Raw genomic sequence first — 111,301 nt, 5'->3', positions numbered from 1 at the left:
TTACTGTGTCGCAGCTGTCAGGTGCCGTCAAACGCAGTATCGAGGACCAGTTCGGGCGCGTCCGCGTCCGCGCCGAGGTGGGGCGTGTGTCGCGTCCATCCTCGGGGCATCTGTATTTCGACCTGAAGGATGACCGCGCGGTTCTGGCCGCTGTGACGTGGAAAGGGCAGGCTTCCAAGCTGGTCCAGCGTCCCGAAGAAGGCATGGAGGTGATCGCCACAGGTCGCCTGACGACCTTCCCCGGCCAGTCGAAATACCAGATGATCGTCGACCAGATCGAACCCGCCGGTGAAGGCGCGCTGATGGCGATGCTGGAAAAGCGCCGCAAGGCGCTGGCTGCCGAAGGGCTGTTCGATCAGGACCGAAAGCGCGCGTTGCCGTTCCTGCCGCGCGTGATCGGGGTGGTGACCTCGCCTTCGGGCGCTGTCATCCGCGATATTCTGCACCGTTTACGCGAACGTTTCCCGACCCATGTGGTGATCTGGCCTGTTGTCGTTCAGGGCGAGGGCTGTGCACCGCAGGTGACGGCGGCGATCGAGGGCTTTAACGCCATGCAACCGGGCGGGCCGGTCCCGCGCCCCGATCTGATCATTGTCGCGCGTGGCGGAGGGTCCTTGGAGGATCTGTGGGGTTTCAACGAAGAATCGGTCGTGCGCGCGGCTGCTGCCAGCCAGATCCCACTGATCTCGGCGGTGGGGCATGAAACGGATACGACGCTGATCGACTTCGCCTCGGACAGGCGGGCGCCGACGCCCACGGCTGCGGCGGAAATTGCCGTGCCGGTGCGGGCCGATCTGGCGGCGCGGCTGGCCGAAAGCGGCGTGCGGATGTTGCGGGCGAATGCCCAGCACATCGACCGCCCACGTCAGCGGCTGCGTGACCTATCGCGGGCGATGGGGCGGCCAGCGGCGCTGACCGAAAGCGCGCGTCAGCGGCTGGATGTCTGGGGAACGCGATTGGAACCTGCCTTGCGCAATCTGGTGCGCACGCGGCGGCAACATCTGGCATCACGGCCCATGCCTGCCTCGACCCTGCGGCAATTCACGGCGGCCAAGCGTCACGATATGGACCGGCTAGAAAGCCGCCTGACAATGGCGCGGTCCCGCAGGCTGGAACGTCCGCGCGACCGTTTGACCCAATTGCAGGAACGGTTGAATGCTTCGCTGAAGCGGGTCGAAACGACGACCCGACGGGCCGTGACGCAGCAAACCGTGCGTTTGACGGAATTGGGCCAGCGGCTGGATGTGGCGATGACCCGTGGCACGGCATCGCGCAAGGAAGCTGTCGCACGCTTGGACCGCATGCGCCTGACGCTGGGGTATGAGGAAACGTTGAAGCGTGGCTATGCGGTGGTGCATGGGCCGGACGGGGTGCTGACCTTAGCCAAGGACGCCAAGGCGACCCCGCAATTCGAAGTCCAGTTCACCGATGGTCGTGTCACGGTCCATACTGCGGGCAAGCCGGCACCCAAGCGGTCGAAGCCGAAAGACCCCGAACAAAAGACGCTGATCTGACCCTCAGACCCTGCGGTCGCGCAGGGTCAGCCAGATCAGTGACGCACCGGCAAGCGCAAGGAAGGGCAGCATGGCCATGTTCACCGCGCTCCACCCTTCTTGTGCTGTTCCGCCCGCGCAATTCATCAGGCCACCTGACGATAGCGAGGCAACAAAGACGCCGCCAAAGACGATGAAATCGTTCATGCCCTGAACACGGCCGCGTTCTTCGGGGGTATGGGCGCGGGTCAGCATTGTCGTCGCGCCGATATAGCCGAAATTCCAGCCTATCCCCAGCAGCACCAGCGCACCGAAAAACTGCGGCAGCTCGGCCCCCGACAGGGCGACGGCACCCGCCGCGCCAAGGATGGCAAGGCCGATGCCAACGATGCGTTGCGCCCCGAAGCGGGCGATCAGGCTGCCGGTAAAGAAGCTGGGCGCGAACATGGCCAGCACATGGGCGCTGACGATATTGGCGGCATCCGTCGGGGCATAGCCACAACCCACCACCGCCAGCGGGGTCGAGGTCATGACCAGATTCATCAAGGCATAAGATACCATCCCGCAGATCATCGCCACGATGATTACCGGATTGCGCAGGATCTGCCCCATTGGTCGACCGTCAGAGGCACCCGCTTTAGGCGCGGGGGGCACCGGAATGTCCAGAAAGGCAAAAAGGAACGGCCCCAGCAGGTTCAGCCCGATCACCGCGACATAGCTTGCAAGGAAAGGCACAGCTGTCAGATCGCTGGTAGTGCGGACAATCGCGGGGCCGATGATCGCGGCGGCAAGGCCGCCCGCCATGACCCAGCTGATTGCACGGGGGGCCAATTCGTCGGATGCGGTATCCGTCACGGCGAAGCGGTAAAAGCCCTGCGCGGCCATATAAATGCCCGTCAGCGTCGAACCCGCCATGAACAGCCAGAACGACCCGATCCACAGGCCGGTGGCCGCAATCGCTGCCCCGAGGCCGCCCGCAGTGACGGCCAGCAGAAAGCCTGCCCTGCGTCCGCGCGTTTGCATGAACCGTGCCAAGGGGCGGGCCGATAGTGCGGATCCCAGGATGATCATCGACAAGGGCAATGTGGCAAAGCACGGGTTGGGGGCAAGGATCTGCCCTGCCAACCCGCCGATGATAAAGATGACCGACATCTGTGCGCCCAGAATTGCCTGGGCCGCCACCAGAATGATGACATTGCGACGGGCGCGCGACAGATCGTCGGTCATCCCTGTCTTATCCGCGCGGCAGGGCGGCTGCGGTACGGGCACGATCCTCGATCGCTTGCCAGTTTCCTGCGGCGACATCGGCATCGGTCACGATCCAGCTACCACCCACGCAGATGACATTGGGCAGCGACAGATAGCTGCCGGCATTCGCGGGCGAGACACCGCCCGTCGGGCAGAAGCTGATTTTGGGCAAAGGACCTGCCAGCGATTTCAGGGCAGGGGCGCCGCCCACAGCCTCGGCGGGGAAGAATTTCAGCATGTCAAAACCGGCGTCTGCTGCACGCATGATCTCGGATGCGGTGACGGTGCCGGGCAGCAAGGGCAGTTCCAGATCGGAACAGGCCTGAATCAGCTGGTCGGTCAGGCCGGGCGACACGGCAAAGCTGGCACCGGCATCTTTGGCGCGTTTGGCGTCGTCCGGGGTCAACACGGTGCCTGCACCGACGTGACCGCCTTCGACGCGGCTCATGGCGCGGATGGATTCAAGGGCCGCGTCCGAACGCAGGGTCACCTCAAGCACGGGCAGGCCACCGGTGACCAATGCGCGGGCCAGATCGGCGGCGCTGGCGGCGTCCTTGATCACGATGACCGGAATGACGGGGGCCAGCTGGCACAGGGCACGGGTCTGTTGTGACTGGATTTGCGGGGTCATGGCGCACCTTCGGATATGTTGATTTCGGGGTGAACCTGAACCCGACGCCGCGCTGATGCAAGTAAAACAGACAGCAAAGGCACCAGCCTGTTACCGCTATCGCCACGAAAGCCACAGAAAGCGGCGCGGTCGGGAATGGAATTCCCTTGCAAATGCGCGGGGCAAGGGCTAATGGGCGCACACTTCACAGGCAGGGGCGGGCATTGCGGGTACATCCGCAAAGGTCCACCGGTTGGGGCAATCGCCCTGAGATCCCTTGCCAAGGCGCAAACCGGAAAGGAACTCCTCATGGCGCTTCCCGAATTTTCGTTGCGTCAGCTTCTTGAAGCTGGCGTTCACTATGGTCACCAGACGCAGCGCTGGAACCCCCGCATGGGTGAATACATCTATGGCGATCGCAACGGCATCCACATTCTGGATCTGACGCAGACCCTGCCGATGCTGGAATCCGCTTTGCAGGTTGTCCGTGACACCGTTGCAAAAGGTGGCCGCGTTCTGTTCGTCGGCACCAAGCGCCAGGCACAGAAAGCTGTTGCAGAAGCTGCTGAAAAATCGGCGCAGTTCTATATGAACCACCGTTGGTTGGGCGGCACGCTGACCAACTGGAAAACCGTCAGCCAGTCGATCAACCGCCTGAAGGCGATTGACGAGACGATGGCCGGTGGCGCCGAAGGTCTGACCAAAAAAGAGCGTCTGCAGCTTGAGCGCGAGCAGACCAAACTGCAGGCATCGCTTGGCGGTATCCGCGACATGGGCGGCCTCCCCGACCTGATCTTCGTCATCGACGTGAACAAGGAAGACCTTGCAATTCTGGAAGCCAAAAAGCTTGGCATCCCGGTTGTTGCAGTGGTCGACACCAACTGCTCGCCCAATGGCATCGATTACATCATTCCGGGCAACGACGACGCTGCACGCGCCATCTCGCTGTATTGCGATCTGGTCAGCCGCGCTGCGCTGGACGGTATGTCGGCACAGATGGGCGCTGCTGGCGTCGATCTGGGTTCGCTGGAAGAAGCACCGGAAGAAATGCTGGACGAAGCGCCCGCTGCCGAGGCAACCGCTGAAGCCTGATCCATACGGATCCACGATTTCATGGAATTGTCGTCAGGCGGGGATATGCCCCGCCTGACGTATTGAACATAAGGAGATGGACATGGCTATCACTGCTGCAATGGTGAAAGAGCTGCGCGAGACCACCGGCGCCGGCATGATGGACGCGAAGCGTGCGCTGACGGAAAACGACGGCAACATGGAAGCGTCGATCGACTGGCTGCGTACCAAGGGTCTGGCCAAAGCTGCGAAGAAATCGGGCCGTGTTGCCGCCGAAGGTCTTGTGGCCGTCGCCGTCAAGGACGGTAAGGGCGTCGCCGTCGAGGTGAACTCGGAAACCGACTTTGTTGGCAAGAACGAAGAATTCCAGATCATGGTCCGCAAGATTGCGGAAGCTGCGCTGAACGTCGATACCGTCGAACAGCTGCAGAACGAAGTGATCGACGGCAAGCCGGTTTCGGAAATCCTGACCGACGCCATCGCCAAAATCGGCGAGAACATGACCCTGCGCCGCATGGTCGTTGTGACTGCTCCGCTGGTCGTGAACTATGTTCACAACGCCGCTGCCGAAGGCATGGGCAAGATCGGCGTTCTGGTTGGTCTTGACGGCGGTAACGAAGACATCGGTCGCCAGATTGCAATGCACGTTGCGGCAACCGCACCGGCATCGCTGGGCGAAGCCGATCTGGACCCCGAACTGGTCGAGCGTGAAAAGCAGGTTCTGACCGAGCAGGCACGCGAATCCGGCAAGCCCGAAGCTGTCATCGAAAAGATGATCGAAGGCCGCATGAAAAAGTTCTTCGAAGAGGTCACGCTGACCGGTCAGAAGTTCGTGATCAACCCCGACCTGACCGTGGCAGAAGCTGCCAAGGAAGCTGGCACGACGATCACCGGCTTTGCCCGCGTCGCTGTTGGCGAAGGCATCGAGAAGAAAGAAGAAGATTTCGCAGCCGAGGTCGCCAAGACCCTCAGCGGTGCCTGATCTTCGGATTTCTGAACGAATTAGGAATGCCGGCCCATTCGGGTCGGCATTTTGAATTTCGGGCGAAGGATTGTTCTGGAGGCGGTGCCGATCAAGGCAACAAGACCGGACACCGCCTGTTCCTGACACTGACGTGTCACCACTCACGGAACAGGGGGATGTGACTTAAGTTCACCCAAATAGGAAACGGTGGAAAACCTTACCCTGTGGGCAAGTGCAGCGTCAGCGGCAATGACGCAGGTTCGAACAGTTGATGCATTACATGCGCTTTCAACACGGCTTGCGGTGTTGATTCGACGCCAAGCGCCTCTCGTGCCAGCCGCATGTGCTTTTCGACTGTAGCAGGGGTAATTCCCAGAATTGTCCCGATCTCGTTCACGGTTTTTCCTGCGGATCGCCAGCTTAAGACCTCGCGTTGGCGACTGGTCAGGCTGACGGGGGCGGTTTCCCGTGGCAGCGTGGCAATCCGCAGATGCAGGATCTGCGACAGCAGGCGCATGTGATCACCCTGTTCCACCCAGAGGTCTGCCAGATCATCATGTGACACATCCTTGCCGGGAACCAGAATCACCGCCCCGACGCTGTGCATTGCCGTGTTCCGCAGGCTGATGATCTGCACGGCATGCAGGCCATGCTTGACGCCCATCGCCAAAGAGGGCGAGCGTTCTTCCCCGATTGTATTGATCAGGTCACGCCCCGAAATGTCGCCGTCATTGCGCAGCACCCAATCGACCCACCCATCGCGTTCCAGCCCATAGAGGTTTTGTGAATCGTCGATTAGCGCCTGCGGCAGATTGCTGAAGGTCACGGGGCTTTCACGCACCAGCGAACGGGGGACCGTTAACATAAAGCGACCCGCATAGAATGCATGCGCAAAGCCTGCATCGCTGGCAGCTTGCAAAAAAACATCGCGCGCATTCGCAACGTTACTACTCTGAACCAAAGCACTGACGAAATCTGTCATTTAAAACCGATACAATTAATATGTCTTAAAAATATACAAGAACGCAGCAAACCAAGTCTGCCAAGTTCAATTTGGTTAAAATAGTTTTTTTTGACCAGAACGTAAATGGTAGCACCATTCGGCAGAGAAGCTGCCTTGATTGCTGGACGCCTCCTATTTGGATGTGCGAAGGAATGCCTATTGTTTGCAGCTTGAACCGGAACGATCCCATGCCCTTTATCATCGCCATCGACGGACCCGCGGCATCGGGCAAGGGCACCATTGCCCGCGCGCTGTCGGACCATTTCGGCTTTCACCATCTGGACACCGGCCTGCTGTATCGCGCGACGGGGGCCAAGGGGGGTGATCCTGTACAGGCGGCGTCTTCGCTATGTGCCGATGATCTTGCCCGCCCCGATCTGCGCAGCGCCGAGGCAGGACAAGCCGCCAGCCGCATCGCCGCCATCCCCGAGGTCCGCGCCGCACTGGTCGAATTCCAACACCGCTTTTCCGCGCAGGATCCGGGGGCGGTTCTGGACGGGCGTGATATCGGCACGGTGATCTGTCCGCATGCGCAGGTAAAGCTGTATGTCGTCGCCTCGGATCAGGTGCGGGCGGAACGGCGCGCGGCGGAACTGGGGGCCGATCCGGCTGAAATGCTGTCCCAATTGCAGGAACGCGACCGCCGCGACAGTGAACGTGCCACGGCCCCCTTGCGCCCTGCTGACGATGCTGTGGTGCTGGACACCAGCACCCTCAGCGTGGACGAAGCGATCGCCCACGCCATTGCGGCGGTCCAGAAGGCCCGCTGATCAGCGGGCGATAATTTCGAATTTGGTCACATCGACCATGCCGCGATCGGTGATCTTCAGCGCAGGGATCACCGGAAGGGCTAGAAAGGCCAGTTGCAGGAAGGGTTCCTCCAGCGTCACACCAAGGGTGCGGGCGGCGTCGCGCAGGATGACCAGACGGTCGCGGACATCTTCGAAGCTTTCAAGGCTCATCAGTCCTGCGACTGGCAGGGGCAGTTCGGCGATGATCTGGCCGTTCTGGGCGACGACAAAGCCGCCCTCGATTTCGGACAGGCGGTTGGCGGCCAGCGCCATATCGGCGTAATCGGCGCCCACGACGGCGATATTGTGGTGGTCATGGCACACGGTCGAGGCGATGGCCCCCCGCGCGATCCCGAAGCCCTTCACAAAGCCCGTGGCGATATTGCCGTTCTTGCCATGCCGTTCGATCACCGCGATCCGCATCAGGTCCCGCGCCGGATCGGGGCGCTTGTCGCCATCTTCCAGTGCGATATCGATGGTCAGATGTTCGGTGATGATTTTGCCTTCAAGGATGCCGATCACCGGCGTTTCCGTGCGGTTGCCGGTATAGCGGAAATCTTGCGCGGTGACTTGGGGGGCCTTGACCGACTGGCGTGCGACGGGGGCGACATGGCCGCGTGCGGCGAAGGCGGCATCATCGACAACGCGACCGGCGGTCAGGACAAGCTGCGCGTTGCAGGTTTCCAGACTGTCGATGGCAACGATATCGGCGCGCAGGCCCGGTGCGATCAACCCGCGATCCTTCAGGCCAAAGGCCTCGGCTGCCGACAGGCTGGCTGCGCGATAGGCGGCCAGCGGTTCGGTCCCCAGCGAAATCAGGCGGCGGATCATGTAATCCAGATGCCCGTGTTCGCTGATATCCAGCGGGTTACGGTCATCGGTACACAGGCACAAATAGGCGCTGGTCGCAGGCGTCAGGATGGGTTGCAGCGCGTCCAGATCCTTGCTGACCGAGCCTTCGCGGATCAGCACACGCATGCCTTTGCGCAGCTTCTCCAACGCCTCGTCCGCCGTGGTGGCTTCGTGTTCGGTGCGGATGCCTGCGGCGATATAGGCGTTCAGGTCGCGCCCCGACAGCTGCGGGCAATGGCCGTCGATATGGCCGCCTTCGAACAGGCGCAGCTTGTCCATCGCAGCGGGGTCGCGGTGGATAACGCCGGGGTAATTCATGAACTCGGCCAGACCGATGGCCGAAGGATGCCCCATGACGCGGGCAATATCATCGGCCAGAATCTCCGCGCCCGAGGTTTCCATATCGGTCGAGGGCACGCAGGATGACAGTTGCACCCGCAAATCCATCAGCAGATGTTCGGAGGCGGCTTGGAAATAGCGGATGCCGTCCAGACCGATGACATTGGTAATCTCGTGCGGGTCGCAGATGGCGGTGGTGACGCCGCGGGGGGTGACGCAGCGGTCAAATTCGAAGGGCGTCACAAGGCTGCTTTCGACGTGCAGATGCGTGTCGATGAAACCGGGCACCAGCGTCAGGCCGGTAACGTCGATCACACGGGTGGCGTCGTAATCGGCCCCGATGCCGACAATGCAGTCGTCACAGATGGCAACATCGCCCGCGATCATCGTGCCGGTCACCAGATCAAAGACCTGCCCGCCGCGCAGGACCAGATCGGCGGGCAGGTCGCCACGGGCTTGCGCGATGCGCCGTTCAAGTTGGTCCATGGTCCACTCCGATCACTTTTGGTGGATCACATGACAGGAAACTTGGGGTGTCGTCCAGAGCCGCTTGTCCTTGCGACGGCTGCATGCTTGCCTGCAGGTGTCATTACAAGAGGTTCCCGATGTCCAATGCCAGCGCCCAAAGCTATGCCCATGACGACCGCAATGATCAGGTTCTGGTCCATGTGAACGGACAGTTGGTGCCGCGTGATCAGGCCAGCGTCTCGATCTTCGACGCGGGTTTCGGCTTGGGTGACGGCGTCTGGGAAGGGTTGCGGCAAGTCAACGGGCGCATCCTGTCGCTGGAGGCCCATCTGGACCGGCTCTACGAGGGCGCGCATTCCATCAGCCTTGATATCGGCATGGACCGTGCGGCGATGGCAAAGGCCATCGGCGACCTGCTGGCGGCCAACGGCATGCAGGACGGTGCCCATATCCGGCTGATGGTGACGCGCGGGGTGAAAACCACGATCAATCAGGACCCGCGCTTTACGGTTGGCGGGGCGACGGTGGTGATTCTGGCGGAATATAAACAACCCAATGCGGCATTGAAGGCGCGGGGGCTGCGGCTGATGACCTCGGCCATTCGTTGTTCGACACCGGATGTGTTCGATCTGCGGTTGAATTCGCACAGCCGGTTGAATTTCATTCAGGCGCTGAATCAAGCCATCGGCATGGGCGCGGATGAGGCGTTGATGCTGGACGATCGCGGCTTTGTTGCCAGCTGTAATTCAACCAACTTCTTCGTCGTGCGGGGGGACGAGCTTTGGACCTCGGACGGGGCGTGCTGTTTCAACGGCATCACACGCGCAACGGTGATGCGGCTGTGGCAACAGGCAGGTGGTATCCTGCGCGAGGGGAACTTTACACTGGCCCAGACCTATAACGCGGATGAGGCTTTTGTCACCGGCACCTTGGGCGGCATCACTCCCGTGGCCAGTATCGACGGGCGCGATATGCGCGGGGGTGTCGGGGGGCCTGTCACGGCGCGTGTGGCGGCGCTTTATGCGGATTATACCAAGGGCTGACGGGGCAGGGGGCTTTCGCCCCCTTTGTCATGGCTTCCAACGCAGGAAGTTGGAAATCAGGCGCAGGCCGATATCCTGCGATTTTTCGGGGTGGAACTGTGTGCCGATGATATTGTCGCGCCCTACGACCGCCGTCACCGGCCCGCCATAGTCCACATGCGCCAGCAGATGCGCCGGATCATCCACCGCGAATTGCCAGCTGTGGACGAAATAGGCATGATCGCCGGTCTTGATCCCGTCCAGCACCGGATGCGGAATGTCAACGACCAGATCGTTCCAACCCATATGCGGAACCTTCAGGTCGGGGGCGGCGATGGCCTGAACTTCACCGCCAATCCAGCCCAGACCGGCAGTGGGGCGGTATTCATGGCCAGTAGTTGCCAGCATCTGCATACCGACGCAGATGCCCATGAAGGGGATGCCACGGTTGATGACCGCATCCTGAATCGCCTCGGCCATGCCATCCACTTCGCCCAGCGCCGTGCGGCAGGCGGGGAATGCACCATCGCCCGGCAGCACGATGCGGTCCGCGCGGGCCGCCACATCGGGGTCTGATGTGACGACGATATTGGCACCCGCGTCGCGCCCCATCAGCTGGAAGGCTTTTTCGGCGGAATGCAGGTTGCCGCTGTCGTAATCGACCAATGCGACCCGCATCACAGCGCGCCCTTGGTCGAGGGCAGGACGCCTGCCATGCGGGGGTCGGGTTCGACCGCTTCGCGCAGGGCGCGGGCGACGGCCTTGAAGGCAGCCTCGGCGATGTGGTGGCTGTTCAGCCCGTGCAGGCGGTCGACATGCAGGGTGATGCCGCCATGCGTGGACAGCGCCTGAAAGAATTCACGCACCAGTTCGGTGTCGAAGGTGCCGATCTTCTCGGACGGGAAATCGACGTTCCAGACCAGAAACGGACGCGCCGACAGATCCAGCGCGGCGCGCAGCAGCGAATCGTCCATCGCCAGCAGGAAGTTGCCGTAACGCCGGATGCCCTTTTTGTCGCCAAGGGCCGCGACCAAGGCCTGTCCAATGGCGATGCCTGTATCCTCGACCGTGTGGTGGTCGTCGATATGCAGATCGCCCTTGGCGCGAATCGTCATATCGATCAGCGAATGGCGCGACAGCTGGTCCAGCATGTGATCAAAGAAGCCCACACCGGTCTGGTTGTCATAGGTGCCGGTGCCGTCAAGGTTCAGCGTAACCTCGATCTGCGTTTCGGCAGTGTGGCGGGTGATCGTCGCTTGGCGCATGGGATGTCCTTTCGTCGCGCTGGCCTTATAGGGCGTGCGCGCCTGTCAGCCAAGATGAACCTGACCGGCAGGATAGCGCACCCTTGGCGTGGTACGCGTGGCCAGAAAGAAACCCAAGGTTAACGGGCCGACACGCCCGAGGAACATCACCACCATAATCACCAACCGCCCGAAATTCGACATTTCGGTCGTATAGCCGCGCGACAGGCCGGTGGTGCCAAAGGCGGATGCCACCTCGAATGCGATATCGATGAATTCGCCGTCATGGCTGACCGTCAGGGCAAAAATGGCGGTCAGGATGATGCCGGATGCGATGGTGATCAGGGCCATGACCTTGAGCACGTCGCCCAGCGGGATAGACCTGCCGAAGGCCGTCACCTCGGTCCGGCGGCGCAGGAATGCGATGGCGGCCAGCAGCATGACAAAGACTGTCGTCACCTTCAGCCCGCCACCAGTCGACGTCGGACCGGCCCCGATCACCATCAGCACCATATACATCAGCGACGTCGAATCATGCAGGCCGCTGATGTCGGTCGAATTGAACCCCGCCGTCCGCGTGGTCACGCCTTGAAACCACGCGACGGTCATGCGCGCAGTGGCGCTGTCGAATTGCCCAAGGGTGCGCGGGTTGTTCCATTCCAGAAAGGCGGTCATGCCGACGCCGCCGACAATCAGCACTGCCGTGCCGATCATCATCATCCGCGTGTGCAGTGACCAGCCCCGCCACAAGGGCTTTTGCCAGATATCGGCGATCACGACATAGCCGATGCCACCGGTGATGAACAACGCGGGGATGACGGTATTGACGATGGGGTCCACCGCATAATCCGTCAGTCCCGCCGAAAACGTCGAAAATCCGGCGTTGTTAAAGGCCGAAACGGAATGGAAAATAGCGTGCCAAAGACCCGCCGCCAGCCCGTGATGGGGCATGAACGACAGGCACAGCAACATGGCGCCCGCCACCTCGGCCATGATGACGATACGCAGGATGGTCCAGACAAGGCGCTTCAGGCGGACATAGGATGTCTGGTTCAGATCCTCGCGCAGGTAATTGCCTTGGGTAATGCCCATCGGCAGGCCCAGCATGGACCATAGCAATACGGCAAAGGTCATCAGCCCCAGCCCGCCCAGTTGCACCAGACCGGCAATCACCAATTCGCCCCAGAAGGTGAAAGTCAGTTCCGTATCCACCACCGCCAGACCCGTCACCGTCACAGCCGAGGTCGAGGTGAACAGCGCGTCCATCAGCGAAATCGGCGCGCGTGCCATCGGGGGCAGCATCAGCAAAAAGCCCCCCACCAGCACCAGCGTCAGATATCCCACCGCCAGCACCGCAGGGGGCGGGGTGCGCGACAGCCAGCGGCGCAGGGCGCGTTTCACAGCTTGTCGCCGAAATTCGTCAGATCGACCCGCTTGCCCAGCAGCAACAGGCGGTCATTGGTTTGCAGGACAGGATCGTCATCACGCAGGCAGCGGTATTCGGTGCCGCGCATCATGCCCAGCATCTGCACCGTAGGACCTGCCTTCAATTCGGACAGTTTGCGCCCCGCCAGACGCTGCGGGATCATCAGGTTCACGACCGAAAACCCGTTGCCCAGACTGACATAATCCTGAACAGCGGGGTTGTTCAGCATCTGGGCGGTATGGCGGCCCATCTCCAGCCCGGGCATGATGACGCGATCCGCGCCGATCTTGGACAGGATGCGGTGATGCGTGCGGCTGTCGGCCTTGGCCCAGATATGGCCTACCCCGATCAGGCGCAGGTTCATGGCGGCGATGACGTTGCTTTCCAGATCGTTGCCGATGGACACCAGCCCCACGTCATAGCGGTCCACGCCCGCCTCGCGCATGGCACCTTCGTCGGTGGCGTCCAGAATAACGGTGGCAGGCAGCGTTTCTGCAAGGGCCGAGACGCGGCGCGGATCCTTGTCGATGCCCAGAACCTGATTGCCGAAACGTGCCAGTTCGGTTGCAACAACGCTGCCAAAGGCACCAAGGCCGATTACAACGAAACTTCGACTGGGTTTACCCATAGGGACCTTCTGAAGATGGCAGAACCCGCAGAGAGGGTCGCTATGCAAAGATCGGCGCCATGCTATCGCAGATGACAACCTAACATTCATATATATGGGAACTTTTGCCCCTTGGTGGTCTTTCTCATGTGATTATGAGATAATAAAGAGCATCGGCGGAAACCCGCCTTGGGTCCGTTGACCCCGACCCGATCGACGAAAATCTGAAAGGGACAGATGTCACAGACACCTCAGAACCCCTCCGGCCCCAAGGGCCCAAAGGGAACACCACGCGACCGGACGCGTGAAGAAGACGCACTTTCCGGTCGGTTCGACCATAAACCGAAACCCAAACCGATTCCCGAACCGCAGGTCGATGACGGTATCGAGGCCCTTCCCGAACCCGAAGGCGCAACCGAGATCATCGACACCGATTATACCATCGGTCAGGACAATGTCGAAGGCCGCGCGCCTTTCGCCTTTGATGTGCATAATCCCGTCTTCGGCATTTCTGCCGGTGCCGTGGTGCTGTTCACCATTGTGACATTGTTGTTTCCGACCCAACTCCAGCCGGTTTTCGAAGGGTTGCGCGATGCGATGACCCAGAATCTGGACTGGTTCTTCATGATGGCAGGCAACATCTTTGTGCTGCTATGTCTGGCGCTGATCGTATTGCCGCTGGGTTCGGTCCGCCTTGGCGGTCCCGATGCCACCCCGGATTTCACCCTGACGGGCTGGTTCGCAATGCTGTTTGCAGCAGGTATGGGCATTGGCCTGATGTTCTATGGCGTCAGCGAACCGCTGGGCCATTTCCAAGCCGCGTTCAGCGGCGTAACATTGGAAGACGGTATTCGTACCGACTGGTCGCCGCTTGGCGGTGCTGTCGGTGATGCGGATGCCGCGCGCCGTTTGGGCATGGCTGCGACCATCTTCCACTGGGGTCTGCACCCTTGGGCGATCTATGCTGTCGTCGCATTGGCGCTGGGCCTGTTCGCCTATAACAAGGGGCTGCCCTTGACCCTGCGTTCGGTCTTTTACCCGATTTTCGGGGAACGGATCTGGGGCTGGCCGGGCCATATCATCGACATCACGGCTGTGCTGGCGACGATCTTCGGGCTTGCGACCTCGCTGGGTCTGGGTGCCGAACAGGCAGCCGCCGGTCTGCATGAATTGTTCGGCCTGTCCGATGGCAATGTGACCAAGATCGTCCTGATCATCTTGATCACAATGGTTGCCGGTGCCTCGGTTGTGCTGGGCGTCGAGAAAGGCGTCAAACGCCTGTCTGAACTGAACATGGTTCTTGCGATCATCCTGCTGTTCTTTGTGATCGTTGTGGGTCCGACCATTGCGATCCTGACCGGATTCTTCACCAATCTGGGCGCTTACGCGCAAGAACTGATCCCGCTGTCGAATCCCTTCGGCCGGACGGATGACAACTTCCGTCAGGGTTGGACCGCTTTCTATTGGGCATGGTGGATCAGCTGGTCACCTTTCGTCGGCATGTTCATTGCCCGCGTGTCGCGCGGCCGGACCGTGCGCCAGTTCCTGATTGCCGTGCTGATCGTGCCTTCGGTCATCTCGATCTTGTGGATGACGGCCTTGGGTGGCACAGCCATCGATGAAACGCTTGCCGGCTTTACAGGCATCACCGATGCCGTGCTGGAACTGAAGCTGTTCGCAATGCTGGGCGAATTGCCATTGTCGGCAATTACCAGCTTTGTCGGGATCGTTCTGGTGATCGTATTCTTCGTGACATCCTCGGATTCCGGTTCGTTGGTGATCGATACGATCGCGGCAGGCGGCAAGGTCAACGCGCCTGTGCCACAGCGCATCTTCTGGGTCAGCGTCGAGGGTCTGGTGGCCATCGCCCTGATGCTGGGCGGGGGCTTGGCTTCGGCGCAGGCCATGGCAGTCTCGACCGGCTTTCCCTTCACGATCGTCCTGCTGGGCGGCTGTTACGCCTTGGTCAAAGGCCTTCAGGCCGAACGACGCGAACTGAAATAATGCATAAAGAACGGGCAGGGTTTTCCTGCCCGTTCTTGTCTTATCGACGTCCAGATGCGAAAATGGTCCCGATATTACCAAAGGACCGACGCACATGAGCGATATCTCTGCCAGCGAACGCCGGCTTAGCGCCGCGCTTGACCGTCTGGACCAGTTGCTGGACATCCCCTCGACCATCGCGCCCCAAGGCGAAGATAGCAGCATGATCGGGGTGCTGACGGGTCAGCTTGAAACGGCCCAAGCCCGTATTCAGGAATTGCAGCAGGCCACACCCGCACCGCGGCCGGTGCAGGATGATGCGTTGCGTCAACAGCTGGATGTCGCCACCGGTCGCAATGCCGAACTGTCGGCGGCGAATGATGAACTGGCCGCTGCCAACCGCAATCTGATCGAAGCGCAGGACACCGGCGGCATCGGCGCGGATGAAATCCGTGACGCGCTGGAGGCCGAGGTCAAAGCCCTGCGCGCCGCCCGTCAGGCCGAGATTGCCCAGATGGGGGAAATCATGGCCGAGCTGGAGCGTCTGCTTTCCAACGACACCGCCACTGAAACCGCCCCAAGCACGGAAGGGCTCTGATATGGCCGAGGTTGAATTCACCATCGGACACAAAGAATACCGCGTCGGCGCACAGGACGGCGAAGAGGCTTTGCTGAAACGTGCGGCCCAACTGCTGGACGGGGAAGCCCAGGAAATCCTGCAGCAAGCAGGCCGCGTGCCCGAACCGCGTTTGCTGTTGCTGGCCGGACTGATGCTGGCCGATCATTATGCGACATTGCAGGATCGTGCCGAAAAGGCCGAACGCCACATCACGCGCCTGCAGTCGAACCCGCCAAGGGTCGAGGTTCCGGTCATTCCTTCTGACCTGAAAGAGGCGATGGCCGAAATGGCGGCCCGCGCTGAATCGCTGGCCGACCGGCTGGAAGAACAGCGTCAGGGCGACCCCGCATCTTAACCGGTTGTTAAGGATTTTCAGGCAGTTCTTCGGGATGCGCCTGATTCCCTTGATCATCCTTGCCCTTGCGGGCTGTGCCTCGCCCTCACTAGATTTCAGGGGGGCTATAAGGCATGACGTGGTCGTGGACAGCCTGCGTTTCGCCGTTTTCCAGCGCGAGGATGAGGCGCAGATCATCCGTCTGGACAATGTGCGGCGCAGCGCGCGGGCTGATCTGCCGATGCAGATGGTCCGTGCTGCCGAACAGGCCACCGGATGTGCGGTCAGCCCTGCCAGCATGACAACGCAGGCCCATGCGGCATCCGCCGTGGCCCGCGTTGATCTGGACTGCCGCGCCTAATCGCCGCTGCCATCACCGAAGAAGGCCACCAATGTTTCTGCCACAGCCTCGGGCTGTTCGGCGTGCAGCCAATGGCCGGTGTTTTTCAGTGTGACGATACGGACCTGTGGAAAATACTCGCGCAGGGCGTCTTCACCCGCTTCGGTCACGTAATCGGACAATGCGCCGCGAAGTGCCAAGGTTTTGCCGCCAAATCCGGCCTTTGGAAGGCCATCGGGCCAGCCCACGATCTGCGGCATATACTGCCGCAAGGCATCCAGATTCAGCCGCCAGCCATGCGGGTCTGACTTCAGATCAAGGTTCTGCAACAAAAACGCGCGGGTTCCATTGTCGCGCACGACATCGGCCAGCATTGCATTGGCTTGACTGCGCCGCGTGACCTGCGTCAGATCCAGGCCCTGCATCGCATCGACAAACCGCGTCTGGTCGTGGTCATAGGCGACAGGCGCGATATCCATGATCGCCAGCCGCCGCACCATGTCGGGATGGGTCAGCGCCAGCACCATTGCGGCCTTGCCGCCCATCGAATGCCCGACCAGATCGACGCGACCGCCAAAATCGGTGATCATTCCGGCCAGATCGGCGGCCAGCGCGGCATAGCTGGCATCCGCATCATGCGGACTGTCGCCATGATTGCGAAGATCGACGGTGACGACGCGGCGGCTTTCGGCCAGCTTGCGTGCCTGTGCACCCAGATTCCGGCCCTGACCGTAAAGGCCATGAACCAGCAGGACGGGCAGGCCGCTTTCCGGCCCGAATGTGTCATGATGAAGCTTCATCCGAATACTCTAGAGCGTCTGGCGCGTCGCTGCCATCCCGTCTATCGTGCCGATATGACGAACACGCCGATAAGTTTCGAAGATATTCCCGCCATGGCCGATGAAGTGGCGATCCTGATGGCATCGCGCTTTGGCGGTGCAAGGCGCGGTGAACGGCCACCCTTGTTGCAGATGGTGCGCCGCCGCGGGGGTGCCTTGCCCGCCCGCCTTCGCCGCCGCGCCGCACGTCTGGCCAAGGCCGGACATCTGGCAGGGCAACCGAAAGTTGCCCGTCAGCTGTCACTGGAAGATGCGGCCCGTGATCATGCCGCCCTGATCGCCCATCTGCGCCCTTTGGGCGAGATTTCGCGCTGGCAGGGGCGGGCCATCGGATTTAGTGCGTCGATTGTGCTGGGTTTTCTGGTTCTGGTCGCCGTGGCGCTGTGGGTGATGGTCAAACGGGGCATGCTTTAAGGCAACATGCACAACCTGCAATCCTGACCTGCGTCCGGACCGCTTGCCAAATGACGGTCAAGCTGGTGTTTGGGAACAAAGCCCTTGTCACGCGTGCAGGACCGTTTCTATGACCCAGACCACTGATTTTCGCGCAGCGATCCTGTCGCTGTCGCTTGGTGCATTCGCCATCGGCACGTCCGAATTCGCGGCCATGGGATTGCTGCCCTATTTCGCGGCCGATCTGGCACTGACCGATCCGCAGGCGGGGCATGTTATCAGCGCCTATGCCTTAGGGGTTGTTGTCGGTGCGCCTGTGACGTCGATCATCGGCGCCAAGCTGCCGCGCCGTCGCTATCTGGCGGCGCTGATGGCATTTTACGGGCTGGTCAATTTGCTGGCGGCGCTGATGCCGGGGCTTGCCGCGCTGACAGGGATGCGCTTTCTGGCCGGTTTGCCGCATGGCGGATTTCTGGGCGTGGCGATGCTTTATGCGGCTGATGCCTTGCCGCCGGGCAAGCGCGCACGCGGTGCCGCGCAGGTCCTGCTGGGTTTGACCATTGCCAATATCGTCGGCGTTCCACTGGCAGGCTGGATGGGGCAAAGCATCGGCTGGCGGTTCGGATTTGCCTTGCCGGGGGTAATCGCGCTGGCCTCGGCCTGGGCCATTCTGAAATTCGCCCCGCGCGTGGGGGGCAATCCGGATGCGCGTCCTTGGGATGAATTGCAGGCATTGCGCAATCCGCGTGTGCTGTGGACGCTGGCGGTCGGTGCCATCGGCTTTGGCGGCTTATTTTCGGTCTATGCCTTTATGACAGCGGCGATTCTGGCGACGACCGATGGTCCGGGCTTTGTCGTGCCGCTGACGCTGGCGGTCTTCGGGATCGGCGGCACGCTTGGCACATGGGGCGCCGGCCGCATGACCGAGGCTTTGGGCATCAATCGCGCCGCCTATATCAGCCTTGCCGCCATGGCCCTGACGCAGGCCTTTGCGGCCCTTGCTGTCGGGAACTGGCAGATGATGGTGCTGTCGTCATTTCTGATCGCGGCGGGCGCAGGTCTGGTCATTCCGCTGCAAACGCGGTTGATGGATGTGGCGGGGTCGGCCCAAAGCATGGCTGCGGCGATGAATCACGCGGCTTTCAATGCAGCCAATGCGCTGGGGCCGTTTCTGGCCGGTCTGGCGCTGGCCGCCGGTTGGGGCTGGCGTGCGCCGGGGGTGGTCGGCGTGATGCTTACGCTTGCGGGGGCTGTGGCCTGGACTTTTGCACTGCGTCAGGATCGGAAAGGACAGCCGGTGGCAGCGCCCGCAGAATAACCCTGCGCGAGGTCGAATTGAATTCGCGCCGCCATGTGATCCACAACACGATGGCGGTTCCCACCATCAGTGCCCATGCACCGCCCAGCCATCCCAGCGACCCGAGGGCGAAATAGACGCTGCGCAATCCGGCGTTAAAGCTGCGGGCTGCGGTGATGTTCAGGTCACCGGCCTGCAGGGCACGGTTATCCGCCTCGGGGTGGGCGGCATTATTGGGGACCGAGGCCATGATGACCGCGCAATAGCCGAACAACCGGTGCGCCCAGACGAATTTCAGGAAAGCATTGACGATAAAGAACATCGTCACCAGCAGGCGCAATTCCCAGCCGGTTTCGGTGGTCGGGTTGAACTCCAATTCGACGGCGATGCCGCGCAGGCGTTCGGCATTGCCGATCAGTGCCAGCAACCCGCCCGTGGCAATCATGCAGGCCGATGCGAAAAAGGCCGTCCCCTCGCGCAGGCTGGACAGGATATTGCCGTCGAAAATGCGCGGCTCACGGGTGACGAACTGGCGCATCCATTCATGCCGGAACCGTGTCATCAGGACCGAAACCGACGGCCGCCCCGCAGGCGGGTTTTCGGTGAACCATCCGATGCCGAACCATGCGGCAAACAGCATCAGTATCGCGATCAGATCGCGCAATGCGGGCGGGTGGGATGTGATCAGATCAAGCGGATTCATGGGCTGACTTTAAGACCGCTTCACGGCGCTTGAAAGCCCAAGATCGCGGTTCTATCGTGGTCGTCATCGGCAGGGAGGAGAACCGGCCATGATGCAGATGCCACAACCCGATGCGTCCGTTCTGGCGCATCGTGATGCGATTGTCGCAAGGTTGCGCGACGCCTTGCCCGATGCGGTGATCGACGATCCCGCAGAAACGCGGGCCTATGAATGCGATGCCCTTTCCGCCTATCGCTGTACGCCGCTGGCGGTTGTTTTGCCACAAACCACCCGACAGGTGTCGCGCCTGCTGGCCCTTTGTCATGACATGCAGGTACCGGTGGTGCCGCGCGGGGCAGGGACCAGCCTTGCAGGCGGGTCGATGCCGACGGCGGATTCGGTGGTCATCGGGCTGTCGCGCATGACGCAGGTGCTGGAGGTGTCGCCGCAGGACAGGCTGATCCGTGTGCAGGCGGGGCGGACGAACCTCTCTGTTTCGACGGCGGTCGAGGGGTTGGGTTTTTTCTATGCGCCCGATCCCTCCAGCCAGCTGGCTTGTGCGATCGGGGGCAATATCGCCATGAATTCCGGCGGGGCGCATTGTCTGAAATACGGGGTCACGACGAATAACCTGCTGGGCGTCACGATGGTCTTGATGGATGGCAGCGTGGTCGAACTGGGCGGTCCGATGGGCGAATCCGGTGGGCTGGACCTGTTGGGCGTCATCTGCGGGTCCGAAGGCCAGATGGGCATCGTGACCGAGGCGACCTTGCGTATCCTGCCCCGCCCCGCTGGCGCACGCCCTGTTCTGATCGGCTTTGACAGCAGCGAATCTGCGGGGGCATGCGTCGCTGCGATCATCCGCGCCGGTGTTATCCCCGTTGCCATCGAATTCATGGACCGTCCCTGCATCCGCGCGACCGAGGAACATGCCAAAGCAGGCTATCCCGACTGCGAAGCTTTGCTGATCGTCGAGGTGGAAGGCACTGCCCCCGAAATCGACGAACAGCTGTCTCTGATCCGCGACATCGCCCAAGGCTTCGATCCGGTCGAATTCCGCGAAAGCCGGTCCGAGGATGAGGCCCGCCGTATCTGGCTGGGCCGTAAATCGGCCTTTGGCGCGATGGGTCAGCTGGGTGATTACATCTGTCTGGACGGCACGATTCCGGTGACGGCGCTGCCAAAGGTTCTGGCTGGCATCGGCGATCTGTCGCAGCAATACGGCATGACGGTCGCCAATGTCTTTCACGCAGGCGACGGGAATATGCACCCGCTGATCATCTATGACGCCAACACCCCCGGTGATCTGGACAAGGCCGAGGCGATTGGCGCCGACATCATGCGCCTTTGCGTGCAGGTCGGCGGCTGTCTGACCGGTGAACATGGTGTGGGCATCGAAAAGCGCGACTTGATGGGCGTGCAATTCGATCCCCCTGATCTTGAGGCGCAGATGCGGGTCAAGGACGCCTTTGACCCGCATTGGCTGCTGAATGCGGCCAAGGTCTTTCCCTTGGGCGTTTCCGCCCCCCGCCGCGAACGGCGCTTGAACAGCAAGGCACCAGATGCGGCCTGACACCGAAACCCAAGTTGCCGAAGCAATCCGCGACGCCACCGGCCCCTTATCCATCACCGGCGGCGGCACGCGCCTGTGGCCGGACGAAGGGCAGGGTGCACGGCTTGATATGACCGGCCTAAGCGGCATCACCCTTTACGAACCCGAGGCGCTGACCTTGGTCGTCCGCGCCGGAACCCCGCTGGCCGAGGTGAACCAGACCCTTGCCGCCGAGGGCCAGATGCTGGGCTTCGAGCCTTCGGCACTGGAAGGGTCCACCATCGGCGGCGTGGCTGCGGCCAATGCATCCGGCCCGCGTCGTGTACTGTCGGGCGCAGCGCGTGACGCGCTGATCGGGGTGCGCTTTGTGGACGGCCAAGGGCAGGTGGTCCGTAATGGCGGGCGGGTGATGAAGAATGTCACCGGATATGATCTGGTCAAGCTGATGGCGGGCAGCCGTGGCACTTTGGGCGCACTGACCGAACTGTCATTCCGCACGACGCCACTGCCGCAGGCGTGCACAACGCTGCAATTGGCGGATCTGGATCCGGCAATGGCTGTTCCCGCCTTGTCAGAGGCGCTTGGCGGTCCCTTCGATGTCAGCGCCGCAGCATGGCATCCGGCCCATGGCACGCTGATCCGGCTGGAGGGGTTGGCCGCATCCGTTGCCAGCCGCGCCGCGGCCCTGTCAGACCGCTTGGGCGGTTTCGGCACCGTCACGCAGATGCAGGGTAACCCGTGGCCACAGCTGGAACCGGCGGCGGCTGGTGGCGACCTTTGGCGGATCATCTGCCGCCCGTCGGAAGCGGCGGCGTTATTGTCCCGTCTGCCCGTACCCCTGTCACTGGATTGGGGCGGCGCGTTGATCCATGTTTGCCTGCCGCAGGGCAGCTTGCCCGATTTGCCGCGTTTTTCAGGGCATGCGCGGCGCATTCGCGGGGATGGCCCCGCAATCCTGCCCGCACCGCATCCGGTCGCCGCGCGGATTGAGCGCGATCTGCGCGCCCGCTTTGACCCGCGCGGTATTTTTCAGGGAACGCATTGATGCAGACCAGTTTCACGCCCGAACAGCTGACAGACCCCGCCACCGCGCATTCCAACAAGATCCTGCGCAGCTGTGTGCATTGCGGGTTCTGCACGGCAACCTGTCCGACCTATCAGGTGCTGGGCGACGAATTGGACAGCCCGCGCGGTCGCATCTATCTGATCAAGGATATGCTGGAATCCGGCCGTCCTGCAGATGAAAAGACGGTCAAGCATATCGACCGCTGCCTCAGCTGTCTTAGCTGTATGACCACCTGTCCGTCAGGGGTGAATTACGCCCATCTGGTCGATCATGCTCGTAGCCATATTCAGGCAACCTATCGCCGCCCGTGGCGCGATCGTGCGCTGCGCTGGTTGTTGAAATCGGTGGTTCCCTATCCGCGCCGTTTCCGCTGGGCGTTAAGGGGGGCCAAACTGGCGCAACCCTTCAAGCGGCTGATGCCAGATGCGCGTTTGCGGGCGATGCTGGACATGGCCCCCGCCAAAGTGCCGCCTGTCAGCCGCAACGATACCGGTCAGACATTTCAGGCCATCGGCCGCCAGCGGGCGCGGGTGGTGCTGATGATCGGCTGCGCACAGCGGGCGCTGAACACCGATATCAACGATGCCACCATCCGGTTGCTGCAACGGGCGGGATGTCAGGTGGTGATCCCGCCGCAATTCGGTTGCTGCGGCGCGCTGACATTGCATATGGGGCAGGAAGATGACGCGCGGGGGCGTGCCCGCGAAAGCATCGCCCGCCTTTTGGCCGCCGAGGCGCAGGGCGCGGTGGATGCGATCATCATCAACACCTCGGGGTGCGGGACGACGGTCAAGGATTACGGACATCTGTTCAAGGGCGACCCGATGGAGGATGACGCCCGCCGTGTCGCCGGACTGGCCCGCGATGTGACCGAGTTTCTGGACCGGCTGGGGTTGCCGGAAAATGTAAAGGCCGGGGGGCAGGGGATGCGGGTTGCCTATCATTCGGCCTGTTCGCTGCAACACGGGCAACAGATCAGATCCGCACCCAAGGATCTGCTGACCCGTGCAGGATACCGTGTTGTCGAACCCACCGATTCGCATCTGTGCTGCGGGTCGGCCGGGACCTATAACCTGCTACAGCCCGAATTGTCGTCGCAGCTGAAATCCCGCAAGGTTGTCTCGCTTGAGGCGTTGCAGCCGCAGGTTATATCGGCAGGCAATATTGGCTGTATGATGCAGATCGGCGGTGGGACGGACATTCCGGTGGTCCATACGGTCGAACTGCTGGATTGGGCCACGGGTGGGCCAAAACCTGCATCATTGGGGTCTTGAACGGCACTCGGGCGATCCTAAATCAATTGTACCGGCGGCCATGATGGCGTCGGTAACCGCCCGCCCGAAAAACGGGGGGCATTTGTTGACATCGCTTGAAATCAGGATGTGACCCAATGCGTAATTTTGACCTGACCCCGCTTTATCGTGCCTCGATCGGTTTCGACCGTCTGGCCGATGTGATGGACCGGACCCTGTCTGCCGATGTGGCAGCCCCGACCTATCCCCCTTATAACATCGAAAAAACCGGCGAGGATGCCTATCGCATCTCCATTGCTGTTGCCGGTTTTGGTGCCGATGACCTGAACGTCGAGGTGCGTGACGGTTCTGTCATCGTGTCCGCCCGCAAGGCGGATGAGGACGAGACCCGCACCTATCTGCATCGCGGTATTGCCACCCGTGCGTTCGAACGCAAGTTCACTCTGGCCGACCATGTCCGTGTTGACGGTGCCAGCCATCTGGACGGCATGCTGCACATCGATCTGGTGCGCGAGATCCCCGAGGCGTTGAAACCCCGCCGGATCGAGATCGCCAAGACCGCGACCAAGATCGAGAAACTGGACGCCTGATCCTGCGTCCCGCGATGGCCGGGGGCTGACTGCCCCCGGACTCCCGTTCAGCGTTGCAGAGAACCGGAAGGGCGGCCTGATTGGCCGCCCTTTTCAGATGCGGCGTCTGGCCCGTAAGGCGGCAGTGATGGTGCCGTCATCAAGATAGTCCAGCTCGCCTCCGATCGGGACGCCTTGGGCCAGGCCGGTGACCGAGATGTCGCTGTCTTCCAGTGCATCTGCGATATAATGCGCGGTTGTCTGGCCGTCGACCGTGGCGTTCAGGGCCAGAATAACCTCGGATATGCAGTCTTCGTGGATGCGGGCAATCAGGGCGGGAATGCCCAATTCGTCCGGCCCGATATCATCCAGCGCGGAAAGGGTGCCGCCAAGAACGTGATAGCGGCCCTTGAAAGCCTGCCCGCGTTCCAATGCCCACAGGTCGGCCACATCCTGCACCACGCAAATCTCGCCCGTGGCACGGGCGGGATCGGTGCAGATGACACATTCGTCGCGGTCGGTAATATTCCCGCAAATGGTGCATTCCCGCGAATTCACCGCAACGCGGTCAAGCAATTGCGCCAGCTGGGTCATATGCTGGCTGCGCTTGCGTACCAGTTGCAGCACGATGCGGCGGGCCGAGCGCGGCCCAAGCCCGGGCAGCCGCGCCATCAGCGCGATCAGCGCCTGAATGTCGTCGCTGCCCTGCGCCATGGATCAGAAGGGCATCTTCATGCCGGCGGGCAGGCCCAGACCTTCGGTCATCTTGCCCATTTCGGCCTGCATCTTGTCTTCGGCGGCGCGCTGCGCCTCTTTGATGGCGGCCAAAATCAGATCCTCGACCACCTCTTTTTCCGAGGGCACGAAGATCGACGGGTCGATTTCCAGTGCGGTCAGTTCGCCCTTGACGGTGCAGGTCGCCTTGACCAGACCCGCGCCGGATTCACCGGTGACGGTGACGCTGGACAGGTCTTCCTGCATCTGCGCCATCTTTTCCTGCATTTCCTTGGCGGCCTTCATCATCTTGGCCATGTCGCCCATGGCACCCAGTCCCTTGATCATAACTTAATCCTCATCCTCGAATGGATCCCATTCTTCAACTTCGGCCACGGGGCCTTGGGTTGCATCATGGGGATTTGCTGCGCCTTCCGCCAGATCCTCGACAACGGTCGGGGGCGGGGCGGCGCGGGTGATATTGGTCAGGGTCGCGCCCGGAAAGGCGGCCATGACCTGTTGAACGATGGGCAGGGCCAGCGCGCGGTCGCGGGCGGCGCGGGCCTCGGCCTCGCGGGTTTCCGCGATAGTGGGGGCGCCGCCGGAATTTGTGACGGTCACAGCCCAACGCTGACCGCCGGTCCAGCCGCGCAGGCGTTCGGCCAGACGCTGCGCCAGTTCGCGCGGCGGGTTCAGGCGCGGTTCAAACTCGATCCGGCCGGGGCTGTATTTCACCAGCGCGACATGGCGTTCGACCATCACCAGCAGGGTCATATCGCGCATGCGGCGGATCAGCTCCAGAACCGATTCGAAATCCGGATAGCCTTGCAGCACGTCGGGCGACACGGCCAGTGCGGTCGCCGCGCCAGACGGCTGGACCACGGGCGCGGGTCGCGCGCGACGCATCGCCTGCGGGGCGTGGTCGGGCACCTGTCCCTGAACGGCGGGGCCACGGGCGAATTCACCGGCATTCTGGGCCTGCTGGACGCGGCGGATCAGCGCCTCGGGGTCGGGCAGGTCGGCGACATGGGTCAGGCGGATGACCGCCATTTCCGCCGCCATCATGGCGTTCGGGGCGGCGGAAACCTCCTCCAGCGCTTTCAGCAGCATCTGCCACATCCGCGACAGGACCCGCATCGGCAGGCTTTCCGACAGTTCTTTGCCGCGCGTGCGTTCATCAGGCGAAATGGTCGGATCATCCAGCGCATCCGGCGTGATTTTCACGACCGAGATCCAGTGCGTGATTTCCGCCAGATCGCGCAGCACGGCGACCGGATCGGCCCCGTCGGCATATTGCGATTGCAGTTCGGTCAAGGCACCCGCCGCATCGCCGCGCAGGATCATCTGGAACAGGTCGATCACGCGGCCACGGTCGGCAAGGCCCAGCATGGCACGGACCTGATCGGCAGTGGTTTCGCCCGCGCCATGGCTGATAGACTGGTCCAGCAGGCTGGTCGCGTCACGGGCGGACCCTTCGGCGGCACGGGTGATCAGCGCCAGCGCATCGTCGTTGATCCGGGCGTTTTCCGCGCCTGCGATGCGTTTCAGCAGATCGATCATCACCTCGGGCTCGATCCGGCGCAGGTCGAATCGCTGACAGCGCGACAGGACCGTGACCGGAACCTTGCGAATCTCGGTAGTGGCGAAAATGAATTTCACATGGGGGGGCGGTTCTTCCAGCGTCTTCAGCAGCGCGTTGAACGCGCTGGTGGACAGCATGTGAACCTCATCGATGATGTAGATCTTATAGCGGGCCGAGGCCGCGCGGTAATGGACCGATTCGATGATCTCGCGGATGTCGCCGACGCCGGTGCGGGATGCGGCGTCCATTTCCATCACATCGACATGTCGGCCTTCGCTGATGGCCACGCAATGTTCGCAGGTGCCGCAGGGTTCGGTCGTGGGGCCGCCTTCGCCGTCTGGACCGATGCAGTTCATGCCCTTGGCGATGATTCGGGCGGTGGTGGTCTTACCGGTCCCGCGAATCCCCGTCATAATGAAGGCCTGCGCGATGCGGTCGGCAGCAAAGGCGTTCTTCAGCGTACGCACCATCGCGTCCTGACCGACAAGATCGGCGAACGTTTCAGGCCGGTATTTGCGGGCCAGAACCTGATATGCATTTGTCGTGTCGGTCATTGATCCCCCGGGTGGTCGCGCCACCTTAGCGGCGCGGCCAATCTGCCACAACCGGATCGGCTTATGCAGCCAGCAATCCGATGCCACGTGCGCCTGTCATCAGATCAGGTGCCATCAGATCGGCATGATCCCCCGACAGCGGCGTCATATCGGGCACCTGCACCACAACCATACCTGCGGTGCGTGCCGCACGGGCGCCGATGTCGCTGTCCTCGAAGGCCAGACAGCGGGTCGGGTCGATGCCAAGGCGTTTGGCGGCCAGCAGATAAACGTCGGGCGCAGGCTTTGGGTCGGGGACATCGCTGCGGGTGACAACGATGTCGAAGGTTTCTGTCAGACCGGCGGCGGCCAGCTTTTCACGGGCCTGATCACCGGTGCTGGAAGTGGCGATGGCGAAGGGCATATCCATTTCGCGCAGGGCGGCAATCAGTTCGGCAACGCAGGGCCGCAAGGGAATGCCGTCGCGGTCGCGACGTTCAACCAAGGCTTCGGCCCACAGGCGGTCCAGATGGTCGAAATCGAAATCCGCCCCGATGTGATCGCGCAGGATGATGCGGGCCGATGGTTCATCCATCCCCACCAATGATGCCAGCAACCCTTCGGGGGCCGTGCGACCCATCCGGTGCAACGCAGCCTCTTGCGTTTCGATGCCCATCTGTTCGGTTGCCAGCAGCGTTCCGTCCAGATCGAAGATCACGGCGTCGAAGCGGGGTTGCGTCATGGTTGGTCCTTTCATCATGCCAGCCGCCAACATGGGGGCAGGATGCGGATGTCACAAGTCGCATGGCGACATGACAGCACTGCATCACATGGAAAAAGAGAAAAGGGTGAGAGGCTGGACAGCGACCCAAACGGATCCCGTTACGGCTGCTTCCTTCCGGACCTGACCGATTTGGCGGGACATCTGCCCGCGCCAACCTCTCGGGGCGGTAGATAGTCAAACCGCCGCGGGGATGCAAGCCCGTCCGGCATGCTTACAAAGAAAGCCGCATCACTGCGAAACCGTCGTCATCCATACCGGCGTTTTCAAGGCGTCCGGGGCAGGGCAGCGGACGTGTCAGGGCCACAGGCGCGGTGGGAAACAGGACCGTGGTGTTCGCCATCGGAACGAATCGCCAGTCGGGCGTTTGCGGCAATTCCACCGTGCGGCGTCGGCGGATATAGCGGCGCAGGACATCAAGGCTAAGGGCATCGCGGTCCAGCACGATTTTGTTTCCGCACACCAGAGGGCTGAACAGGCCGCAGCTGGCCAGACGATAGGAATTGGTCGCCAGAATAAAGCTGTCGGTATCGGTGACGGGCCGTCCACGCCAGCACAGGCCGGTGATGCGGGTCGATGCAGCATGGGCCATGCGGCCATCGGGGTGAAAGCGTGGCGGTTGGCCAAGGTCGATGCACCATGTCACCCCGTCGATCACATCAAAATTATAGGCTGGAAATTGTGGATCCAACAAAGGCGCATCCCGTGCGCCTGTGGCAATATGATTGAACATGCTGGCAGATCGTTCCAGCCAGCCGCGCAGTTGTGCGCCGGTGATGCAGATGGCGGTGATGCGGTTCGGAAAGGTGTAAAGATCGGCCAGATGCCGCATGTTCAACCGACCGGCGGGCACATCCGTGTAGGCCTCCGGCCCCCCGCGCCCGCCTGCACGATAGGGGGCACTGGCCGAAAGCACCGGCAGACCGGCCAATGCTGTCCCCGCCAGCCTTTGGCGGATATGCCAGCGCTGCGCCATATTTACCAAGCGCAGCCCGCTGTCATGTCCGATGAAGGAAAAATGGCTGTTCAACGGCGTCTTGGTCCGTCCGATTCGCGTGGAAAGCTGGCGCAGGGTGATGTGATGGGCCTTGGCCACTGGTTGCGTAACAAGAGGCAAGCTGGGCGTTCCGGTGCCAACCTGTTCACAGCAAACCCGAAAGCTGTCGATCGCGATCTGTCCTTTTGCATCAAGGCGCAGATGCAGGTCGATGATGCCAAGGTGCGATCCGGCATAGCCGGGCATCACCGCAGGCTTTCCCAGAAGCGTGCCCCGCGTTGCATCGACGCCGGTCTCATCCGGCCAGCCGGTGCCGGGAAAGACCTGATGCGTGTGCCCCGCAATCACCACATCAATTCCCGCAACTGATGCCAGCGCCGTTGCCGCATGTTCCATTCGCGGGGTCGCAATGGCACTGCCGATGCCGCTATGGGCCAGCGCGATGACCAAATCGGGCCCCTCTGCCTGCAATTCGGGCACAAGGCGGTCTGCGGTTTGGATAATATCATGACTGCGCATGAAGGGGCGCAGATCCTGATCCCACTCCTCGGTCTGGGGGGGCAGAAAACCGATGACGCCAATTCGAAGGTGGTGCATCTGTCCGGTCTGATCGGGGACATCGCGCAAAAGAATGGCGTGGCGCAGGAAATCCCGCCCTCGGGTTATTTGAAGATTAGCGGCAAGCACCGGAAAGCGTGCCTGCGCGATGATGCGCCGCAGCGCGGACAGGCCGAAGTTGAAATCGTGGTTTCCCAAAGCAACCGCGTCATACGCCAAGGCATTCATCGCCGCGATGGCAGGATGCGCCCCACGCAGTCCTGGATCACGGGCCGCAACATCACCCATGGGGGTGCCCTGCAGGAAATCACCATTGTCCAGCAACAGGGATGTTGCCACTTCGGACCGCTTTTTCTGGATCAGACTGGCAAGCCGCGCCAGTCCCATATGATCGGATGGACGGTTCGACAAATAGTCATGCGGCAAAAAATGCATGTGCAGATCGCTTGTCGCCAGAATACGCAACTGCAACCGGACGCCGGTCAAAGCGCCGCGGCACGGTATGGTTGAGCCGATCCCGTCAGGCATCTGGTCTGGGGTGCGGGCCGTTAAATATCATGCAGGTCATTTCGCGATTCTGAAAATGGGCTTGTTTGCGAATGCATTCAGCTAAATTGATGCAATCAACAGTTGCATTGGCAGGTATGATGTTCATTCTGGTTCACAGATCACCACTGTTAGCCGGTATTTTGGCGCAGGCAATATTACCCTTAGGAATTGGGGCAAATAGGCCACGACTTTTGATGTCGTCGTCATGAGTTGGTTGAAACAGGGTCCGGATCTGGACTATCAGCCAAGGGTTGGGACTGTGTTGCTTGACAGTCCGACAGTGTCAGTGGGTTGTTAAGATGAAGTTTTCGACGCGGATAGATACCGACCTTTCTGCCGAGGGGCTTTTCGAAGCGATCGGTGATTTCGATGCCCTTGAGCGTATGCTGATCGGTCGGGGCGCAACTGTGTCGCGAATTGACCCGTCGAAAGAACCCGGCATGACGATGGGATGGAACGTGGGGTTTGACTGGCGTGGCAAGCCTCGCGAAATGCGTCTGGCTGTCGTCAAATTTGACCGGCCCGAACAGATGACCATGGCGGGGCGTTCGAATGCGCTGGATCTTACCATCAATGCGACGGTGGTGGCCCTTAGCCGGATCAAATCACGCCTGATCTTCGAGGCCGAAATAAAGCCGCGCAATATGAAGGCCCGTCTGATGTTGCAGACAGCCAAGCTGGGCAAAAGCCAGCTTGACCGTCGTTTCCAGCGCAGGGTTGAAGAATTCGTCAGCCAGATGCGCAACCGCTACAGCTGATCCGGATCAGGAAATGCCTTCCTGACGCTGCGCCTCGCGCAGCGGATCGGCGGGGTAAACGCCCAGAATATCCAGCGATGATGTGAAATACCCCAGTTCGTCCATCGCGCGTTTGACGTTTTCGTCTCCGGGGTGGCCCTCGATATCGGCATAGAATTGCGTGGCGGTGAAGACGCCATCTACCATATAGCTTTCCAGCTTGGTCATGTTGACCCCATTCGTCGCAAAACCACCCATCGTCTTATACAGCGCCGCTGGAATGTTGCGGACGCGGAAGACGAAGCTGGTCAGCATCTGGTCGGCGCGGCGGCTGACATCGGCCTGACGCGACATGATCAGAAAGCGGGTGGTATTGTTCTGGCGATCCTCGATTTCATCGGCCAGACGCTCCAACCCGTAGATTTCACCGGCCAATGGTGCCGCAAGGGCGGCCAGCGACGGAATGCCGCGTTCAGCAACTTCTTTGGCAGAACCGGCAGTATCGGCACCGGTGATCGCGCGGATATTGTGGTCGCGCATAAAGCCGCGGCACTGGCCCAGCAGAACCGTGTGGCTCATGGCGTCGCGGATGTCGGACAGCGGTGTGCCGGGCAGGGCCAGCAGGCTGATGTGGACGCGGACAAAAGCCTCGTCGATGATCTTCAGACCCGATTCAGGCAGCAGGTGATGGATATCGGCCACCCTGCCATAGGTCGAATTTTCCACCGGCAGCATGGCCAGATCGGCCTGACCGCTGCGGACGGCTTCGATCACATCCTCGAAGGTGCGGCAGGGCAGGGCCTCCATGTCGGGTCGGGCTGTGCGGCATGCTTCGTGGCTGTATGCGCCAAGCTCTCCCTGAAAGGCGATGCGATTCGTGGTCATGGCAAGGCCCCCGATTGTCCAAGAAATTAAATGTGCATCGGTAACTATACCTTGATCACATAAAGCGAAAGCGGATAGATGTCCGACGAATTGACGAGCTTACCAAGGCGGGGACCGCACGCGATGTTCAACACCATGACGCTGACCAAGGCAGCCGGCGCCCTTATCGGCGCGCTGCTGTTTCTGATGCTTGCAAACTGGGGTGCCAGCGCGCTGTTCCATGTCGGACCTGCGGGGCATGGCGGTGGTCATGGCGAAGAAGAACTGGCGCAGGCCTATACCATCGACGTTCCCGAAAGCGCCGAAGGCGGCGAAGTTGTGGAAGAAGAAATCGATTTCGGTGCCCTGATGGCCAATGCCGATGTGGCTGCCGGTGAAAAGCAATGGGCCAAGTGCCGTGCCTGTCACGCGCTGGACGGCAGCGATGGCGTAGGCCCGCATCTGAATGGTGTTGTCGGTCGCGATGTCGCCAGCATTGCCGGTTTCAATTACAGCGGTGCGATGTCCGACCATGCCGGCGAAGTGCCGGTCTGGGACGCCGAGGCCATCCAGCATTTCATCGAAAACCCGCGCGGTGTTGTGCCAGGCACCGCAATGTCCTTTGGTGGTCTGAAAAAGCCCGAAGACCGTGCAAATGTGATCGCCTATATCGAAAGCCAGTCGTGATCGCCTGATCACGCCGGCGGCAGGAACAGGGGCGCGACCGGAATGGTCGCGCCTTTTTTCATGGCAGTTCCCTGCTGTTCACGAAAACGCGGCTTGAAGGGCGACCTTTGACTGGCCTAGCCTTGTCCAACGTTTTCAAGGAGCCTGCCCCATGCGCCGCACTGCCCTGCTTGCCACATGCCTTGCCGGTCTGACCCTGACACAGGCCGCAATGGCGCAGGACGCGCAGGATGTGACGCGCACGCATGGTGTCTCTATCTTCGGCGATCTGGCGCTGCCTGCCGATTTCGACTATCTGCCCTATGTGAACCCCGACGCCCCCAAAGGCGGAGAGATGTCGCAATCGATCCCGAACTCGATGGGGTTCGACAATTATAACCCCTATACCTTTCGCGGACGTGCGGCGGCTTTGTCCACGGTGATGCTGGAATCGATTCTCGAGGCACCGGCGGATGAGGTCGGCGCCGCCTACTGCCTGATCTGCGAAACCCTTGAATATCCCGAAAACCGCGACTGGGTGATCTTCAACCTGCGCCCCGAAGCGCATTTCAGCGATGGCACGCCGCTGACCGCTGATGATGTTTTATTCAGCTATGAGACTTTGCGCGACAAGGGACTTTCCAGTTTTCGTGTGATCATCAAGCAACAGGTCGCCAAGGCCGAAGTGCTGGATGAACACCGCATCAAGTTCACCTTTACCCCTGATTATCCGCGCCGCGATGTGATCCAGTCGGTCGGCGGTCTGCCGATCTTCAGCCGCGCCGATTTTCAGGCGAACGATCGCGATCTGGAACAGACGATGCAGGTGCCGCTGGTCGGGTCGGGGCCTTATGTTTTTGACAGCGCCGATCTGAACCGCAATGTCACTTTCCGCCGTGATCCCGATTACTGGGGGGCTGATCTGCCCATCAACAAGGGGCGGCATAATTTCGACAAGCTGCGCTATGAATATTTTTCGGATTACGATGCCGCGTTCGAGGCGTTCAAGGCCGGTGAATACACCTTCCGGCGCGAGGTCAGCAGCATCATCTGGGCGAACCGCTATGATTTTCCCGCTATGCAAAAAGGCTGGGTGAAACAGGAAACCCTGCCCGACGGCAATGTCGCATCCGGTCAGGCATGGGTCCTGAACCTGCGCCGCCCGCAGTTTCAGGATGTCCACGTCCGCGAGGCGATCGGACTGATGTTCAACTTTGAATGGTCGAACACAGCGCTGTTTTACGGCCTGTATAACCGCGTCGACAGCTTTTGGGAAAACAGTGACCTAGAGGCGACGGGCACCCCTTCGGACGGGGAACTGGCCCTGCTGGAACCGCTGGCGGCCGATCTGCCCGACGGCATCCTGACGGATGAGGTCGCCACCGCCCCCGTCAGCGGCGAACGCCAGACGGACCGCGGGAACCTGCGCAAAGCGGCGGCCTTGCTGAACGAGGCAGGTTGGGAAACCGGCAGCGACGGTTTGCGCCGCAACGCCGACGGTCAGGTTCTGACGCTTGAAATACTGAACGACAGCCAGACCTTTGACCGCGTCATCAACCCCTTTGTCGAAAACCTGCGCGCCCTTGGTATCGATGCCCGCAACAGCCGCGTCGATAACGCCGAATATGAAACACGCGCCCGCAGTTTCGATTTCGACGTGATCAGCGACCATCTGGGCCAGCCTGAAATTCCGGGCGCGGGTCTGCAACAGGCCTTCGGGTCCGCCAATGTGAATGATGTCTTCAACCCGATGGGGCTTGCAAATCCTGCCGTTGACGCGCTGATCACACAGGTCGAGGCGGCAACCACGCAGGATGAGCTGAACACCCGCGTCCACGCGCTGGACCGCGCGCTGCGCAGCCTGCATTTCTGGGTGCCGCAATGGTATAACGCCACGAACCTTGTTGCCTATTACGACCAGTTCGGCCGCCCTGAAAACCTGCCGCCCTATGCTTTGGGGGAAATGGATTTCTGGTGGTATGATGCAGATAAGGCCCAAGCCCTGCGCGATGCCGGTGCGCTGCGGCGCTAAGGCATTTCGCTTGATTTTCGATGCCCGATTGTCGACAAGACGGGCCAAAGACAGAAGGGGCCGCCAAGGCCCGAATGACCCTGCAAGGGGGACGGAAGGGCCAAGCTGATGGGCGCCTACATCCTGCGGCGTTTGCTGCTGATCATCCCGACACTGGTCGGCATCATGCTGGTCAACTTTACGCTGACCCAGTTTGTGCCGGGCGGTCCGATCGAACAGATCGCCGCCCAGATACAAGGCGAAGGCGATGTCTTCCGCAACATTTCCGGCGGTGGTGCCGAGGCAGGGCAGGCCACCCCTTCGGGATACGAGGGCGCGCGCGGGTTGCCCCCCGAATTCATCGCGCAGCTGGAACAGGAATTCGGCTTTGACAAACCACCGGTCGAACGCTTCTTCACCATGCTGTGGAACTATCTGCGCTTTGATTTCGGGACCAGCTGGTTCCGGTCGATCAGCGTGGTTGATCTGGTGCTGGAAAAGATGCCGGTGTCGATTACGCTGGGGCTGTGGTCGACGGTGATCGCCTATATGATCTCGATCCCGCTGGGCATACGCAAGGCGATGCGGGACGGGTCGCGGTTCGACACATGGACATCGGCGGTCATCATCATGGCCTATGCCATTCCGGCCTTCTTGTTCGCGGTGCTGTTGATGGTGCTGTTCGCGGGCGGCAGCTATTGGCAGTTTTTCCCGCTGCGCGGCCTGACATCCGATAATTTCGCCGATCTGTCCGCATGGGGCAAGCTGAAGGATTACGCGTGGCACGCCACTCTGCCGGTGCTGGCCGCGACCATCAGCAGCTTTGCGACCCTGACCCTGCTGACCAAGAACAGCTTTCTGGACGAGATTAACAAGCAATACGTCATGACCGCCCGCGCCAAGGGCCTGACCGAACGCCGCGTGCTGTATGGCCATGTGTTCCGCAACGCCATGCTAATCGTGATCGCGGGCTTCCCGGCGATGTTTTTGGGCGTTTTCTTCGGGTCGTCGATCCTGATCGAGACGATCTTTTCGCTGGACGGTCTGGGCCGTCTGGGGTTCGAGGCTGCGGTCCAGCGTGATTATCCGGTGATCTTCGGAACACTTTATGTCTTTGGCCTCATGTCGCTGGTCGTCGGCATTCTGTCGGACCTGATGTATGTCTTTGTCGATCCGCGCATCGATTTTGAGAAGAGGGCGGGTTGATGGCAATTTCCGAACTGAACCGCCGACGCCTTCGCAACTTCCGCCGCAACGGACGCGCCTTCTGGTCGCTGGTGGTCTTTGCGGTCCTGTTTGTCGGCGCGATGTTCGCCGAGGTGGTGGCCAATGACAAACCCATCGTCGTCAGCTATCGCGGCGATCTGTTTTTCCCCGCCTATAACTTCTATCCCGAAACGGCCTTTGGTGGTGATTTCGGGACCGAAGCCATCTATCGCGACGAAGCCGTCCAATGTCTGATCGTCTCGGGTGGGCGTGAAGGGTGTTGGGATGATCCCGAAGGGCTGATTGATGCGGTCAAATCGGGCAACAGCGATGTGCCCGACGCTGAACAGGGCTGGATGATCTGGCCACCGATACCCTATCACTATCGCACCATCAACAATGTCGGCACCGCGCCCAGTGCGCCCGATGGCGCGCATTTGTTGGGCACGGATGATACGGCGCGTGATGTGCTGGCGCGGGTGATTTACGGGTTCCGCACCTCTATCCTGTTCACGCTGATCGTGACGATGGTGGCATCAACCATCGGCATCACGGCGGGCGCGGTTCAGGGTTATTTTGGCGGACGCACCGATCTGGTTTTCCAGCGCGTGCTAGAGGTTTGGGCATCGACCCCCGGCCTTTATGTCATCATCATCCTGTTCGCGATTCTGGGGCGCAGCTTCTGGCTGCTGGTCTTTGTGACCATTCTGTTTGGCTGGCCTGCCTTGGTGGGCGTGGTACGGGCGGAATTCCTGCGAGCGCGTAATCTGGAATATGTTCGCGCGGCGCGTGCGCTGGGGGTGGGCGACATGAAAATCATGTTCCGTCATATCCTGCCCAACGCGATGGTGGCAACGCTGACCATGCTGCCCTTTGTCGTCACCGGCACGATCAGCGGTCTGGCGGCGCTGGATTACCTTGGCTATGGCCTGCCCGCAGGGTCGGCGTCGCTGGGGGAAATGGCATTGCAGGCCAAGCAGAACTTGCAGGCCCCATGGCTTGCCTTCACCTCGTTCTTTACCTTCGCGATCATGCTGTCGCTGTTGGTATTCATCTTCGAGGGGGTGCGCGACGCATTCGACCCCAGAAAGACCTTCCGATGACCGGCCCCGACGACCAAGGCGAATTGCACCCGACCATCCCCGCCGCAGGGGCGCAGGCTGCCGTGGCCGAGGGGCATGGCACTGCCATGCCCGGCAGTGCCGATGGCCATGCGACGGACACGGGCCTGTCGGATGCTGTGCTGGACGTGCGCGACCTGAAAATCGCCTTCCGGTCCGAAGGCAAAACGACTTTGGCCGTCAAAGGCGTCAGCTTCCATGTCGGGCGCGGGGAAACCGTGGCGCTGGTCGGGGAATCGGGGTCCGGCAAATCGGTGACGGCGCTTAGCACCGTGCAACTGCTGGCGGGCGCGGCCGAGGTTGAAGGCTCGGTCCGTTATGCAGGGCAACAGATGGTCGGCGCGTCCGACAAGGTTCTGCGGCAAATCCGCGGCAATGACATCAGCTTCATCTTTCAGGAACCGATGACATCGCTGAACCCGCTGCACACGCTGGAAAAGCAGCTGTCCGAGAGCTTAGCGCTACATCAGGGGCTGGCGGGGGCCAAGGCGCGCACGCGGATCGTACAGCTGCTGGACCGCGTGGGCATCCGTGATGCCGAAAGCCGTCTGGCCGATTATCCGCACCAGCTGTCCGGCGGGCAACGCCAGCGCGTGATGATCGCCATGGCACTGGCCAACGGTCCCGACCTGCTGATCGCGGATGAACCGACGACCGCGCTGGATGTGACCATTCAGGCGCAGATCCTTGAACTGTTGGCCGAACTGAAGGCCGACGAAGGTCTGTCGATGCTGTTCATCAGCCATGATCTGGGCATCGTCCGCCGCATCGCCGACCGTGTTTGTGTGATGAAAGACGGAGAGATCGTCGAACAGGGCCCCGTCGAACAGATCTTCGCCAATCCGCAGCACCCCTATACGCAAAAGCTGCTGAACGCCGCACCGACGGGGCAGGCCCAGCCTTTGCCCGATGATGCGCCGGTTCTGGTGCAGACCCGCGATCTGAAGGTCTGGTTTCCCATCAAACGCGGGTTGATGCGCCGTGTGGTCGGTCACATCAAGGCGGTGAACGGCGCGACGCTGGACCTGCGGGCCGGGCAAACGCTGGGGATCGTCGGCGAATCGGGCAGTGGCAAGACGACACTGGCGTTGGCGATCATGCGGCTGATCGAAAGCAACGGGCCGATCCTGTATATGGGGCAGGATATTGTCGCGTGGGGGTCCAAGCAGCTGCGCGCGCTGCGGCGTGACATGCAGATCGTGTTTCAGGACCCCTTCGGCAGTCTGTCACCGCGTATGACCGTCGAACAGATCATCACCGAAGGTCTGGGCGTTCACGGCGTCGAAAAGGGCAGCGACCGCCGCCAGATGGTGTCGCAGATCATGTCCGAGGTGGGCCTGTCCCCCGATATGATGCACCGCTATCCGCATGAATTCAGCGGTGGGCAGCGCCAGCGTATCGCCATCGCACGGGCGATGATCCTGCGACCCAAGGTGGTGGTGCTGGACGAACCGACCAGCGCGCTGGATATGACGGTGCAGGTACAAATCGTCGATCTGTTGCGCAACCTTCAGCGTAAATACGGGCTGGCCTTTTTGTTCATCAGCCATGATTTGCGCGTTGTGCGGGCCATGTCACATGACATCATGGTCATGCGCGCGGGCGAGGTCGTCGAACAGGGCAGTGCGGCGCAGATTTTCGATGCTCCAAGCCATGATTATACGCGGAATTTGCTGAAGGCAGCATTCCCGCAGGGACGTCCATGAAAATCCTTTTTGTTCATCAGAACTTTCCCGGCCAGTTCCCGCATCTGTCAGCCGAGCTGGTCAAGCGCGGCCATGATGTTGTGGCACTGACGGATGAAAACAACCAGCGCACCACGTCGATCCGGACCATGCGCTATAAAGCCCCGGATGCAGTGAAAACCGACAGCCCCTTGGGGCGGACCTATTCGGAATATGCCGAACGTGGCCTGCTGACGGCCCGCGGGGCACGGGCGATGCGTGACAAGCATTATTACACCCCCGATCTTATCATCGGCCATCCGGGCTGGGGCGAAACCCTGTTTTTGAAAGAGATATGGCCCGACGCCAAGCTGATGGTCTATGCCGAACTGATGTATCGCACCCGTGGTCATGACGTCGGCTTCGACCCCGAGGTTAGCCCCGCCACGGATGAAGGCCGTTTTATGACCATCAGTCGATCGGCGCATCTGATACAGGCCATGGTACAGGCCGATGGTGCGATCGCGCCGACCCGTTATCAGGCTGACAGCTTTCCACCCGAATTGCGCGGCAAGATCACCGTGATCCATGACGGTATCGACACAGATCGCGTCCGCCCCGATCCTGACGCCCGTCTGACACTTCCCGACGGCACCGTGCTGACCGCACAGGATGAGGTTTTGTCCTTCGTTTCGCGATCATTGGAGCCTTACCGCGGGTTCCACGTCTTTATGCGGGCCTTGCCGCAAATCCTGAAGGAAAGGCCGGATGCCCATGTCGTTCTGGTCGGCGGTGACGGCGTCAGCTATGGCGGCAAGCCGCGTGACGCGGGCAGCTGGAAGGAAAAGCTGCTGGCCGAGGTTGGCAACCAGCTGGACCTGTCGCGGGTACATTTTCTGGGGCGCGTTCCCTATGACAGCTATCTGTCGTTGCTGCAGGTTGCGCGGGTGCATTGCTATCTGACCTATCCCTTCGTTTTGTCATGGTCCCTGACCGAGGCGATGGCGGCGGGCTGTTATATTGTCGGTTCTGATACCGATCCGGTGCGCGAATTGGTCAAGGATGGCGAAAACGGGCGCTTGGTGCCGTTCTTTGACACCGAAGCATTGGCCAAAGCACTGATCCTTGGATTGTCCGGTGATCCAGATGCGCCCCGTCTGAAACAGGCCGCGAGAGAGACTATTTTGCGGGGTTATGATTTGCGCAGGCATTGCCTGCCTGCCCAGATTGATTGGGTGGAAAGCTGCCAAGCGATGCGGTAAACCCTTTCGACTTCACGAAAGAGGCGCAAATGGTCCAGATCCGGCTGACGAACACCCGCACGCGGCGCAAGGAAGACCTTGTGCCGATCGATCCCCAGAATGTCCGCCTGTATCTATGTGGGCCGACGGTCTATGACCGCGCGCATCTGGGCAATGCCCGTCCCGTGCTGGTTTTCGACGTTCTGGTCCGGTTGTTGAACCATATCTATGGCGCGGATCATGTCACCTATGTCCGCAATTTCACCGATGTGGACGATAAGATCAACGCCGAGGCGCAGCGCCGCAAAACCGCGGGCAGCCCCCTGTCGCTGGAGGCGCTGATCAACGAACGCACGGCGGAAACCATCGGCTGGTATCACGCCGATATGGATGCGCTTGGCGCGATGCGGCCCGATCATGAACCCCGTGCGACGCAATATATCACACAGATGATCGCGATGAATGCGGACCTGATCGCCAAAGGCCACGCCTATGAGGCCGAGGGGCATGTGCTGTTCGATGTCCGGTCCTTCCCCGATTACGGCAAGCTGTCGGGCCGGTCGGTCGATGATATGATCGCCGGTGCGCGGGTCGAGGTTGCGCCCTTCAAACGCGATCCGATGGATTTCGTGCTGTGGAAACCCAGCAGCGGTGATTTGCCCGGTTGGGACAGCCCTTGGGGGCGCGGGCGTCCGGGGTGGCATATCGAATGTTCGGCCATGTCGGCAGCCCTGCTGGGTCCGCATTTCGACATCCATGGTGGCGGGTTGGACCTGCAATTTCCGCATCATGAAAACGAAATCGCCCAAAGCTGCTGCGCCCATCCGGGCGAAGGTTTCGCCAACATCTGGCTGCACAATGAAATGCTGCAAGTCGAGGGCAAGAAAATGTCCAAATCCTTGGGCAATTTCTTCACCGTCCGTGACCTGCTGGACAAGGGCATCGCAGGTGAAGTGATCCGTTTGGTCTTCCTTGAAACCCACTATCGCAAACCGATGGATTGGAGCGAGGAAAGACGCCAAAGCGCCGAGCGGCGGCTGTCGAAATGGGCCAACATCCGGCGCAACGCCTTGCCCAAGGATCACCGGCCTTTCGACAAAGCGGATATCGACGACCAAGTTATCGAGGCTTTGGCGAATGATCTGAATACCCATGCGGCCCTGACACGCCTCTATGAAATGGAACGTGCCGCAAAGGACGCAGGCCGTGATCAGGATATCGAACCGGTCATGCGCTTCTTTGCCACCTTGGATTTTCTGGGTTTTACCAAGCTGGATATCCATCAGCAGCAGCGAAGCAATTCGGTCTCCGAGGCTGTATCGGATGTTCTTGATAACGGTTCACTGGTGGAAAGTCTGCTGACTGCCCGCGCCGAGGCCCGCAAAGCGCGGGATTTTGCCCGTGCTGACGCAATCCGAGACGGTTTCGCTGCCGCAGGGGTTGATGTGAAGGACACCGCTGCGGGTCCGGAATGGTCGCTGGCCACCGGTTTTGACGCCGGTCGTCTGGCCGAGCTGGCACGGAACTTTGGCGCATGACCATAGACGCCTGCACCGAAATGCTGCGCCAGCATGACCCCGACCGTTTCGGGGCCGTGCTGGTGGCGCAACCCGAAGACCGGCCTGCGTTGGTTACGCTTTATGCGCTGAACCTTGAAATTGCCCGCGCGCCGTTCCAATCTGCCGAACCGATGCTGGCTGAAATGCGGCTGCAATGGTGGGTGGACCGGCTGTCAGAAATGGGGCAGGGCACGGCCCCTCCTTTGCATGATGTTCTGACGCCGCTTTGGGAGGCATGGGGACAGGACGCGGGCACTTTGGTCGATCTGGCCGAGGCGCGTCGCCGTGATTGCGCGCGCGAACCCTTTCACGATCCGGCCGAGGTGGTGGCCTATGTCGACGCAACGGCGGGTGCGCTGACATGGGCTGCGGCGCATCGCTGTGGTGCGACCGAGGCCACGCAGCCGATTGTGGCGCATCAGGCGCGTGGCATGGGAATTGCGGCGTGGCTGCGGGCATTGCCGCAATTACAGGCAATGGCATTGGGAATGGATCGTCCCGACCCCGAACATACCAAGGCTTTGACAGCCCATGCACGCGAAGGGCTGCGACTTGCTTCCCGTCAACATCGCAAACTGCCTGCGCGGGCGGCTGCGGCACTTTATCCGGGGCCGCGCGTTCCGCGTTTGCTGGCCGAGATCGCCTCGGGTCAGATAGATCCCTATGAGGCGACGGTGCCGCTGACGCCGTTCCAGCGGCGGGCATCGCTTGCACGGCTGGCAATGACGGGGCGGTGGTGGCGCTGACGCAGAAACCCCTTTTCCTTGCGCGACAGCTATGGAAGGAATTGGGGAAGGTGCCCGACCTATCGGGACAATAGAAAGGGGCGCGATGGCCAAGTTCGACGCAGAGGCAAAAGCAGGCCTGTCCCTGATCGCGCCACCGTTCCTTTATGCCCTTGGCATTCTGGCCATCCCGCTGTTGACGATTCTGGCCTATAGCTTTCTGACCGACGGCTATCTGGAAATCATCCGTGATTTCACATGGGCCAATTACGCCGAGGTATTGACCGACCCCATCGTGCTTGTGGTCATGATGCGGTCGCTGATTGTGGCGGCGGCGGTGACAGCGCTGACGGTCGGGCTGGCCTTTCCGGTCGCCTATTACGTCAGCTTTGTTGTGCGCCCCGAACGCAAGGCGATGTGGCTGTTTCTGATCACCATCCCGTTCTGGACCAGCTATCTGATCCGCGTGTTTTTGTGGAAGGTCATCTTGGGCTATAACGGCGTGGTCAATTCATCGCTGACCGGCCTTGGTATCATCGACGAACCGCTGACCTTTATCCTGTATAACGTCAATTCCATCGTGATCACGCTGGCGCACGCCTATGCGCCCTTTGCGATCCTGCCAATTTTCGTCGCGCTGGAAAAAATCGACCGTTCCCTGCTGGAGGCTGGCCGTGATCTGGGCGAAAGCCGCGCGATGACATTCTGGCGGGTCACGCTGCCCTTGGCGATGCCGGGGGTGCTGGCAGCGGTGCTGATCGTGTTTATCCCGACCATCGGCGACTATGTCACCCCCGAGGTGATCGGCGGCGGCAAGATCCCGATGATTGCCAATATGATTCAGGTGCAGATGCTGGCGCTGGACAACCGGCCCCTTGGATCGGCGCTGGCGGTGATGGCCATGGTCGTCGTGGCGGTGATCAGCGCGGTGTTCTTGTTCCTCAACCGTCGTTTCCTGAAGGTGCGCCAATGAGCATTCATTCCAAAGGTCGCGGCCTGCAGGTCTATTCGGTTCTGTATCTGCTGTTCCTTTATGCGCCCATCCTGCTGCTGCCGATCTTTGCGTTCAATTCGGGCACAATCATCGCCTTTCCTTTGCAAGGGTTCACGACCGACTGGTTCGTGCAGATGTGGGGCAATGCCACCCTGCGGCGCGCGCTGACGAATTCGCTGACGATTGCGTTCAGTGCCTCGGTGTTGGCGACTTGTCTGGGGGTGTTCGCGGCACGGGCATCGACGCGGTTCAAGTTTCCCGGACGTGGGGGGATGATGGCGTTCATCATGCTGCCCATGGTGCTGCCTGAAATTATCGTGGCGATGTCACTGCTGGTCGTTTTGCTGGGCATGGGGGTTCAGCTGTCATTGCTGACGGTTATTCTAGGGCATGCGCTGATCTGTATGCCCTATGCTATCGCCATCCTGTCCACCGCGTTTTCCAGTCTGGATCGCTCGTTAGAAGAAGCCGCCTATGATCTAGGCGAAAGCAAATGGGGCGCGTTCCGTCTGGTCACGCTGCCTCTGGTCATGCCGGGGATCATCAGCAGCCTGTTGATTTCCTTTACCATCAGTCTGGATGAATTCATCATCGCCTTCTTTCTGGCGGGCAATGAACCGACCCTGCCGACCTATATCTTCAGCCAGCTGCGCTTTCCGCGATCCATCCCCGTCATCATGGCGCTTGGGACGGTGCTGGTCCTGCTGTCGATCGTTCTGTTGGCGATTGGCGAATATTTCCGCCGCCGGGGCAATGCCCGTATCGGCGGCTCGCCCACCGGAGGGTTGCTGTGACTGACGCCAAGCCCATGATCGAATGTCGGGACGTTCATAAATATTACGGCGATTACCACGCCCTGCGCGGCATCGACCTGACAATCAACGGGGGCGAATTCTTTTCGCTGCTGGGACCGTCGGGCTGCGGGAAAACCACGCTGCTGCGTACCATTGCCGGGTTCGAGGATATCAGCAGCGGCGTCGTCCTGATCGACAGACGGTCGATGGAGGATGTGCCTGCCAACAAGCGCCCCACCAATATGGTGTTCCAGTCCTATGCGATTTTCCCGCATCTGACGGTGGCTGAAAACGTCGCCTTCGGCCTGCGCCGTGATCCGCGCAGCAAGGCGGACAAAGCCGCCGCGGTCGAGGAAGCCTTGGGCATGGTCGGTCTGAAGGGCTATGGCGCGCGTTCGGCCCATGCCCTGTCGGGTGGCCAGCGCCAGCGGGTTGCCTTGGCGCGTGCCCTGATCCTGAAGCCCAAGGTCTTGTTGCTGGACGAACCTTTGTCCGCGCTGGATCGCAAGATGCGCGAACAGATGCAGGTCGAATTGATCAAGCTGCAACGTCAGGTCGGCATCACCTTCGTTCTGGTCACCCATGATCAGGAAGAAGCCTTGGTCATGTCCGACCGCATCGCCGTCATGTTCGAGGGCGAGATCGCCCAGCTTGACGGCCCCGAGGCGCTTTATGCCCGTCCCGCCACCCGCCGTGTGGCTGATTTCATCGGGGTGATGAACTTTCTGCCCGCCAGAATCGTATCGGATATGTCGGGTGTCGTGACCGTGGATGTTGACGGTCTGGGGCAGGTCGAACTGCCTGCCAGCCAGATCAGCCGCGCCAACCCCGATGACGATGGCATCGTGATCGGGTTCCGTCCCGAAACGATGACTTTGGTGGCCGTCGGTGCCGCCCATACCCAGCCGCGCGAAACCAATGCGACGATAGACGAGGTCGTCTATTACGGCGACATGACTTATTACGATCTGCGTCTGGACGGGGTCGGTCAGGTCAATGGCAAGCCGCGCACCGTGCGGATTTCCATGCGCAACGTCTTTGGCCGCGACGTGCAAGAGGTCGGCACCCGCACCCGTCTTGCATGGTCGCCCGGATCGCTGGTGTTGTTTCGTTAATCGCGGGGCGTTAGCTTCAGCCAAATGCCATCCTTGGCCCTGATCGTCAGCCGCGCCACTGGGGTTGGCTGGCGGTCGGTGGTTTCCGACCGGAAGGCGCGGGTGATGGCGGCCAGCATGACCACGCCCTCGATCATCGCCAATCCCGCACCAGGGCAAGCACGCGGCCCTGCGGAAAACGGCAGATAGGCGTTTCGCGCGCTGGTCTTGCCTTCGGGCGTGTCCCACCGCGCAGGGTTGAAGTCATCGGGCCGGTCCCACAACCGTTCATGCCGGTGCAAGTGCCAAGGCGACACCACCAGCTGCGCCCCACGCGGCACGCGGCGTTCGCGGAAGGTTTCAGCCTGCGTCGCCTCGCGCGCGAACATGGCGACGGCGGGGTAAAGGCGCAGGGCCTCGCGGAAAACGGCGCGGGTAGATTTCAGGGTGGAAACGCTTGCAAAATCATCGGTCAACCGGGCAGCTTCGGCGGCCACGCGGTCCTGCCATTCAGGATGCGCGGCCAACAGCCACAGCGCCCATCCAAGCACCGATGCGCTGGTCTCATGCCCCGCCAGAAACATCACCGCGATCTGATCGATCATCTCGGCCCGCGTAAAACATTCGCCGGTTTCGGGGTCGGGCGTGACCATCATCTTGGTCGCCAGATCGTCGGGTGCAGTGCCTGCCGCAATCTGACGCCTGCGTTCATCCACCAGTTCAGCGATCAGCCCGCGAATTTGGCCCGCACTGGCACGCGTGCGGCGCGAATGGGGCCTCGGGATCCAGCGTGGCAGAGGCAGCAGAGCGGCCAAATTGACCAGCGGCTGAGCCTCTTGGTGCGCGCGGAAGGCTTCGAACACCTGCGTGGCGATGGCATGTTCGACCGGCAGGGAAAACAGAGCGCGAAAGATGACATCGGCCGCGGCATGGGCCGCTTGCGGTTCGACATCCGTGACGCCGGTGGGCATCCGCGCTACCGCCGCCCGCGCCGCATCCAGAATGGCGGGAAAGCTGTGACGGACACGCCCGCCCTCGAATGCAGGGTCGATGATGCGGCGCTGGTGCTGCCATTCGGCGCCGTTGCTGATGAAGACACCATTGCCCAGCAGAGGGGCCAAGCCTTCGCGCATCCGGTTTGATTTCGGGAAATCGGCGGGGCGGTCTTGCAAAATAGTCTTCAGCAGCGCGGGGTCGTTGCAGAAAAAGCTGTGGATGATGGGGGTGCGGAATTCAGCCATCCACGCGCGGTACAGGCGTTCGGGCAGCGCCCCCAGCAGGTCGCTGCGAAAGCCGCGCATCAGGGTGCGGATGGTGCCGCGACCTTCCGCGCCGGTGGGGCGGGGGGCCTTCATCCGCGTTTGCCGGCGGGGCGGGTGATGCGACCGGGTGACGGTTTGCGCCCTGCGAAGCGCTGCGCCAGCGTTTGCGGACCGGCGGTGATGGCAAAATAATCGTAATCACCGGGGCGGTCGAAGGCGCAGAGGTATTGGAAATGCAGCCTGAACCAGCGGTTGCGGATGGCCTTCTGGCGTTCGGGCGACAGGGTCTGGGTATAGGCCGCCGAGATCACCAGCGGCCATTGCTGGTCCGGCCCCGCCATACCGCAAACCGCCACTGGATCACACAGCGCAAAGCAGCAGGCATCCCCCGGTGCGGTGACATCGGTCCAGAAGATGCCCTCGGCCTGCGACAAAAACGCCAGATCATCGCGCAGCCGGTCGGCGCGTGGCAGGAACCCCGCCATCGGCACCACATGGCCAAGCGTCAGCAGCGACAGCGCGGGGCCATGCCGTGGGCCTTCGCGCAGCAGATCGGCCAGAACCGAAACCGCCAGATAGGCCCCCGATGAATGGCCGACAATCAGAACCTCGTCCAGATCCTGCGCCAGAATGGTATTCAACCGGTCGCGGAACTGGGTGATGCGGTCTTCCAGCGCGGGGGGATAGGCGCCGTAATTCGCGCAGGTGAAGGCATAATCATGCATCAGGTAATAGGCGAACAGCCGGTGATCCAGCCGCCGTCCTAGCACCAGCACACCCCACGCCGCCGCCGCCCCGACAGGCAGGCCCCACAGCCCGCCACCAAGCGCGGCAATGCCCCACGTCATCAGCGCACATGCCAACAGCGCCAGCAGTAATTGCACCAGCAGCACTGCGATGGGGTAAAAGGCCGCAATCACCGGCCCCCGACGCAGCCGCATCAGGCGCGTGATGGTGCCCGATGCGATGTAGATCCACATCGTGCGGAACAGCTGGACGAATGTGCCGACAATCCCCGTCGACATGGATGCCTGAACGATGTCGGACCACAGGGCGACCTCGATCCGTGTTTCGACATCGCGGTTTTCGATATGCGACCCCACGCGCCACGCAAAACCGCCGCCATCAGGCTGGGCCTTTTTCATCCGCAGCTTGTGCCCCGAAATCCGCGCCTGATCCGCCCCTTCGCGCCGGTAGAGTTCGCGATAGCGACGTGGCGGAATCGGGTCGAAACCCGGCAGATAGAGGACGTGGCGGCGAAAGGTGGTGGACATTCAGGCCTCGGACGGTTCACGGCCAGAATAGGGAAGCCACAAGGCGCGGCAAGCCCTTGCAGGATCAGTGGCTGTTCCAGCGTGCCTCATCTGCCTCGATCGCGGCAATGCGCTTGGCGACGGACGGATGGGACAGGAACCAAGCGGGCGCGCCACGGCCCATCGCGCCCGTCAGGCGGTCCAGTTTTTGGAACAACGATTTTTGCGGGGCGGTGCCGAAACCGGCTTTGATCATCAGGGCGCTGGCGAATTGGTCGGCCTCGAATTCGTCCTGACGCGACAGGCGGGCAGCGACGGCGGTGGCGATCATATTTGCAACCCAGACGCCGACGCCAGGCAGGATACGGCCCAAAACACCGGCCAGCGCCATGCGGATGGCGTTCTGTCCCGCAAAATCGATCATCCGGCGTCGGGAATGGCCAAGGCTGACATGGCCCAGTTCATGCGCGATGACGCTGGCCAGTTCTTCCGGCGTCACCTCGCAGGCGTCCAGTTTGCGGATAAAGCCGCGGGTCAGGAAGATGCGCCCGTCGGGGGCGGCAAGGCCGTTGACGGGTTCCACCTCGTAGATATGGGCGCGGATGGGCGGCAGGTCCATCGCTGCGCCCAGCCGTTCCAGCATGGGTTTCAGACGCGGGTGGTTCAGCGGCGTGGCACGTTCGTTCAGGTCCTTTTTCAGCCGCCAGGCGGAAAAGAACCACATCACGGCCAGATAGAGGCCCAGCAGGATGATCGGCGTGAACTTGAGCATATGACCTATATGGGGGCCTTATCGGGGCAATGCCATGCGTCAACCCAACAGCCGCATGGCCTGCGTCAAACCGTCCAGCGTCATCGGCATCATCCGGTCGGGAAAGATGGTGCGGATCATGTCGATAGATTGGGTATAGCGCCAATGATCCTGCGGTACGGGGTTCAGCCAGACATGGTCGGGCCATGTTTCGGCCAGACGGCGCAGCCAGACCTCACCCGCTTCGGGGTTTATGTGTTCATTGGCGCCACCGGGGACGGCAACCTCGTATGGGGACATGGACGCGTCACCCACCACGATGCATTTATAATCGCTGCCGAAGCGGTGCAGGATGTCCCATGTCGGCGTCTGTTCGGCCCAACGGCGGCGGTTGTCGGTCCACACGCCCTCATAGAGGCAGTTGTGGAAATAGAAGTGGTGCATGTGCTTGAATTCGGACCGTGCGGCGCTGAACATTTCGTCCACCACGCGGATATGGTCATCCATACTGCCTCCGACATCCAGAAACAGCAGCACCTTGACGGCGTTGCGGCGTTCGGGACGGGTCTTGACGTCGATATAGCCGTGATCGGCCGTCGCGCGGATGGTGGCGGGCAGGTCCAGTTCCTGATCCGCGCCGTGGCGTGCCCATTGGCGCAGGCGCTTCAGCGCGACCTTGATGTTGCGGGTGCCCAGTTCGACCTTGTCGTCGAAATCGCGGAATTCACGCTTGTCCCAGACTTTGACGGCGCGGCGGTGGCGGCTTTCGTCCTGACCGATCCGCACGCCTTCGGGGTTATAGCCATAGGCCCCGAAGGGGGATGTCCCCGCCGTTCCGACCCATTTATTGCCACCCTGATGGCGGCCCTTCTGTTCGGCCAGCCGTTCGCGCAGCTTCTGCATCAAGGCTTCCAGACTGCCCGAGCCTTGGATTTCGGCCTTTTCTTCGTCAGTCAACAACTTTTCCGCCAGCTTTTCCAGCCATTCGCGGGGCAGGGCTTGTTCGTTGACCAATGCTTCGACCGGAATTTCGTCCAGTCCAGAAAATGTTTCTGAAAATGCGCGGTCAAAACGGTCCAGATGCCGTTCGTCCTTGACCAGCACCAGACGTGACAGGGCATAGAACCCGTCGACCTGCCATCCGGCAACGCCCGCTTCCATGCCAGCCATCAGATCCAGCCATTCCCGCAGCGAAACCGGCACTCCGTGGCGGCGCAAGCTGTCGAAGAAGGGCAGGAACATCAGGCCATCCGGTCAATGAATACGGTTATGAACAAGCCGATGATGGCAAATATCACCGCAAAGGCAACCGCATATTGAATACGGTCGCGGCGGTTGCCGCCCAGTTTCCCTGCGCGGCGCGACCCCAGAAACGCGCCGAGGATGAAAGCAGCGATGACGATCATGACGGGCCTTCCGGTTGATCAATATTCCCTTAGCCAGATAGCCCGCCGCGCCACGCGCCGCAACCGCGCTGCGATGCCGCGCCTGTTTAGCCCGCCGTCAGCATATTCCGGAACGCATACCAGCTGTCTTTCGGCGTGCGGGCCATGGTGTCGTAATCCACATGGACCAGACCGAAGCGCGGGCCATAGCCCCAACCCCATTCGTAATTGTCCAGCAGTGACCAATAGAAGAACCCGCGCAGATCGACGCCCTGATCCATGGCGGCCTTGGCGGCCCGCAGGTGGTCACCTATAAATTGTACGCGGGTGGCATCATCGGTCACCGGATCGCCCGCGGCTTGGGCCATGCCGTTCTCGGTGACATATAGTGGCAGATCGCCGGTATGGTCGTTTTTCAGACGCACCAGAAATTCGGTCAGACCCTCGGGGCGGATTTCCCAATCCATCTGGGTTTTGGGCAAAGGACCCGGCACATCGACCGCATTCGGCCACAGGCCGGGGGCATGGGCGTTCAGGTGGCGGGTATAGTAATTTACCCCCAGCCAATCCAGCGGCTGGGCGATTGTCGCCATATCATCCTGCCAGCCGTCGGGCAGATGGGGACCGATGCCCTCCAGCGCGGCCTCGGGATAGCCTTGGCCCATAATGGCGCGGATGAACCACTGGTTATAGATGGCGTCCTGTGTGACTGCGGCATGTTTTGCGCTGTCGCTTTCATCAGCGGGGTGCTGGGTTTCGAAGTTCAGCACGATGCCAAGGTTCTTGGCGCCCTCGGCCCGCAGGGCTTTGACGGCGGTGCCATGCGCCAGCAGAACGTGATGCATGGCGCGGCTGGCGGCGTGGATGTCGCGCAGGCCGGGGGCGTGATGGCCAAGGAAATGCGACAGCCATGCCACACACCATGGTTCGTTGATGGTGGCCGCACTGGTGATACGGTCGCCAAGGCGGGCGTTGATGGTCGTGCACAGATCGGCAAATTGCGCCGCCACATCGCGGTTCTGCCAGCCACCTTTTTCGGCCAGTGCGGCAGGCAGATCCCAATGGTGATAGGTCAGATAGGGCTTCAGCCCGCGTTCCAGCATGCCGTCCACAAGGCGGTCATAGAAATCCAGCCCCTCGGGGTTCACTGCGACCCCGTCGGGCATCACCCGTGCCCAGGATGTGGAAAAGCGATAGGCGTCGAAACCGGCATCACGGATCAGGTCCAGATCTTGCGGCCAGCGGTTCAGGTGGTCACAGGCCCGCCCGCCGTGGCTGTTGTCGATGATATTGCCCGGCGTGGCGGCAAAGGTGTCCCAATGCGACAGACCTGCGCCACCCTGCGCCGAGCCCTCGATCTGATAGGCCGAGGTGGCGGCCCCGAAGGTAAAATCTGCAGGGAAATCCGAACGGGGGGGCAGCATCAGGTGTCTCCTATCTGGGGCGGGATCATGCTGGCACGTTCGGACGGCACCTTGAAGGGGTGATAATGATAAAGCCGCAGCGGCATCTGCGGTCCAGTTGCAACTGGTGCGGGCTTGGGGCAAAACAGTGTCATGACAACAGGACGTGCAACAAAACTGGAACAGGCACTGCGTGATGCAGGTGTCAGGGTCACACGCCAGCGTGCGGCGCTTCTGGGTGTGATTGCAGCAGCCGACGACCATCCCGATGCGGCGGAACTGCATGCACGGGCTGTGACCGCAGGGGCGGGTGTATCGTTGGCCACTGTGTACCGCACGCTAACCACCTTGCAGGCGCAAGGCGTGATCGAGAAGCTGGAGTTTCAGGGCGAACCCGCGCGATGGGAAGCCGCCGACCAGCACCACCATGACCATATGATCGACATCGACAGCGGTGAAGTGATCGAGTTCACCAACGACCGTATCGAACGCCTGCAGGCCGAAATCGCCGCCGAAATGGGCTATGATATTGTCCATCACCGGCTAGAGCTTTATGTCCGCCGGCGCTGATCTGCGGGTATTCGACAAGATCATCTCGGACCGCGGGTCGCGCTATGCGGTGGCGGGCGGGTCTGCCGCAGATCGGGGACAGGTGCAGGACCTGCTGGCGCAATTGCTGCGCAGCAAGCGTTTCACCAAGGCCACACATCACAGCTGGGCCGCCATACTGGATGAAGGTCCGGTCAAGGATGATGATGGTGAAAGCGGTGCGGGCGCGTTGATCCTGCAGATGCTGGAACGGGCACAGCTGACGAACCATGTGGTGATTGTCACCCGATGGTACGGTGGCAAGCATCTGGGCGGGGATCGTTTTCGCCATGTAGCCGATGCGGTGCGCCATTACCTGCGTGAAACCGGCCATCAGGTGTGACCCCGCGCCAATGGCGCAGGGTCGTTCGTCAGATCAGGGTTTGAACATGACCTTGCCGTCACGGCCCGGCGTGGTCGCCGCCTTGATCGCATCGGCGGGTTGATCCAGCCGGAATTCACCGCCCGAGGGCAGCTTCAACTTGCCGTTCATCACCAGACCGATCAATTCGCCGAACATGCGCTGCGCATCCTCGGGCTTGGTGGCGGCCATGACTTTTGCGCCCCAGAAGCCTTTGACCGTCAGATGTTTGAAGATCAGCTGGCTGCCCGGCATCTGCAACGGGGCGTTCGTTGCGGTGCCAAAAGTGACCATCAGCCCGTCATCACCCAGCAGGTCAATCAGACCCGAGACGATATCGCCACCCACGGAATCAATCGCTGCCTTGGCACCCTTGTCGCCGATAATCTTGCGGGCCTGACCGACCCAATCCGCATCATCGGTGCAGATCACCTCGGTAATGCCAAGCCGGGCCAGATCCTCGGCTGCGGCTTTGCGGCGGACCAGATTGACCAGTCTGACGCCGCGCGCTTCGGCCAGCACGGTCATGATCTTGCCGACCGCACCATTTGCCGCCGTCTGGATGACCCAGTCACCCTTTTCGACGTTCAGGAATTCCAGCAGCGTGATGGCGCTGAAGGGCATGGCGATCAACTGGGCGGCGGCCTCATCCGGCATTTCGTCAGGGACGGGGATCGCGGATGAGGCGTTGGCCAGCGCATATTCGGCCCATGATCCTTGCAGACCGGCAACCGCAACGCGACGGCCTTGCAGTGCGGGATCAACACCTTGACCTGTTGCCTCGACGATGCCGACCGCTTCACTGCCCGCGACAGCGGGCAGATCGGGTTTCACACCGTATTGACCTTTGATCGTCCAAAGGTCGTGGTTGTGGATAGGCGACATGATGACGCGTATCAGGATCTGACCTGCCTTGGGTTCGGGACGGTCAACCTTTTCCATTCCAAGAACGGTTTGAGGTTCGCCGAACTGGTCATAACTGACGCTGCGCATGGTCTATCCTTTCAGGTCGTTCCTATTCTGACAGGAATATGGGAAGCGTGCTTTCTATCTGCCAGAGGGAGCGGGCAAATCGGGTGTTATTCCGGCGTCTTCCCGCTGTCGCCGCAGATTGCGTTCCTGAATATCTGCCAGCATCTGCAAGGCGCGGTCCGTATCGGCACCTTGCGCCCGCAACTTGCGCCACAAGCGCAGGCAGGATGCGGGCGACCACGGCAGGGCCGCATGGGCCAGCCATTGCCGCAAGGGTTGGGGCAGGGCGTCGAATGTGGCCATCGGGTCGCGGCTGCGGCGGGTCAGCGGGAATGCGGTTTTCCCAAGGTTGCCGACGCTCATGCGGCGCGCCACGCGGGTAGGGGGTCTTCCAGATTGCGCCACATGGCCGGATTGCTGCCGTGGTCGGCATCCAGCAGGCAGGCATCCAGTTCGGCGCAGATGCGGTCACGGTCCATGCCCGCGCCGATAAAGACCAGTTCCTGCCGGCGGTCACCGAAAGGTTCCTGCCAGTGCTGGTCAAGATAGGCGATGCCTTCGGGATGCGTCGGCCAGCGGTCCTGCGGGACGGTGGCCCACCATTGACCCAAGGGCTTGATGCTGGACAGCGCCCCCGCCAGCGAAAATTCGGCCACCCATTCAGGACGCGTGGCCACCCAGAAATGCCCCTTGGCGCGGATCACACCGGCCAAAGACCCGTTCAAGGCCGCGACGATCTTGGCAGGATCGAAAGGACGACGGGCGCGATAGACAAAGGAATCAATGCCGTATTCCAGCGTTTCGGGATTGTGATCGGCAAAGCCGTAAAGCTCTTTCATCCATTGGGGGTGCTGGTGGGCAACCTCGAAGTCGAACAGGCCGGTGTTCAGGATATCATCGGGGGCAACGGCGCTGTTGTCGGTTTCGATGATGCGGGCATCACCGTTCAGGGCGCGGATGATCTTGCGGGCCGCATCGACATTCGCGGGACCGGCATCGGTGCATTTGTTCAGCACGATCACATCGGCAAATTCGATCTGGTCGGTCAGCAGGTCGATCAGGGTGCGGGGGTCTGCCTCGTCCTCGACCTCGGCGCGGTCACGCAGAGCGTCATGGCTGGCGAAATAGGCGGGCAGGTTCACGGCATCGACCACGGTGACCATCGTATCCAGCCGCGACACATCCGACAGCGACTGGCCGTCTTCATCTACGAAATCGAAGGTGGTGGCGACGGGCAGCGGTTCGGAAATGCCGGTTGATTCGATCAGCAGGTAATCGAAACGCTTTTGCCGGGCCAGCTGGCGCACCTCGGCCAGCAGATCGTCGCGCAGGGTGCAGCAGATGCAGCCGTTCGACATTTCAACCAGCGTTTCGGTCGTGCGGCTAATGCCCGCTTCCGAGGCATCCATGCTGGAGTGGACCAGATCGGCGTCGATATTCACCTGCGACATGTCATTGACGATCACGGCAATCCGCAGGCCTTGGCGATTGTTCAGTAAGGCATTCAACAGCGTGGTTTTTCCGGCCCCAAGGAAACCGGAAAGGACGGTGACGGGCAGGCGGGGATCGTTGGACATGGGGGACCTCTGGCTGTGGTGTAGAGTTTGTTATAGTATAACGTAACATACCGCAACCGTCGGACTGCCATTGACGACCCGCGCAGCATGGGTCATGCCCCGCACATGCTGCGTATAGATGACATCACATATAACGTGCAGGGCCGGCCCCTGTTTGTTGGGGCCACGGCCTCGATCCCCGAAGGCCATAAGGTTGGTCTTGTCGGGCCGAACGGTGCTGGGAAAACCACGCTGTTCCGGTTGATACGGGGACAGTTGGGCCTTGATGGTGGCCAGATCAGCCTGCCGTCACGCGCCCGCATCGGCGGTGTGGCGCAGGAATCTGCCTCGACCGACCGTTCGGTTCTGGACACCGTGCTGGACGCGGATGAGGAACGCACATCGCTGCTGGCCGAAAGCCAGACCGCGACAGATGCCCACCGTATTGCCGATATCCAGACCCGCCTGACCGACATCGACGCCTGGTCCGCCGAGGCGCGCGCCGCGACGATTCTGGACGGGTTGGGGTTCTCGACCGCCGATCAGGCGCGGCCGACCAGCGATTTTTCGGGTGGCTGGCGGATGCGCGTTGCATTGGCGGGGGTGCTGTTTGCACAGCCAGACCTGCTGTTGCTGGACGAACCGACCAACTATCTGGACCTTGAAGGCGCGCTGTGGCTTGAAAACTATCTGTCGCGCTATCCGCATACCGTCATCATCATCAGCCACGACCGTGGCCTGCTGAACCGTGCGGTCGGGCATATCCTTCACTTGGAAAACAAGCAGCTGACGCTTTACACGGGCGGTTATGACAGCTTTACCCGCATCCGTGCGGAAAAGCGGGCCCTGCTGGCCGCCGAGGCGAAGAAGCAATCCGACCGCCGCGCCCATTTGCAAAGCTTTGTCGACCGCTTCGGTGCAACCGCCAGTAAGGCGCGTCAGGCACAGGCCCGCGTCAAGATGCTGGCCAAGATGGAACCGATCACCGCCCCCGAGGAAGCCAAGTTCCACCGCTTTACCTTTCCGCAGCCCGAAGAAATGTCCCCGCCCATCGTCGCGATGGAGGGGGTCTCGGTCGGTTATGACGATCGGGCTGTTTTGAAGAACCTGAATCTGCGGATCGATCAGGATGACCGCATCGCGCTGCTGGGTCGCAACGGTCAGGGCAAATCGACGCTGTCCAAGCTGTTGGCCGAACGCCTGACGACGATGGCGGGCAATATCACGCGGTCGAACAAGCTGCGCGTGGGGTATTTCGCCCAGCATCAGGTGGACGAATTACATCTGGACGAAACGCCGCTGGATCACATCCGCACGCTGCGTCCGAACGAAGGTCAGGCGAAGCAGCGCGCCCGTCTTGCCGGTTTCGGCTTGATGGAGGCGCAGGCCGAAACCAAGGTCGGCCAGCTGTCGGGTGGTCAAAAGGCGCGTCTGTCCCTGCTGATCGCCACGATCGACGGCCCGCATCTGCTGATTCTGGACGAACCGACCAACCACCTTGATATCGAATCCCGCGAGGCATTGTCCGAAGCTCTGAACGAATACACCGGCGCCGTTGTGCTGGTCAGCCACGATATGCACCTGTTGGGGCTGGTCGCGGACCGTCTGTGGCTGGTCAAGGACGGCAATGTCGGCCCTTACGAAGGTGATCTGGACGATTACCGCAAATTCCTGCTGTCCGGCGATGCGCCTGAAAAGCCCAAAGCCGTGGCCGAGGCTGCCAAGCCCGCGCCCAAGCGCCCGTCGCGCGATGCCGTACTGGCCCTGCGGTCCGAGGTTCGCAAGGCCGAGGAACGCGTCCAGAAGCTGACCGAGATGATGGGCAAGCTGGACGTCAAACTGGCGGATCCGAATCTGTATAACGACCCCTATGAAGCCAAAAAATGGGGCAGCAAACGCACCGAAGCTGTCAAAGCACTCGCTTTTGCAGAGGAATTGTGGATGACTGCACTCGAGAAACTGGATCGGGCGGAAAAAGGCTAAAGGCGGCATCTGTTGCGAAAATGCGCCTGCCTTCTGCAGAGTCTTTCGGGGCGGTTGTGCCGGTGCGGTTTCGCAACCTAGTAAGGGTAAAACCCCTTCGTTTTGGAATCGTCCGATGAAATACGCCCTGGCACTTGCCCTCTTGATTGCGACCCCGCTGCACGCGCAGGATTTCGGAGCGTCGGGTGGCCGGACGTTCTCGGCTGATATCGGGTTGGGTGTGTCTTATGGACCCGATTACCCGGGTTCGGATGATGGCGAGGCCTCGCCTTGGGTTATCTTCCGCAACGCAGGTTTCGGCACGCCGGGTGGCGATCAGGCGCAGGGCTTTGGCATCGCGCCGTCGTTCAACACAGTGGGTGAACGCGAAAGCGACGACAGCGCCGATCTGGCCGGTCTGGATGACATCAATCGCGCCTATGAACTGGGTTTGCGCGTCAGCTATGGCATGGGGCCTATCACGGCCTATGGCACGGTGCGCCGCGGCTTTGACGGCCACGAAGGCCTGACCGGTGAAATCGGTGCAAAATACCGCGCCGACCTTAGCGACCGTATTACCCTGTGGTCCGGCGCACAGATCGGTTACGGCAACGACACCTATAACAACACCTATTTCGGTGTCAGCAGCGCCGAAAGTGCGTCCAGCGGATTGGATGCTTACGCACCGGGCGGCGGCTTTAACGAAGCGGCCATCACCTTCGAGGCGCGCTATGACCTGAACGAAAACACCGCCCTGCTGGGTGAAGTGCGTTACGGCAAGCTGATCGGCGATGCAGCTGATTCGCCGGTTGTTCAGGAAGAATACCAACCCTCGCTGCGTTTAGGCGTGACCCGCCGGTTCTCGTTCGGGTTCTGATCCACAGTCATACCTGATGCATATTACCTGATGGCTCCACTTAATGGTGGAGCCATCAGATAATATGCATCAGGTGCCGGCGGTGTTTTGAACCTACGCTGCCACGGCATGGTCTTGCGACCGACACAGTCTTGTAAAACCAAGATTGGTGGCGCGCGTTATTCCCGGAATTATGTTTTGCGCATCACAGTTTAGGATAACCGCTTTTCGTTATTATCCAACGACAGTGCCATCATGTTCGATAGAGTCAGCGCCAAGATATTTCACGGCCATTGCCAAATTACCATAGCGCCGAAACACATGTTTGTCTGAAGATGTAAAAGGCCCGCTTCCGTTATTCCTGCCGGGCAGGAACGAATTAACAGCTGCCATGCTAATGGAAAACATGAAGGCAACTGTAGTCTCTGTCTTCCATTGCTGCCGTTTATTCAGGGTATTTCGATAAAAAATCCTGTTGGATGCCGTTAATTACCGAAAGACCCCAATCCGCGTTTCCATGAACCTGATCATCATCAGTGGTCCGGTAATATCTGGGATCAAGTAACAGACCGTCATCCCCAAGTTTGGCCCGCAGATCGATTATCTCGATGCCGATTTGCGAAAGGCGTTTTGCGGCAACGTCATCATAGGCCAGCCAAACATGCCTCATGTCCGGCGTGAACCGCGTCGGGCCATAGAAACAGGTCACATCGGGGACATGCTGCACAAGCGATTCATAAAAGCGGGCGTATGATTCGAAATGCTCCTCTGCGGCGGCTTGCGCGACTTTACGCGAGATCAGGCCGGGGTCCTGTCCGTTCTCTTTCGCAGCAACAATCAGACTGCGAACAAAATATACCGCAGTCATACCGACGTTGACGTAGACCGGAAGTTTCAGATTGACGATCTGGTTAAGGGTCGTCGTCAGGTTTTTGGCGCGATGTGCAACGCGGTTGTTCTTTGTCTCATCAGCGCGAAGGTCTTTTTGCCGGTTGAATTCGGACATTTGAAACTTCAATCCGTCCGCCGCTGAATATTCCAAGGTCGCATCGACATAATTTTGGAAAGATGCCGTCATAACCTTACGAAACAGGATGCCGCTTTCTTCCGCGGCCAAGGCTATGACTTTGGCATGCGAGTCACCGATAATCGCAGCCTCTAATATTTTGGTCATATGCTCTCTTGATATAATATCGTTGCACTATCCGTTTATTTATAAGTCATTCCTGTTTCATAGTATCATATAATATAGATAACGGCTTTAATTATACCGGTTATGTGTCCTTCGCGCAAATCTCTGGCGGTATCACATCAGGATTTGAACGGTTCGGTCCGATAAGAACCGCAATAATGAAATATCGGATTTATAAAATCATCTGCGCATTCCAGCGCTGATATCTGGCGACCCCGGGAGGACTTGAACCCCCAACCCCAGACTTAGAAGGTCCGTGCTCTATCCAGTTGAGCTACGGGGCCGCAATGCGGTCTGAGTGGACCGCAGGTGGTGTTTAGCGCCGATGCGCGGCGCTTTCAAAGCAATATCGTGCTTTTGGGCAATTCTTAGTCAAGTGTCAGTGTCATGAAGGTTGAATTCGGGTCGGGGCGGTAATCGGCGAAGGGCGGGCATTCGCTGAAGCCTTCACGCATATACAGGCCGCGGGCCGCGACAAAGCTGGGTTGCGATCCGGTTTCAAGCGACAGGCGGGTCAATCCGGTCAGGCTGGCATGGGCGATCATATGGCGCAACAACATGCGCGACAGCCCGCGTCCGCGGTATTCGGACAGCACATGCATGGATTTCAATTCGCCCAAACCATCGCCATGATCTTTCAGCGCACCCATGGCGACGGGGTTATCGCCATCACGGATGACAAAGAATGCGACGGACGACGTGGCCAAACCCTCTTTCGGCAGCATATGGATTGATTCGGGGGGCGTATCGGCCTGCATCGCTGCGGTATGGCGCTGGAACAACAGGTCCAGATCGGGGCCAAGCGGGCTTTCGCGGTGGATCGTCAGGGTCATGGGTGCAGCCTTATCGGACAAGGGTCGCGCAAGGCCGGATCCTTGCGCGACTTCGGGTTAAACCCTGCTTTACAGAACCTTGTCAAAGACTTGTTTCAGGCGATCCACTGCGCCCTCGACGTCTTTCAGCTTGTCGAGGCCGAACAGCCCCAGCCGGAAGGTCGAAAAATCGGCACCTTCCTTGATGGCCAAGGGCACACCTGCCGCGATCTGGGTGCCTTCGGCTGCAAAAGCCTTGCCCGATTTGACCTGCGGATCATCGGTATAGCTGACGATCACGCCCGGTGCCTGAAACCCTTCGGCGGCGACGGATCTGATGCCGCGACCGGCCAGCTCGGCCCGCACCGCGCGGCCAAGCGCCCATTGCGCGTCATGGGCTGCCTGTAAGCCGAAATCGATGGTTTCCTGCATTGCATCGCGCAGACCCAGCAGCGCGTCGGTCGGCATGGTGGCGTGATAAGCATGGCCGCCGTCTTCATACGCCTGCATCATGGCGCGCCATTTTTTCAGGTCCAGCGCAAAGCTGTCACTGGTGGTGGTCGCCAGACGTTCCGCCGCCCGTTCCGACATCATCACCAATCCGGCCGAGGGTGAGGCCGACCACCCTTTTTGCGGCGCCGAAATCAGCACATCGACGCCTGTCGCCTGCATATCCACCCAGACAGCCCCCGATGCGATGCAGTCCAGCACCATCAGCGCGCCGACCTGATGGGCGGCATCGGCTATGGCGGTGATATAATCATCGGGCAGAATCAGACCGGCCGAGGTTTCGACATGCGGTGCAAAGACCGCATCCGGTTTGGTTTCAAGGATCTTCGCCACAACCTCGTCAATCGGGGGCGGGGCATAGGCGGGCTGGGGGGCGTTGCCGGTGGGGCGAGCCATGACGACGGTGGTGTCACGGGTGAAATTGCCGGCCTCGAAAATCTGGGACCAACGATAGCTGAACCAGCCATTGCGGACGATCAGGGCATGGGCATCGCGACCGAACTGGCGTGCAACCGATTCCATCGCATAGGTGCCGCCACCGGGCACGATGGCCACCTGCGCCGCGCCATAGACCTGACCCAGCATGCCCGACAGATCGCGCATGACCTGCTGGAAACGCTGCGACATATGGTTCAGCGACCGGTCGGTGAACACGACCGAGAATTCATCCAGACCTTCGGGATCGACGCTGGGGTGCAGATGCGGCATGGAACGTCCTTTCATGGCTTTGCGCAAAGCCTAACGCGACTGCGCCCGTCCTGCCAGACCATCAAAGACCGCGCGCCCCCTTGCGCCTGCGGCATCTGCGCGACTACGTTCGGGATGTCAGCAACATCAAGGTTCTTTATGCGTATCGGCATACTTCAATGCGGCCAGTCGCCTGCCCAGTTGAAGGACAGCTTGGGCGATTATCCAGACATGTTCGTTCGCCTGCTGGGCGGACGCGGCTTCGACTTCGATATCTGGCATGTCGAGGGAATGGAGTTCCCCGATGACATCACAGCCGCCGACGGCTGGCTGCTGACCGGATCGCGCCACGGCGCATACGAGGATCATGCCTTTATCCCGCCGCTGGAAGATTTTATCCGCCGCACCTATGCGGGCGGTGTGCCGATGGTGGGCATCTGCTTTGGCCATCAGATCATCGCACAGGCGCTTGGCGGCACGGTTGTCAAACATTCTGACGGCTGGGCTGTCGGCACGCAGGATTATGACTTTGGCGGCCAGCAGGTGCAGTTGAATGCATGGCATCAGGATCAGGTCGTGACCCTGCCGCAAGGGGCCAAGGTCGCGGGCCGGAACGCCTTTTGCGAAAATGCCGCGCTGATCTATGACGATCGCGCCTTTACGGTGCAGGCACATCCCGAATTCAAGGATGAATTCGTGCAAGGTCTGATGGACACACGTGCCAAAGGCGTCGTGCCGCTTGAATTGCTGGCCCAGGCCGCATCGCGGATGGGGCAGGCGTCCGGATCGACCTTGCTGGCAGACCGGATCGAGGCTTTCTTCAAGCAACCGCGCGCCCTGTCGCGCCCTGACGCACAAGGTGCCGCATGAGCGACTGGACCGACAAGTTTCCCCAAGCTGCCCGCGATTTCGTCGCAGGCCGCCGTCTGGATGAGGTCGAATGCATCGTCGCCGATATCGCAGGCGTTGCGCGCGGCAAGGCCATGCCCGCATCGAAATTCGCGCGGCAGGAACAATTCTATCTGCCGAATTCGATCTTCTTGCAGACGATTACGGGGGAATGGGCGGACAATCCCTCGGGGGCGTTTACCGAACCCGATATGGTGATGAAGCCCGATTATTCGACCGCGACCGCAGCACCGTGGACCGCCGACTGGACCATTCAGGTCATCCACGACGCCGAAGACCAGCAGGGCAACCCTATGCCCATTGCCCCGCGCAATGTGCTGAAGCGCGTGGTGCAGCTTTATAAGGACAAGGGCTGGAAGCCGGTCGTTGCGCCGGAAATGGAATTCTTCCTTGTCGCCCGCAACATCGACCCCAACCAGCCGATCATTCCACCGATGGGCCGTACGGGACGCCGCGCCGCCGCCAAACAGGCCTATTCGATGTCGGCGGTCGATGAATACGGCAAGGTGATCGACGACATCTATGATTTCGCCGAGGCACAGGGCTTTGAAATTGACGGCATCCTGCAGGAAGGCGGCGCCGGTCAGGTCGAAATCAACCTGAACCACGGTGATCCCGTCGCCTTGGCGGATGAGATCTTCTTCTTCAAACGCCTGATCCGCGAAGCCGCCCTGCGCCATGACTGTTTCGCGACCTTCATGGCCAAACCGATCGAGGGCGAACCGGGCAGTGCGATGCATATCCACCACTCGATCACCGATCTGGAAACCGGCAAGAACATCTTTTCGGATGCGCAGGGGCGCGAAACCGATGCTTTCATGAATTTTATTGCCGGAATGCAGCGCCATCTGCCCGCCGCCATCGCGCTGCTGGCCCCCTATGTGAACAGCTATCGCCGCTATGTGCCGGATTTCGCCGCACCTATTAACCTTGAATGGGGTCGTGACAACCGCACCACGGGTCTGCGGGTGCCGATTTCATCGCCCGACGCGCGGCGCATTGAAAACCGTCTGGCAGGGATGGATTGTAACCCCTATCTGGGCATCGCGGCCAGTCTGGCTTGCGGATATCTGGGTTTGCTAGAGGCAGAGAACCCGCGTTCCGAATGTCTGGGCGATGCCTATATCTCTCAGGATGACCAGCTGCCCTATAACCTTGGGGATGCACTGGATCTGATGTCGGACAGCCAGCCGATGCGTCAGGTCCTGGGCGATGAATTCATCGACGTGTATGAGGCAGTCAAGCGCAACGAATACAAAGAGTTCCTGCAGGTCATCAGCCCCTGGGAACGCGAACATCTGCTGCTGAACGTATGAACCTGCTGCATCTGAACGACAGGGCGGGGGAATATCCGCCCAGTCTTTATGCATCCGACGCCAGCAGTGGGCGTCTGGACCCGTTGCAGGGGGATGCGCGCGCCGATGTTGTGGTTGTCGGTGCGGGCTATACCGGCCTGTCAGCGGCCCTGCATCTGGCGCGGCGCGGTTATGCCGTCACAATGCTGGAAGCACAGCGCATTGGGTTCGGGGCCTCGGGGCGCAATGGCGGACAAATCGGGTCGGGCCAGCGGCAAGAGGTTGACTGGCTTGAAAGCCAGATGGGCCGCAACACAGCCCGCCACCTGTGGGGTCTGGCCGAAGAGGCCAAGGCACTTGTCCGCGAATTGGCGCAAGCGGGCGGCGTGCCTGTCCGCGACGGCATCGCCCATGCCTGCCGTTCCACGGCAGAGGTAACCCACGCCCGCCACATGGCCGACCATCTGGCGCAGCATTACAATTATGACCGTGTGATGCCGTTGGACCGTGATGCAATGGCGCAGGCTTTGGGCAGCGACGCCTATGTCGGGGGGGATCTGGATCAGGGCGCGGGCCATGTCGATCCGCTGGCTTTGGTGCGCACCATGGCCGCGCAGGCACAGGCCGCCGGTGTCACCATACATGAGGCCAGCGAAGTCACCCGCATCGACCATGCCAGCCATGCGGGCAGCCCGTCACGGGTTGTCACCGACGCAGGGTCGGTGACGGCCAGCCATGTCATTCTGGCCTGTAACGGCTATCTGGGCACGCTGGACCGCCATGTCGCCGCCCGTGTAATGCCGATCAACAATTATATCGTTGCCACCGAACCCCTTTGTAACAACTTCCCCGAGGTTCTGCCCGACCGCATCGGTGTGGCCGATACGAAATTCGTAGTGAACTACTGGCGGATGGACGACCAGCGCCGCCTGATCTTTGGCGGCGGAGAGACCGTCACCTATCGTTTCCCGCGCGACATCATGGGCGTTGTGCGCCCGCATCTGCTGTCGGTCTATCCGCAACTGCGCGACGTCAAGCTGACCCATGCTTGGGGCGGTACGCTGGCGATCACCATGAACCGCATGCCCTGTTTCACGCGCCCTGCGTCCAACTGCCTGTCGGCCAGTGGTTTTTCGGGCCACGGCGTCGCCATGGCCACCCTGTCAGGCCGCCTGATGGCCGAGGCTGTAGCAGGTCAGGCCGAACGTTTCGACGTCATGGCGTCCGTGCCCACGCAGCCTTTCCCGGGCGGGTCTATGCTGCGCGGGCCAATGCTGGTGGCGGGGATGGCGTGGTATGGGCTACGCGACCGGCTGGGGTTCTAGCTGCGCGGCAAGCCCATCCGGTCCAGCACCTGCTGCCTGATCATTGCCGATTGCTGGTCCGGCACGCCCAGCAAACCGGCGACCAGACGGATCAGGCTTTCCTCACCCGCGCCACGGTCCTCGTCGGCATAGGCGACCTCCCACAGGGCGGCCAGAACACCTGCGCGGTCTTCCAGCGCGATGCGATCCTTAATCTGGCGGGTAAAGCGGACCGTATCACTGGCCTGCGCTTCAAGGGCTTCAGCCTCGGCGCGGCGGGCGGCGGCCTCTTCGGGGGTCAGGCCGTGACGGCGCGACAGAACACGGTCAATCCGCATACGTTCGCTGTCATCATAATTGTCATCAGCCCGCGCCACACGGACCAGCAGGGCAGCAATGGCCAGTTCGGCCTGCTGGCTGCCCATGGGTTCGGGCTGGGGGGTATCGCCCGTCAGCAGGGCCAGAATATCTTTGAACATAGGTACCGATCCTTATGGGGGCGTCAGCCGGCCCAACCCTCGACGATGATGACATCGGCTTGTGACACAGGGTCGCGCAGTGCCTTGGCCGCCTGATAGCCCACACTGTGATAACAGTCCTGCGCCGCCTGAAGCGAGGGGAACTCGATCACGACACTGCGGGAACGCATCTGCCCCTCGACGGTTTCCTGCGGGCCACCGCGCACCAGAAAACGTGCGCCATATTCGGCAAAAGGCGCGGCATTGGCGCGGCGATAGGCGTCATAGGCGTCGGGGTCGTCGATCGTCACATGGGCGATCCAATAGGCCTTGGTCATTGCGGCTCCGGTATGGTGATGCGCCCTTCGGCCACGCGGATCGCACGGCCCGACACGTGAACAGCGGCCAGTTTGCCCCCCTGAACGGTGACACGCAACCCGATGCGGGACGGGCGTCCCATTTCGACCCCTTGGCGAAGGGTTAGACGCGTTTCGCCGTCGGGCAAAACACCCGCTGCAAACAGCGGCGCAGCCAGAGTGGCCGAGGCCGACCCCGTGGCAGGATCTTCCGGAATGCCATTGGCAGGGGCAAACATGCGGGCGCGGAAACCCGACCCTTCGGGCGCATAGGCATAGACCTTGGGTATTGCCTGCGTCAGGGCATCGAATGCGGCTCCGGCAGGGCGGGCCTGTGCCAAGGCATCCAGATCACGCAAGGGCACAAAGATAAACGCGGGTCCGGCACGGGCGATCAGCGGCTTATGGGTGCCAAACCCTATCTGCGCCACCGACAGACCCAAAGCCGCCGCCGCATCCGCATCAGCCACATCCGCCCCGACTTCCGGCAGAACCGGAGCGGCAAATTCGGCCACTCCGTCAGCAATTGCCACAGGCACCAGTCCGGCCTGTTCTTCCAGCACCAGATGCCCGTTCTGACCATCTGACAAATGCAGGGCGCAACCAACAGTCGGATGACCGGCAAAGGGAATTTCCGCCAGCGGCAGAAAAATCCGCACCCGCGCCCGATGCGCGGGATCGGCGGGCTGCATGACAAAGATCGTCTCGGACAGATTGAACTGACGTGCAATCCGCTGCATCTGCGATCCGCTTAAATCATCGGCCCCCATGACGACGGCCAAAGAGTTGCCGCTGAACGCGCGATCCGTGAAAACATCATAGACAAAGAAATCCAGCATCTGCCCCCCCTCATTCGTGCGCAAATATCTCGCGGGGGTCCGGGGGCGCGAAGCCCCCGGTGGTATCGGCCCCGTCAGTACTTTTGCGGCACATAGAGGTCGCGGGGCAAGACCTCCCGTTCATAGTCGGGGTTGAAGACACGGTCGGGCAGGCACACTTCCTCGTGCGGCACATCCTCATAGGGGATCATGCCCAGCAGGTGGTCGATGCAATTCAGCCGCGCGCGCTTTTTGTCATTGCCAGGGACGATATACCAAGGGGCCTCGGGGATGTTGGTGCGTTCGAACATCTCTTCCTTGGCTTTGGTATAAGCCTCCCAGCGGACGCGGGATTGCAGATCCATCGGCGACAGCTTCCACTGTTTCAGCGGGTCATGCACACGCATCTGGAACCGCATCTGCTGTTCTTCGTCGGTGATGGAAAACCAGTATTTCACCAGCCGGATCCCCGACCGCACCAGCATCCGTTCGAATTCGGGAACATCCTGAAAGAACTGTTCGACCTGATCTTCATCGGCAAAACCCATGACGCGTTCGACGCCCGCACGGTTATACCAGCTGCGGTCCAGCAGAACGATTTCCCCGCCTGCGGGCAGATGGGGGACGTAACGCTGGAAATACCATTGGGTTTTTTCGCGGTCCGACGGCGCGGGCAATGCCGCCACGCGCACGATGCGCGGGTTCAGGCGTTGGGTGATGCGCTTGATCGCGCCGCCTTTACCGGCGGAATCGCGCCCCTCAAAGACAACGACGACCTTTTCCTTGTGATAGCTGACCCAATCTTGCAGTCGGATCAGCTCGGATTGTAGGCGCAGCAATTCCTGAAAATACTTCTTGCGGTTCATCTGGTCAGGATGGTGGCTGCGATAGATACGCCGGATTTCGGCGGAAAGAACCGCATCCTCCAGCTCGATCTCGATGTCCTCGTCCAGGGTTTCCTGCAATTCGGCTTCCAGCCAGTCTTTATAGGTGTATTCCATTGCGGTCTCCTGGGTCTTCATTTGGCGGCGTTCTATGCCAGAAATGTAACGGCAACGCGTCAGCGTGAAAATTGACGCGCGCATTGCGGGGTGACGGCCAGCACAAAGCTGCCGTCGCGCAGCCCGTCCACAGTGCCGCACCATGTCCCGTCAGTGGTGAACAGGCTTTTGGTGCCACGGGCAGGGCGATAGGCGATGCGCCGTCCGTTCACATCGAACAGGTTCATGACCCCGCCCGCATTTCTGGCGTAATACCCCAGGACATCGCCTTGTGCGGTGAAAATCAGCCGCTGTTCATTAGCAGGGTTCGAGGGCCGGTTTTCCCAAGCCGATGAGGAATTGGCCGTATTGCCTGCCGAATTCCATGCGGCATTGGGTGAATTGCCCGAACGCGAGGGGCTATTGGCCGGATTGCCCGGTCCCATATCAAAGGGCAGCTGCGTGCGGTCCAGCACAATCAGCGGCGCATCGGCCAAGACAGGGGTGGCAAGGCAGCACAGGATCGACACCAACCGGAACATTACGAAAGACCCTTTGAACGGAATATCGCGGCATCATGCCCTTTCGACCGGCCCAAGAACAGCCTGTGCACCGGCAGTTGTTGCGCCTGCGCGCACAGCCGCCTAATCGGGACGGGGCGGGACAATCCTGCTGCAGATAAAGGGGCTGACAATGGCCGACGACGACTATGTCTATGATGAAGTGACAGGCGAATGGCGCCCTGCACCCGAAATCGCGGCCGAGGCTGCTGCCGGTCAGGTTGTCCGCGACAGCGCCGGAACGGTCCTGGCCGATGGTGATCAGGTCACCGTCATCAAGGATCTGAAGGTCAAGGGCACCAGCACGGTGCTGAAGCAAGGCACCCTGATCAAATCGATCCGCCTGACGGACAACCCGGACGAGGTTGATTGCCGCCACGACGCCATCAAAGGCCTTGTCCTTCGGACCGAATTCCTGCGCAAACGTTAAGGCTTTAGCACCGCGATCACGCGGTTCCATTCCGCGCGATTGCCCGGCACACCCAGCCGCAGCCATTGCGTGGAATAGGGGAAACGCCGCGACCAGATATGCGCCCGTGCCAGCCGTTCCTGTGCGGCTGTGGCATCGGCTGTCTCGTACAGCCGGAACAGATGCGTGCCGCCCGCCTGCGTCCACCCCGCCCCAAGCGCCAGATGGTCCAGCCGCAGCGCGGCCTCGGCGTGATAGGTGACGGTGTCATCGGCCCAAACCAGATCTGCCATCGCGGCTGAGGCGATCTGCAGCGCCGGTCCGTTGACCGACCACGGCCCCGCGGCCTGTGTGATCTGTGCCAAAAGATCCGGTGCGCCAACGACAAAGCCCAGCCGGACCCCCGCCAGCCCCCAGAATTTGCCGAAACTGCGCATAAGGGTGCAATTGGCGGGCAGGTCGCGGGCCAGCGACAGGTCGGGGCGCGGGTCGGCAAAGCTCTCGTCCACCACCAGATGGCCAACCTGACCGGCCAGATCACGCAACGCCTGTGGGGCCCATTCACGTCCGTCGGGGTTATTGGGGTTCACCACCACGGCCAGATCGGCCCCCGCCATATCAGCCACATCAGGCACCTGTGTGACCTGCCATCCGGCAGCGCTCAGGCTGGCCGCATGTTCGTTATAGGTCGGCGTCAGAACTGCCGCCCGCCCGACCGGCAGGATGCGTGGCAACAGCTGGATGGCTGCCGATGCGCCGGCCACGGGCAACAGCTGTTCAGGCGCGCAACCGTACCATTTCGCGGCCACGTCAATCAGCCGTGATTCGGCTTTGCGGGTGGGCAGATTGCGCCATGCGTCGCCGGATATGGCGGGCACCGGCCAGGGCCGCCGGTTGATCCCTGTGGACAAGTCGATCCAAACCCCGTGACCAAAGCGGTTTTGCGCCTCGTCCAGATTGCCTCCGTGATCGCGTTGCATCTTGGTTTCCCGCGTTAATTCCCGTGTTTTCTGGTAGGGCAGAACTTATCCCCATGCAATCCATCCCCAGAAACCAGCTTTACACCAAACGCCCCCAACGCCACGATATATGGTAAGAAGAGGGCGGTCAGACGCCTAGTGTTGTGTTTTTACCAAGCGGCCGCCGCGTGTCACGCTCCGGTCCGCCAGAAGGCAGACGATGTCCCTGAACCGCGCCTATATTGCCAGCGACGACATCCACCCCATCGACATCGTCGAGGCGGTGGCGACCCATCACGATTGGGATTTCGACCGCCTGGCCGACGATGAAATCGTCATGGTCGTCGAGGGGCAGTGGCGCATCTATTCGCTGACGCTGGCATGGTCGGCCAAGGACGAGGTTCTGCGCCTGATCTGCACCTTCGACCATGATCCCCCCGAAGCGCGCTTGCCCTTGCTGTATGAAACCATCAATCTGGCCAATGATCAGGTCTGGGACGGCGGATTTACCTATTGGGCGGGCGAAAGGCAGATGGTCTGGCGCTATGGTCTGGTGCTGGCGGGCGATATCATCGCCACCACCAAACAGGTGGACCAGATGATCCTGAGCGCGCTGACCGCATCCGAACGGTTCTATCCCGCATTCCAGCTGGTCGCTTGGGGTGACAGCGCACCGCGTCGGGCGCTGGACATTGCCTTCGGGGAAACCTACGGCAGGGCGTAACGGCGGGATCGCCTGCCTGCCACATACGGGGGAAGCGGATGAGCGATTTCAAGGATATCAACGCACGCGGACTGGTTCTGGTCGGCTGCGGCAAGATGGGCGGTGCCATGCTGAAAGGCTGGCTGGCGAGGGGGCTTGATGCGGCCTCGGTCACTGTCATCGACCCCAATCTGGCGCCTGAATGGCAGGATAAGGGCCTGAACGTGAACGGCGATCTGCCGTCCGATCCGGCGGTGGTTGTTCTGGCCGTCAAACCCCAGATGATGGGCGACGCCTTGGGCCAGATGCCCGATCTGTCCGGCGCGCTGGTGATTTCGGTGGCGGCTGGCACTACGATTGCAACCTTTGAAAAAGCATTCCCGGGTGCCCCCATCGTGCGCGTCATGCCAAATACACCCGCCGCAATCGGCAAGGGCATTTCGGCAATGGTCGGCAATGCGGCAACCACCCCCGCACATCTGGACCTGACGCAGGCGCTGATGCGCGCGGTGGGCCGCGTCGTGCGGCTGGACAGCGAAGACCAGATGGATGCCGTCACCGGCCTGTCGGGCAGCGGCCCCGCCTATGTGTTCCACATGATCGAGGCGATGGCCAAAGCTGGTCAGGCACAGGGCTTGCCCGCTGACATGGCGCTGGAACTGGCCCGCATGACGGTTGCGGGTGCGGGTGCGCTGGCTGTAGATGCCAATGAGGACCCTGCCGTGCTGCGCCGGAACGTCACCTCGCCCAACGGGACTACGGCGGCGGGGCTGGATGTGCTGATGCAGGAATTGCCCGATCTGATGGAGCGCACCGTGACGGCGGCCACCGAACGCGGCCGCGCCCTTGGTCGGGGCGAGGCATGACCATTACCTTTGACGACTTCGACAAGGTCGATATCCGCGTGGCCACAATCACCCGCGCCGAACCTTTCCCCGAGGCCCGCAAACCCGCCATCAAACTGTGGCTGGATCTGGGTGATCTGGGGGAACGTAAATCCTCGGCCCAGATTACGCGGCACTATGACCCCGAAACGCTGGTTGGCACGCAGGTGCTGTGCGTGGTGAATTTCCCACCCCGCCAGATCGGCCCCTTCATGTCCGAGGTGCTTGTCCTTGGCGTGCCCGACCCCGACAATCAGGTTGTCTTGATCCGCCCCGATATGGCGGTTCCGAATGGTGGGAGGCTCTATTGAAACTGCTGGTCACACGCCCGATGACAGCCCGCGCGACTGCGGCAATTACGGCGGAATTCGACGCGGATTTTCGGGAAAACTACGCGCTAGATGCAACGCAGGCAGCACAGGCGATGCAGGATTACGACGCGATCCTGCCGACGCTTGGTGATGCTTTTACGGCTGCGGCCTTTGACGGCAATCCGCGTTGCAAGCTGCTAGCCAATTTCGGGGCGGGCTTCAACCATATCGACATCGATGCGGCCAAGACCGCTGGTGTCGTCGTCACTAACACCCCCGAGGTTGTGACCGACGCCACCGCCGATATCGCACTGACGTTGATGCTGACCACCCTGCGCCGCACATCCGAGGCCGAGCGTATGCTGCGTGCCGGCGACTGGGTCGGCTGGAACCCCACCCAGATGCTGGGCCATCATATGACAGGGGCGACCGTCGGCATCATCGGCATGGGGCGCATCGGCAAAGCCATCGCGCAACGCTGCTACTTCGGGTTCGGGATGAAGGTGGTGTTCTACAACCGATCAACCGTGACGGATCTGGACTTTCCGGCCAGCCAGATCACCGATCTGCATGACATGCTGCGCGCTTGCGACGTGGCGGTCATTGCGGTGCCGGGCGGGGCATCCACACGCGGGTTGATCGGGCAGGACGAACTGACCGCTTTGGGCGGTGACAACTTTTTGATCAACATCGCGCGCGGCGATGTGGTCGACGAGGGGGCGCTGGTTGCCGCACTTTATGCAGGCACCATCGCGGGTGCCGGTCTGGATGTCTATGCCAATGAACCGACCATTCCGCAGGACCTGATCGACGCGCCCAACACGACGCTGTTGCCGCATCTGGGAACGTCGACGGATGACACCCGCACACAGATGGCTTTGCGCGCTTTGAGCAATATTCAGGCCTTTGCTTTGGGCCGGAACCCGCCGGACCGCATCGTCTGACAGGGAACCTTCGACGGGGGCTGCGTGTTGTTCCGACATACGCAATAACCTGTAAGGAGCGCGTCATGAACTGGGATATTATTCAGGGTAAATGGAAGCAGCTCAAAGGTCAGGCCCAAGAAAAATGGGGCGAATTGACCAATGACGATCTGGACCAGATCGACGGCAACAAGGACCAGCTGGCAGGGAAACTGCAGGAAAAATACGGCTGGACCAAAGAAGACGCCGATAAGGAAATCAATGACTATTTCCGCGACAAGTAAGCGGTTCCAAAGTTGGATTGACGACAAAGGGCACCTGAAAAGGTGCCCTTTTTGCTGTGCGGGCGACAGGTTGATCCCTGCGCCCGCATGGGGCACTGATAACCAACCCCAGCCGGAGCCTTCCAGATGCACTATGCCTATGCCGCCGATGGCAACCGCCTGACCCTGCTGGACCGTGATACCGATCTTCGTCAGGCGATCTGGATCGATCTGATCCAGCCCTCGGATGCGGAAATGACGCAATTGCGGGATATGGGCTTCAACCTGCCCACCCTGGCCGAGATGGAGGAGATAGAGCTGTCGAACAGGCTCTATCGGGAAGACGGCATGGATTACATGACCGCAATGCTGCCCGGCGAAATTGCGGGGGGCGGGCGTTTGTCGATGCCGGTGACATTCGTTCTGTCAGGCACGCAGCTGGTCACCGTACGCCACCATTCACCGCGCCCCTTTCTGACCTTCCCGACACGGGCCGAAAGATCGACCCTTGGATGCGTCACAGCCGATCGGGTTTTTATCGGCCTGTCCGAAGAAATCATCGCCCGTCTGGCCGATATTCTTGAAGGGGCAGGGCGGATACTGGACGATACGACGGCGGGTGTCTTCGATCCGCGGTCAGCCTCGGCGGGGTCGGACCGCTTGCAGGACGCCCTGCGCGACGTGGGCCGCGAGGCCGAGACCATGGCACGCGTCCGTCTGGGGCTGTTGACCATCGAACGGATGCTGGCCTTCTTTACCGCCCTGATCGAGGATCGCCCCGAAACCAAGCGGCTGCGTCCCGTTGTCCGCGCCCAGATGCGCGATGTCCAAGCGCTAGAGGTTCACGCGGATTTCCTTGGCAGCCGTGTCAGTCTGGCCGTCGATACCACGCTGGGGATGATCAACCTGCAACAGAACAATACTGTGCGCATCCTGTCTGTGATCGCGGCACTGTTCCTGCCGCCGACGCTGATCGCGAGTATCTACGGGATGAATTTTGCGAATATGCCCGAATTGCAAACGTCATGGGGCTATGTCTATGCGCTGGTGCTGATGGGGGCCACGACGGTGGGCACCTATCTGTTCCTGCGCTGGAAACGGTGGTTGTAAGGGGGCGATGAACGCCCCCTTGGGGTGCCTTAGGCGATGCGCTTGCCCGTATCCTTGTGGAACAGATGCAACGCCTCGGGGCGATAGGACAGGTTCAGACTGTCGGACAATAGTGCGTCCGAGGGCAGGGTGATCGTCAGGCGTTCCCCGCCCGTTTTGCCATGGACCAGACGCTGCGCGCCCAATTCCTCGACCGCCAGCACGTTCATCAGGATCGGGCCGTCGGGGGTGACGGTCAGATCTTCGGGGCGGATGCCGATCTGGCCCGCATGGGCGGTGCCGGGCAGATGCGCGACCGCGCTGCTGCTGATCAGGTTCATCGCGGGGCTGCCGATAAAGCTGGCCACGAATGCCGATGCAGGGGTGCGATACACCTCAAGCGGGGTGCCGATCTGTTCGACCTGACCGCCATTCAGCACGACCAGACGGTCAGCCAGTGTCATCGCCTCCAGCTGGTCGTGGGTCACATAAAGCGATGTGGTCCGCAGACGCTTTTGCAATTCTTTGATTTCCAGCCGCATGGCGACGCGCAGCTTCGCATCAAGGTTCGACAGGGGTTCGTCGAACAGGAAGGCGGCGGGTTCGCGCACGATGGCGCGGCCCATGGCAACCCGCTGACGCTGTCCACCCGACAGCGCGGCGGGGCGGCGGTCCAGAAACGATTCGATCTGCAAGATTTCCGACGCCTGTGCGACGCGCTTTTCGATTTCGTCTTTCGGGGTTTTGCGGTTCTTCAGGCCATAGGCCAGATTCTGGCGCACCGACATATGCGGGTAAAGCGCATAGTTCTGGAACACCATCGCGATGTCACGGTCGGCGGGTTCGACATTGTTGACGACGCGGTCGCCGATGCGAACCTCGCCCTCGCTGATGGATTCAAGACCGGCAACCATCCGCAGCAGGGTGGATTTGCCGCAGCCCGAAGGCCCGACCAGCACGATGAATTCACCGTCCTTGATGTCGATATTGACGCCACCCACAGCACGGGTGCCACCGGAATAGATCTTGCCAAGATTGTCTAGGGTAATGGAAGCCACGTTTATTTCTCCGTCTCGACAAGACCTTTGACGAACAGGCGCTGCATGCCGATGACCACCGCGACGGGCGGCAACATGGCAAGCATCGCGGTCGCCATGACCAGATGCCATTGCGGCAGACCATCCACGGCGTCGGCCATGCGTTTGATCCCCGCAACGATCGTATAGTAATCCGAGCTTGTGGTGATCAGCAGCGGCCAGAGGTACTGGTTCCAGCCATAGATGAACAGGATCACGAAAAGCGCGGCGATATTGGTGCGCGACAAGGGCAGCAGGATGTCGCGGAAGAATTTCATCGGACCGGCGCCGTCGATGCGGGCGGCCTCGGTCAGTTCGTCCGGGATGGTCAGGAAGACCTGCCGGAACAGGAAGGTCGCGGTCGCCGATGCGATCAGCGGCACCGACAGACCGGCATAGCTGTTCAGCAGGCCCAGATCGGCCACCACCTGGAAGGTGGGAACGATCCGCACCTCGACCGGCAGCATCAGCGTGATGAAGATGCACCAGAAGGCCAGCCCGCGGAACGGAAAGCGGAAATAGACCACCGCAAAGGCCGACAGGACCGAGATGGCGATTTTGCCGATGGCGATGGACAGCGCCATGATCAGGCTGTTGAACATCATCGTGCCGACAGGGGGCGTGCCGCTGGTGGACACACCCGCGCCCAGCATCTTGCTGTAGTTTTCGACCAGATGCGGGCCGGGCCACATCGGGATGGTGCCCGACATGAAATCGGTCGCGCCATGGGTGGATGCCACGAAGGCCACCCAGACAGGCAGTGCGACAATGCAGACCCCAAGGATCAGCGTTGCGTGGGCCAGAAGATTCAGGCCGGGGCGGTTCTCGATCATCAGTAGGCCACCTTCTTTTCGACAAAGCGGAATTGCACCACGGTCAGCATCAGAACCAGCATCATCAGCACCACCGATTGCGCGGCCGAGCTGCCGATATTCTGCCCGATGAAGCCGTCGAAATAGACTTTATAAACCATGATATTGGTGGCCTGCGCGGGGCCGCCCTCGGTTGTGGCGTCGATCACGCCAAACGTATCGAACATGGCATAAACGATATTCACGACCAGCAGGAAAAAGGTCGTCGGCGACAACAGCGGGAAGGTGATGTCAAAGAAACGCCGCACGGGGCCAGCGCCATCAATGGCAGCGGCTTCGCGCAGGCTGCCCGGAATGGATTGCAGACCCGCAAGGAAGAACAGGAAGTTATAGCTGATCTGTTTCCACGCGCTGGCAATCACCACCAACAGCATGGCGTCGGTCTTGCTGCTGATATGGTTCCAGTCATAGCCCAGCTGACCCAGCAAATAGGGCATGATGCCGATGGTCGGGTTAAAGATGAACCACCACAGGATACCGGCGACCGCAGGGGCCACTGCATAGGGCCAGACCAGCAATGTCGTGTAAACGCGGGTGGATTTGATCATCCGGTCGACTGCGATGGCCAGCAACAGGGCCACCCCCATCGACAGGATCGTGACCGAAATCGCAAAGACCGCCGTGACTTTCAGCGAATGGAAATATTCGGGACTGTTCCACAGATAGGTGAAATTCTCGAAACCCACAAAGGTCGAACGGGTGCCGAAGGCATCCTCGCGCAGGAAGCTTTGTCTGACGGCTTGGGCGGCGGGCCACAGGAAGAAAATGAATGTGATGATCAGCTGTGGCGCCAGCAAAAGCCAAGGCAGAAGCTGGTTGCTAAAGATGGTGCGCTTCATCGGATACCATATTGCAGGGAAAGGGCATCACTGCCCGAAAAATGGCGATAGGGCCGCGCAAGATGCGCGGCCCCAGTGACATGTCGGTAAGTTACTGGTTCTGCTTCTGGAATTCTTCCAGCAGGGCGTCGCCACGTTCGACAACGCTGTCCAGCGCACCTTGGGCATCCTTGTCGCCCGACAGCAGCTGTTCGAATTCCTCGTCGATGATGCCGCGGATCTGGACATAGTTGCCAAAACGCAGGCCTTTGGAATTCGCCGTCGGCTCGTTCAGGGTGATCTGGTTAATGCCGGTATCTGCGCCGGGGTTTTCGGCATAGAACTCCTTCATCTGCTCACCCGCAGCAGCGGTGATCGGAAGATACCCCGAGAAAGAGGCCCAATCGGCCTGAACTTCCGGTGTGGACAAGTATTTGAAGAATGCCGCCGTGGCCGCATACTCTTCGTCAGTCTTGCCCGACAGCGCCCAGAGGGTAGCACCACCGATGATCGAATTCTGCGGCGCACCTTCGATATCGTCGTAATAGGGCAGCATGCCGAAGCCCAATTCGAAATCGGTCGCATTGGCAATGACGCCCGCGCGGCTGGCCGAGCTGTTCATGATCATTGCGCAATCCTGCGCATAGAACATCGGTGCCGCGTTATCGCCGCCGACCGGACCGCCATATTTGAAGATGCCTTCGTCGGCCCATTTCTTCAGGTTGCCCCAATGCTGGACCTGTGCGGGACCGTTCAGCGACAGACGCGCATCAAGCCCGCCGAAGCCGTTTTCCAGCGTGCCGATTGGCTGGTTGTGCCATGCGCTGAAATTCTCGGTCTGAATCCAGCTGATCCAGCCGGTGGTGAAGCCACAGGATGCCGCATCGGATTCGATGATTTTCTTGGAAAACTCTTCGACCTCGGCCCATGTTTTCGGCGGGGTCTCGGGGTCAAGGCCGGCTTTTTCGAAGACGGTCTTGTTGTAATACAGGATCGGGGTCGAGCTGTTGAACGGCATCGACAGCATGTTGCCTTCGCTGTCCGTGTAATAACCGACAACCGAGGGCAGGAAGACCGAAGGATCGAAGCCTTCGCCATGTTCTTCCATCAGCTGGTACACGGGAACGATGGCGCCCTGCGCGGCCATCATGGTGCCGGTGCCGACCTCGAAGACCTGAACGATGGCGGGCTGCTGCTTGGCGCGGAAGGCAGCGATCGCGGCGGTCATGGTTTCGGGATAGGTGCCCTTATAGGACGGCACGACCTTGTATTCGTCCTGACTGTCGTTGAAGCCCTGAACGATTTCCTCAAGCTTGGTGCCAAGCTCACCACCCATGGCGTGCCACCAGTCGATGGTGGTTTCGGCATTGGCGGCGCTAAGCGATGCAACAAGCGCCACCGCGGATGCGGTGCTGTAACGGATCATATAGTCTTCCCTCCCATTGGAGTTGCGATGTGACCACCGCCTAACCCCTCCGGACGACAGTCACGCAACATTATTGTGAAGGGAATGTGACAGTCTTTGACTGTTCGGTCAATCACGTCGACAGGGACACGTCCTTATTCGCGAGATTTGGTAAACCTTTGGACAACCGGAAGAATAGTTGCCTGCATCACCGGGTTGATGATCATCGACGCGACCGGCAGCAGAATCAGACCCAGCACCAGACCGATGATCCCGTCGAAAAAAGCCGTCGTCACCCAAGCGGCAATACCAGCGATGGCGGGCACGGCTGCAGCGGCGGCTTCGGCCATATGGTGGATGGTATCATAGGGCAGATGCCAGCCCAGATCATGCACCCCGTGGACGATGATTTGTCCGCCAACCCAGATCATCGCGGCGGTTCCGACGATCATCAGCAGCGTCATCAGATGCGGCATGACAATCACGATGCCCCGACCGAAGGCTGCAACCGGACCGGTTCGGCCTTTTGCCAGATGCACACCCAGATCATCGGCTTTGACGATCAGTGCCACAGCGCCATAGACGGCAATAGTCACCCCGACAGCCACAATCGCCAGAATCAGCGCCTTGACCCATAGCGCGTCAGAGGCGGGGATGGTCGACAGGGCGATAGTCATGATTTCGGCTGACAGGATGAAATCGGTTTTGATCGCGCCCGCCACGCGCGCCTCTTCCAGTGCGGCGCCGTCGCCTTCGGGATGCGTATGGGCCTTGCTGTCATGCGTGTCAGAGGCGTGGAACAACGATGCGATCTTATGCGCGCCCTCGTAACACAGATAGGCACCGCCCAGCATCAACAGCGGCGTGATCAGCCATGGCGCAAAGACCGTCAGCAGCAGCGCAACCGGCAGCAGGATCACCAGTTTGTTGAACAATGACCCGCGCGTGATCTTCCAGACGATCGGCAATTCGCGATCCGCCTTGAAACCCTGCACGTATTTCGGGGTGACAGCGGCATCATCGATCAATGCACCTGCGGCTTTGGCACCGGCTTTAGCGGCCTGTCCTGCCACATCATCGATCGAGGCTGCAGCGACCTTCGAGATGGTGGCAATGTCGTCAAGAAGCGCGATCAGGCCGCTCATATATCAGATCCCCTTTTTGGGTCGGTATGTGTGTTCACAGGTCCTTGGCACAGTCTGCCCCATGCCTTCGACATTTTGCAACGCTGCGCAACGCCCTGCGGTTCACCATAGAAAAAGCCCGCGCACCGAGGGGGGAGTGCGCGGGCAAAAGGGCCGGTCAATCGGGGGACAGACGGCCCCTATGCTGTTGGATGGATTACATCGCGGGCAGCATGACGGTGTCGATCACATGGATCACGCCGTTCGACTGGTCCACATCAGGGATGGTGACGGTCGCAACGGTGCCGTTTTCATCGGTCAGTTGCAGCGCGTTGTTGTCGGGGTTGATCGAGGCGCTTAGCGTGCAGCCGCCAACGGTCGGGACATCATGTGCGCCGCCGTCATCCGCGATCATCTTGCCGATTGCGGGCGACATCGCGTCGGCAGCAACCACATGGCAGGTCAGGATCTGTGCCAGCTTGTCCTTGTTTTCCGGCTTCAGCAGGTCTTCGACCGTGCCTGCGGGCAGTTTTTCAAAGGCAGCATTGGTGGGGGCGAAAACGGTGAACGGACCTTCGCCCGACAGCGTTTCGGCCAGGCCGGCGGCCTGAACAGCGGCAACCAGCGTGGTGTGGTCAGCCGAATTCACGGCGTTTTCGACGATGTTTTTTTCCGGGAACATTTCTGCACCACCAACCATGGTGTTCTGTGCCAGAACGGGGGCGGTGAACGCGACGGTGGCTGCAAGGATCGAGGCACCGACTTTGGTAAACTTGCTGAACATGGTCTTCCTCCGGTTTGATAGACAAGCGCAGATTTGCGCCCTGTGCCTATAGTCACGGAGGAGGGACGGGTAAGTTGCACCCGTCCCCGATTATTTTATGGTCACGAACGCGTGAGGTCCGAAATCGCCACCACAGGACCGGTTGCCTGACCGGTGGGCGATCCACCCAAGGGTTCGTTGGACAGGGCGATCTTGATATCCTCGGCGGGGTCCAGACCTTCGGGCAGGGTCATCCGCAGGTTGCCGTCGCGCGGCACCAGCCCGATGGAAACCGGCGCCGAGCCGTCAGGCTTGATCCACCAGATCTCAAGATCGCGATCGGAAGGCAGTGCGCCGTTTTCGGTCGCAATTTCCATTTCACGTCCGTCAAGACGGGCCGCGACGCGCATTTCGCTGTCTTGAACCTGCAACTGGGCCTGAAAGCCGGGTTGCGGCGCAGGCGACTGTTGTCCGGGCATCCATAAAAAGGCCGCGACGGCTGCGATAGCCAGCAGACCTGTCAATGCGCCCATCGGGCCGCGCCACCATGCGCGACGTTCGGTCGGATCATTGGCCAGCGGCGGGCTGGCATGTCCCAGCCGTTCACGGATCGCGTGACGGGCGCGGGCGGGGGCCATGACGGGGGTCAGCTCTTCGGCCAGACCCGCCAGCCGTTCCTGCCAGTCCAGCACCATACGCGCAAATCCGGCATCTTCCGACACGCGTGTATTGGCCGCGGCCAGATCATCATCATCCAGCAGGCCAAGCGCCAGTTCGGCCGCCAAAGCCTGATCTTCCTCATGCGGGGTCAGGGGGGCGTCTTCGGTCATTGGCTTACACAGTCTTTAAGGCGCAACAGGCTGCGGCGCAGCCAGCTTCGCACGGTATTGACGGGCATATTCTCACGCTGTGCCAGATCGGCATAGGTGACACCCTCAAGATAGACGGCGCGGACAGCACCTGCCTGCGCGTCGGCCAGCTTGGCCAGACATTCGTTCAGCATCTGCCGTTCCTGCGCCATGATCGTGGCCGATTCGGGGCAGGGTTCCAGCGATGCAACCGATGCGGCGGCATCTTCGGGGGCCGTGACGGGGCGTGATCCGCGGGCGCGCAACTTGTCGATGGACCGGTTACGCGCAATCGTGATTAGCCATGTCATGGGCGACAACCCGTTCGAGGCATAGCGCGAGGCACTTTGCCAGATGCGTATATAAACCTCTTGCAGGGTTTCCTCGGCCTCGGGGCGGTCGCGCAGCACGGACAGGCAAACCGCGTGCAATTTGGCCGATGTGGCATCGTATAGGGCGTCAAAGGCATCCCGGTCGCCAAGCGAGATGCGCGAGATGAGGCGTTCCAGCTCTGTTCTGCGTGCGTCGTTCAAGGGCCGCGTTTCCTAATGTGGGATTTCCCAGCCACCTTATGGATGCTGTGGCAAGGCGTCAACGCGGCCCGCCTTGCGTCTGCGGCACGAATGCGCGATCAATGCGCCAACGCGATGAGAGAGGCCGGACGAATGCTGGACATGAACGCCAAACCCACCGAAGAGATCGACCTGCGCGAGGTGTTCGGTCTGGACAGCGACATGAAGGTGAAAGGCTTTGCCGAACGCACCGATCGTGTCCCCGAGGTCGATAGCACCTATAAGTTCGACCCCGACACCACGATGGCGATTCTGGCGGGCTTTGCCTATAACCGCCGTGTGATGGTCCAGGGCTATCACGGGACGGGCAAATCGACCCATATCGAACAGATCGCCGCACGGCTGAACTGGCCCTGTGTGCGGGTGAACCTTGACAGCCACGTCAGCCGGATCGACCTGATTGGCAAGGATGCCATCAAGCTGGTGGACGGCAAGCAGGTCACGGTCTTCCACGAAGGCATCCTGCCTTGGGCGCTGCGTAACCCGACCGCGATTGTGTTCGACGAATACGATGCAGGCCGCGCCGACGTGATGTTCGTTATCCAGCGTGTGCTGGAGGCTGACGGCAAGCTGACCTTGCTGGACCAGAACGAGGTGATCACTCCGAACCCCTTCTTCCGCCTGTTCGCCACCGCAAACACCGTGGGTCTGGGCGATACGACGGGCCTGTATCACGGCACGCAGCAGATCAACCAAGGCCAGATGGACCGTTGGTCGCTGGTCTCGACGCTGAACTATCTGTCCCATGATGCAGAAGCCGCGATCGTGCTGGCCAAGAACCCGACCTATAACACCGAAAAAGGCCGCAAGACGGTCGGCCAGATGGTCACTTTGGCCGATCTGACCCGCAAGGCCTTCATGCAGGGCGATCTGTCGACGGTCATGTCGCCGCGGACGGTGATCTCGTGGGCGCAGAACACGCGTATTTTCGACAATGTCGGCTATGCGTTTCGCCTGACCTTCCTGAACAAATGTGACGAATTGGAACGCCAGACGGTGGCCGAGTTCTATCAGCGTCTGTTCGACGAGGAACTGCCCGAAAGCGCAGCCAGCATCGCCGTATAACAACGGCTGACGCGGGCAGGCCCGATGCCTGCCCGCGCATGATTCAAAAGACCGCCGCGTGGGGAGAAGACGTGACATGAACAAGCCCACTGACAATCCCGCCGATCCCTTCAAGAAGGCGCTGACCCAAGCGACGCGGGCGCTGGCGGATGAACATGAACTGAACGTCAGCTTTACGGCAGACCCCTCGGGTGTGGCGGGTGATACCATGCGCTTGCCCCAGATCAGCCGCCGCATGGGCCGGGACGAGGTTCTGCTGGCCCGTGGCACCGCGGATGCGCTGGCCATGCGGATGCGCCACCATGATGCGGCGACCCATGCGAAATATGTCCCCGCAGGCCCGATGGCCCGCGAGCTGTATGAAGCCATGGAAACCGCCCGCTGCGAGGCTTTGGGCGCCCGCGACATGCCCGGTGCCCTGTCCAATATCGATGCCCGTATCGGTGCCGACGCTGATAAAAAGGGCTATGCCCAGATTAATGCGCCTGCTGACGCCCCCCTGTCGGTTGCGGCAGGCTATATCGTGCGTCAAGCGGCCACGGGTCGTCCCTTGCCAGCAGGCGCGCAGAATGTCGCCGATCTGTGGCGTCCTTTTGTCGAAAGCCAGGCCGGTGGATCGCTGTCGGATGTGAATGACGCATTGGCCGACCAGTCGGATTTTGCCCGCCTTGCCCGCAAGATCATCACCGATCTGGGCTATGGCGACCAGCTGGGCGAAGACCCCGACCAGCCCGAGGATGACGACGCCGAAGACAACGCCGAACAGGACGAGGAAGCCGGCGACAACCAGTCCCCCGAGGAAGACGAGGGCGAGGACGCCGAATCCAGCGCCGAACGTAGTCAGGAACAGACGCAGGACGAAAAGCAGGCCTCGGTCAGTATGGACGACCAGTCCGAGGACGAGATGGCGGATGAGGGCGAGATGCCCGATTCGGACCCGCCCCCTGATCAGCCGCCCCCCGTCAGCGATGCCAGCGCCGATTATACGGTCTTTGCCCAGACATGGGACGAAGAAATCCGCGCCGAGGATCTGGCCGATGAGGCCGAACTGGAACGTTTGCGCGCCTATCTGGACAAACAGCTGGACCCGTTGCGCGGTGCGGTCAGCCGTCTGGCCAACAAATTGCAGCGCCGTTTGCAGGCCCAGCAGAACCGCAGCTGGGAGTTCGATAAGGAAGAAGGCGTGCTGGATGCAGGCCGTCTGGCGCGCGTCGTTGCCAACCCGACGATGCCCTTGTCCTTCAAGATCGAGAAAGACACCGAATTCCGCGACACGGTCGTGACGCTGCTGATCGACAATTCGGGGTCGATGCGTGGTCGTCCGATCAGCATTGCCGCGATCTGTGCCGATGTTCTGGCACGCACGTTGGAACGCTGCAACGTCAAGGTCGAGATTCTGGGCTTTACCACCCGCGCATGGAAGGGCGGCCAAGCCCGCGAGGCTTGGCTGGCCGCCGGTCGCCCCGCCCAGCCCGGACGCCTGAACGATCTGCGCCACATCGTCTATAAATCCGCCGATGCGCCTTGGCGTCGGGTACGGCCCAATCTGGGCCTGATGATGAAGGAGGGTCTGCTGAAGGAAAACATCGACGGTGAGGCCTTGGAATGGGCGCACCGCAGGTTGTCCAAGCGGACCGAGGCGCGCAAGATCCTGATGGTGATTTCGGATGGCGCACCGGTCGATGATTCGACGCTGTCAGTGAACCCCGCCAATTTCCTTGAACGGCATCTGCGCGATGTGATCGCTATGGTCGAAAAACGCCGCGCGGTCGAGTTGTTGGCCATTGGTATCGGCCATGATGTGACACGCTATTACGAACGCGCCGTCACAATTACCGACGCAGAACAACTGGCGGGTGCGATCACCGAACAACTGGCTGCGTTGTTTGACAGCGATCCGCGCAAAAGGGCGCGGGTGTTGGGCATGGCGTCGCAACGTCGGGGCTGATCTGCGTCCCGCGACAGCAGGGGGGCCAGCCCCCCGGACCCCCCGCCGTGGGTGACGGGGTCAGGCGTGTTCCTCGGCTGCGGTTTCGGCAAGGGCCTGGTTCAGGGTTCGCAGTGCATCGATGTGATAGACCACGCCGATAATCTGCGGTTCCGTATCGGGGTCCGGTTGGGACATGACGGGCAGGAAAGCGGCCTTGGTCCGGTCGAATTCCTGCAGGGCTTTTTCAAGTGTCGTCCCCTGTTGCAATGTCTGGCCCGAGGCCGCGATATTGCGGACCAGATCGGTGGCCGGTGCGGCATCGCTGTCCAAGGCGCGAATGACCGGTGTGATACGCAGATTGCGCGGCAGCCAGATGTGCGGACCCTCGGCCAGATGGATGCCACGGTTTTCCAACTGGCTGAAAAAGAACGACCGCCGCAACAAGCGCGATGCCAGGGCCGAGCTGAGCGAGATGGCCGTCATGACCGCGATGCCGGTTTGCCAGTCGCCGGTCATTTCGAAGACGATCAGGGCTGTTGAAATGGGGGCACCAAGAACGGCGGCACCGACAGCGCCCATGCCTGCGAAAGCATAGACATTCACATTGCCCGAAAACGTCGGCAGCAGGCTGGTCGCGATGATGCCGAAGGCCAGCCCTGTCAGTGACCCCATCACCAAGGCGGGCGAGAATATGCCACCGCCCATGCGCCCGCCAAGGGTAATGGCGACCGCGATGGCTTTGATGGTGGCCAGCAGGATGGCCTGTGGCAGCCCGATCTGACCCGTCAGCGCGGCGGCGGTGGTTTCATATCCGACGCCGATGATATGGGGAAAGCGGATCGCAATCAGGCCAAGACACAGGCCAGCAAGGGCAGGTCGCACCCAACGCGGCCAGCCAAGGCGGGTCATGACCATCGTGCCTATGCGATCCGCGCGGAAGATACCGCGCATAATTGCCGCCGCGACCAATGCGCAGATCAGACCCAGCAACATGAAGGCGGGCAGTTCGACATAGAACCCGATGTCCATGCGGTCGGGCAGGATGAATTCGGTCAACCCGCCGAACTGCATGCGGTTGATCACGGTGCCAGCAACGGCGGCAATGGCGATGGGGGCAAAGGCGTGGACGGCGAAATGGCGTAAGACCACCTCATGGGCGAAAAGCGCACCGGCGATGGGGGCGTTGAAGCTGGCGGCGACGGCGCCCGCCACCCCGCAGCCCAGCAATTCACGGCCCGTAATCGGGCTGGCCTTGATGCGGCGGGCAACCGCGGTTGAAATGACACCGGCCAGATGAACCACTGGACCTTCACGGCCCGAACTGCCGCCCGTCCCAAGGGTGATCAGCGATGCGGCGGCGGATGCCAGACCTTCGCGGGTTTCGACGCGTCCACCGTCAAGGGCCGCACCCTCGATCACGTCAGAGACTGCGCGGACGCGGGCGTCCGTGGTGAAACGGTCAAGGATCAGCCCGACGGCCAGCCCGCCGATCACCGGCACGATCAACAGCCAGCCCCAAGGCAATTCACCCGCCACGCTGGCCATTGTTACATCATCAGCCCCGTACACCGCGCGTTGCAGGGCGGAAATCCCCAAGCGGAACCCCAATGCGGCAAAGCCTGCGCCTGTGCCGATCAACAGGGCCAGCATCCAGAACTGTGCCTGACTGGGACCGCGTTCACGCATAATACGCATGACCTGCCGCGCGCTGTCACGAAGCGCGCCTAGCGGACGGATCTTGGTCGGTTCGGGCATGGGGCAAGGTCGCAATGCGGTTTGATGGGGTATCGGACCATAAAAGGGCGCCCGGGTCCAGCGGTTGCCTTTGGCAATATCAGGACTAATCTGCGGCAAACCGTTGAAAAGGAAAGCCCGATGCCGATTCCCCAAAGCCTTGCGACCGAACTGACCGACCTGCTGGGCGCGCGCTTTGTGACGGGGCAGGGGGATCGTGACCAGCACGCGGCCTCGGAAAGCTTTCATACTGCGCCGCCCCCTGATGCGGTTGTCTATCCTGAAACCACACAAGAGGTTTCGGCCATCATGCGGGCCTGTTCGGCAGCGGGCGTTCCTGTGGTGGCATGGGGGACAGGCACGTCGTTGGAGGGGCATGCCCTGGCGGTTCAGGGGGGCATCACGCTGGATATGGTGCGCATGAACCGCGTGCTGGAGGTGCGGGCCGAAGATATGCAGGTCTCGATCCAGCCCGGCCTCACGCGTGAGGCATTGAACGAGGATCTGCGCGCGACAGGTCTGTTCTTTCCCGTCGATCCGGGTGCCAATGCCAGCCTTGGCGGGATGGCGGCCACGCGGGCCAGCGGCACAACGGCTGTGCGTTACGGGACCATGCGCGACAATGTCATGGCGTTGCAGGTGGTGCTGGCCGATGGTCGTATCATCCGCACCGGATCGCGGGCGGCCAAAAGCAGCGCCGGTTATGATATGACGGCCCTGTTTGTCGGATCCGAGGGTACCTTGGGCATCATCACCGAACTGACGCTGCGGTTGCACGGACAGCCCGAACAGACAGCCTCGGCCGTCTGTGCCTTTGATAGTCTGCAAGCGGCGGTGGAATGCGTAACGCTGACGATCCAGTCGGGCATTCCTATGGCGCGGATCGAATTTGTGGACGCCCTGACGGCGCAGGCGTTCAATCTGCATTCGGGTGCCTGCATGCCCGAAACGCCGCATCTGCTGGTCGAATTCCATGGATCGGACAGTGCGGTGGCACAGGATGCCGAACGCTTTGGCGAAATTGCCCGCGAATGCGGCGCGCAGGGGTTCGATTGGGCCACAACACCGGAAGACCGCGCACGCCTGTGGCGAATGCGGCACGGGGCCTATCGCGCGTCTTTCGTGCTGCGGCCCGGCGCGGTGGGCGTGGTGACCGATGTCTGCGTCCCGATGTCACATCTGGCCGATGCGGTGGCACAAGCCGCCGCCGAGATTACCAATGCCGGAATGATCGGGCCGATTGTCGGCCATGTGGGGGATGGCAATTTTCACGCGCTGTTGCTGGTAGACCCCGATTCCCCCGATGAAATCGCCCGCGCCAAGGAACTGGCCAAGCGGATGGCCCGACATGCGCTAAGCGTCGGGGGCACGATCACCGGCGAACACGGGGTCGGCATCGGCAAGCGTGCGATGATGCAGGCCGAACATGGCGATGCATGGCAGGTTATGGGCGATATCAAAGCGGCGCTTGATCCCAAGGGCATCCTGAACCCCGGAAAACTGGTTCCCGATACCGCTGCAAGCTAGGCACGGAAGGGAACCGCGAAGGGTAAGCGGCGTTCCGAAAGCAGCCCCAACCCTGCGGAGGACCCGATGTCATTCAATCACCAAGATCCTGAAAACGACGCCCGTAATCACAAGCCCGCCATTATCGCCATTGTTGTGGCGCTGATTATTGCGGGTCTTGTCTTTCTGGTCTTCCAGCCCAGCAGCTCGGAACCGGAAGGTGACGGGATTGCCACGACCGCACCACCCGCCGACACGCCTGTCACCGATGCCGAAGGGCTGACCGGCGACGATGAGGCCCCCGGATCGCCCGGTGCGAACACACCTGCCGATGCGTCACCCGAAGCCACCCCCGAGGATTCGGCCCCCGGCGACCAGTAACCATAAAACATGGCGGGCCCTGACCGGCCCGTCAGCGGCTTTTCGTCCCTGACGCAGTCGTGACCACTCGCCCCCAATGACAAAGCTTCACGGTTTTGCGATAACGCGAAACAATGGAGTGCGTAACAGCACCCGCGAGTGACGCATGGATAATTGGGGCAGGCATGAACATCGTTAAGAAACTGATGCTGGGATTGATGGTGGTGACATTCGCCATTTCATGTTCCCGCACACCGCCACAGGGCGGATATGGCTATCGCAATGCCCCGGGTCCGGGCGCGAATCCGCAATTGGGCGATAACCGCCCCCATACATGGGGCAATCGCGGCCCCTATGGAATGGCCGTGCATGGAATCGATATTTCGCGCTGGCAGGGGGATATCGACTGGAACCGCGTTCGCGGTGCAGGGATCAGCTTTGCCTATATCAAGGCGACAGAAGGCGGCGATCATACCGACCCGAACTTCATGCGTTACTGGCGCGAGGCTGGTCAGGCCCGAATTCCGCGCGGGGCCTATCATTTCTATTATTTCTGTCGTTCGGGTGCGGAAAACGCCTATTGGTTCATCCAGAACGTCCCGCGCGAGGCAGGGTCGCTGCCGCCAGTGCTGGATATGGAATGGGCAAATTCGCGCACCTGTCCGCGCCGCCCCCCCGCAGCCGAGGTCAAGCGCGAGGCCGAGATTTTCCTGCAGATCGTCGGTCGTCACTATGGCCAGCGTCCTGTGATCTATACCACGGTCGATTTCTTCCGTGAAAACCGGATGGGCGATCTGCAGGCCGAATTCTGGCTGCGTTCGACCGCAGCGCATCCTAGCGAAACCTATCCGGGCCAGCGCTGGGGCTTTTGGCAATACACCGGCACGGGATCTGTCCCGGGCATTTCAGGCAATGTCGACCTGAACGCCTTTGCCGGATCAGCTTCGGATTGGGCACGATGGTTGCAGACACGCATGGTGCGGTAACGCCGAACCTCTGGCTGAAGGCGGAATTCGCGGCAATCTATCTTCTTGCCCCAATGGCCATCGCTTTGTTCCTGCCGCCCGGACATCTGTTCCGGGCGCTTGCCATCTTCAGCATTGCGGGCATGGTTCTGCTGTGGGTCACCGGAGGATTCCGGTGGCGCCAGCTTGTCCGTGGCTGGCGGAGGATGCCATGGCGTGAAATTGTCGGTATTATCATCGTTACCTTTGCGACCTGCTATCTTATTCTGGCAATCTCGCGGCCCGGGGCGCTTTTTGCCACACCACGCAACAATCCCATGATGTTGCTGGCGATCTGGGTGCTTTATCCGCTGCTGTCAGCCTTGCCGCAGGAACTGATCTTCCGCCCGTTGTTTTTCCATCGCTATGCCGCGATCCTGCCCGCCGGACGTGCAGCCATCGCGCTGAACGCGGCGGTCTTTTCCTTTGCACATCTGATGTATTGGTCATGGATCGTGGCATTTATGACCTTTTTTGGCGGCTGGATTTTCGCCCGCGCCTATCTGCGTCACGGCTTTCCGGCGGCCTGGGCCCTGCATGCAGTGGCCGGAAACGTCTTGTTTGCCCTTGGAATGGGGGTTTATTTCTACAGCGGCAACGTCGTGCGTCCGTTCTGAGCGGTTGACTTCGCGGCCAACCCGCGCTTTGTGCGGGGGTCAACAAATGGGGACTGATCATGCACGCCTATCGCAGCCACACATGCGGCGATCTGAAAGCCGCCAACGCCAGTGATACTGTCCGTCTGTCGGGGTGGGTTCACCGCGTTCGCGACCACGGGGGCGTGCTTTTCGTCGACCTGCGCGACCATTACGGAATGACCCAAGTTCTGGCCGACAGCGACAGCCCGGCCTTTGCGGCCATGGAAAAACTGCGCGCCGAAACCGTGATCCGTATCGACGGACGCGTGAAAATGCGCGACGCAAGCCTTGTCAACGCCAAGCTGCCGACCGGTGAAATCGAAGTCTATGCCACCGACCTAGAGGTATTGGGCGCGGCTGACGAATTGCCGCTGCCGGTCTTTGGTGATCAGGATTATCCGGAAGAAACGCGTCTGGCCTATCGCTTTCTAGACCTGCGCCGTGACAGCCTGCACAACAACATCATGCTGCGTAGCAAGGTTGTGCGGTCCATCCGCAACCGCATGTGGGATCGGGAATTCACCGAATTCCAGACGCCGATTATCACGGCATCCTCGCCGGAAGGCGCGCGTGACTTTCTGGTGCCCTCGCGTCTGCATCCAGGCAAATTCTATGCCCTGCCGCAGGCGCCGCAGCAGTTCAAGCAGCTGATCATGGTTGCGGGTTTCGACAAATACTTCCAGATCGCGCCCTGCTTCCGCGACGAAGACCCGCGTGCCGACCGCAGCCCGACGGACTTCTATCAGTTGGATATGGAAATGTCCTTCGTCAGTCAGGAAGATGTCTTCGCCAACGTCCAGCCCGTCATCCAGGGCCTGTTCGAGGAATTCGGCGGCGGTCGCCGTGTCGATACCGAATGGCCGCTGATCCCCTATGCCGAGGCTTTGCTGAAATACGGCAGTGACAAGCCCGACCTGCGTAACCCGATCGAAATGCAGATCGTTAGCGACCATTTCCGCGGATCGGGTTTTGGCATTTTCGCCAAGCTGCTGGAACAGGACGGCACGGAAGTGCGCGCCATTCCTGCACCAACCGGTGGCAGCCGCAAGTTCGCCGACCGCATGAACGCCTTTGCCCAACAGCAGGGTCTGCCCGGCATGGGTTACATCATCTGGCGCAAGGCCGAAGACGGCAGCACCGAAGCCGCCGGTCCGATCGCCAAGGCGCTCGGGGTCGAAAAGACCGAAGCCATCCGCGAACAGCTGGGTCTGGCACAGGGCGACGCGGCCTTCTTCCTTGGCGGCAAGCCTGACAGCTTTGAAGCGGTCGCAGGTCGTGCCCGCACGGAAATCGGTCGTGAATTGGGTCTGATCGACGAAAACCAGTTCAAATTCGCCTGGATCGTCGATTTCCCGATGTACGAAAAGACCGACGACGGCAAAATCGACTTCAGCCACAACCCGTTCAGTATGCCGCAGGGCGGGATGGAGGCGCTGGAAGGCGATCCGCTGAAGGTGCTGGGCTATCAGTACGATCTTGCCTGCAACGGCTACGAACTGATCAGCGGCGCGATCCGGAACCACAAGCCGGAAATCATGTTCAAAGCCTTCGAACTGGCTGGCTATCCCGCTAGCGAAGTCGAAAAGCGCTTTGGTGGCATGGTCAAGGCGTTCCGCTATGGCGCGCCGCCGCACGGTGGTTGTGCCGCCGGTATCGACCGCATCGTGATGCTGCTGGCCGATGAACAGAACATCCGCGAGGTGATCATGTTCCCGATGAACCAGCGCGCCGAGGACCTGATGATGGGCGCCCCGTCAGAGCCTACCAATGACCAGATGCGCGACCTGCGTCTGCGTTCCTTGCCGAAAGAGTGAACTGACAGACGGGCTTCGACATGGCATGATGCTGCACAGCAGCAAACCTGTCCGGAGCCCGTAACCCCATGCCGTTGCCTTTTGAACAGCTTGCGGCAATCCGCCTTGGTTTCGGATTGTCGCCCCAAAACAATATTCCGACAGATCCCGCAGGTTTGGCCCGATCCGTCTCTGCATCCGGTCCCGAACAGGATAGCATTACGCTGGATCAGGTGCGCCAATGGCATCGCGAAGGACAGCTTTTGTCGCGCGACGCCCGCAATGGCACCAAAGACCAGCAAAAAGCCGACAGATCCCACCGCCAGAATATGCGCGCGCTGTTCAACACAGCCGTTCTGCGCAGATTTGCGCGGGCGGTTGATGATCCGACAGGATTTGGTGAACGTCTTGTCTGGTTCTGGTCGGACCATTTTACCGTGTCGGGCGGCAGCGTCTATTTCAACCTGATGTCGGATGCCTTTGTGCAGGACGCAATCCGGCCACATCTGACCGGCCGGTTTGCGGATATGATGTTTGCGGCCGAAACCCATCCGGCGATGCTGCGATATCTGGACCAAACCAGCTCTATCGGGCCGAATTCCGTTCTGGCGCGTCAAAAGCCGGATAAGCCGGGCGGGCTGAATGAAAACCTTGCGCGCGAGATGATCGAACTGCACAGCATGGGTGTCGGGGCGGAATATACCCAAGCCGATGTCGAACAACTGGCACGTCTGCTGACCGGTCTGACCTATAACCCGCGGCAGAATACGGTCTTTCGCGCCAGACGTGCGGAACCGGGTGCCGATACAGTCCTTGGCGAAAGCTACGGCGGGGATGGCAAGGCCAGCTTGGGGGATATCCGTGCGGTCATCGAAAACCTTGCCACGCAGGATGCAACGGCCCGACATATCGCCCGCAAAATGGCGGTGCATTTCATATCTGACACCCCGCCGGATGCGTTGATTGACCGTCTGGCGCAGGTGTTCCGCGACACGGATGGCGATCTGGCGGCAATGAATCTGGCATTGGCCGAGTCCCCCGAGCTGGAACAGGGGTTTCGCACGAAGATGCGTCAGCCCTTCGAATTTCTGGTCGCCAGCATGCGCAGTCTTGGCATGACGGGGGCGCAGGTGGATGGCTTGAAGCCTGCGGCATTGCGTCGGCATCTGCTGGAACCTATGGCCATTATGGGCCAGCCTTGGGCGGCGCCCGATGGTCCCGACGGCTGGTCCGAAGCGGCCGAGGATTGGGCAAGCCCGCAAGGCATCGCCATGCGGATCAACTGGGCCATGACCAGCCCGTCCGACCTGCTGGCGGAACTGCCCGATCCGCGCAACCTGTTGCGCGATTGTCTTGGCGATACCGCATCCGAGGCTGTGACTTGGGCGATTCCCCGCGCCGAAAGCCGGACCGAAGGCGTGGCGCTTGTTCTGGCCTCGGCCGATTTTAACCGGAGGTGATGCAATGCTGACCCGACGCCTGTTCCTGAAATCTACCGCCCTGATCGGTTGTTCGGCTGCGGCCAGTCCGTTGATGTCCTCGGCCGCTTTTGCCAGCGCTCCGGGGGAAAACCGGCTTGTGGTGATTATTCTGCGCGGGGCCATGGACGGGATCGACGCCTTCCAGCCTTACGGTGATCGCAATCTGGCAGACCTGCGTAAAACACTGTCCTTGGGGCCGGATCACGGTGCGACCGATCTGGACGGTTTCTTTGCGCTGCATCCCGGCCTGTCGGACCTGATGCCCTTGTGGCAGGCGGGCCAGATGGCCTTCGCCCCTGCGGTGTCGACCCCCTATCGCGATAAACGCAGCCATTTCGACGGCCAGAACATGTTGGAGGCGGGGACCGGCACCGATCTGCATCTGGATGACCAGCAGGATGGCTGGCTGAACCGGATGTTGCAGGCGATGCCGGGGCAAACATCGGAAACGGCCTATTCGGTCGGGGTTGAAAAGATGTTGATCCTGCAAGGTGCTGCCAAGGCCAAAAGCTGGACGCCCGATGCGACGCTGGCGCTTAGTTCACAAGCGGAACGGCTGTTGATGCGGATGTATCATGATGATCCGTTGTTCCGCGAGGCCAGCGAACAGGCGCTGGAAATTGTGTCCGGCCTGCAAACCGGACCCGACCCCGATAAACCCCAAGAGGAACATATCGAACTGGCCCGTTTCGCCGCCGACCGTTTGAACCGTGATACCCGTATTGCCAGCTTTTCCATGGCAGGCTGGGATACCCATTCGGGACAGGCAGGATCGTTGAAGCGCAATCTGGGCCGTTTGGCCGATACGATCCTGACGCTGAAACAGGATCTGGGCCGGAACTGGGACACCACAACCGTCATGGCGATGACCGAATTCGGCCGCACGGCGCGTGAAAACGGTGCTGCCGGAACCGATCACGGAACGGGCGGAGCGATGCTGGTTGCAGGCGGCGCGGTGCGCGGCGGTCAGGTGATGGGCGAATGGCCGGGTTTGGGCGAAAGCGACCTTTATGACGGACGCGATCTGATGCCCCTGCGTGACATCCGTGCCTATGCGGCTTGGGCCATGCATGCCAAGTTCGGCATTGATAAAACGTTGTTGGAAGGTTCGATCTTTCCCGATCTGGATATGGGCAGCGACCCGCGGATGCTGGCCTAGGCGCAGACCTGCGGAACGCGGGCCAGTCTGTCCTGAACCAGACCGCTGATGCGGGCCAGATCGGTGGCCAGCGGTTTGCCCGTGTCGTAATCGCGGGCAAGGGCGGCGGCGGCAGCCTCAAGCGCGGGATCATGGGCGGAACGGGCAACACCGGCCAGAAAGCGCACGATATAGTCGATGACATCGGTATCCGACGCCTCGGCCAGCGTTTTGGCGACATGGGTCAGGTCATCGCGAAGGCCGGCGGTATCGGGCTGGATCACATCATTGGGCATGCTGCGGAGGGTATTTCCCACGGCCTTCGGCGGCATCGCCCGCAGGATGGTCTGCTGGAAGACTGCCAGACTTTCGACAGGCTTGGGCAGGAAATCATTCGCGCCCGCAGCAATGGCCTTATCCGCAAGATCGGGGTCGCCCGACATTCCCAGAATAACCGGCACGCGTGCTTCGGCCTCATGCAGATCGCGGATCAGGCTGGTGCCATCCCCGTCGGGCAAACCCAGATCGACAATCACCACTGACGGGCGATAGGCCGCCAGATGTCGCGCCGCCGACCGCAGGCAATCCGCGCGGCGAATCCGCGCACCGGACTTCAGGCACAGCAGGCGCACTGCCTCGCTGGCAAAACGCGAACCCTCGACCAGCAGCACGGTCAGGCCGGTCAAGGGCTTGTCCGGCAGTGATAATTGCCATTGTGGCAAGGGTTTGTCCTGGGCCGTTCCGTATGCGGTCAACATGTCCTGATCCCCTTTCATATCCTGCGTTCCAGATAGCCCCTGATTCCTGAAGAACCCGTTAACGAAGATGCTTTTCCTTCCAACAGCGACCGAAAACCCCTAGATATGTGTTGAAACGGAGGCTTCCATGATTGGACGATTGAACCACGTTGCGATTGCCGTGCCCGATCTGGCCGCAGCCGCTGCACAATATGAAAATTCGCTGGGTGCCAAAGTAGGTCCCCCGCAGGATGAACCCGATCATGGTGTGACGGTGGTGTTCATCGAATTGCCCAATACCAAGATCGAGCTGTTGTACCCTTTGGGCGACAACAGCCCCATTCAGGCGTTTCTGGACAAGAACCCCGCCGGTGGCATGCACCATATGTGCTTCGAGGTGGAAGATATCCTTGCCGCCCGTGACAAGCTGAAATCCGAAGGCGCACGTGTTCTGGGTGATGGTGATCCCAAGATCGGCGCGCATGGCAAGCCGGTGCTGTTCCTGCACCCAAAGGATTTCAACGGCTGTCTTATCGAACTGGAGCAAATCTGATGAATCTGACCGGCGGTATCGTTCTTTTCGCTTCTATCTGGTGGCTGACGCTGTTTGTGGTGCTGCCCATCGGCCAGCGCAGTCAGGCCGATATGGGCGAGGTTATGGCAGGCACCCATGCCGGTGCGCCGTCGCCTTTGGCATGGAAACGCAAGTTGTTCATCACCACGGCTGTGACGACGGCCATCTGGGGGGTGATCGCCTTTATCATTCTGGGCGATTACATCACCCGCGCCGACATCACCTATCTTGACCAGTTGATCCGCTGATCATCTGGAACAGATGGGTAAAGGCCGCCGCTGCCAGTAACGGCACGACAATATTGACCAGCGGCACCACCAGCCCCAATGCCACCAGAACGCCCATCGCCGTAATCCGGCCTAAATAGGCGCGACGCAGGTCCTGTGCCGGAAGGCTGGCCATGTGACGGCGGGCAGCCATCTGGAAAAACTCCCGCCCCAGCAACCAGCCGTTCGCCCCGAAAAACAGCACCGGCGCAAAGGGTCCCAGAAAAGGCGTTAGCAGCAGGCTGACCACAGCGACGGCCAGCACGGCGGCAACAATCGCCAGCGATTCTAGCAGCCCGTCCAGAAAATCAACCGATTTGCCGCGATTATGGGGATAGTGGATTTCCTCGACGGCATCGGCAACGTTTTCGGCAAAAAGGCCCGAAAAGCCCGCCGCCACAGGTGCCATCAGGAAAATTCCCATCAAGGGAAACAGCGCCAGTGACCCCCATGACAGAACTTCGGCCAGCTGGATGTGGCCGATCCATGGCAGGGTAAAGCCGCCTGGCAACCACAACCGGATAATCCAGAAGATCGCGGCTTGCAGCACCACGAACAACCCGACGGTCAGCGCGACACCCAACAGCACCAGTCGCAGAACACGAGGGCGCAGCAGGTCGGCCCAGCCACGCGTCAATGCAACCAGCGGCATCATGGCAGGAATTGCGCCTTGGCGGTAATGTCGGGGCGCGGGCGTTCGGGGGGCGTAGCGCCGCGTGTGCCGATATGGATCAAGCCCGCCACACGTTCATGTGCAGCAACGCCCAGATAGTTTTGCCCAAAGGTCCGGTTCAGCGCTGCAAATCCGGTCAGCCACGCCGCCCCCCAACCCGAGGCCAGCGCCGCATTTACCAACCCCAGACAGACAGCACCCGACGACAGCATCTGTTCCCATTCGGGCACCTTGGGACTGTCCACCGGCGAGTGGATCACTGCCACCACTACCGGCGATGCAAAAGCCGATGCCGCCTTATCGGCTGTGGCTTGATCCTGCCCGTCGGCCAGAACTGCCGCATGCAGTTTCGGGGCAAGCGTATCCAGCGTCTGGCGGCCCAGAACGACAAAGCGCCAAGGCTCCAGCTTGCCATGATCGGGGACACGGGCTGCAAGGGTCAGCAGCTGGGTCAATTGCGCCTGATCGGGGGCGGGGCCGGTCATCATTTTCGGGGGGTGGGACCGGCGCGTTGCCAGAAATTGCAGGACGGGGTTCATCTGGATCTCCTGTATCGGGACCATGGGTCGCCTTGGATGTCGCGGATCGGGGCGGGATGTGCAAGCAGGCTTGCCCGCGCTGGCTGTTCCGTGATCGAAGGGGCAATGTTTGACCTGTCCCATATGGCGGTGCCGGAAACGGTTTTCACCCTGCGCGTGACGCCAAAGGCGCGTCGTAACACCATTGTGGCTGACGGGGATGTCCTGCGGGTGCACACCACTGCCCCGCCACAGGACGGAAAGGCCAATAAGGTGGTGCTGAAGGCATTGGCAAAGGCGCTTGGGGTTGCCCCGTCACGTCTGTCGCTGGTCAGGGGGGACAGCGCACGTGACAAGCTGGTGCGGCTGGATTAACCGGTATTGGGTTCCAGCCGATAGTTGCCTTCGGGCAGGTTCAGGGCCAGACGCAGTTCCGTCAGCTGGTGCATGCTCAGGACAACGCTGACGACCTCATCCCCGTCGGGGTTCATCTGTTCGATCACGATCCGGTCGTCAAAGTTCAAAATCACCACATCCTCGTTCAGGGGGCGGGTGTTCGGCTCTGCCTCGTCGATCAGGGTGATAACGGTCGCGTCGAAATCATGTTCGATGGTGAACATCCGGATCTCCTTTGTTAGGTTCGACAATCGCGTGAAGTTCGGGGCGCGACAAGCGGTCGGGGTTTACGCGGCCACGGGGCAGGGTAAACTGCAAGGCAACACCGCGGCAAGGCCGACGGATCGACAAAAGGAACTGGCGGGACAGATGGTCAAGGCATTCAAGGGCTGCAAAGCGGCATTCACGGCAGTGCTTCTGGTGCTGGCAGGCTGCGCAGTGCCGGTGGACAGCGCGCAGCAGACACCGACGCCCGCCGCGACACCTGCGCCGGTGCGGACACTGCCCGCAGCATCACCCGCCTATGAGGCAACGCCAAGCAATGCCGCCCGCACCTTTGTTCAGGTCATGCGCCGGATGGAGCCTGCGGTCGAACGCGAATGCGTGACCCGCCGGACCCAGCCGATCAACTGCGATTTCGCCTTTGTGGTCGATGACCGCCCCGGCCTTGAACCCAATGCTTTCCAGACCGTCGATGACACTGGACGCCCTATCGTCGGCTTTACGCTGTCGCTGATCGCCCAGACCCGCAGCGCCGATGAAATCGCCTTCGTGGCGGGGCATGAGGCGGCGCACCATATCCTGAACCACCTTGATCGCAAATCCGGCGCAGCAACGGCGGCGTCTGTGGTTTTGGGTAGCATCGCCTCGGCCTATGGTGGCGATACCGATGCGGTTGCGCGTGCGCAGGAAATCGGCGCCTCGGTCGGGGCAAGATATTATTCCCGCGACTGGGAGCTGGAGGCCGATTATCTGGGATCGATCATAGCACTGAACGCCGATTTCGATCCGATCAACGGATCAAAGCTGTTCGAGCGCATCCCCGACCCCGGCAATCACGTTCTTGGCACCCATCCGTCGCGCGCACAGCGTCTGGCACAGGTCCGCCGCGCGGTGGAAGATGTGCAAACCGGCAGGATCCGTTAAGGCATGCCGCGCCGCGCCCATGTCGGTCGTCTGCAATGGCGTATCAAGGAACTGTCACAGCGGCTGTGGGTCCGCGTGTCGGCCTTTGCGGTTCTGGGGGTCGGAACGGCACTGATGGGGTTCGTCCTGAAGGATGTGATCCCTTTCGGGTTGGCAGGCAAGATCGGCGCGGATGCCATTGATCCGATCCTGAACATCATCGCATCCTCGATGCTGACGGTGACGACATTTTCCCTGTCGATCCTGACCGCAGCCTATGCCACGGCCAGTTCGGGATCGACCCCGCGTGCGGTACAGCTGCTGATCAAGGATTCCGTCAGCCAGACCGTGCTGGCGACCTTTATCGGGGCCTTTGTTTTCAGCCTCGTCGGGCTGATCATGCTGAAAACCCAGCTTTACGGCGAAGGGGGCAGGGTGGTTCTGTTCTTTGTCACGCTGCTGGTTGTCATCATCGTGGTCGTGTCTTTGTTACGCTGGATCAACCGTTTGGGCGAATTGGGGCTGATCGGGGATATCATGACGCGGGTCGAAAGCTCGACCGCAAAAGCGCTGGCCAACCGGCTTGAATCGCCGTGGATGGGGGCCAACCCATTGCGGGGATCACCGCCTGCCGACAGTGTGGTCGTCCCGCCGCCGGTCGTGGGGCACGTCCAGAATTGCGATATGGAAAGTCTGTCAGAACTGGCCGAAAAGCACGACCTGATTATCTATGTCACCGCGACACCCGGTGATCTGGTGCATCTGCGTAGTGCCTTGTTCCATGTGCAGAACCTGCCGCTGGATCAGGAACAGGCTGATGATATCCGTGATGATCTGGTGGCCTGCGTCACGGTTCGGCCCACGCGCAGCTTCGAACAGGACCCGCGCTTCGGTTTTGCGGTGCTGTCGGAAACAGCGCAGCGGGCCTTGTCGCCTGCCGTCAATGACCCCGGCACGGCGGTTGCGGTGATCACGCGGGTGTTGCGTATCTTGTCCATCTGGCAGGAAGGGCGCCAGCCTGATGTCGATTACCCCCGCCTTTACGCGGCCGAAATGAACGCGGATGACCTGCTGCGCGACTGCCTGCTGCCGGTCGCCCGCGATGGTGCCGGTATATTCGAGGTGCAGATCGCCCTTCAGGATTGCCTGTTGGCTCTGACCCATCTGGCACCTGAGGTCTTTGGCCAGACTGCAGCCCAACTGTCACAAGACTGTCTGGTCCATGCACGACAGGGGATGGTTCTGGACAGCCAGATCGCGCAGATTGTCAGGCGATCGGACGAATTGCAGGCCACAGCACGGGCGGTTGTGCCATTGGTGTGACACAGCAACCTTAAGATGAAAAAAGTTCCGCTGTTTAATGAAAAAAGCTAGCATATCGGCGGATATCTGCTTTATTTGCGATAAGGTTTGTACAAATATAAAGTTGTGAATTGACATATTGCCCCATTTTCGAGGCGATTTCAGCAAAAGGGGCGCCTATGATCGGCGTAGTCGTCTGGAGTAATCTGTCGCGCGAAAAGGCGATTATTTGGTGCGAGGATCAGGCCACGCTGGCCTATCTTCAGGGATATGAAAATCTGGTCGATACCGGAAAATGGCCCGAACCGGGCGATCTGGTCGAGCTGGAAACAAAGACCGTCGGCAATCTGCGCCACGCCTTGCAGGTGTCGATGCTGTCCGAACAGGCCTGTCCCGACCTGCCCAAGGCGCTGTCACAGCAAGACGCACCTGCAGGCACGCCGCATCTGCGTGTGGTGCAGGGCGGTGTCGACGATCATGCCCAACCGGTTGCGACGTCCCGCCGGTCAAACAGACCCTATATCGATACGATGGATATTTGCGTGCCGCGCAGCAATATCGGCGGCTGATCCGTTAGCGGTTCGTAATTCGGTGCGGGCTGACTTTCGCCACCCCGCATGTATGATCGCTCAAAGACCGCGCGACAGGGCCGCAAGGCCGGTACGTGCCATATCGATCAATCCCAGCGGGCGCATAAGATCCGCGAAGGCATCCAGTTTGGAAATCGGACCGACCAGTTCGAAGACAAAGCTTTCCAAAGTCGAATCGACCACATTCGCGCGGAAAATTTCCGCGATCCGCAGGGCCTCGACGCGCTTGTCGCCCTGACCCTTGACCTTGAACAGACCCAGTTCGCGTTCGACAACAGGTCCTTCGACGGTCAGGTCGTTCACCGCATAGACCACAACAATCCGGCCCAGCTGTGCCTTGATCTGTTCGATCACGGCGGGCGTTCCGCGTGTCACAACCGTGATGCGGGATTTATGGCCCAGATGATCGACCTCGGCGACGGTCAGGCTGTCGATGTTATAGCCGCGGCCCGAAAATAGACCGATCACACGGGCCAGAACGCCCGGTTCGTTTTCGACCATAATGGCCAGCGTATGACTTTCCTCGATCTGGCCGTTCGGGTCGCGCAGGTCATATGCCGAATGGCTAGACATGCCCTTAGAGATATTCAGTGCGCTCATGGCTCTGCCCTCATGTGCTGTGCAGATAAATTGCAAAGGTGCCACGCGGGGATCGCCCCGCATGGCGACGGGGGCCATGCCCCCACCGGTTCAGACCAGAACCGCACCATCGGATTCGATGACGCCAAGTGTCTCGGCCTCACCCAGCAGCATTTCGTTATGCGGCTTGCCCGAGGGGATCATCGGGAAACAGTTTTCATGCTTTTCCACCAGCACGTCCAGAATGAACGGGCCATCGTAATCCAGCATTTCCTGAATGGCCGCATCAAGTTCCTTCGGGTCGCTGACCTGACGGCCTTTACAGCCAAAAGCCTCGGCCAGTTTGATGAAATCGGGCAGGCTGTCCGACCAGCTTTGGCTATAGCGTTCACCATGCAGCAATTGCTGCCATTGGCGGACCATGCCCAGACGTTCGTTGTTCATGATGAACTGCTTGACGGGCAGGCGGAACTGAACCGCAGTGCCCATTTCCTGCATGTTCATCAGCCAGCTTGCATCGCCCGCAACGTTGATGACCACCGCATCCGGATGTGCCATCTGGACCCCCACCGAGGCGGGCAGGCCATAGCCCATCGTGCCCAACCCGCCCGAGGTCATCCAGCGGTTCGGTTCTTCAAAGTTCAGATATTGCGCGGCCCACATCTGGTGCTGGCCGACTTCGGTGGTGATATAGCGGTCACAATCTTTCGTCAGCGCGTCTAGCCGCTGCAAGGCATGCTGCGGTTTGATGATGGTATCACTGTTGCGGAAGGCCAGACAGTTCTTGCCGCGCCATTCCTCGATCTGTTTCCACCATTGGGCCACGGCGGGGCTGTTGGTTTTGCTGCCACGCGATTTCCAGACATTCAGCAGATCTTCCAGCACATGGGCGACATCGCCAACAATCGGCACCTCGACCTGAATGACCTTGTTGATCGAGGACGGGTCGATATCGATATGCGCCTTGACCGAATTGGGGCTGAAATCGGCCAGACGGCCCGTGATCCGGTCGTCAAAACGCGCCCCGATGTTGATCATCAGATCGCAGCCGTGCATCGCCAGATTGGCCTCGTACAATCCGTGCATGCCCAGCATGCCCAGCCAGTTCTTGCCCGATGCCGGATAGCAGCCCAGACCCATCAGGGTCGAGGTGACCGGAAAACCGGTCGCTTCGGCCAGTTCACGCAACAGCTGGCTGGCCGCCGGACCCGAATTGATAACGCCGCCGCCGGTATAAAGGATGGGGCGTTCGGCCTGTTCCATCAGTTCGACCAGACGGGTGATCGCCTCGATATTGCCCTTTTTCACGGGCTGGTAACGACCGGTATCGACCTGCTTGGGTTCGACATACATATCGCTGGCGAACTGGACGTCCTTGGGAATATCCACCAGCACCGGACCCGGACGGCCCGAGGTGGCGACATGGAACGCTTTATGGATGGTTTCGGCCAGCTTGCCGGTATCTTTCACCAGCCAGTTATGCTTGGTGCAGGGGCGGGTGATTCCGACGGTGTCAGCTTCCTGAAAGCCATCGGTGCCGATCATGAATGTCGGGACCTGACCCGACAGCACGATCAGCGGGATCGAATCCAGCAGCGCATCGGTCAGGCCGGTGACGGCATTCGTCGCACCGGGACCCGATGTCACGATCACAACGCCCGGCTTGCCGGTCGAACGGGCATAGCCTTCGGCCATATGCACCGCACCCTGTTCATGGCGCACCAGAACATGGGTGATGTCGTTTTGCTGGAAAATTTCGTCATAGATGGGAAGGACAGCCCCGCCAGGATAGCCGAATACGGTATCGACGCCCTGATCGCGCAGCGCTTCGACCACCATTCTTGCACCCGTCATCATTCGGGACATCACATCGCTCCATCAAATAAATCTCTCACAAAGGAACAGATATGCCCTCTGCGTCGGCGCAAACTAGGGTTACGCCAAGGCGGGGTCAATGGGGTCTTTTGGATAAAGTGACGCATCGCGACTGAAATTTGAAACTTTGTTTCGCGAGTTGTCCGGCGCTATCGGTCAGATTGCGGCAAGGCGATGCGGGCGACCTGATCGACAATCGGATCGACAGATAGGGGGTGGGCCTCGTTCGAATGGTCTTCGGGGTCGCCGATATCCTGCCAGACGCCGCCCTTATAAATTTCAAGCGCGCTGAACTTGGCTTTGTAATCCATCTTGCGGCTGCCGGGCACCCAATACCCAAGATAGATATAGGGCAGGCCCGCCGCGCGCGCGATCTCGATATGGTCAAGGATCATATAGGTGCCAAGGCTGGCTGGATGGAATGCCGGATCATAGAAGCTGTAGACAAGGCTCAGCCCGTCATCCAGCACATCGGTCAGACAGACAGCCGCCAGATGCTGGTCGCCATCGGCCAGACTGGCGGGATCATCCGTCTTGCAGCGATATTCGATAACCCGCGATTTGATCGGCGTTTCTTCGACCATGGCGGCGAATTCGAAGATATCCATATCCGCCATCCCGCCATCGGCATGCCGACGGTCAAGATAGTTGCGGAACAATTCGAATTGTTCTTCGGTCGCCCACGCGCTGGTGGCAATGCGGCGCAGGGCGGCATTGCGGGACAGGATACGCCGCTGGGTGCGCGACGGCTTGAAATCGGCCACGCGGATACGCGCCGACATACAGGCCACACAGCTTTCGCAGCTGGGGCGATAAAGCACGTTCTGCGACCGGCGGAATCCCTGACGTGACAGGGCATTGCTTAGCGCTGCCGCATTGTCGCCCTGCAATGCGGTAAACAGTTTCCGTTCCGCGCGACCATGCAGATAGGGGCATGGCTGCGGCGCAGTTACATAGAACTGTGGCGCGTGGGGCAGCGTATGGCGCATCAGGCGCGCCCCTTCTTGCAACTGGTCGGGTCAGGGCTGGTCATGCGGATGTTGTCATATCCGGTTTGGCGGGGTGGATCGGGTTGGCCAAAGCCTAACAATCTTTCCCTGACAGGCCAAGCGGGGAAAGCCATGCCGCGTGGCCTTTCCCCGCACACACATCGCGTTGACTGCCAAAGCCCGCCCGCTAATGTGACCGGCATGAGCTTTTGCACACGTATCACCCGCCATCCGTTGCCCGTGGACGCCGCCCGTGCGGCGGATGTCGCGGGCCTGTTTCCCGACGTGCCCGATGCCCTTCGCGACCTGATCGCGGCGGCCGCCGGCAGCAGCCCCTATCTGGCGGGCCTGATCCGGCAAGAGGCTGACTGGCTGCCCGATGCGCTGGAACATGATGACGTGGTGGTGCGCGAAACGGCGGGTTTCGGCGATCTGTCGCCCGATGATCTGGGCGTTGCCCTGCGCCGTGCCAAGCGGCGGGTGGCATTGCAGGCGGCGCTGTCCGATCTGGGGGGCGTCTGGCCCTTGGCGCAGGTGACGCAGGCGCTATCCGATCTGGCTGATCGCGCGGTCGATCTGGCATTACGGGCGCATGTTGCTGTCGAAATCAAACGCGGCAAACTGCCCCCGACCGATGCGGATGCGGGCGGGGTCTTTGCGATTGCCATGGGCAAGGGCGGAGCGGGAGAGCTGAACTATTCCTCGGACATCGATCTGATCGTGCTGTTCGACGAAACCGCCTATGCCGACGCCGACCAGATGGAGGCCCGCGCCGCCCTGATCCGTGCCACCCGCAAGATGGCCGCGACCCTGTCGGATGTCACCGAACACGGCTATGTCTTTCGCACCGACCTGCGGCTGCGGCCCGATGCCTCGGTGACGCCGGTCTGCATCTCGACCGCGGCCGCGCTGGCCTATTACGAGGCCGAGGGCCGGACATGGGAACGCGCCGCTTTCATCAAGGCGCGGGCGGCGGCGGGCGATATTGCGGCGGGCGAACGGTTTCTGGCCGAATTGCGGCCCTTTGTCTGGCGCAAGCATCTGGATTTCGCGGCCATTCAGGACGCCCATGACATGCGCCTTCGCATCCGCGACCACAAAGGTCTTGGCGGACGGCTGGAGGTTCCGGGCCATAACATCAAACTGGGCCGCGGCGGCATCCGTGAAATTGAATTTTTCACCCAGACCCGTCAGCTGATCGCCGGTGGCCGCGATCCCGAATTGCGGTTGCGTGATACTGTCGGCGGGCTGGCCGCGCTGGCCGACAAGGGTTGGATCCCCGCTGATGTGGCGCAGGAGCTGACCGACCATTACCGGCAGCACCGCGATATCGAACATCGCATCCAGATGGTCCATGACGCCCAGACGCATAACCTGCCCAAAGATGCACAAGGCTTGCAGATCGTTGCAGCGCTGATGGGGGCGGATGATCCCGACGCATGGCAGGCGGCTTTGAAAACACGGCTGGCGCGCGTCCATGACCTGACCGAACAGTTCTTTGCACCCGATGAGGTGACCACCAAACGCCCGGATCTGTCGCCCGAGGCGCTGGCCATCATCGACCGCTGGCAGAATTACCCCGCACTGCGGTCCGACCGCGCCTTGCAAATTTTCCGCCGGATCGAGGCGCCGTTGCTGGACCGCATGTCCCGCGCAGGCCATCCCGCCGAGGCTTTGGCACGTTTCGACAGCTTCCTTGGCGGGCTGCCCGCCGGTGTGCAGCTGTTTTCCCTGTTCGAGGCGAATCCCCAGCTGATTGACCTGATCGTCGACATCTGCGGCACCGCCCCCGCCCTTGCCGCCTATCTGGCGCAGCATCCGGCGGTTCTGGACGGGGTGCTGGGCGGCAGTTTCTTTGCGGCATGGCCTGCCGAAACCGGTTTGCGGACCGAACTGGATAAGGTGCTGCATGGCGCGTTGGACAGCGGCGGATATGAGGCCGCGCTGGACGCCGCCCGCCGTTGGGCACATGAATGGCAGTTCCGCATCGGCGTCCATCACCTACGTGGCCTGATCGACGCGGATGAGGCTGCAGGTCAATACGCCGATCTGGCAGGTGCCTGCGTGGCGGCGCTGTTTCCGATCACGGTGGATGATTTCGTGCGCAGACATGGGCCTCCCCCGGGGCGGGGGGCGGTTGTTGTCGGAATGGGGTCGCTGGGGGCACGGGTGCTGAATGCGACCTCTGATCTGGATCTGATCATGATTTATGACGCGGATGGCGTTGATGCATCCGACGGAAAACGCCCGCTGGCCGCGCGTCCCTATTATGCGCGCCTGACGCAGGCGATGGTGACGGCCCTGTCTGCCCCCACCGCCCAAGGTCGCCTCTACGAGGTTGATATGCGTCTGCGTCCTTCGGGGCGTCAGGGACCGGTCGCCACCTCGGTTCAAAGCTTCGAAACCTATCAGATGTCCGAGGCATGGACATGGGAACATCTGGCCCTGACCCGCGCCCGTGTCGTGGCGCGCGCCGGTGCCGATGGCGATGCCTTGGCCGACCAGATCGAGGCCCTGCGTATGAAGGTTCTGGCCGAACGCGGGACCGAAGATCGTGTCATGCCCGATCTGGCGCAGATGCGGGCGCGGTTGTTTGCCGCCAAACCGGCAGCGGGTCCGTCCGATGTGCGGCAGGGACCGGGCCGCTTGCAGGATATCGATCTGCTGGCGCAGGCCTGTGCGTTACGGGCGGGCGATCCTGCACGTACCACGCTGGCACAATTACGGGCAGGAAAACGCGCAGGCGTGCTGTCAGGGGCTGCGGCGGATCGTTTGATCTCGATCTGGCGGGGGTTCTGGCGGCTGCATGCATCATCCCGTTTGCTGACCGACCGGCCCTTGGACATGGACGACATCGGTCGCGGCGCACAGGATTTCCTGCTGAGAGAGGTCGACGCCCCCGACATCCAGACTGTGCTGGACCGCATCCGCGATAACGTGGCCGAGGCCGAGGCGCTGATCATGGCCGAAATGCCCCCAGAAGATCACCCCTTAGCGTAAAGCAGCTATGCGCTTTTCGGGTGCAGTGGCGGGTTCGGCCTTGGTTTGCAGTTCTGCCGCGACTTCGGACAGGCTGCGACCGCCGATCTTTCCCATCACGGGGATATTCACCAGACCGGCAGGCAGGACCGGCGGCGGCGCTTCGGGGGCTTCGATAAACAGGCCGTGGGCGGTTTTATCCCAATAGAAGGGCTTGGTGACAACTTCGTAAATGGCTTTCCAGCCGGCCAGACAGCCAAGCGGGAAATACAGATGCAGCGTGGGCACCCAGAACAGCAGATGGCGATGCTTGGCCCCGCTGACCGCCCGCATGCCGACAAAGATCGACAAAGCCTCGGACGCGACAAACAGGGTGAATAACGCCGGCACGGTCCATGTGCCGACAGCCTCCAACGGGGCGCGCAGGGGGTGGGGGAAATCGAAGGTCAGCAACCAGAAGCTCCATAACACGGGGGCCAGCAGGTATTGCGAGACTGCGCCGAAAAACTGCACCTGAAAGCCCCAGAACCGCCACGCCCCCAGATCATGATACAGCGTGCGCGGGCTGCGCATATGCACGGCCCATGTCATCGCATAGCCCTTCAACCAGCGCGACCGCTGCTTGATCCACGGCAGGGCGCGGCAGTTGGCCTCCTCATCCGTGGTGGTGTCGATCAGCTGGGTGCGATAGCCGCGGCGGGCCAGACGGACGCCCAGATCTGCATCCTCGGTCACGTTCCAACTGTCCCATGCACCGACCTGTTCCAGCAGATCGCGGCGGAAAAACAGCGTTGTTCCCCCAAGCGGCACCACCAGCCCCAGACGCGCCACACCGGGCAGCAGCACACGGAACCACGCAGCATATTCAACGGTAAAACAGCGGGCCAGCCAGTTGGTGCGCGGGTTGTAATAATCCAGCGCGCCCTGCAGACAAGCGACATCGGCGGGTGCAAAGTGGAAAGCGCGTGCGACCTTATGCAGCTGGTCGGGATCGGGGCGATCCTCGGCGTCCCAGATGCCGACAATGGCCGCCTTGCAGAAGTTCAGCGCATAGTTCAGCGCGCGCGGTTTGGTCTTGATCGGCCCGTCGGGCACGCGGACGACGCGGATCCAATGGGGCAGGGTGGCATCCTTTAGGGCGTCATTGGTGACATCGTCGCTTTCCTCGATCACCAGCAGGATGTCGGTCAGATCACGGGGATATTCCAGCCGCGCAAGACGGGCGACCAGTTTGCCCGCCACATCGCTTTCCTTGAACAGCGGCACCATCACCGAAATGACGGGCAGCGGGACATGCACATCGGACGGCAGTAATTGTCCCTGCGCGACGGCTTGGGTCAGTTCCTGATTTTCGCTTCGGGCACGTTTGGCGGCCAGAAATGCCATCAGCTTCAGCCCGCTTTGCGTCACCAGCGTCAGCACCGCCCAAAGCGTCAGGACCGCTGCCAGCGCGGCCGGCACGAATAGGGCCGCTGCGACAGTTCCGATCAACAGACCGATGGCTAGACGGTTGGTCCGGCGGTGGTTCTGGGTGCGACAGCTTTCGGCGGCGGGGACGCGGCATTCGGCTTCCCGGATCAGGCGGGTCCGTCGCCAATCCAGCACGCCGGATTGGACCTGATCCTCACTGCACAGCAACATGCGGACGTGGCCGAATTCGCGGGGCATCCGGTGCAATAGCGATTCGAAAGCCTCTGGGCGGGCGGTGGCGATCCATGTGACACCGCCGATGCGCCGCCACGGCAGGATGCCATGGGTCAGGCAGAAACCGGCGCCAGCAATATCGATCAGTCGTGGATCGGCGGGACTCGTTGCCGGATCAATCGCGCTGGTATGCCATTGACGCGACAGGGCGCGCGCCAAAGCCGCCGGTGCGACAGCACGCCGTGCCAGAAGGGTCTGGGCCAGCGGTTGACGCTGTTTCTGGCTATAGAGGGTGGCGTTGACCAGATCGGTCGGATCAAGTGCGCCATCTTCCAGCAGGATCTGCCCAAGGGGGCGGATATTGCTGGGCGCAATGGCCGGGCCGCGCAAGACGATGCCGCCTTCGTCGTTCGAATTCGCAGGACGGGGCAAGGTCGCAAGCTGGGCCATAAGCAATTCCCTGATGGAATGGCACTTACTTGGCACAGTATTGCTTAACAGAAGGTTAAGCCGTCGCATGGCAAGGGCGTCCGGCCCCTGCCATGTGGCGCATTTTTCAGCTGCGACGCGCGCGCATCGACTCCGTGAACCGCTTGAACAGATACATGCTGTCTTGCGGACCGGGCGAGGCTTCGGGGTGATGCTGGACCGAAAACACCGGACGATCGGTCATGCGGATACCGCAATTGCTGCCGTCAAACAGGCTGACATGGGTTTCCAGAACACCCTCGGGCAGGGTCTGCGAATCGACCGCGAACCCGTGGTTCATCGAGGTGATCTCGACCTTGCCGGTTTCCATGTCGCGCACGGGATGGTTTGCACCGTGGTGGCCATGGCTCATCTTGACGGTCTTGGCACCAAGTGCCAGCGCCAGCATCTGGTGGCCAAGGCAGATGCCGAAGATCGGCAGATCGCTTTTCAGCAGCGACTGGATCATCGGCACGGCATAGACGCCGGTCGCGGCCGGATCGCCGGGGCCATTTGCAAGGAAGATGCCCTCGGGTTCATGGGCCATGATTTCCTCGGCGGTGGCAGAGGCGGGCATGACCGTTACATCGGCACCATGAGACACCAGCGACCGCAGGATGTTACGCTTGGCCCCATAGTCGATGGCGACGACCTTGAACGGCTTGGCCTCGGGCGAGGTGCCAAAGCCGGTGGCCCATTCCCAAGCGCCCTGATCCCATTTGTAGGTTTGCGCGCAGCTGACGGTCTTTGCCAGATCCAGTCCGACCAGCCCCTGCCAGTCGCGTGCCTTTGCAATCATCGCCTCGATGTCGAAATTGCCTTCAGGGTCATGGGACAGCACGACATGCGGTGCGCCCTGCTGGCGGATCGCGCGGGTCAGGCGACGGGTGTCGACAGCGCCGATACCGATGCGGCCAAGGCGGGTCATCCATTCGGTCAATTCGGCGGTGGCGCGCCAGTTCGACGATTGCGTCGGGTCCCAACGCACGACCATGCCGCTGGCAACCGGATCCTGTGCTTCGTCGTCTTCCGTGGTCACACCGGTATTGCCGATATGGGGGAAGGTGAAGGTCACGATCTGGCTGGCATAGGACGGATCGGTCATGATCTCTTGATAGCCGGTCATCGCGGTGTTGAAGACCAGTTCGGCGACAACTTCACCGGTTGCGCCAAAGCCTCGACCGTAAAATACGGTCCCGTCGGCAAGCACTAGGCAGGCAGTCGGTTTTACAGCCATATCGGCACCTCTGGAACTGAAATTTTGTGGTGAATAGGAGGGGCCAGCCCCAAGGTCAAGCCGCAGCATCGTTTGCGGGCGCTTGAATTGCGCCGCCCATGCGCCTAGATCGTCGTCTTTGCGGCGCAATCCGCGCCCGTCATCGGAGACCGGATCATGGAACTGCGCAGCAAGCTGCAAGCCGCGACCAAAGAAGCAATGAAGGCCCGCGACACCGCCCGCCTGTCCACGCTGCGCCTGATTAGCGCTGCCGTCAAGGACCGGGAAATCGCGGCCCGCGGCGGCGATGGCGACGGCACCCTCAGCGAAGGTGATCTGATCCTGATCATGTCGCGCATGGTCAAACAGCGTCAGGAATCGGCCAAAGCCTATGAAGAGGCTGGCCGCCTGGAACTGGCATCCAAGGAAGAAGACGAAATCAGCGTCATTCAGGAATTCCTGCCCCGCCAGATGGATGACGCCGAAACCCGTGCGGCCATCGACAAGGCCATTGCCGATCTGGGTGCAGAAGGTATCCGTGATATGGGCCGTGTCATGGCCGCGTTGAAGGAACGTCATGCCGGCCAGATGGACTTCGGCGCGGTCGGTCCTGCGGTGAAAGATCGCCTGCTGGCCTGAACCTGACGGGCTTTAAGGCGTTTGCTGGCAGGAGGTGACTTTATGCCAGCAAAATCCAAAGCCCAACAACGCGCTGCCGGTGCAGCATTGTCTGCCAAGCGCGGCGATACCAAAGTCGGCGACCTGCAAGGCGCGTCCAAGGATATGTATCACAGCATGACGAAGGACGAGTTGGAAGATTTCGCCGCGACAGATCACGACGATCTGCCGGACCATGTCGAAGAAGACTGACTGACTTGAACGGGCAGGGGAAACCCCGCCCGTTTTTCTATCCGCGCATACGATCAATTGCGCGGGTCAGTTCTTCGCAAAGCACACGGCGTTCGGGCGGGGTCAGAAAGACGCCCAGCTCTATTTCCCTCTGGCCGTCGGTCAGGGTCAGGTAAGCCTCGACCGGACCTTTGCGGATATGGGCGCGCACCCAATAGCTGTTGGTGCGCCATTCGCGTTCCGGCTTGCCGGGATCGGACCGGCGCACGGTCAGATGCTGCCGGTCCAGCGTCAATTCTTCGTGCGTCTGGCCGGTGCGATAGCTTTGCTGAAGCGCGAACCAGATACCCGCCACGACAATGGCGCCAAAAGGTAACAACCCCCACAGGATCGGTGACCCCAATACCGCGATGATCGGCAGTGCCAGAAGAATCGCGGTTGTGGCAATAAACCAGACAAACCCTTTGCGTGGCAGCGACCGGTGCGGCCACAGGGTCAGTTTTTGCAGAACGGCCCCGGAATCATCCAGGGCCGTTTGTATCCATTGATATGGCATCGCGTTGCCTTAGTGGGCCGGAGTACGGTCCCAGTCTTCGCGCTTGGGCAGCTGCTCGAACGTATGTTCGGGCGGGGGCGATGACAGGGTCCATTCCAGCGTATCGGCGTATTCGTTCCAGTAGTTGTTCTGGGTGATGCGCTTACCTGCGAACAGGGTGTAGGCCATGATCCCGAAGAAGAACAGGAACGAGGCAAAGGACAGATAGGCCCCAAGCGAGCTGATGTTGTTCCAATACGCAAACTCGACCGGATAATCGATATAGCGGCGCGGCATGCCTTGGCGGCCAAGGAAGTGCTGCGGGAAGAACGTCAGGTTGGCACCGATAAACATCATCCAAAAGTGCAGTTTACCTGCCCATTCGGGATATTCACGGCCCGACATTTTGCCGATCCAGTAATAGATACCGGCAAAGATCGCAAAGACCGCACCCAGCGACATCACATAGTGGAAGTGGGCAACGACGTAATAGGTGTCGTGATACACACGGTCCAGCGGCGCTTGGCTCAGAACCACACCGGTCACACCGCCGACGGTGAACAGGAACAGGAAGCCGAAGGCCCAGAGCATGGGGGTCTTGAACTCAACCGAGCCGCCCCACATCGTGGCGATCCAGCTGAACACCTTGATGCCCGTGGGCACGGCGATGGTCATGGTCGCCAGCATGAAATAGCTTTGCTGGGTCAGCGACATGCCGACGGTGTACATGTGGTGTGCCCAGACGACGAAGCCCAGAACACCGATTGCGGCCATGGCCAGAACCATCGGCAGGTAACCGAAGATCGGCTTCTTCGAGAAAGTCGCGATCACATGGCTGATGATGCCAAAGCCGGGCAGCACGATGATATACACCTCGGGGTGGCCGAAGAACCACAGGATGTGCTGGTACAGGATCGGGTCGCCGCCGCCTGCGGGATTGAAGAAATTGGTCCCGAAGTTGCGGTCCATCAGCAGCATGGTGATGGCACCGGCCAGAACCGGCAGGGCCAGAACGATCAGCCATGCGGTGATAAAGACCGACCATGCGAACAGCGGCACCTTGAACATGGTCATGCCGGGGGCACGCATGTTCAGGAAGGTGGTGATGATGTTGATGGCACCCACGATGGACGATGCACCCGAGACGTGGACGGCGAAGATCGCCAGATCCATCGAATACCCGCCTTCAGATGTCGAAAGCGGCGGATAAAGCACCCAGCCCACGCCGGACCCCAGCTGCTGGTTGCCACCGGGCGTCAGCAGCGATGCGATGCCAAGGGCCAGACCCGCAACATACAGCCAGTAGCTGAGGTTGTTCATGCGCGGGAAGCTCATGTCCGGTGCACCGATCTGCAGCGGCATGAAATAGTTGCCGAAACCGCCGAATAATGCCGGAATCACGACAAAAAACATCATCAGGACACCGTGATAGGTGATCATGACGTTCCAAAGGTGACCGTTCGGGGTGCATTCACGCGCCGCATCGGCGATGAAACGTGCCCCTTCAAGGCACATATACTGCACACCCGGATTCTGCAGTTCCATCCGCATATAGACGGTGAAACTGACCGAGATCAGACCGGCCAGCGCAGCAGTAAACAGATAAAGAATACCAATATCTTTATGATTGGTA

Annotated in this window: 113 protein-coding genes, 1 tRNA gene and 1 other RNA gene (2 of these 115 cut by a window edge); 59 read left to right on the top strand and 56 right to left on the bottom strand. The window is 60.9% G+C overall.

The window, feature by feature from the left end; all coding sequences use genetic code 11:
- Positions 1-1,514, top strand: partial view of an exodeoxyribonuclease VII large subunit gene (gene xseA / locus DWB67_RS03115; protein ID WP_119806012.1) — the 3' portion only. The gene continues 49 nt to the left of window position 1, outside the view; only the last 1,514 of its 1,563 coding nucleotides appear in the window; the start codon falls outside the window, past its left edge; the stop codon is at positions 1,512-1,514.
- Positions 1,515-1,517: 3 nt separating this feature from the next.
- On the opposite strand, the gene DWB67_RS03110 is transcribed toward xseA, so the two are convergent.
- Together DWB67_RS03110 and eda are read right to left on the bottom strand one after the other, a co-directional pair.
- Positions 1,518-2,720, bottom strand: coding sequence for an MFS transporter (locus DWB67_RS03110; protein WP_119806011.1), 1,203 nt, complete (start codon positions 2,718-2,720; stop codon positions 1,518-1,520).
- Between the two features lie 7 nt (positions 2,721-2,727).
- Positions 2,728-3,372: a bifunctional 4-hydroxy-2-oxoglutarate aldolase/2-dehydro-3-deoxy-phosphogluconate aldolase gene (gene eda, locus DWB67_RS03105; protein ID WP_119806010.1), complete on the bottom strand. Its 645-nt coding sequence runs from the start codon at positions 3,370-3,372 to the stop codon at positions 2,728-2,730.
- Between the two features lie 288 nt (positions 3,373-3,660).
- Here eda and rpsB point away from each other — a divergent pair, with 288 nt between their 5' ends.
- Positions 3,661-4,443 carry a 30S ribosomal protein S2 gene (gene rpsB, locus DWB67_RS03100; protein ID WP_119806009.1) on the top strand — a complete coding sequence of 261 codons (783 nt, stop codon included), beginning with the start codon at positions 3,661-3,663 and terminating at the stop codon, positions 4,441-4,443.
- An 82-nt stretch (positions 4,444-4,525) separates the two neighbouring features.
- A complete protein-coding gene (tsf, locus tag DWB67_RS03095) occupies positions 4,526-5,404 on the top strand; it encodes a translation elongation factor Ts (protein WP_119806008.1) in 879 nt (292 codons plus the stop codon).
- Positions 5,405-5,603: 199 nt separating this feature from the next.
- Here tsf and DWB67_RS03090 read toward each other — a convergent pair whose 3' ends face one another.
- The gene (locus DWB67_RS03090) at positions 5,604-6,368 is read right to left on the bottom strand and encodes a LuxR family transcriptional regulator (RefSeq protein ID WP_119806007.1); all 765 of its coding nucleotides are present in this window, start codon (positions 6,366-6,368) and stop codon (positions 5,604-5,606) included.
- Between the two features lie 209 nt (positions 6,369-6,577).
- On the opposite strand from DWB67_RS03090, the gene DWB67_RS03085 reads away from it, so the two are divergent.
- Entirely contained in the window at positions 6,578-7,159 is a 582-nt protein-coding gene (locus DWB67_RS03085) for a d(CMP) kinase (RefSeq protein ID WP_119806176.1), read from the top strand.
- Here DWB67_RS03085 and ade read toward each other — a convergent pair whose 3' ends face one another.
- The gene (gene ade, locus DWB67_RS03080; RefSeq protein ID WP_119806006.1) at positions 7,160-8,857 is read right to left on the bottom strand and encodes an adenine deaminase; all 1,698 of its coding nucleotides are present in this window, start codon (positions 8,855-8,857) and stop codon (positions 7,160-7,162) included. It abuts the gene before it with no gap.
- Between the two features lie 119 nt (positions 8,858-8,976).
- On the opposite strand from ade, the gene DWB67_RS03075 reads away from it, so the two are divergent.
- Positions 8,977-9,882: an aminotransferase class IV gene (locus DWB67_RS03075; protein WP_119806005.1), complete on the top strand. Its 906-nt coding sequence runs from the start codon at positions 8,977-8,979 to the stop codon at positions 9,880-9,882.
- Positions 9,883-9,909: 27 nt separating this feature from the next.
- Here the strand turns inward: DWB67_RS03075 and hisH are convergent, their stop codons facing one another.
- Genes hisH through DWB67_RS03055 form a run of 4 tightly spaced genes read right to left on the bottom strand, consistent with a single transcriptional unit; the run spans position 9,910 to position 13,159 of the window.
- Complete coding sequence (hisH, locus tag DWB67_RS03070) at positions 9,910-10,539, bottom strand: imidazole glycerol phosphate synthase subunit HisH (RefSeq protein ID WP_119806004.1); 630 nt, start codon at positions 10,537-10,539, stop codon at positions 9,910-9,912.
- Positions 10,539-11,126, bottom strand: a complete 588-nt coding sequence (gene hisB, locus DWB67_RS03065) for an imidazoleglycerol-phosphate dehydratase HisB (RefSeq protein ID WP_119806003.1) — start codon at positions 11,124-11,126, stop codon at positions 10,539-10,541. The genes hisH and hisB overlap by 1 nt, the downstream gene beginning before the upstream one ends.
- 45 nt (positions 11,127-11,171) lie before the next feature.
- Positions 11,172-12,506, bottom strand: coding sequence for a TrkH family potassium uptake protein (locus DWB67_RS03060; RefSeq protein ID WP_255418518.1), 1,335 nt, complete (start codon positions 12,504-12,506; stop codon positions 11,172-11,174).
- A complete protein-coding gene (locus DWB67_RS03055) occupies positions 12,503-13,159 on the bottom strand; it encodes a TrkA family potassium uptake protein (protein WP_119806002.1) in 657 nt (218 codons plus the stop codon). Before DWB67_RS03055 ends, DWB67_RS03060 begins: the two co-directional genes overlap by 4 nt.
- 216 nt (positions 13,160-13,375) lie before the next feature.
- Between DWB67_RS03055 and DWB67_RS03050 the strand changes: the two genes are divergently transcribed.
- From DWB67_RS03050 to DWB67_RS03035, 4 genes are all read left to right on the top strand, one after another.
- Positions 13,376-15,142: a BCCT family transporter gene (locus DWB67_RS03050; RefSeq protein ID WP_119806001.1), complete on the top strand. Its 1,767-nt coding sequence runs from the start codon at positions 13,376-13,378 to the stop codon at positions 15,140-15,142.
- 94 nt (positions 15,143-15,236) lie between these two features.
- On the top strand, positions 15,237-15,719 hold the full coding sequence (locus DWB67_RS03045; RefSeq protein WP_119806000.1) for a hypothetical protein: 483 nt from the start codon (positions 15,237-15,239) through the stop codon (positions 15,717-15,719).
- Between the two features lies 1 nt (position 15,720).
- Positions 15,721-16,095, top strand: coding sequence for a cell division protein ZapA (locus tag DWB67_RS03040; protein WP_119805999.1), 375 nt, complete (start codon positions 15,721-15,723; stop codon positions 16,093-16,095).
- A 34-nt stretch (positions 16,096-16,129) separates the two neighbouring features.
- Complete coding sequence (locus tag DWB67_RS03035; RefSeq protein WP_119805998.1) at positions 16,130-16,435, top strand: hypothetical protein; 306 nt, start codon at positions 16,130-16,132, stop codon at positions 16,433-16,435.
- Here DWB67_RS03035 and DWB67_RS03030 read toward each other — a convergent pair.
- Entirely contained in the window at positions 16,432-17,214 is a 783-nt protein-coding gene (locus DWB67_RS03030) for an alpha/beta fold hydrolase (protein ID WP_119805997.1), read from the bottom strand. The two genes, DWB67_RS03035 and DWB67_RS03030, sit on opposite strands and share 4 nt — an antisense overlap.
- Between DWB67_RS03030 and DWB67_RS03025 the strand changes: the two genes are divergently transcribed.
- Together DWB67_RS03025 and DWB67_RS03020 are read left to right on the top strand one after the other, a co-directional pair.
- A complete protein-coding gene (locus DWB67_RS03025; protein ID WP_255418517.1) occupies positions 17,200-17,667 on the top strand; it encodes a hypothetical protein in 468 nt (155 codons plus the stop codon). The two genes, DWB67_RS03030 and DWB67_RS03025, sit on opposite strands and share 15 nt — an antisense overlap.
- A 109-nt stretch (positions 17,668-17,776) precedes the next feature.
- A complete protein-coding gene (locus DWB67_RS03020; protein ID WP_119805995.1) occupies positions 17,777-18,964 on the top strand; it encodes an MFS transporter in 1,188 nt (395 codons plus the stop codon).
- Here the strand turns inward: DWB67_RS03020 and DWB67_RS03015 are convergent.
- Positions 18,882-19,646 (bottom strand): DUF599 domain-containing protein, encoded by a 765-nt coding sequence (locus DWB67_RS03015; protein ID WP_119805994.1) that lies wholly within the window; start codon positions 19,644-19,646, stop codon positions 18,882-18,884. The genes DWB67_RS03020 and DWB67_RS03015 overlap by 83 nt on opposite strands.
- A 91-nt stretch (positions 19,647-19,737) precedes the next feature.
- Here DWB67_RS03015 and DWB67_RS03010 point away from each other — a divergent pair, with 91 nt between their 5' ends.
- From DWB67_RS03010 to DWB67_RS02995, 4 genes are all read left to right on the top strand, one after another.
- Complete coding sequence (locus tag DWB67_RS03010) at positions 19,738-21,198, top strand: FAD-linked oxidase C-terminal domain-containing protein (protein ID WP_119806174.1); 1,461 nt, start codon at positions 19,738-19,740, stop codon at positions 21,196-21,198.
- The gene (locus tag DWB67_RS03005) at positions 21,188-22,222 is read left to right on the top strand and encodes an FAD-binding protein (protein ID WP_119805993.1); all 1,035 of its coding nucleotides are present in this window, start codon (positions 21,188-21,190) and stop codon (positions 22,220-22,222) included. Before DWB67_RS03010 ends, DWB67_RS03005 begins: the two co-directional genes overlap by 11 nt.
- Positions 22,222-23,517: a glycolate oxidase subunit GlcF gene (gene glcF / locus DWB67_RS03000; RefSeq protein WP_119805992.1), complete on the top strand. Its 1,296-nt coding sequence runs from the start codon at positions 22,222-22,224 to the stop codon at positions 23,515-23,517. Before DWB67_RS03005 ends, glcF begins: the two co-directional genes overlap by 1 nt.
- A 116-nt stretch (positions 23,518-23,633) precedes the next feature.
- On the top strand, positions 23,634-24,086 hold the full coding sequence (locus DWB67_RS02995) for an Hsp20 family protein (protein WP_119805991.1): 453 nt from the start codon (positions 23,634-23,636) through the stop codon (positions 24,084-24,086).
- Between the two features lie 93 nt (positions 24,087-24,179).
- On the opposite strand, the gene recR is transcribed toward DWB67_RS02995, so the two are convergent.
- The 6 genes from recR to DWB67_RS02965 all read right to left on the bottom strand — a co-directional run bounded on the left by recR (position 24,180) and on the right by DWB67_RS02965 (position 29,758).
- On the bottom strand, positions 24,180-24,779 hold the full coding sequence (recR, locus tag DWB67_RS02990) for a recombination mediator RecR (protein ID WP_119805990.1): 600 nt from the start codon (positions 24,777-24,779) through the stop codon (positions 24,180-24,182).
- Between the two features lie 3 nt (positions 24,780-24,782).
- Positions 24,783-25,127: a YbaB/EbfC family nucleoid-associated protein gene (locus DWB67_RS02985; RefSeq protein ID WP_119805989.1), complete on the bottom strand. Its 345-nt coding sequence runs from the start codon at positions 25,125-25,127 to the stop codon at positions 24,783-24,785.
- Positions 25,128-25,130: 3 nt separating this feature from the next.
- Entirely contained in the window at positions 25,131-26,915 is a 1,785-nt protein-coding gene (locus DWB67_RS02980) for a DNA polymerase III subunit gamma/tau (RefSeq protein WP_119805988.1), read from the bottom strand.
- A 61-nt stretch (positions 26,916-26,976) separates the two neighbouring features.
- Positions 26,977-27,636, bottom strand: coding sequence for an HAD family phosphatase (locus DWB67_RS02975; RefSeq protein ID WP_182911468.1), 660 nt, complete (start codon positions 27,634-27,636; stop codon positions 26,977-26,979).
- A gap of 105 nt (positions 27,637-27,741) precedes the next feature.
- Positions 27,742-27,838, bottom strand: an RNA gene (gene ffs / locus DWB67_RS02970) — signal recognition particle sRNA small type.
- Between the two features lie 51 nt (positions 27,839-27,889).
- Entirely contained in the window at positions 27,890-29,758 is a 1,869-nt protein-coding gene (locus DWB67_RS02965) for a bifunctional 2',3'-cyclic-nucleotide 2'-phosphodiesterase/3'-nucleotidase (RefSeq protein WP_119805986.1), read from the bottom strand.
- A gap of 320 nt (positions 29,759-30,078) precedes the next feature.
- On the opposite strand from DWB67_RS02965, the gene DWB67_RS02960 reads away from it, so the two are divergent.
- Positions 30,079-30,537 carry a hypothetical protein gene (locus tag DWB67_RS02960; RefSeq protein WP_119805985.1) on the top strand — a complete coding sequence of 153 codons (459 nt, stop codon included), beginning with the start codon at positions 30,079-30,081 and terminating at the stop codon, positions 30,535-30,537.
- Between the two features lie 6 nt (positions 30,538-30,543).
- Here DWB67_RS02960 and DWB67_RS02955 read toward each other — a convergent pair whose 3' ends face one another.
- Positions 30,544-31,401 (bottom strand): prephenate dehydratase, encoded by an 858-nt coding sequence (locus tag DWB67_RS02955; protein ID WP_119805984.1) that lies wholly within the window; start codon positions 31,399-31,401, stop codon positions 30,544-30,546.
- Positions 31,402-31,524: 123 nt separating this feature from the next.
- Between DWB67_RS02955 and DWB67_RS02950 the strand changes: the two genes are divergently transcribed.
- The 11 genes from DWB67_RS02950 (at position 31,525) to DWB67_RS02900 (ending at position 44,476) form a co-directional block, all read left to right on the top strand.
- On the top strand, positions 31,525-32,067 hold the full coding sequence (locus tag DWB67_RS02950) for a cytochrome c family protein (protein WP_119805983.1): 543 nt from the start codon (positions 31,525-31,527) through the stop codon (positions 32,065-32,067).
- 151 nt (positions 32,068-32,218) lie between these two features.
- Positions 32,219-34,078: an extracellular solute-binding protein gene (locus DWB67_RS02945; RefSeq protein WP_119805982.1), complete on the top strand. Its 1,860-nt coding sequence runs from the start codon at positions 32,219-32,221 to the stop codon at positions 34,076-34,078.
- Positions 34,079-34,186: 108 nt separating this feature from the next.
- A complete protein-coding gene (locus DWB67_RS02940) occupies positions 34,187-35,263 on the top strand; it encodes a microcin C ABC transporter permease YejB (protein WP_119805981.1) in 1,077 nt (358 codons plus the stop codon).
- Positions 35,263-36,366, top strand: coding sequence for an ABC transporter permease (locus tag DWB67_RS02935; RefSeq protein ID WP_119805980.1), 1,104 nt, complete (start codon positions 35,263-35,265; stop codon positions 36,364-36,366). The genes DWB67_RS02940 and DWB67_RS02935 overlap by 1 nt, the downstream gene beginning before the upstream one ends.
- 86 nt (positions 36,367-36,452) lie before the next feature.
- Complete coding sequence (locus DWB67_RS02930; RefSeq protein ID WP_119806173.1) at positions 36,453-38,090, top strand: ABC transporter ATP-binding protein; 1,638 nt, start codon at positions 36,453-36,455, stop codon at positions 38,088-38,090.
- Positions 38,087-39,310: a glycosyltransferase family 4 protein gene (locus DWB67_RS02925; protein WP_119805979.1), complete on the top strand. Its 1,224-nt coding sequence runs from the start codon at positions 38,087-38,089 to the stop codon at positions 39,308-39,310. Before DWB67_RS02930 ends, DWB67_RS02925 begins: the two co-directional genes overlap by 4 nt.
- A gap of 29 nt (positions 39,311-39,339) precedes the next feature.
- Positions 39,340-40,827 (top strand): cysteine--tRNA ligase, encoded by a 1,488-nt coding sequence (cysS, locus tag DWB67_RS02920; protein WP_119805978.1) that lies wholly within the window; start codon positions 39,340-39,342, stop codon positions 40,825-40,827.
- The gene (locus tag DWB67_RS02915; RefSeq protein ID WP_119805977.1) at positions 40,824-41,594 is read left to right on the top strand and encodes a squalene/phytoene synthase family protein; all 771 of its coding nucleotides are present in this window, start codon (positions 40,824-40,826) and stop codon (positions 41,592-41,594) included. The genes cysS and DWB67_RS02915 overlap by 4 nt, the downstream gene beginning before the upstream one ends.
- A gap of 85 nt (positions 41,595-41,679) precedes the next feature.
- Positions 41,680-42,546, top strand: coding sequence for an ABC transporter permease (locus DWB67_RS02910; protein ID WP_119805976.1), 867 nt, complete (start codon positions 41,680-41,682; stop codon positions 42,544-42,546).
- Positions 42,543-43,361 carry an ABC transporter permease gene (locus DWB67_RS02905; protein WP_119805975.1) on the top strand — a complete coding sequence of 273 codons (819 nt, stop codon included), beginning with the start codon at positions 42,543-42,545 and terminating at the stop codon, positions 43,359-43,361. The genes DWB67_RS02910 and DWB67_RS02905 overlap by 4 nt, the downstream gene beginning before the upstream one ends.
- A 14-nt stretch (positions 43,362-43,375) precedes the next feature.
- On the top strand, positions 43,376-44,476 hold the full coding sequence (locus DWB67_RS02900; RefSeq protein ID WP_119806172.1) for an ABC transporter ATP-binding protein: 1,101 nt from the start codon (positions 43,376-43,378) through the stop codon (positions 44,474-44,476).
- Here the strand turns inward: DWB67_RS02900 and DWB67_RS02895 are convergent.
- The 6 genes from DWB67_RS02895 to DWB67_RS02875 form a co-directional block, all read right to left on the bottom strand.
- Positions 44,473-45,810 carry a cytochrome P450 gene (locus DWB67_RS02895; RefSeq protein ID WP_119805974.1) on the bottom strand — a complete coding sequence of 446 codons (1,338 nt, stop codon included), beginning with the start codon at positions 45,808-45,810 and terminating at the stop codon, positions 44,473-44,475. The two genes, DWB67_RS02900 and DWB67_RS02895, sit on opposite strands and share 4 nt — an antisense overlap.
- Positions 45,807-46,991 carry a hypothetical protein gene (locus DWB67_RS02890; protein WP_119805973.1) on the bottom strand — a complete coding sequence of 395 codons (1,185 nt, stop codon included), beginning with the start codon at positions 46,989-46,991 and terminating at the stop codon, positions 45,807-45,809. The genes DWB67_RS02895 and DWB67_RS02890 overlap by 4 nt, the downstream gene beginning before the upstream one ends.
- A gap of 64 nt (positions 46,992-47,055) precedes the next feature.
- Positions 47,056-47,742, bottom strand: coding sequence for a M48 family metallopeptidase (locus tag DWB67_RS02885; RefSeq protein WP_119805972.1), 687 nt, complete (start codon positions 47,740-47,742; stop codon positions 47,056-47,058).
- A gap of 39 nt (positions 47,743-47,781) precedes the next feature.
- Positions 47,782-48,963 (bottom strand): VWA domain-containing protein, encoded by a 1,182-nt coding sequence (locus tag DWB67_RS02880; protein WP_119805971.1) that lies wholly within the window; start codon positions 48,961-48,963, stop codon positions 47,782-47,784.
- Positions 48,963-49,127, bottom strand: coding sequence for a hypothetical protein (locus DWB67_RS17980; protein WP_182911467.1), 165 nt, complete (start codon positions 49,125-49,127; stop codon positions 48,963-48,965). Before DWB67_RS17980 ends, DWB67_RS02880 begins: the two co-directional genes overlap by 1 nt.
- A gap of 86 nt (positions 49,128-49,213) precedes the next feature.
- A complete protein-coding gene (locus tag DWB67_RS02875; protein ID WP_119805970.1) occupies positions 49,214-50,530 on the bottom strand; it encodes a GH1 family beta-glucosidase in 1,317 nt (438 codons plus the stop codon).
- 132 nt (positions 50,531-50,662) lie between these two features.
- Between DWB67_RS02875 and DWB67_RS02870 the strand changes: the two genes are divergently transcribed.
- Together DWB67_RS02870 and DWB67_RS02865 are read left to right on the top strand one after the other, a co-directional pair.
- A complete protein-coding gene (locus DWB67_RS02870) occupies positions 50,663-51,079 on the top strand; it encodes a Fur family transcriptional regulator (protein WP_119805969.1) in 417 nt (138 codons plus the stop codon).
- Positions 51,063-51,440: a YigZ family protein gene (locus DWB67_RS02865; RefSeq protein WP_119805968.1), complete on the top strand. Its 378-nt coding sequence runs from the start codon at positions 51,063-51,065 to the stop codon at positions 51,438-51,440. Before DWB67_RS02870 ends, DWB67_RS02865 begins: the two co-directional genes overlap by 17 nt.
- A 33-nt stretch (positions 51,441-51,473) precedes the next feature.
- Here the strand turns inward: DWB67_RS02865 and DWB67_RS02860 are convergent, their stop codons facing one another.
- The 3 genes from DWB67_RS02860 to DWB67_RS02850 are packed head-to-tail and all read right to left on the bottom strand — an operon-like array spanning position 51,474 to position 54,007.
- Positions 51,474-52,451, bottom strand: coding sequence for a zinc-binding dehydrogenase (locus DWB67_RS02860; protein ID WP_119805967.1), 978 nt, complete (start codon positions 52,449-52,451; stop codon positions 51,474-51,476).
- Positions 52,452-52,505: 54 nt separating this feature from the next.
- On the bottom strand, positions 52,506-52,793 hold the full coding sequence (locus DWB67_RS02855) for a DUF6525 family protein (RefSeq protein ID WP_119805966.1): 288 nt from the start codon (positions 52,791-52,793) through the stop codon (positions 52,506-52,508).
- The gene (locus tag DWB67_RS02850) at positions 52,790-54,007 is read right to left on the bottom strand and encodes a GTP-binding protein (protein ID WP_119805965.1); all 1,218 of its coding nucleotides are present in this window, start codon (positions 54,005-54,007) and stop codon (positions 52,790-52,792) included. Before DWB67_RS02850 ends, DWB67_RS02855 begins: the two co-directional genes overlap by 4 nt.
- 105 nt (positions 54,008-54,112) lie before the next feature.
- Between DWB67_RS02850 and DWB67_RS02845 the strand changes: the two genes are divergently transcribed.
- Both DWB67_RS02845 and DWB67_RS02840 read left to right on the top strand, forming a co-directional pair.
- The gene (locus DWB67_RS02845; RefSeq protein WP_119805964.1) at positions 54,113-55,969 is read left to right on the top strand and encodes an ABC-F family ATP-binding cassette domain-containing protein; all 1,857 of its coding nucleotides are present in this window, start codon (positions 54,113-54,115) and stop codon (positions 55,967-55,969) included.
- A 115-nt stretch (positions 55,970-56,084) separates the two neighbouring features.
- On the top strand, positions 56,085-56,825 hold the full coding sequence (locus tag DWB67_RS02840; protein ID WP_119805963.1) for a MipA/OmpV family protein: 741 nt from the start codon (positions 56,085-56,087) through the stop codon (positions 56,823-56,825).
- Positions 56,826-57,249: 424 nt separating this feature from the next.
- Here DWB67_RS02840 and DWB67_RS02835 read toward each other — a convergent pair whose 3' ends face one another.
- From DWB67_RS02835 to DWB67_RS02820, 4 genes are all read right to left on the bottom strand, one after another.
- Complete coding sequence (locus DWB67_RS02835; protein ID WP_119805962.1) at positions 57,250-57,978, bottom strand: hypothetical protein; 729 nt, start codon at positions 57,976-57,978, stop codon at positions 57,250-57,252.
- Between the two features lie 225 nt (positions 57,979-58,203).
- Positions 58,204-58,280, bottom strand: a tRNA-Arg gene (locus DWB67_RS02830).
- Between the two features lie 84 nt (positions 58,281-58,364).
- Positions 58,365-58,829 (bottom strand): GNAT family N-acetyltransferase, encoded by a 465-nt coding sequence (locus DWB67_RS02825; protein WP_119805961.1) that lies wholly within the window; start codon positions 58,827-58,829, stop codon positions 58,365-58,367.
- A 69-nt stretch (positions 58,830-58,898) separates the two neighbouring features.
- Positions 58,899-60,026, bottom strand: a complete 1,128-nt coding sequence (locus DWB67_RS02820) for an aminotransferase class V-fold PLP-dependent enzyme (RefSeq protein WP_119805960.1) — start codon at positions 60,024-60,026, stop codon at positions 58,899-58,901.
- A gap of 138 nt (positions 60,027-60,164) precedes the next feature.
- Here DWB67_RS02820 and DWB67_RS02815 point away from each other — a divergent pair, with 138 nt between their 5' ends.
- Genes DWB67_RS02815 through DWB67_RS02805 form a run of 3 tightly spaced genes read left to right on the top strand, consistent with a single transcriptional unit; the run spans position 60,165 to position 63,534 of the window.
- Positions 60,165-60,875, top strand: a complete 711-nt coding sequence (locus DWB67_RS02815) for a type 1 glutamine amidotransferase (RefSeq protein ID WP_119805959.1) — start codon at positions 60,165-60,167, stop codon at positions 60,873-60,875.
- The gene (locus DWB67_RS02810; RefSeq protein ID WP_119805958.1) at positions 60,872-62,230 is read left to right on the top strand and encodes a glutamine synthetase family protein; all 1,359 of its coding nucleotides are present in this window, start codon (positions 60,872-60,874) and stop codon (positions 62,228-62,230) included. The genes DWB67_RS02815 and DWB67_RS02810 overlap by 4 nt, the downstream gene beginning before the upstream one ends.
- Entirely contained in the window at positions 62,227-63,534 is a 1,308-nt protein-coding gene (locus tag DWB67_RS02805; RefSeq protein WP_119805957.1) for an FAD-binding oxidoreductase, read from the top strand. Before DWB67_RS02810 ends, DWB67_RS02805 begins: the two co-directional genes overlap by 4 nt.
- Here DWB67_RS02805 and DWB67_RS02800 read toward each other — a convergent pair.
- From DWB67_RS02800 to DWB67_RS02780, 5 genes are all read right to left on the bottom strand, one after another.
- Positions 63,531-63,992, bottom strand: coding sequence for a TerB family tellurite resistance protein (locus DWB67_RS02800; RefSeq protein WP_119805956.1), 462 nt, complete (start codon positions 63,990-63,992; stop codon positions 63,531-63,533). The genes DWB67_RS02805 and DWB67_RS02800 overlap by 4 nt on opposite strands.
- Before the next feature lie 23 nt (positions 63,993-64,015).
- Positions 64,016-64,309 carry a DUF1330 domain-containing protein gene (locus tag DWB67_RS02795; protein ID WP_119805955.1) on the bottom strand — a complete coding sequence of 98 codons (294 nt, stop codon included), beginning with the start codon at positions 64,307-64,309 and terminating at the stop codon, positions 64,016-64,018.
- Positions 64,306-65,166, bottom strand: a complete 861-nt coding sequence (locus DWB67_RS02790; RefSeq protein ID WP_119805954.1) for a PhzF family phenazine biosynthesis protein — start codon at positions 65,164-65,166, stop codon at positions 64,306-64,308. Before DWB67_RS02790 ends, DWB67_RS02795 begins: the two co-directional genes overlap by 4 nt.
- 74 nt (positions 65,167-65,240) lie before the next feature.
- A complete protein-coding gene (gene ppk2, locus DWB67_RS02785; protein WP_119805953.1) occupies positions 65,241-66,146 on the bottom strand; it encodes a polyphosphate kinase 2 in 906 nt (301 codons plus the stop codon).
- Between the two features lie 59 nt (positions 66,147-66,205).
- Positions 66,206-66,667, bottom strand: coding sequence for a hypothetical protein (locus tag DWB67_RS02780; RefSeq protein ID WP_182911466.1), 462 nt, complete (start codon positions 66,665-66,667; stop codon positions 66,206-66,208).
- A gap of 151 nt (positions 66,668-66,818) precedes the next feature.
- Here DWB67_RS02780 and DWB67_RS02775 point away from each other — a divergent pair, with 151 nt between their 5' ends.
- Positions 66,819-67,115: an alkylphosphonate utilization protein gene (locus tag DWB67_RS02775; protein ID WP_220475088.1), complete on the top strand. Its 297-nt coding sequence runs from the start codon at positions 66,819-66,821 to the stop codon at positions 67,113-67,115.
- Here DWB67_RS02775 and cobD read toward each other — a convergent pair.
- Complete coding sequence (gene cobD, locus DWB67_RS02770; RefSeq protein ID WP_119805951.1) at positions 67,112-68,074, bottom strand: threonine-phosphate decarboxylase CobD; 963 nt, start codon at positions 68,072-68,074, stop codon at positions 67,112-67,114. The genes DWB67_RS02775 and cobD overlap by 4 nt on opposite strands.
- 199 nt (positions 68,075-68,273) lie before the next feature.
- Between cobD and DWB67_RS02765 the strand changes: the two genes are divergently transcribed.
- From DWB67_RS02765 to DWB67_RS02740, 6 genes are all read left to right on the top strand, one after another.
- Entirely contained in the window at positions 68,274-68,777 is a 504-nt protein-coding gene (locus DWB67_RS02765; RefSeq protein ID WP_119805950.1) for a YbjN domain-containing protein, read from the top strand.
- A gap of 38 nt (positions 68,778-68,815) precedes the next feature.
- Entirely contained in the window at positions 68,816-69,622 is an 807-nt protein-coding gene (proC, locus tag DWB67_RS02760) for a pyrroline-5-carboxylate reductase (protein ID WP_119805949.1), read from the top strand.
- A complete protein-coding gene (locus tag DWB67_RS02755; protein WP_119805948.1) occupies positions 69,619-69,951 on the top strand; it encodes a tRNA-binding protein in 333 nt (110 codons plus the stop codon). Before proC ends, DWB67_RS02755 begins: the two co-directional genes overlap by 4 nt.
- A 20-nt stretch (positions 69,952-69,971) precedes the next feature.
- On the top strand, positions 69,972-70,895 hold the full coding sequence (locus DWB67_RS02750; protein WP_255418515.1) for a D-glycerate dehydrogenase: 924 nt from the start codon (positions 69,972-69,974) through the stop codon (positions 70,893-70,895).
- 65 nt (positions 70,896-70,960) lie between these two features.
- A complete protein-coding gene (locus tag DWB67_RS02745; protein WP_119805946.1) occupies positions 70,961-71,158 on the top strand; it encodes a CsbD family protein in 198 nt (65 codons plus the stop codon).
- 126 nt (positions 71,159-71,284) lie between these two features.
- Positions 71,285-72,247 (top strand): magnesium transporter CorA family protein, encoded by a 963-nt coding sequence (locus DWB67_RS02740; protein ID WP_119805945.1) that lies wholly within the window; start codon positions 71,285-71,287, stop codon positions 72,245-72,247.
- Positions 72,248-72,276: 29 nt separating this feature from the next.
- On the opposite strand, the gene DWB67_RS02735 is transcribed toward DWB67_RS02740, so the two are convergent.
- From DWB67_RS02735 to DWB67_RS02700, 8 genes are all read right to left on the bottom strand, one after another.
- Positions 72,277-73,284 (bottom strand): sn-glycerol-3-phosphate import ATP-binding protein UgpC, encoded by a 1,008-nt coding sequence (locus DWB67_RS02735; RefSeq protein ID WP_119805944.1) that lies wholly within the window; start codon positions 73,282-73,284, stop codon positions 72,277-72,279.
- Positions 73,285-73,286: 2 nt separating this feature from the next.
- Positions 73,287-74,135 (bottom strand): sn-glycerol-3-phosphate ABC transporter permease UgpE, encoded by an 849-nt coding sequence (ugpE, locus tag DWB67_RS02730; RefSeq protein WP_119805943.1) that lies wholly within the window; start codon positions 74,133-74,135, stop codon positions 73,287-73,289.
- Positions 74,135-75,013 carry a sn-glycerol-3-phosphate ABC transporter permease UgpA gene (ugpA, locus tag DWB67_RS02725; protein ID WP_119805942.1) on the bottom strand — a complete coding sequence of 293 codons (879 nt, stop codon included), beginning with the start codon at positions 75,011-75,013 and terminating at the stop codon, positions 74,135-74,137. Before ugpA ends, ugpE begins: the two co-directional genes overlap by 1 nt.
- Before the next feature lie 91 nt (positions 75,014-75,104).
- Positions 75,105-76,418, bottom strand: coding sequence for a sn-glycerol-3-phosphate ABC transporter substrate-binding protein UgpB (gene ugpB, locus DWB67_RS02720; protein WP_119805941.1), 1,314 nt, complete (start codon positions 76,416-76,418; stop codon positions 75,105-75,107).
- A gap of 134 nt (positions 76,419-76,552) precedes the next feature.
- Positions 76,553-77,542: a DUF808 domain-containing protein gene (locus tag DWB67_RS02715; RefSeq protein ID WP_119805940.1), complete on the bottom strand. Its 990-nt coding sequence runs from the start codon at positions 77,540-77,542 to the stop codon at positions 76,553-76,555.
- A 196-nt stretch (positions 77,543-77,738) separates the two neighbouring features.
- Positions 77,739-78,305: a fasciclin domain-containing protein gene (locus tag DWB67_RS02710; protein ID WP_119805939.1), complete on the bottom strand. Its 567-nt coding sequence runs from the start codon at positions 78,303-78,305 to the stop codon at positions 77,739-77,741.
- A gap of 101 nt (positions 78,306-78,406) precedes the next feature.
- Positions 78,407-79,114 carry an anti-sigma factor domain-containing protein gene (locus tag DWB67_RS02705; protein WP_119805938.1) on the bottom strand — a complete coding sequence of 236 codons (708 nt, stop codon included), beginning with the start codon at positions 79,112-79,114 and terminating at the stop codon, positions 78,407-78,409.
- On the bottom strand, positions 79,111-79,665 hold the full coding sequence (locus DWB67_RS02700) for a sigma-70 family RNA polymerase sigma factor (protein ID WP_119805937.1): 555 nt from the start codon (positions 79,663-79,665) through the stop codon (positions 79,111-79,113). The genes DWB67_RS02705 and DWB67_RS02700 overlap by 4 nt, the downstream gene beginning before the upstream one ends.
- Positions 79,666-79,797: 132 nt before the next feature.
- Here DWB67_RS02700 and cobS point away from each other — a divergent pair, with 132 nt between their 5' ends.
- Positions 79,798-80,769 (top strand): cobaltochelatase subunit CobS, encoded by a 972-nt coding sequence (gene cobS, locus DWB67_RS02695; protein ID WP_119805936.1) that lies wholly within the window; start codon positions 79,798-79,800, stop codon positions 80,767-80,769.
- A 76-nt stretch (positions 80,770-80,845) separates the two neighbouring features.
- Complete coding sequence (gene cobT / locus DWB67_RS02690; RefSeq protein WP_119805935.1) at positions 80,846-82,717, top strand: cobaltochelatase subunit CobT; 1,872 nt, start codon at positions 80,846-80,848, stop codon at positions 82,715-82,717.
- Between the two features lie 60 nt (positions 82,718-82,777).
- Here cobT and DWB67_RS02685 read toward each other — a convergent pair whose 3' ends face one another.
- Positions 82,778-84,454, bottom strand: a complete 1,677-nt coding sequence (locus DWB67_RS02685; protein ID WP_119805934.1) for a chloride channel protein — start codon at positions 84,452-84,454, stop codon at positions 82,778-82,780.
- Between the two features lie 120 nt (positions 84,455-84,574).
- On the opposite strand from DWB67_RS02685, the gene DWB67_RS02680 reads away from it, so the two are divergent.
- The 7 genes from DWB67_RS02680 to DWB67_RS02650 all read left to right on the top strand — a co-directional run bounded on the left by DWB67_RS02680 (position 84,575) and on the right by DWB67_RS02650 (position 92,374).
- The gene (locus DWB67_RS02680) at positions 84,575-85,960 is read left to right on the top strand and encodes an FAD-binding oxidoreductase (protein WP_119805933.1); all 1,386 of its coding nucleotides are present in this window, start codon (positions 84,575-84,577) and stop codon (positions 85,958-85,960) included.
- Between the two features lie 66 nt (positions 85,961-86,026).
- Positions 86,027-86,320, top strand: a complete 294-nt coding sequence (locus tag DWB67_RS02675) for a hypothetical protein (RefSeq protein ID WP_119805932.1) — start codon at positions 86,027-86,029, stop codon at positions 86,318-86,320.
- 164 nt (positions 86,321-86,484) lie between these two features.
- Positions 86,485-87,285, top strand: a complete 801-nt coding sequence (locus DWB67_RS02670; protein WP_119805931.1) for a GH25 family lysozyme — start codon at positions 86,485-86,487, stop codon at positions 87,283-87,285.
- Positions 87,258-87,920 (top strand): type II CAAX prenyl endopeptidase Rce1 family protein, encoded by a 663-nt coding sequence (locus DWB67_RS02665; protein ID WP_119805930.1) that lies wholly within the window; start codon positions 87,258-87,260, stop codon positions 87,918-87,920. Before DWB67_RS02670 ends, DWB67_RS02665 begins: the two co-directional genes overlap by 28 nt.
- Positions 87,921-87,979: 59 nt before the next feature.
- Positions 87,980-89,755: an aspartate--tRNA ligase gene (aspS, locus tag DWB67_RS02660; RefSeq protein WP_119805929.1), complete on the top strand. Its 1,776-nt coding sequence runs from the start codon at positions 87,980-87,982 to the stop codon at positions 89,753-89,755.
- 68 nt (positions 89,756-89,823) lie between these two features.
- The gene (locus tag DWB67_RS02655) at positions 89,824-91,194 is read left to right on the top strand and encodes a DUF1800 family protein (protein ID WP_119805928.1); all 1,371 of its coding nucleotides are present in this window, start codon (positions 89,824-89,826) and stop codon (positions 91,192-91,194) included.
- 4 nt (positions 91,195-91,198) lie between these two features.
- A complete protein-coding gene (locus tag DWB67_RS02650) occupies positions 91,199-92,374 on the top strand; it encodes a DUF1501 domain-containing protein (RefSeq protein WP_119805927.1) in 1,176 nt (391 codons plus the stop codon).
- On the opposite strand, the gene DWB67_RS02645 is transcribed toward DWB67_RS02650, so the two are convergent.
- Positions 92,371-93,111: a response regulator gene (locus tag DWB67_RS02645; protein ID WP_119806171.1), complete on the bottom strand. Its 741-nt coding sequence runs from the start codon at positions 93,109-93,111 to the stop codon at positions 92,371-92,373. The genes DWB67_RS02650 and DWB67_RS02645 overlap by 4 nt on opposite strands.
- Positions 93,112-93,238: 127 nt before the next feature.
- On the opposite strand from DWB67_RS02645, the gene mce reads away from it, so the two are divergent.
- Complete coding sequence (gene mce / locus DWB67_RS02640) at positions 93,239-93,643, top strand: methylmalonyl-CoA epimerase (protein WP_119805926.1); 405 nt, start codon at positions 93,239-93,241, stop codon at positions 93,641-93,643.
- A complete protein-coding gene (locus tag DWB67_RS02635; RefSeq protein ID WP_119805925.1) occupies positions 93,643-93,912 on the top strand; it encodes a DUF1467 family protein in 270 nt (89 codons plus the stop codon). The genes mce and DWB67_RS02635 overlap by 1 nt, the downstream gene beginning before the upstream one ends.
- Here the strand turns inward: DWB67_RS02635 and DWB67_RS02630 are convergent.
- Positions 93,884-94,585: an EI24 domain-containing protein gene (locus DWB67_RS02630; protein ID WP_255418514.1), complete on the bottom strand. Its 702-nt coding sequence runs from the start codon at positions 94,583-94,585 to the stop codon at positions 93,884-93,886. The genes DWB67_RS02635 and DWB67_RS02630 overlap by 29 nt on opposite strands.
- Positions 94,582-95,166, bottom strand: coding sequence for a nitroreductase (locus DWB67_RS02625; RefSeq protein WP_255418513.1), 585 nt, complete (start codon positions 95,164-95,166; stop codon positions 94,582-94,584). The genes DWB67_RS02630 and DWB67_RS02625 overlap by 4 nt, the downstream gene beginning before the upstream one ends.
- Positions 95,167-95,247: 81 nt before the next feature.
- On the opposite strand from DWB67_RS02625, the gene DWB67_RS02620 reads away from it, so the two are divergent.
- Entirely contained in the window at positions 95,248-95,496 is a 249-nt protein-coding gene (locus tag DWB67_RS02620; protein ID WP_119805923.1) for a DUF167 domain-containing protein, read from the top strand.
- Here the strand turns inward: DWB67_RS02620 and DWB67_RS02615 are convergent.
- Positions 95,493-95,741 (bottom strand): hypothetical protein, encoded by a 249-nt coding sequence (locus DWB67_RS02615; protein ID WP_119805922.1) that lies wholly within the window; start codon positions 95,739-95,741, stop codon positions 95,493-95,495. The genes DWB67_RS02620 and DWB67_RS02615 overlap by 4 nt on opposite strands.
- 145 nt (positions 95,742-95,886) lie before the next feature.
- On the opposite strand from DWB67_RS02615, the gene DWB67_RS02610 reads away from it, so the two are divergent.
- The 3 genes from DWB67_RS02610 to DWB67_RS02600 all read left to right on the top strand — a co-directional run bounded on the left by DWB67_RS02610 (position 95,887) and on the right by DWB67_RS02600 (position 98,513).
- The gene (locus DWB67_RS02610) at positions 95,887-96,663 is read left to right on the top strand and encodes a M48 family metalloprotease (protein ID WP_119805921.1); all 777 of its coding nucleotides are present in this window, start codon (positions 95,887-95,889) and stop codon (positions 96,661-96,663) included.
- A 3-nt stretch (positions 96,664-96,666) separates the two neighbouring features.
- Complete coding sequence (locus tag DWB67_RS02605) at positions 96,667-97,965, top strand: DUF2254 domain-containing protein (protein ID WP_119805920.1); 1,299 nt, start codon at positions 96,667-96,669, stop codon at positions 97,963-97,965.
- Between the two features lie 158 nt (positions 97,966-98,123).
- On the top strand, positions 98,124-98,513 hold the full coding sequence (locus DWB67_RS02600; RefSeq protein ID WP_182911465.1) for a hypothetical protein: 390 nt from the start codon (positions 98,124-98,126) through the stop codon (positions 98,511-98,513).
- A 60-nt stretch (positions 98,514-98,573) separates the two neighbouring features.
- Here DWB67_RS02600 and ilvN read toward each other — a convergent pair whose 3' ends face one another.
- The 3 genes from ilvN to DWB67_RS02585 all read right to left on the bottom strand — a co-directional run bounded on the left by ilvN (position 98,574) and on the right by DWB67_RS02585 (position 101,977).
- The gene (ilvN, locus tag DWB67_RS02595; protein WP_119805919.1) at positions 98,574-99,134 is read right to left on the bottom strand and encodes an acetolactate synthase small subunit; all 561 of its coding nucleotides are present in this window, start codon (positions 99,132-99,134) and stop codon (positions 98,574-98,576) included.
- Positions 99,135-99,224: 90 nt separating this feature from the next.
- The gene (locus DWB67_RS02590) at positions 99,225-100,979 is read right to left on the bottom strand and encodes an acetolactate synthase 3 large subunit (protein WP_119805918.1); all 1,755 of its coding nucleotides are present in this window, start codon (positions 100,977-100,979) and stop codon (positions 99,225-99,227) included.
- 158 nt (positions 100,980-101,137) lie between these two features.
- Positions 101,138-101,977, bottom strand: a complete 840-nt coding sequence (locus DWB67_RS02585; protein WP_119805917.1) for an arginyltransferase — start codon at positions 101,975-101,977, stop codon at positions 101,138-101,140.
- 201 nt (positions 101,978-102,178) lie between these two features.
- On the opposite strand from DWB67_RS02585, the gene DWB67_RS02580 reads away from it, so the two are divergent.
- Complete coding sequence (locus DWB67_RS02580) at positions 102,179-104,977, top strand: glutamine-synthetase adenylyltransferase (RefSeq protein WP_119805916.1); 2,799 nt, start codon at positions 102,179-102,181, stop codon at positions 104,975-104,977.
- Here the strand turns inward: DWB67_RS02580 and DWB67_RS02575 are convergent.
- Both DWB67_RS02575 and carA read right to left on the bottom strand, forming a co-directional pair.
- Positions 104,969-107,050: a glycosyltransferase gene (locus DWB67_RS02575; protein WP_119805915.1), complete on the bottom strand. Its 2,082-nt coding sequence runs from the start codon at positions 107,048-107,050 to the stop codon at positions 104,969-104,971. The two genes, DWB67_RS02580 and DWB67_RS02575, sit on opposite strands and share 9 nt — an antisense overlap.
- A gap of 106 nt (positions 107,051-107,156) precedes the next feature.
- Entirely contained in the window at positions 107,157-108,305 is a 1,149-nt protein-coding gene (carA, locus tag DWB67_RS02570; protein WP_119806169.1) for a glutamine-hydrolyzing carbamoyl-phosphate synthase small subunit, read from the bottom strand.
- Between the two features lie 156 nt (positions 108,306-108,461).
- Here carA and DWB67_RS02565 point away from each other — a divergent pair, with 156 nt between their 5' ends.
- Positions 108,462-108,923 carry a GatB/YqeY domain-containing protein gene (locus DWB67_RS02565; protein ID WP_119805914.1) on the top strand — a complete coding sequence of 154 codons (462 nt, stop codon included), beginning with the start codon at positions 108,462-108,464 and terminating at the stop codon, positions 108,921-108,923.
- A 42-nt stretch (positions 108,924-108,965) separates the two neighbouring features.
- The gene (locus DWB67_RS02560) at positions 108,966-109,154 is read left to right on the top strand and encodes a DUF3008 family protein (RefSeq protein ID WP_119805913.1); all 189 of its coding nucleotides are present in this window, start codon (positions 108,966-108,968) and stop codon (positions 109,152-109,154) included.
- A 37-nt stretch (positions 109,155-109,191) separates the two neighbouring features.
- On the opposite strand, the gene DWB67_RS02555 is transcribed toward DWB67_RS02560, so the two are convergent.
- Positions 109,192-109,689 carry a DUF2244 domain-containing protein gene (locus DWB67_RS02555; RefSeq protein ID WP_119805912.1) on the bottom strand — a complete coding sequence of 166 codons (498 nt, stop codon included), beginning with the start codon at positions 109,687-109,689 and terminating at the stop codon, positions 109,192-109,194.
- A 9-nt stretch (positions 109,690-109,698) separates the two neighbouring features.
- Positions 109,699-111,301, bottom strand: the 3' portion of a protein-coding gene (locus DWB67_RS02550) for a cytochrome c oxidase subunit 1 (protein WP_119805911.1). It continues 74 nt past the right edge of the window; the window shows 1,603 of its 1,677 coding nt (coding positions 75-1,677); its start codon lies off the right edge, out of view; its stop codon occupies positions 109,699-109,701.

The organism is Paracoccus sp. JM45, assembly GCF_003590715.1.
In the GTDB taxonomy this organism is placed as follows: domain Bacteria; phylum Pseudomonadota; class Alphaproteobacteria; order Rhodobacterales; family Rhodobacteraceae; genus Paracoccus.
The sequence above is the reverse complement of the archived record's forward strand: the minus strand, read 5'-3'. Positions and strand labels throughout refer to the sequence as shown.

Excerpts from the sequence above, each read along its gene's own strand:
- DWB67_RS02630 (WP_255418514.1), bottom strand. The coding sequence starts at position 94,585 with ATGATGCCGCTGGTTGCATTGACGCGTGGCTGGGCCGACCTGCTGCGC.
- DWB67_RS03035 (WP_119805998.1), top strand. The coding sequence starts at position 16,130 with ATGCGCCTGATTCCCTTGATCATCCTTGCCCTTGCGGGCTGTGCCTCG.
- DWB67_RS02820 (WP_119805960.1), bottom strand. The coding sequence starts at position 60,026 with ATGCCGCATCTGCACCCCAGCGTCGATCCCGAAGGTCTGGATGAATTC.
- DWB67_RS02715 (WP_119805940.1), bottom strand. The coding sequence starts at position 77,542 with ATGAGCGGCCTGATCGCGCTTCTTGACGACATTGCCACCATCTCGAAG.
- DWB67_RS03025 (WP_255418517.1), top strand. The coding sequence starts at position 17,200 with ATGATGAAGCTTCATCCGAATACTCTAGAGCGTCTGGCGCGTCGCTGC.
- DWB67_RS02675 (WP_119805932.1), top strand. The coding sequence starts at position 86,027 with ATGTCATTCAATCACCAAGATCCTGAAAACGACGCCCGTAATCACAAG.
- DWB67_RS02650 (WP_119805927.1), top strand. The coding sequence starts at position 91,199 with ATGCTGACCCGACGCCTGTTCCTGAAATCTACCGCCCTGATCGGTTGT.
- DWB67_RS17980 (WP_182911467.1), bottom strand. The coding sequence starts at position 49,127 with ATGATCGTCATCGCTGCTTTCATCCTCGGCGCGTTTCTGGGGTCGCGC.
- DWB67_RS03030 (WP_119805997.1), bottom strand. The coding sequence starts at position 17,214 with ATGAAGCTTCATCATGACACATTCGGGCCGGAAAGCGGCCTGCCCGTC.
- cobT (WP_119805935.1), top strand. The coding sequence starts at position 80,846 with ATGAACAAGCCCACTGACAATCCCGCCGATCCCTTCAAGAAGGCGCTG.
- DWB67_RS02850 (WP_119805965.1), bottom strand. The coding sequence starts at position 54,007 with ATGTCCAACGATCCCCGCCTGCCCGTCACCGTCCTTTCCGGTTTCCTT.
- DWB67_RS02940 (WP_119805981.1), top strand. The coding sequence starts at position 34,187 with ATGGGCGCCTACATCCTGCGGCGTTTGCTGCTGATCATCCCGACACTG.
- DWB67_RS02855 (WP_119805966.1), bottom strand. The coding sequence starts at position 52,793 with ATGAGCGTCGGCAACCTTGGGAAAACCGCATTCCCGCTGACCCGCCGC.
- DWB67_RS03015 (WP_119805994.1), bottom strand. The coding sequence starts at position 19,646 with ATGAATCCGCTTGATCTGATCACATCCCACCCGCCCGCATTGCGCGAT.
- DWB67_RS02925 (WP_119805979.1), top strand. The coding sequence starts at position 38,087 with ATGAAAATCCTTTTTGTTCATCAGAACTTTCCCGGCCAGTTCCCGCAT.
- DWB67_RS02560 (WP_119805913.1), top strand. The coding sequence starts at position 108,966 with ATGCCAGCAAAATCCAAAGCCCAACAACGCGCTGCCGGTGCAGCATTG.
- DWB67_RS02610 (WP_119805921.1), top strand. The coding sequence starts at position 95,887 with ATGGTCAAGGCATTCAAGGGCTGCAAAGCGGCATTCACGGCAGTGCTT.
- DWB67_RS02790 (WP_119805954.1), bottom strand. The coding sequence starts at position 65,166 with ATGCTGGATTTCTTTGTCTATGATGTTTTCACGGATCGCGCGTTCAGC.
- DWB67_RS02585 (WP_119805917.1), bottom strand. The coding sequence starts at position 101,977 with ATGCGCCATACGCTGCCCCACGCGCCACAGTTCTATGTAACTGCGCCG.
- DWB67_RS02815 (WP_119805959.1), top strand. The coding sequence starts at position 60,165 with ATGCGTATCGGCATACTTCAATGCGGCCAGTCGCCTGCCCAGTTGAAG.
- DWB67_RS02755 (WP_119805948.1), top strand. The coding sequence starts at position 69,619 with ATGACCATTACCTTTGACGACTTCGACAAGGTCGATATCCGCGTGGCC.
- DWB67_RS02845 (WP_119805964.1), top strand. The coding sequence starts at position 54,113 with ATGCTGCGTATAGATGACATCACATATAACGTGCAGGGCCGGCCCCTG.
- DWB67_RS02565 (WP_119805914.1), top strand. The coding sequence starts at position 108,462 with ATGGAACTGCGCAGCAAGCTGCAAGCCGCGACCAAAGAAGCAATGAAG.
- carA (WP_119806169.1), bottom strand. The coding sequence starts at position 108,305 with ATGGCTGTAAAACCGACTGCCTGCCTAGTGCTTGCCGACGGGACCGTA.
- DWB67_RS02935 (WP_119805980.1), top strand. The coding sequence starts at position 35,263 with ATGGCAATTTCCGAACTGAACCGCCGACGCCTTCGCAACTTCCGCCGC.
- DWB67_RS02945 (WP_119805982.1), top strand. The coding sequence starts at position 32,219 with ATGCGCCGCACTGCCCTGCTTGCCACATGCCTTGCCGGTCTGACCCTG.
- DWB67_RS02680 (WP_119805933.1), top strand. The coding sequence starts at position 84,575 with ATGCCGATTCCCCAAAGCCTTGCGACCGAACTGACCGACCTGCTGGGC.
- DWB67_RS02665 (WP_119805930.1), top strand. The coding sequence starts at position 87,258 with ATGGTTGCAGACACGCATGGTGCGGTAACGCCGAACCTCTGGCTGAAG.
- DWB67_RS02965 (WP_119805986.1), bottom strand. The coding sequence starts at position 29,758 with ATGCCTGACGGGATCGGCTCAACCATACCGTGCCGCGGCGCTTTGACC.
- DWB67_RS02750 (WP_255418515.1), top strand. The coding sequence starts at position 69,972 with ATGACAGCCCGCGCGACTGCGGCAATTACGGCGGAATTCGACGCGGAT.
- proC (WP_119805949.1), top strand. The coding sequence starts at position 68,816 with ATGAGCGATTTCAAGGATATCAACGCACGCGGACTGGTTCTGGTCGGC.
- hisB (WP_119806003.1), bottom strand. The coding sequence starts at position 11,126 with ATGCGCCAAGCGACGATCACCCGCCACACTGCCGAAACGCAGATCGAG.
- DWB67_RS02620 (WP_119805923.1), top strand. The coding sequence starts at position 95,248 with ATGTTTGACCTGTCCCATATGGCGGTGCCGGAAACGGTTTTCACCCTG.
- DWB67_RS02985 (WP_119805989.1), bottom strand. The coding sequence starts at position 25,127 with ATGATCAAGGGACTGGGTGCCATGGGCGACATGGCCAAGATGATGAAG.
- ade (WP_119806006.1), bottom strand. The coding sequence starts at position 8,857 with ATGGACCAACTTGAACGGCGCATCGCGCAAGCCCGTGGCGACCTGCCC.
- DWB67_RS02600 (WP_182911465.1), top strand. The coding sequence starts at position 98,124 with ATGATCGGCGTAGTCGTCTGGAGTAATCTGTCGCGCGAAAAGGCGATT.
- DWB67_RS02805 (WP_119805957.1), top strand. The coding sequence starts at position 62,227 with ATGAACCTGCTGCATCTGAACGACAGGGCGGGGGAATATCCGCCCAGT.
- DWB67_RS02710 (WP_119805939.1), bottom strand. The coding sequence starts at position 78,305 with ATGTTCAGCAAGTTTACCAAAGTCGGTGCCTCGATCCTTGCAGCCACC.
- DWB67_RS02780 (WP_182911466.1), bottom strand. The coding sequence starts at position 66,667 with ATGTTCCGGTTGGTGTCGATCCTGTGCTGCCTTGCCACCCCTGTCTTG.
- DWB67_RS02580 (WP_119805916.1), top strand. The coding sequence starts at position 102,179 with ATGAGCTTTTGCACACGTATCACCCGCCATCCGTTGCCCGTGGACGCC.
- DWB67_RS02825 (WP_119805961.1), bottom strand. The coding sequence starts at position 58,829 with ATGACCCTGACGATCCACCGCGAAAGCCCGCTTGGCCCCGATCTGGAC.
- tsf (WP_119806008.1), top strand. The coding sequence starts at position 4,526 with ATGGCTATCACTGCTGCAATGGTGAAAGAGCTGCGCGAGACCACCGGC.
- DWB67_RS02875 (WP_119805970.1), bottom strand. The coding sequence starts at position 50,530 with ATGCTGCCCCCCCGTTCGGATTTCCCTGCAGATTTTACCTTCGGGGCC.
- DWB67_RS02865 (WP_119805968.1), top strand. The coding sequence starts at position 51,063 with ATGTCCGCCGGCGCTGATCTGCGGGTATTCGACAAGATCATCTCGGAC.
- DWB67_RS02930 (WP_119806173.1), top strand. The coding sequence starts at position 36,453 with ATGCCCGGCAGTGCCGATGGCCATGCGACGGACACGGGCCTGTCGGAT.
- DWB67_RS02870 (WP_119805969.1), top strand. The coding sequence starts at position 50,663 with ATGACAACAGGACGTGCAACAAAACTGGAACAGGCACTGCGTGATGCA.
- DWB67_RS02890 (WP_119805973.1), bottom strand. The coding sequence starts at position 46,991 with ATGTCCACCACCTTTCGCCGCCACGTCCTCTATCTGCCGGGTTTCGAC.
- DWB67_RS02975 (WP_182911468.1), bottom strand. The coding sequence starts at position 27,636 with ATGACGCAACCCCGCTTCGACGCCGTGATCTTCGATCTGGACGGAACG.
- ppk2 (WP_119805953.1), bottom strand. The coding sequence starts at position 66,146 with ATGGAATACACCTATAAAGACTGGCTGGAAGCCGAATTGCAGGAAACC.
- DWB67_RS02895 (WP_119805974.1), bottom strand. The coding sequence starts at position 45,810 with ATGAAGGCCCCCCGCCCCACCGGCGCGGAAGGTCGCGGCACCATCCGC.
- DWB67_RS03090 (WP_119806007.1), bottom strand. The coding sequence starts at position 6,368 with ATGACAGATTTCGTCAGTGCTTTGGTTCAGAGTAGTAACGTTGCGAAT.
- ugpB (WP_119805941.1), bottom strand. The coding sequence starts at position 76,418 with ATGATCCGTTACAGCACCGCATCCGCGGTGGCGCTTGTTGCATCGCTT.
- aspS (WP_119805929.1), top strand. The coding sequence starts at position 87,980 with ATGCACGCCTATCGCAGCCACACATGCGGCGATCTGAAAGCCGCCAAC.
- DWB67_RS02910 (WP_119805976.1), top strand. The coding sequence starts at position 41,680 with ATGGCCAAGTTCGACGCAGAGGCAAAAGCAGGCCTGTCCCTGATCGCG.
- DWB67_RS02705 (WP_119805938.1), bottom strand. The coding sequence starts at position 79,114 with ATGACCGAAGACGCCCCCCTGACCCCGCATGAGGAAGATCAGGCTTTG.
- DWB67_RS02775 (WP_220475088.1), top strand. The coding sequence starts at position 66,819 with ATGGCCGACGACGACTATGTCTATGATGAAGTGACAGGCGAATGGCGC.
- DWB67_RS02950 (WP_119805983.1), top strand. The coding sequence starts at position 31,525 with ATGTTCAACACCATGACGCTGACCAAGGCAGCCGGCGCCCTTATCGGC.
- DWB67_RS02880 (WP_119805971.1), bottom strand. The coding sequence starts at position 48,963 with ATGTTCCTGCCCTTCTTCGACAGCTTGCGCCGCCACGGAGTGCCGGTT.
- ugpE (WP_119805943.1), bottom strand. The coding sequence starts at position 74,135 with ATGATCGAGAACCGCCCCGGCCTGAATCTTCTGGCCCACGCAACGCTG.
- hisH (WP_119806004.1), bottom strand. The coding sequence starts at position 10,539 with ATGCGGGTCGCATTGGTCGATTACGACAGCGGCAACCTGCATTCCGCC.
- DWB67_RS03010 (WP_119806174.1), top strand. The coding sequence starts at position 19,738 with ATGCAGATGCCACAACCCGATGCGTCCGTTCTGGCGCATCGTGATGCG.
- ugpA (WP_119805942.1), bottom strand. The coding sequence starts at position 75,013 with ATGAAGCGCACCATCTTTAGCAACCAGCTTCTGCCTTGGCTTTTGCTG.
- DWB67_RS02605 (WP_119805920.1), top strand. The coding sequence starts at position 96,667 with ATGCCGCGCCGCGCCCATGTCGGTCGTCTGCAATGGCGTATCAAGGAA.
- DWB67_RS02685 (WP_119805934.1), bottom strand. The coding sequence starts at position 84,454 with ATGCCCGAACCGACCAAGATCCGTCCGCTAGGCGCGCTTCGTGACAGC.
- DWB67_RS03005 (WP_119805993.1), top strand. The coding sequence starts at position 21,188 with ATGCGGCCTGACACCGAAACCCAAGTTGCCGAAGCAATCCGCGACGCC.
- DWB67_RS02960 (WP_119805985.1), top strand. The coding sequence starts at position 30,079 with ATGAAGTTTTCGACGCGGATAGATACCGACCTTTCTGCCGAGGGGCTT.
- DWB67_RS02995 (WP_119805991.1), top strand. The coding sequence starts at position 23,634 with ATGCGTAATTTTGACCTGACCCCGCTTTATCGTGCCTCGATCGGTTTC.
- DWB67_RS02915 (WP_119805977.1), top strand. The coding sequence starts at position 40,824 with ATGACCATAGACGCCTGCACCGAAATGCTGCGCCAGCATGACCCCGAC.
- DWB67_RS03045 (WP_119806000.1), top strand. The coding sequence starts at position 15,237 with ATGAGCGATATCTCTGCCAGCGAACGCCGGCTTAGCGCCGCGCTTGAC.
- DWB67_RS02980 (WP_119805988.1), bottom strand. The coding sequence starts at position 26,915 with ATGACCGACACGACAAATGCATATCAGGTTCTGGCCCGCAAATACCGG.
- DWB67_RS02575 (WP_119805915.1), bottom strand. The coding sequence starts at position 107,050 with ATGGCCCAGCTTGCGACCTTGCCCCGTCCTGCGAATTCGAACGACGAA.
- cysS (WP_119805978.1), top strand. The coding sequence starts at position 39,340 with ATGGTCCAGATCCGGCTGACGAACACCCGCACGCGGCGCAAGGAAGAC.
- DWB67_RS02555 (WP_119805912.1), bottom strand. The coding sequence starts at position 109,689 with ATGCCATATCAATGGATACAAACGGCCCTGGATGATTCCGGGGCCGTT.
- DWB67_RS02655 (WP_119805928.1), top strand. The coding sequence starts at position 89,824 with ATGCCGTTGCCTTTTGAACAGCTTGCGGCAATCCGCCTTGGTTTCGGA.
- DWB67_RS02795 (WP_119805955.1), bottom strand. The coding sequence starts at position 64,309 with ATGACCAAGGCCTATTGGATCGCCCATGTGACGATCGACGACCCCGAC.
- DWB67_RS02835 (WP_119805962.1), bottom strand. The coding sequence starts at position 57,978 with ATGACCAAAATATTAGAGGCTGCGATTATCGGTGACTCGCATGCCAAA.
- mce (WP_119805926.1), top strand. The coding sequence starts at position 93,239 with ATGATTGGACGATTGAACCACGTTGCGATTGCCGTGCCCGATCTGGCC.
- DWB67_RS02670 (WP_119805931.1), top strand. The coding sequence starts at position 86,485 with ATGAACATCGTTAAGAAACTGATGCTGGGATTGATGGTGGTGACATTC.
- DWB67_RS02860 (WP_119805967.1), bottom strand. The coding sequence starts at position 52,451 with ATGCGCAGCGTCAGTTATGACCAGTTCGGCGAACCTCAAACCGTTCTT.
- DWB67_RS02905 (WP_119805975.1), top strand. The coding sequence starts at position 42,543 with ATGAGCATTCATTCCAAAGGTCGCGGCCTGCAGGTCTATTCGGTTCTG.
- DWB67_RS02765 (WP_119805950.1), top strand. The coding sequence starts at position 68,274 with ATGTCCCTGAACCGCGCCTATATTGCCAGCGACGACATCCACCCCATC.
- DWB67_RS03055 (WP_119806002.1), bottom strand. The coding sequence starts at position 13,159 with ATGGGTAAACCCAGTCGAAGTTTCGTTGTAATCGGCCTTGGTGCCTTT.
- glcF (WP_119805992.1), top strand. The coding sequence starts at position 22,222 with ATGCAGACCAGTTTCACGCCCGAACAGCTGACAGACCCCGCCACCGCG.
- ilvN (WP_119805919.1), bottom strand. The coding sequence starts at position 99,134 with ATGAGCGCACTGAATATCTCTAAGGGCATGTCTAGCCATTCGGCATAT.
- cobS (WP_119805936.1), top strand. The coding sequence starts at position 79,798 with ATGCTGGACATGAACGCCAAACCCACCGAAGAGATCGACCTGCGCGAG.
- DWB67_RS03020 (WP_119805995.1), top strand. The coding sequence starts at position 17,777 with ATGACCCAGACCACTGATTTTCGCGCAGCGATCCTGTCGCTGTCGCTT.
- DWB67_RS02745 (WP_119805946.1), top strand. The coding sequence starts at position 70,961 with ATGAACTGGGATATTATTCAGGGTAAATGGAAGCAGCTCAAAGGTCAG.
- DWB67_RS02625 (WP_255418513.1), bottom strand. The coding sequence starts at position 95,166 with ATGGTCCCGATACAGGAGATCCAGATGAACCCCGTCCTGCAATTTCTG.
- DWB67_RS02590 (WP_119805918.1), bottom strand. The coding sequence starts at position 100,979 with ATGTCCCGAATGATGACGGGTGCAAGAATGGTGGTCGAAGCGCTGCGC.
- DWB67_RS02635 (WP_119805925.1), top strand. The coding sequence starts at position 93,643 with ATGAATCTGACCGGCGGTATCGTTCTTTTCGCTTCTATCTGGTGGCTG.
- DWB67_RS02955 (WP_119805984.1), bottom strand. The coding sequence starts at position 31,401 with ATGACCACGAATCGCATCGCCTTTCAGGGAGAGCTTGGCGCATACAGC.
- eda (WP_119806010.1), bottom strand. The coding sequence starts at position 3,372 with ATGACCCCGCAAATCCAGTCACAACAGACCCGTGCCCTGTGCCAGCTG.
- DWB67_RS02800 (WP_119805956.1), bottom strand. The coding sequence starts at position 63,992 with ATGTTCAAAGATATTCTGGCCCTGCTGACGGGCGATACCCCCCAGCCC.
- rpsB (WP_119806009.1), top strand. The coding sequence starts at position 3,661 with ATGGCGCTTCCCGAATTTTCGTTGCGTCAGCTTCTTGAAGCTGGCGTT.
- recR (WP_119805990.1), bottom strand. The coding sequence starts at position 24,779 with ATGGCGCAGGGCAGCGACGACATTCAGGCGCTGATCGCGCTGATGGCG.
- DWB67_RS02615 (WP_119805922.1), bottom strand. The coding sequence starts at position 95,741 with ATGTTCACCATCGAACATGATTTCGACGCGACCGTTATCACCCTGATC.
- DWB67_RS03110 (WP_119806011.1), bottom strand. The coding sequence starts at position 2,720 with ATGACCGACGATCTGTCGCGCGCCCGTCGCAATGTCATCATTCTGGTG.
- DWB67_RS02740 (WP_119805945.1), top strand. The coding sequence starts at position 71,285 with ATGCACTATGCCTATGCCGCCGATGGCAACCGCCTGACCCTGCTGGAC.
- cobD (WP_119805951.1), bottom strand. The coding sequence starts at position 68,074 with ATGCAACGCGATCACGGAGGCAATCTGGACGAGGCGCAAAACCGCTTT.
- DWB67_RS03040 (WP_119805999.1), top strand. The coding sequence starts at position 15,721 with ATGGCCGAGGTTGAATTCACCATCGGACACAAAGAATACCGCGTCGGC.
- DWB67_RS03050 (WP_119806001.1), top strand. The coding sequence starts at position 13,376 with ATGTCACAGACACCTCAGAACCCCTCCGGCCCCAAGGGCCCAAAGGGA.
- DWB67_RS02810 (WP_119805958.1), top strand. The coding sequence starts at position 60,872 with ATGAGCGACTGGACCGACAAGTTTCCCCAAGCTGCCCGCGATTTCGTC.
- DWB67_RS02840 (WP_119805963.1), top strand. The coding sequence starts at position 56,085 with ATGAAATACGCCCTGGCACTTGCCCTCTTGATTGCGACCCCGCTGCAC.
- DWB67_RS03075 (WP_119806005.1), top strand. The coding sequence starts at position 8,977 with ATGTCCAATGCCAGCGCCCAAAGCTATGCCCATGACGACCGCAATGAT.
- DWB67_RS02885 (WP_119805972.1), bottom strand. The coding sequence starts at position 47,742 with ATGCTCAAGTTCACGCCGATCATCCTGCTGGGCCTCTATCTGGCCGTG.
- DWB67_RS03085 (WP_119806176.1), top strand. The coding sequence starts at position 6,578 with ATGCCCTTTATCATCGCCATCGACGGACCCGCGGCATCGGGCAAGGGC.
- DWB67_RS02645 (WP_119806171.1), bottom strand. The coding sequence starts at position 93,111 with ATGTTGACCGCATACGGAACGGCCCAGGACAAACCCTTGCCACAATGG.
- DWB67_RS02900 (WP_119806172.1), top strand. The coding sequence starts at position 43,376 with ATGATCGAATGTCGGGACGTTCATAAATATTACGGCGATTACCACGCC.